81 protein-coding genes and 1 tRNA gene (1 of these 82 running past the window's edge) are annotated in these 115,343 nt (G+C 46.5%); 55 read left to right on the forward strand and 27 right to left on the reverse strand.

The features are described 5' to 3' along the window. Positions 1 to 152 precede the first annotated feature (152 nt). The 11 genes from JW881_00600 to JW881_00650 all read left to right on the forward strand — a co-directional run bounded on the left by JW881_00600 (position 153) and on the right by JW881_00650 (position 13,917). Complete coding sequence (locus JW881_00600) at positions 153 to 512, forward strand: hypothetical protein (GenBank protein MBN1695984.1); 360 nt, start codon at positions 153 to 155, stop codon at positions 510 to 512. 114 nt (positions 513 to 626) lie between these two features. Further along, the gene (locus tag JW881_00605) at positions 627 to 1,025 is read left to right on the forward strand and encodes a hypothetical protein (GenBank protein MBN1695985.1); all 399 of its coding nucleotides are present in this window, start codon (positions 627 to 629) and stop codon (positions 1,023 to 1,025) included. 220 nt (positions 1,026 to 1,245) lie between these two features. Beyond that, positions 1,246 to 1,869: a hypothetical protein gene (locus JW881_00610; protein ID MBN1695986.1), complete on the forward strand. Its 624-nt coding sequence runs from the start codon at positions 1,246 to 1,248 to the stop codon at positions 1,867 to 1,869. After that, entirely contained in the window at positions 1,866 to 2,429 is a 564-nt protein-coding gene (locus tag JW881_00615; GenBank protein ID MBN1695987.1) for a DUF2764 family protein, read from the forward strand. Before JW881_00610 ends, JW881_00615 begins: the two co-directional genes overlap by 4 nt. Continuing rightward, the gene (locus JW881_00620) at positions 2,422 to 4,215 is read left to right on the forward strand and encodes a V-type ATP synthase subunit A (GenBank protein MBN1695988.1); all 1,794 of its coding nucleotides are present in this window, start codon (positions 2,422 to 2,424) and stop codon (positions 4,213 to 4,215) included. The genes JW881_00615 and JW881_00620 overlap by 8 nt, the downstream gene beginning before the upstream one ends. After that, complete coding sequence (locus JW881_00625) at positions 4,212 to 5,537, forward strand: V-type ATP synthase subunit B (protein MBN1695989.1); 1,326 nt, start codon at positions 4,212 to 4,214, stop codon at positions 5,535 to 5,537. The genes JW881_00620 and JW881_00625 overlap by 4 nt, the downstream gene beginning before the upstream one ends. Continuing rightward, the gene (locus JW881_00630; protein MBN1695990.1) at positions 5,524 to 6,123 is read left to right on the forward strand and encodes a V-type ATP synthase subunit D; all 600 of its coding nucleotides are present in this window, start codon (positions 5,524 to 5,526) and stop codon (positions 6,121 to 6,123) included. Before JW881_00625 ends, JW881_00630 begins: the two co-directional genes overlap by 14 nt. Next, positions 6,124 to 7,977, forward strand: coding sequence for a V-type ATP synthase subunit I (locus tag JW881_00635; GenBank protein ID MBN1695991.1), 1,854 nt, complete (start codon positions 6,124 to 6,126; stop codon positions 7,975 to 7,977). Positions 7,978 to 7,983: 6 nt separating this feature from the next. Beyond that, the gene (locus JW881_00640) at positions 7,984 to 8,409 is read left to right on the forward strand and encodes a V-type ATP synthase subunit K (GenBank protein ID MBN1695992.1); all 426 of its coding nucleotides are present in this window, start codon (positions 7,984 to 7,986) and stop codon (positions 8,407 to 8,409) included. A 206-nt stretch (positions 8,410 to 8,615) separates the two neighbouring features. Then, positions 8,616 to 11,690, forward strand: a complete 3,075-nt coding sequence (locus JW881_00645; GenBank protein MBN1695993.1) for a hypothetical protein — start codon at positions 8,616 to 8,618, stop codon at positions 11,688 to 11,690. A 211-nt stretch (positions 11,691 to 11,901) separates the two neighbouring features. Continuing rightward, on the forward strand, positions 11,902 to 13,917 hold the full coding sequence (locus tag JW881_00650) for a SpoIIE family protein phosphatase (protein MBN1695994.1): 2,016 nt from the start codon (positions 11,902 to 11,904) through the stop codon (positions 13,915 to 13,917). A 109-nt stretch (positions 13,918 to 14,026) separates the two neighbouring features. Here JW881_00650 and JW881_00655 read toward each other — a convergent pair whose 3' ends face one another. Beyond that, positions 14,027 to 15,262 (reverse strand): UPF0164 family protein, encoded by a 1,236-nt coding sequence (locus JW881_00655; GenBank protein ID MBN1695995.1) that lies wholly within the window; start codon positions 15,260 to 15,262, stop codon positions 14,027 to 14,029. A gap of 460 nt (positions 15,263 to 15,722) precedes the next feature. Between JW881_00655 and JW881_00660 the strand changes: the two genes are divergently transcribed. From JW881_00660 to purN, 11 genes are all read left to right on the forward strand, one after another. Then, entirely contained in the window at positions 15,723 to 18,728 is a 3,006-nt protein-coding gene (locus JW881_00660) for a hypothetical protein (GenBank protein MBN1695996.1), read from the forward strand. Positions 18,729 to 18,796: 68 nt separating this feature from the next. Further along, positions 18,797 to 23,356 carry a SpoIIE family protein phosphatase gene (locus JW881_00665; GenBank protein ID MBN1695997.1) on the forward strand — a complete coding sequence of 1,520 codons (4,560 nt, stop codon included), beginning with the start codon at positions 18,797 to 18,799 and terminating at the stop codon, positions 23,354 to 23,356. Positions 23,357 to 23,450: 94 nt separating this feature from the next. Next, entirely contained in the window at positions 23,451 to 24,149 is a 699-nt protein-coding gene (locus tag JW881_00670) for a hypothetical protein (protein MBN1695998.1), read from the forward strand. Positions 24,150 to 24,314: 165 nt separating this feature from the next. After that, a complete protein-coding gene (locus tag JW881_00675) occupies positions 24,315 to 27,518 on the forward strand; it encodes a DEAD/DEAH box helicase family protein (protein MBN1695999.1) in 3,204 nt (1,067 codons plus the stop codon). 12 nt (positions 27,519 to 27,530) lie between these two features. Next, positions 27,531 to 27,881: a zinc ribbon domain-containing protein gene (locus JW881_00680; protein ID MBN1696000.1), complete on the forward strand. Its 351-nt coding sequence runs from the start codon at positions 27,531 to 27,533 to the stop codon at positions 27,879 to 27,881. 160 nt (positions 27,882 to 28,041) lie between these two features. Further along, entirely contained in the window at positions 28,042 to 29,364 is a 1,323-nt protein-coding gene (locus JW881_00685; protein MBN1696001.1) for a hypothetical protein, read from the forward strand. A 289-nt stretch (positions 29,365 to 29,653) separates the two neighbouring features. Then, a complete protein-coding gene (locus tag JW881_00690) occupies positions 29,654 to 32,563 on the forward strand; it encodes a CotH kinase family protein (protein ID MBN1696002.1) in 2,910 nt (969 codons plus the stop codon). A 323-nt stretch (positions 32,564 to 32,886) separates the two neighbouring features. Beyond that, positions 32,887 to 36,339, forward strand: a complete 3,453-nt coding sequence (locus JW881_00695; GenBank protein MBN1696003.1) for an efflux RND transporter permease subunit — start codon at positions 32,887 to 32,889, stop codon at positions 36,337 to 36,339. After that, the gene (locus JW881_00700) at positions 36,336 to 37,769 is read left to right on the forward strand and encodes a TolC family protein (GenBank protein MBN1696004.1); all 1,434 of its coding nucleotides are present in this window, start codon (positions 36,336 to 36,338) and stop codon (positions 37,767 to 37,769) included. Before JW881_00695 ends, JW881_00700 begins: the two co-directional genes overlap by 4 nt. A gap of 248 nt (positions 37,770 to 38,017) precedes the next feature. Continuing rightward, entirely contained in the window at positions 38,018 to 38,383 is a 366-nt protein-coding gene (locus JW881_00705) for a hypothetical protein (protein MBN1696005.1), read from the forward strand. Between the two features lie 1,316 nt (positions 38,384 to 39,699). Beyond that, a complete protein-coding gene (purN, locus tag JW881_00710; protein MBN1696006.1) occupies positions 39,700 to 40,302 on the forward strand; it encodes a phosphoribosylglycinamide formyltransferase in 603 nt (200 codons plus the stop codon). A 180-nt stretch (positions 40,303 to 40,482) separates the two neighbouring features. On the opposite strand, the gene JW881_00715 is transcribed toward purN, so the two are convergent. The 3 genes from JW881_00715 to JW881_00725 form a co-directional block, all read right to left on the reverse strand. Continuing rightward, positions 40,483 to 42,003: an extracellular solute-binding protein gene (locus JW881_00715; protein MBN1696007.1), complete on the reverse strand. Its 1,521-nt coding sequence runs from the start codon at positions 42,001 to 42,003 to the stop codon at positions 40,483 to 40,485. A 128-nt stretch (positions 42,004 to 42,131) separates the two neighbouring features. Beyond that, complete coding sequence (locus tag JW881_00720; protein ID MBN1696008.1) at positions 42,132 to 43,016, reverse strand: carbohydrate ABC transporter permease; 885 nt, start codon at positions 43,014 to 43,016, stop codon at positions 42,132 to 42,134. Positions 43,017 to 43,050: 34 nt separating this feature from the next. Further along, positions 43,051 to 43,980 (reverse strand): sugar ABC transporter permease, encoded by a 930-nt coding sequence (locus JW881_00725; protein ID MBN1696009.1) that lies wholly within the window; start codon positions 43,978 to 43,980, stop codon positions 43,051 to 43,053. A 305-nt stretch (positions 43,981 to 44,285) separates the two neighbouring features. Here JW881_00725 and pyrF point away from each other — a divergent pair, with 305 nt between their 5' ends. Then, positions 44,286 to 45,716: an orotidine-5'-phosphate decarboxylase gene (gene pyrF, locus JW881_00730; protein ID MBN1696010.1), complete on the forward strand. Its 1,431-nt coding sequence runs from the start codon at positions 44,286 to 44,288 to the stop codon at positions 45,714 to 45,716. A gap of 13 nt (positions 45,717 to 45,729) precedes the next feature. Beyond that, positions 45,730 to 47,025 carry a DUF401 family protein gene (locus JW881_00735; protein MBN1696011.1) on the forward strand — a complete coding sequence of 432 codons (1,296 nt, stop codon included), beginning with the start codon at positions 45,730 to 45,732 and terminating at the stop codon, positions 47,023 to 47,025. An 86-nt stretch (positions 47,026 to 47,111) separates the two neighbouring features. On the opposite strand, the gene JW881_00740 is transcribed toward JW881_00735, so the two are convergent. Next, on the reverse strand, positions 47,112 to 47,834 hold the full coding sequence (locus JW881_00740; protein MBN1696012.1) for a hypothetical protein: 723 nt from the start codon (positions 47,832 to 47,834) through the stop codon (positions 47,112 to 47,114). 177 nt (positions 47,835 to 48,011) lie between these two features. Between JW881_00740 and JW881_00745 the strand changes: the two genes are divergently transcribed. Continuing rightward, positions 48,012 to 50,135, forward strand: a complete 2,124-nt coding sequence (locus JW881_00745) for a trypsin-like peptidase domain-containing protein (GenBank protein MBN1696013.1) — start codon at positions 48,012 to 48,014, stop codon at positions 50,133 to 50,135. Between the two features lie 68 nt (positions 50,136 to 50,203). Here the strand turns inward: JW881_00745 and JW881_00750 are convergent, their stop codons facing one another. Then, positions 50,204 to 51,868, reverse strand: a complete 1,665-nt coding sequence (locus JW881_00750; GenBank protein MBN1696014.1) for a PEGA domain-containing protein — start codon at positions 51,866 to 51,868, stop codon at positions 50,204 to 50,206. Between the two features lie 100 nt (positions 51,869 to 51,968). Here JW881_00750 and JW881_00755 point away from each other — a divergent pair, with 100 nt between their 5' ends. From JW881_00755 to JW881_00785, 7 genes are all read left to right on the forward strand, one after another. Beyond that, on the forward strand, positions 51,969 to 53,207 hold the full coding sequence (locus JW881_00755; GenBank protein ID MBN1696015.1) for an NAD-binding protein: 1,239 nt from the start codon (positions 51,969 to 51,971) through the stop codon (positions 53,205 to 53,207). Between the two features lie 80 nt (positions 53,208 to 53,287). Then, a complete protein-coding gene (locus JW881_00760; protein MBN1696016.1) occupies positions 53,288 to 53,809 on the forward strand; it encodes a cyclic nucleotide-binding domain-containing protein in 522 nt (173 codons plus the stop codon). Between the two features lie 14 nt (positions 53,810 to 53,823). Further along, a complete protein-coding gene (locus JW881_00765) occupies positions 53,824 to 54,381 on the forward strand; it encodes a hypothetical protein (GenBank protein ID MBN1696017.1) in 558 nt (185 codons plus the stop codon). Positions 54,382 to 54,434: 53 nt separating this feature from the next. Further along, positions 54,435 to 55,595 carry a class I SAM-dependent rRNA methyltransferase gene (locus JW881_00770; GenBank protein ID MBN1696018.1) on the forward strand — a complete coding sequence of 387 codons (1,161 nt, stop codon included), beginning with the start codon at positions 54,435 to 54,437 and terminating at the stop codon, positions 55,593 to 55,595. Next, positions 55,585 to 56,016, forward strand: a complete 432-nt coding sequence (locus JW881_00775) for a DUF192 domain-containing protein (protein MBN1696019.1) — start codon at positions 55,585 to 55,587, stop codon at positions 56,014 to 56,016. Before JW881_00770 ends, JW881_00775 begins: the two co-directional genes overlap by 11 nt. Before the next feature lie 306 nt (positions 56,017 to 56,322). Then, positions 56,323 to 57,588: a glycosyl hydrolase 53 family protein gene (locus JW881_00780; protein MBN1696020.1), complete on the forward strand. Its 1,266-nt coding sequence runs from the start codon at positions 56,323 to 56,325 to the stop codon at positions 57,586 to 57,588. A gap of 173 nt (positions 57,589 to 57,761) precedes the next feature. Next, complete coding sequence (locus JW881_00785) at positions 57,762 to 59,057, forward strand: hypothetical protein (GenBank protein ID MBN1696021.1); 1,296 nt, start codon at positions 57,762 to 57,764, stop codon at positions 59,055 to 59,057. Positions 59,058 to 59,062: 5 nt separating this feature from the next. Here JW881_00785 and JW881_00790 read toward each other — a convergent pair whose 3' ends face one another. Next, the gene (locus JW881_00790) at positions 59,063 to 61,816 is read right to left on the reverse strand and encodes a phospholipid carrier-dependent glycosyltransferase (protein ID MBN1696022.1); all 2,754 of its coding nucleotides are present in this window, start codon (positions 61,814 to 61,816) and stop codon (positions 59,063 to 59,065) included. A gap of 201 nt (positions 61,817 to 62,017) precedes the next feature. Between JW881_00790 and JW881_00795 the strand changes: the two genes are divergently transcribed. Beyond that, positions 62,018 to 63,154, forward strand: a complete 1,137-nt coding sequence (locus JW881_00795) for a hypothetical protein (GenBank protein MBN1696023.1) — start codon at positions 62,018 to 62,020, stop codon at positions 63,152 to 63,154. Positions 63,155 to 63,215: 61 nt separating this feature from the next. Here the strand turns inward: JW881_00795 and JW881_00800 are convergent, their stop codons facing one another. Beyond that, the gene (locus tag JW881_00800; protein MBN1696024.1) at positions 63,216 to 63,878 is read right to left on the reverse strand and encodes a hypothetical protein; all 663 of its coding nucleotides are present in this window, start codon (positions 63,876 to 63,878) and stop codon (positions 63,216 to 63,218) included. A gap of 540 nt (positions 63,879 to 64,418) precedes the next feature. On the opposite strand from JW881_00800, the gene JW881_00805 reads away from it, so the two are divergent. Beyond that, positions 64,419 to 65,513, forward strand: a complete 1,095-nt coding sequence (locus JW881_00805) for a dockerin type I repeat-containing protein (GenBank protein MBN1696025.1) — start codon at positions 64,419 to 64,421, stop codon at positions 65,511 to 65,513. Positions 65,514 to 65,635: 122 nt separating this feature from the next. On the opposite strand, the gene xseB is transcribed toward JW881_00805, so the two are convergent. Genes xseB through JW881_00820 form a run of 3 tightly spaced genes read right to left on the reverse strand, consistent with a single transcriptional unit; the run spans position 65,636 to position 68,501 of the window. Beyond that, positions 65,636 to 65,881, reverse strand: a complete 246-nt coding sequence (xseB, locus tag JW881_00810) for an exodeoxyribonuclease VII small subunit (GenBank protein ID MBN1696026.1) — start codon at positions 65,879 to 65,881, stop codon at positions 65,636 to 65,638. Continuing rightward, positions 65,881 to 67,122, reverse strand: coding sequence for an exodeoxyribonuclease VII large subunit (gene xseA / locus JW881_00815; GenBank protein ID MBN1696027.1), 1,242 nt, complete (start codon positions 67,120 to 67,122; stop codon positions 65,881 to 65,883). Before xseA ends, xseB begins: the two co-directional genes overlap by 1 nt. 23 nt (positions 67,123 to 67,145) lie before the next feature. After that, on the reverse strand, positions 67,146 to 68,501 hold the full coding sequence (locus JW881_00820) for a DUF1015 domain-containing protein (protein ID MBN1696028.1): 1,356 nt from the start codon (positions 68,499 to 68,501) through the stop codon (positions 67,146 to 67,148). Positions 68,502 to 68,788: 287 nt separating this feature from the next. On the opposite strand from JW881_00820, the gene JW881_00825 reads away from it, so the two are divergent. From JW881_00825 to JW881_00855, 7 genes are all read left to right on the forward strand, one after another. After that, positions 68,789 to 70,279, forward strand: a complete 1,491-nt coding sequence (locus tag JW881_00825) for a spiro-SPASM protein (protein ID MBN1696029.1) — start codon at positions 68,789 to 68,791, stop codon at positions 70,277 to 70,279. After that, entirely contained in the window at positions 70,254 to 71,219 is a 966-nt protein-coding gene (locus JW881_00830) for a hypothetical protein (GenBank protein MBN1696030.1), read from the forward strand. Before JW881_00825 ends, JW881_00830 begins: the two co-directional genes overlap by 26 nt. After that, positions 71,144 to 73,678 (forward strand): methyltransferase domain-containing protein, encoded by a 2,535-nt coding sequence (locus JW881_00835; protein MBN1696031.1) that lies wholly within the window; start codon positions 71,144 to 71,146, stop codon positions 73,676 to 73,678. Before JW881_00830 ends, JW881_00835 begins: the two co-directional genes overlap by 76 nt. Continuing rightward, complete coding sequence (locus JW881_00840) at positions 73,675 to 75,300, forward strand: ATP-grasp domain-containing protein (GenBank protein ID MBN1696032.1); 1,626 nt, start codon at positions 73,675 to 73,677, stop codon at positions 75,298 to 75,300. The genes JW881_00835 and JW881_00840 overlap by 4 nt, the downstream gene beginning before the upstream one ends. Beyond that, positions 75,288 to 76,343: an N-acetylmuramoyl-L-alanine amidase gene (locus JW881_00845; GenBank protein MBN1696033.1), complete on the forward strand. Its 1,056-nt coding sequence runs from the start codon at positions 75,288 to 75,290 to the stop codon at positions 76,341 to 76,343. Before JW881_00840 ends, JW881_00845 begins: the two co-directional genes overlap by 13 nt. Beyond that, on the forward strand, positions 76,340 to 76,876 hold the full coding sequence (locus tag JW881_00850; protein MBN1696034.1) for a GerMN domain-containing protein: 537 nt from the start codon (positions 76,340 to 76,342) through the stop codon (positions 76,874 to 76,876). The genes JW881_00845 and JW881_00850 overlap by 4 nt, the downstream gene beginning before the upstream one ends. 108 nt (positions 76,877 to 76,984) lie before the next feature. Further along, positions 76,985 to 78,004: a flagellar protein gene (locus JW881_00855; protein ID MBN1696035.1), complete on the forward strand. Its 1,020-nt coding sequence runs from the start codon at positions 76,985 to 76,987 to the stop codon at positions 78,002 to 78,004. Between the two features lie 103 nt (positions 78,005 to 78,107). On the opposite strand, the gene JW881_00860 is transcribed toward JW881_00855, so the two are convergent. Next, a tRNA-Met gene (locus tag JW881_00860) sits at positions 78,108 to 78,180 on the reverse strand. 241 nt (positions 78,181 to 78,421) lie between these two features. Here JW881_00860 and JW881_00865 point away from each other — a divergent pair. The 8 genes from JW881_00865 (at position 78,422) to JW881_00900 (ending at position 88,187) form a co-directional block, all read left to right on the forward strand. Beyond that, positions 78,422 to 78,658, forward strand: a complete 237-nt coding sequence (locus tag JW881_00865) for a hypothetical protein (protein MBN1696036.1) — start codon at positions 78,422 to 78,424, stop codon at positions 78,656 to 78,658. A 97-nt stretch (positions 78,659 to 78,755) separates the two neighbouring features. Beyond that, entirely contained in the window at positions 78,756 to 80,813 is a 2,058-nt protein-coding gene (locus JW881_00870) for a HAMP domain-containing histidine kinase (GenBank protein ID MBN1696037.1), read from the forward strand. 176 nt (positions 80,814 to 80,989) lie between these two features. Beyond that, on the forward strand, positions 80,990 to 82,609 hold the full coding sequence (locus JW881_00875) for a SpoIIE family protein phosphatase (protein MBN1696038.1): 1,620 nt from the start codon (positions 80,990 to 80,992) through the stop codon (positions 82,607 to 82,609). Between the two features lie 192 nt (positions 82,610 to 82,801). Then, entirely contained in the window at positions 82,802 to 84,898 is a 2,097-nt protein-coding gene (locus tag JW881_00880) for an LCP family protein (GenBank protein ID MBN1696039.1), read from the forward strand. A 124-nt stretch (positions 84,899 to 85,022) separates the two neighbouring features. After that, entirely contained in the window at positions 85,023 to 85,367 is a 345-nt protein-coding gene (locus tag JW881_00885; protein ID MBN1696040.1) for a hypothetical protein, read from the forward strand. A 12-nt stretch (positions 85,368 to 85,379) separates the two neighbouring features. Beyond that, on the forward strand, positions 85,380 to 86,693 hold the full coding sequence (gene miaB, locus JW881_00890) for a tRNA (N6-isopentenyl adenosine(37)-C2)-methylthiotransferase MiaB (GenBank protein ID MBN1696041.1): 1,314 nt from the start codon (positions 85,380 to 85,382) through the stop codon (positions 86,691 to 86,693). A 1-nt stretch (position 86,694) separates the two neighbouring features. Continuing rightward, positions 86,695 to 87,081 carry a DUF1049 domain-containing protein gene (locus JW881_00895; protein ID MBN1696042.1) on the forward strand — a complete coding sequence of 129 codons (387 nt, stop codon included), beginning with the start codon at positions 86,695 to 86,697 and terminating at the stop codon, positions 87,079 to 87,081. Continuing rightward, entirely contained in the window at positions 87,078 to 88,187 is a 1,110-nt protein-coding gene (locus tag JW881_00900) for a tetratricopeptide repeat protein (protein MBN1696043.1), read from the forward strand. The genes JW881_00895 and JW881_00900 overlap by 4 nt, the downstream gene beginning before the upstream one ends. A 26-nt stretch (positions 88,188 to 88,213) precedes the next feature. Here the strand turns inward: JW881_00900 and JW881_00905 are convergent, their stop codons facing one another. From JW881_00905 to JW881_00920, 4 genes are all read right to left on the reverse strand, one after another. Then, complete coding sequence (locus JW881_00905) at positions 88,214 to 89,977, reverse strand: pallilysin-related adhesin (GenBank protein ID MBN1696044.1); 1,764 nt, start codon at positions 89,975 to 89,977, stop codon at positions 88,214 to 88,216. Next, entirely contained in the window at positions 89,974 to 90,963 is a 990-nt protein-coding gene (locus JW881_00910; GenBank protein MBN1696045.1) for a bifunctional oligoribonuclease/PAP phosphatase NrnA, read from the reverse strand. The genes JW881_00905 and JW881_00910 overlap by 4 nt, the downstream gene beginning before the upstream one ends. Continuing rightward, on the reverse strand, positions 90,960 to 92,117 hold the full coding sequence (locus JW881_00915) for a hypothetical protein (GenBank protein MBN1696046.1): 1,158 nt from the start codon (positions 92,115 to 92,117) through the stop codon (positions 90,960 to 90,962). Before JW881_00915 ends, JW881_00910 begins: the two co-directional genes overlap by 4 nt. Before the next feature lie 414 nt (positions 92,118 to 92,531). Beyond that, complete coding sequence (locus JW881_00920; protein ID MBN1696047.1) at positions 92,532 to 93,968, reverse strand: VWA domain-containing protein; 1,437 nt, start codon at positions 93,966 to 93,968, stop codon at positions 92,532 to 92,534. Between the two features lie 142 nt (positions 93,969 to 94,110). Between JW881_00920 and JW881_00925 the strand changes: the two genes are divergently transcribed. The 3 genes from JW881_00925 (at position 94,111) to JW881_00935 (ending at position 99,929) form a co-directional block, all read left to right on the forward strand. Further along, complete coding sequence (locus tag JW881_00925; GenBank protein MBN1696048.1) at positions 94,111 to 96,138, forward strand: cytochrome C oxidase subunit II; 2,028 nt, start codon at positions 94,111 to 94,113, stop codon at positions 96,136 to 96,138. A gap of 77 nt (positions 96,139 to 96,215) precedes the next feature. Next, a complete protein-coding gene (locus JW881_00930) occupies positions 96,216 to 97,250 on the forward strand; it encodes a hypothetical protein (protein ID MBN1696049.1) in 1,035 nt (344 codons plus the stop codon). A 36-nt stretch (positions 97,251 to 97,286) separates the two neighbouring features. Further along, a complete protein-coding gene (locus JW881_00935) occupies positions 97,287 to 99,929 on the forward strand; it encodes a pyruvate, phosphate dikinase (GenBank protein ID MBN1696050.1) in 2,643 nt (880 codons plus the stop codon). Between the two features lie 97 nt (positions 99,930 to 100,026). Here JW881_00935 and JW881_00940 read toward each other — a convergent pair whose 3' ends face one another. Next, entirely contained in the window at positions 100,027 to 100,578 is a 552-nt protein-coding gene (locus tag JW881_00940; protein MBN1696051.1) for a hypothetical protein, read from the reverse strand. A gap of 122 nt (positions 100,579 to 100,700) precedes the next feature. Continuing rightward, positions 100,701 to 102,605 (reverse strand): tetratricopeptide repeat protein, encoded by a 1,905-nt coding sequence (locus tag JW881_00945; GenBank protein ID MBN1696052.1) that lies wholly within the window; start codon positions 102,603 to 102,605, stop codon positions 100,701 to 100,703. Positions 102,606 to 102,767: 162 nt separating this feature from the next. Here JW881_00945 and JW881_00950 point away from each other — a divergent pair, with 162 nt between their 5' ends. The 3 genes from JW881_00950 to JW881_00960 all read left to right on the forward strand — a co-directional run bounded on the left by JW881_00950 (position 102,768) and on the right by JW881_00960 (position 107,061). Then, positions 102,768 to 104,201: an adenylosuccinate lyase gene (locus JW881_00950; GenBank protein MBN1696053.1), complete on the forward strand. Its 1,434-nt coding sequence runs from the start codon at positions 102,768 to 102,770 to the stop codon at positions 104,199 to 104,201. Positions 104,202 to 104,215: 14 nt separating this feature from the next. Continuing rightward, the gene (guaA, locus tag JW881_00955; GenBank protein MBN1696054.1) at positions 104,216 to 106,078 is read left to right on the forward strand and encodes a glutamine-hydrolyzing GMP synthase; all 1,863 of its coding nucleotides are present in this window, start codon (positions 104,216 to 104,218) and stop codon (positions 106,076 to 106,078) included. A gap of 131 nt (positions 106,079 to 106,209) precedes the next feature. Beyond that, positions 106,210 to 107,061, forward strand: coding sequence for a hypothetical protein (locus tag JW881_00960; GenBank protein MBN1696055.1), 852 nt, complete (start codon positions 106,210 to 106,212; stop codon positions 107,059 to 107,061). 241 nt (positions 107,062 to 107,302) lie between these two features. Here JW881_00960 and JW881_00965 read toward each other — a convergent pair whose 3' ends face one another. The 9 genes from JW881_00965 to JW881_01005 form a co-directional block, all read right to left on the reverse strand. Beyond that, a complete protein-coding gene (locus tag JW881_00965) occupies positions 107,303 to 107,668 on the reverse strand; it encodes a response regulator (protein MBN1696056.1) in 366 nt (121 codons plus the stop codon). Positions 107,669 to 107,898: 230 nt separating this feature from the next. Continuing rightward, positions 107,899 to 110,103 carry a fused MFS/spermidine synthase gene (locus JW881_00970; protein ID MBN1696057.1) on the reverse strand — a complete coding sequence of 735 codons (2,205 nt, stop codon included), beginning with the start codon at positions 110,101 to 110,103 and terminating at the stop codon, positions 107,899 to 107,901. An 88-nt stretch (positions 110,104 to 110,191) separates the two neighbouring features. Continuing rightward, positions 110,192 to 111,091 (reverse strand): hypothetical protein, encoded by a 900-nt coding sequence (locus JW881_00975; protein MBN1696058.1) that lies wholly within the window; start codon positions 111,089 to 111,091, stop codon positions 110,192 to 110,194. Between the two features lie 229 nt (positions 111,092 to 111,320). Then, entirely contained in the window at positions 111,321 to 112,274 is a 954-nt protein-coding gene (locus tag JW881_00980; protein ID MBN1696059.1) for a hypothetical protein, read from the reverse strand. 166 nt (positions 112,275 to 112,440) lie between these two features. Next, positions 112,441 to 112,719 carry a hypothetical protein gene (locus JW881_00985; GenBank protein MBN1696060.1) on the reverse strand — a complete coding sequence of 93 codons (279 nt, stop codon included), beginning with the start codon at positions 112,717 to 112,719 and terminating at the stop codon, positions 112,441 to 112,443. A 71-nt stretch (positions 112,720 to 112,790) separates the two neighbouring features. Continuing rightward, positions 112,791 to 113,108, reverse strand: a complete 318-nt coding sequence (locus JW881_00990; protein MBN1696061.1) for a helix-turn-helix transcriptional regulator — start codon at positions 113,106 to 113,108, stop codon at positions 112,791 to 112,793. An 85-nt stretch (positions 113,109 to 113,193) separates the two neighbouring features. Beyond that, positions 113,194 to 113,547, reverse strand: a complete 354-nt coding sequence (locus JW881_00995) for a zinc ribbon domain-containing protein (protein MBN1696062.1) — start codon at positions 113,545 to 113,547, stop codon at positions 113,194 to 113,196. Between the two features lie 128 nt (positions 113,548 to 113,675). Next, on the reverse strand, positions 113,676 to 114,059 hold the full coding sequence (locus JW881_01000) for a hypothetical protein (protein ID MBN1696063.1): 384 nt from the start codon (positions 114,057 to 114,059) through the stop codon (positions 113,676 to 113,678). 345 nt (positions 114,060 to 114,404) lie between these two features. Further along, positions 114,405 to 115,343 carry the 3' portion of a carbohydrate-binding domain-containing protein gene (locus JW881_01005; protein ID MBN1696064.1) on the reverse strand. Its footprint extends 1,014 nt past the window's final position, so the window shows 939 of its 1,953 coding nt (coding positions 1,015-1,953); the start codon falls outside the window, past its right edge; it ends in the stop codon at positions 114,405 to 114,407.

The raw sequence follows: 115,343 nt of genomic DNA on the forward strand, positions 1-115,343 counted from the left end.
CGTTCATAGAACGACACGTTCATAGAACGACACGTTCATAGAACGACACGTTCATAGAACGACACGTTCATAGAACGACACGTTCGCAGAACGACACGTTCGCAGAACGACCTTTGCGGGCGGATATTTTCCCGAAAAGAGTAACGAAGCGTATGCAGACATTTATCCAGAAGTATCTGAAAATACTCGCGATCGAACTCGATGATCTTGAATCCGATATCAAGTTTCTCATTGAAAAATACAAGCAGAAGAAAGACTCGGAGACGATATCCAATTATGTTTTTCTGGAAAACCTCGTGGTCCTCAACAGTGAATTATGCGGAATATCCAGTTTCAAAAAGTTGATGAATGAATTCGATCCCGCTTCATATGCGACAATTGAAGACTTTTTGGACGGCATCAAGGCACGATTTAAACGGAAAATCATCGAATGCGGACTTCCCGAAGGGATCTACATGATTATCGAAAGAAAACTTATCAAGGTATATACCTATGTCGGGCAGATAGATTGATATTATTGGCGGGAAGTCTTGATATTTTTAAGGCAATTGATTATTTTTTTAGAAAAAGAAAGCGCGGTTTTTATCAGTATCCCGTTTTAACAAAGCCGACAGCAAGGAACAGCGATGAGACATCCGGAAACGATTAAATGGGAGCAAAAATTAAAAAGCATATTCGACGAGATCGATGACTACCTGGAAACCTCATATGGCGCCGATTATCCGCTTCACCCCGCCCGTCCGTCCCGCGGTTCAACGGCAAACAAGGAACATGACGGACTTTTCAATATCGGGGCCTCATTTTCGAGCGGCCTGGGCTCCGAATACGGACCCGGCTATATTCTGGAAATACGAATGGTCACCCTTTCTCATGTTCCCTCCGAGGTGCGCGAACGCATCGAACAGGAGGTCGTCGAGTTATTGAGACGCAAGCTGCCGGAGAAGTTTGAAGGAAAATCGCTTCGTGTCGTCCGCGACAGGAATGTGTATAAAATATACGGGGACCTGAGTCTCGGAAACGTGTAACGGCATCGAGCGGGATATCCGTCTAACGGCTGCGGGTCTCATGTTCCCGTGTGTTTCGGCGGCAAGAGGGCGGTGTTCGGAGAACGTTTGCTCGAAGGCGGATTCTTTCATCCGTTTCCGGCTGCCGGGGACGGAATATATCCGTTGTACTTGATTATTTTATCATGCTTGGCTACAATATGGTAATCTTTATAAGGGAGAGGAGTGAGGAAGAGGGGATATGGAAGTTCAATTACAGGAACTTATTGACAGGATAAAAAAAGAAGGCATCGAAAAAGCGGAAAAAACGGCAGACGAAATAAGAAAAAAAGCGGAGGAAGAGGCGAAAACGTTGATCGCCGGCGCCCGGGAACAGGCAGAGAAGATAAAGATCGAGGCAAAAGAGGCGGCCCGCAGATTTGAACTCACCGGAAAACAAGCGGTAAGTCAGGCGGGACGCGATCTGCTTTTGAAACTGGCTTCCGATATCGAACGCGTACTCAACGCCGTTATTCTCGAGGAAACAAGGGAAGCGCTTGATATAAATATCCTTAAAGAGATCATAAAAGGACTCCTCGACGCATGGGCCGTAAAAGGCGGGACGGATATAACGATACTGCTTTCCGGGAAGGACCAAAAGGCGATGTCCGATTTCTTTACTGAAAAATTGTCCCGGAAGTTGAAAACGGGGATGGATTTTTCATCGGGGCAGGATATTGAAAAGGGATTCAGAATCATCGAAAAAGACGGATCTTCTTTCTATGATTTCACCGATAAGGGAATTGCCGCAGAACTTTCCAGGTACCTGAGTGCCCAATTGAAAGAATGTATCAATGACGCACTGAAAGACGGGAGCGGGACTTGAGCCGGTATTACTACACGATCGCCTCGCTTCCCATGCTTGCTTTTGAATCGGATCCCCCTTTCGGCATCGAGGACTTTCAAAAGCTGTGCGAGGCGGAATTAAAAGCGGACGATCTCGAACGAATCAGGGACATCTCTTTAATCCCGCCGGTCGATAAAACGGAGACCGGCATCGCAGCACTCGACGGGTATTACAGCTGGGACAGAAATCTCAGGAACGAACTCGCGGCCCTCCGCGCCCGGAAAAAGGGGCCCGGTTCGGAGAACCCGGACAGTATGCGGGAAACCGAACCGCGCATCAGGCATATCGCGCAGCAGGCGCATGAACACGAATCCCCGCTTGCGGGCGAAGCGATACTAAACGGCGCCCGGTGGGATATGCTTGACGACCTGGAATCGGGACATTATTTCGATCTCGATTGCCTTGCCGTCTACACACTCAGACTTCTTCTCCTTAAGAGAAAAAGCCTGTTTCGAAAAGAAGATGGTGAAAAACGGTTCACCATGATCATGGAACATTTTAAACAATCAATGGCAGATCTGGAGCATTTTGATGAATAGAGCAAAAGGAAAAATCGTCGGGGTAAGCGGCAACATGCTCGTTGTCGAATACGAAGGCCGGGTTCAGATGAACGAAGTCGGGTATGTCAATACTGAAGGTAAAAAACTCAAATCCGAAGTGATCAGAATTCGCGGCAACAGGGCTGAATTGCAGGTATTCGAACGAAGCCGCGGGATCATCGTCGGTGACGATGTCGAGTTCACCGCGGAGCTTCTGGCCGTCCAGCTCGGACCGGGGCTTATCGGTCAGATTTTCGACGGGCTTCAAAATCCCCTGCCGCAGGTTGCCGAGAAATGCGGATTTTTTCTCGAACGTGGGGTGTATCTGAGCGCGCTTCCCGATTCCCTTGCGTGGGAATTCACGCCGGTCGCCGAAACGGGAAGCACGGTCGAACGGGGCGATACCCTCGGTACGGTTCCGGAAGGAATTTTTACCCATAAAATTATGGTTCCCTTTAATCTCTACGGGACATTTACGGTCAAACGAATCGTTCCTTCCGGCAAATACGGGATCCGCCAGACAATCGCTGAACTTGCGGACGAAAACGGAAAGGTTTTCCCGGTGACCATGGTTTTCGAATGGCCGGTAAAACGGCCGATCGACGTATATGCCGAACGATTGAAACCGGCCGAACACCTTTCGACAAAGGTAAGAATCATCGATACCCTTTTCCCGGTTGCACGGGGGGGGACATACTGTATTCCGGGGCCCTTCGGCGCGGGAAAAACGGTCCTGCAGCAGATTACAAGCAGGTATGCGGAGGTCGATATCGTTATTATCGCCGCCTGCGGAGAACGTGCCGGCGAGGTCGTCGAGACCCTGCGCGAGTTTCCCGAGCTTATCGATCCGAGAACCGGAAAAACCCTCATGGAACGGACCGTCATCGTCTGTAACACGAGTTCGATGCCGGTCGCGGCACGGGACGCGTCGGTGTACACCGCCGTGACCATGGCTGAATATTACCGGCAGATGGAATTGAATGTCCTTCTCCTCGCTGACTCGACGTCCCGATGGGCACAGGCCATGCGTGAAATGTCGGGGCGGCTGGAAGAGATACCGGGAGAAGAGGCATTCCCCGCCTACCTCGAATCCGTTATCGCGGGTTTCTATGAACGGGCAGGCATCGTCCGCTTTAAAAACGGCGGGGTCGGTTCGGTAACGATCGGGGGAACGGTCAGTCCGGCAGGCGGCAACTTCGAAGAGCCGGTCACACAGGCGACCCTGAAGGTGGTCGGGGCTTTTCACGGGCTTTCACGGGAACGTTCGGATGCCCGGCGGTACCCGGCGATCCATCCGCTTGAAAGCTGGAGTAAATACCCGGGCGCCGTCGCGGCCTCGAAAACCGAATATGTCCGTTCCATTCTTTTCCATGGGAATGAAATCAACCAGATGATGAAGGTCGTGGGTGAAGAAGGAACGAGTCTGGATGACTATGTCACCTATATGAAAAGCGAGTTTTTCGATTATGTGTATCTCCAGCAAAACGCCTTCGATCCCGTGGACGCAGCGACAAGTACGGTGCGGCAGCGTTATGTCTTCGATCTGTTGTTCCGGATACTCGTTGCGCATTACACGGTAGGCGACAAAGCGGAAGCCAGACGGTTTTTCAACCAGCTCAGGCAGAAGTTCCTCGACTGGAACGGTTCGGAGTGGGATTCCGATCTCTTTGCCGAGCAAGAAAAGGAATTGCGCAGTATGACGGAAGCGAAACAGCGGGAATCGTCTGAAGAAATGGATGCGTTGTGCAAAGGGATCACGAAGGATGAAAAAGGTGAAGGGAAATGAGAAAGATATACAACAAGATCGAACAGATAGCGGGAAATGTCATTACCGTCAGGGCTCAGGGGGTGAGTTACGGAGAACTCGCCGAGGTATCGTCCGCGTACGGCAGATCACTCGCCGAAGTCATCAAACTGGACGATGAAATGGTTTCACTCCAGGTCTACTCCGGCTCGCGCGGGATCGCGACGAACGACGAGGTACGGTTTCTGGGCAGGCCGATGATGGTGTCGTTTTCAGACAATCTTTTGGGACGTATTTTCACCGGGGGCGGAGAACCCCGCGATAACGGTCCCGAACTGACGGAAAACCTCATCGAAATCGGGGGACCCTCCGTTAATCCGGCGAAACGGATCATTCCACGCAACATGATTCGAACCGGCATTCCCATGATCGATGTGTTCAATTCACTCGTCGAATCGCAGAAGCTGCCCGTCTTTTCGGTATCGGGGGAGCCGTATAACGAACTCCTCGCGCGAATCGCTCTCCAGGCTGAAGTCGACCTCATCATTCTTGGAGGAATCGGTCTGAAATATGACGATTATCTTTATTTCAAGGATGCGCTCGAAGAAGGAGGCGCGCTTTCACGGACCATCTTTTTTGTCCATACCGCCGCCGATCCCATCGTCGAAGCGCTTCTGGTTCCCGATATCTCGCTTGCCGTCGCCGAGGGGTTCGCCCTCAAGGGAAAGCGTGTGCTTGTTCTTCTGACCGATATGACCAATTTTGCCGACGCACTCAAGGAGATCGCGATTACCATGGAGCAGGTGCCATCGAACAGGGGTTATCCGGGCGACCTTTACAGCCAGCTCGCGTCCCGATACGAGAAGGCGGTCGATTTTGAAGGCGCGGGTTCGATCACGATCCTCGCGGTCACCACGATGCCGGGAGATGATGTCACCCACCCGGTCCCCGATAATACCGGCTACATCACCGAAGGCCAGTTCTACCTCAAAAACGGAAGGATCGAACCGTTCGGCTCGTTGTCGAGGCTGAAACAACTGGTGAACAAAGCCACGCGAGAGGATCACCGTCCCCTTATGGACGGAATGATCAAACTGTATGCCCTCTACAAGGAGACGCTGGAGAAAAAGGCGATGGGGTTCCGGATGTCCGAATGGGACACAAAGCTGCTTTCATACGGCCGGCTTTTCGAGGAAAAGCTTATGGATCTCAAGGTCAATATTTCACTCGAAAAAGCCCTCGACCGAGGATGGGAAATACTTGCCGAGTGTTTTACTCCGGAAGAAACGGGGCTGCGGACGGAACTGACCGCCGCTTTCTGGCCCGGCGACGGGGCATCGGAGAGGGGCGATGGCGAGGATTAAGTTTACCAAAAACGAACTCAAAAAACAGAAGGAAGCGCTTCAGCGGTTTTCGCGTTATCTGCCGACACTGCTGCTTAAAAAGCAGCAGTTGCAGACGGAAATACGAAAACTGCGGGCTAAACACGATGAACTGCTCGGGGAATATGAGAACATCGTCGCCGCCGTGATGAAGTGGGTTCCCGTGTTCGGTGAAGATATCGATGTGCAATCGCTTATTGACGTTACGGATATAACGATTGAAGACGGGAATATCGCCGGGATAGATATTCCCGTCTTCAAGGGATTGACGATCGGGGACGTTCCATACGATTTTTATACGACGCCGCTTTGGGTGGACAGGGCACTGGTTCAGATAAGAAAACTCGTCACCCTTCGGACGGAAATCGATGTTCTCGAAAAGGATCTCCTTCTCCTGGCCGATGAGCTTCGAATTACAAGCCAGCGCGTGAACCTTTTCGAAAAAGTGAAGATCCCGGAGGCAAAAGACAATATACGGGTGATAAAAATATACCTCGGCGACCAGCAGGTTGCCGCGGTCGTGCGGGGCAAGATCGCGAAAAACAAGATAAGGAGGAATACCGAATAGATGATCGTCCGGATGAAAAAAGCGACAATTATCGTTCCTGAAGAAAAACGCAGCGAGACATTACTCAAACTCAGGGCACTCGGTATTATCCACATCGGCCCGTTATCCGACGGAAACGGTTCCCGCACTGAAGATCGCCGTGAGAAACTCATCGAACAACGGGTATCGCTCGAGAAAGCCGTAAGAACGCTTCCTCTTATCAAGAAAAAGGAGAACTCATCCGTTTCACATGATTATCGGGATGCGTTACGTATTGCGGAAAAGATAGGTTCACTCGACGAACGGCTCATCCGTTTACGGGAAGAGCGGGAAAGGTTTAAAAGCGACTATGATCTTTTCGCCCCATGGGGGAATTTCAATCCGGGGGATATCATCGGTCTAAGGGAAAAAGGAGTCGATATCAGGCTGTATGAGATGACCCATGAGGGTTATGGAAGGCTGGCAGCCGGTATCAGACACTGTGTCGTTCGGAAAAGCAAAGAGAAGGTGTATTTCATTACCTCGGACAGCCGCGAAGGGGAAACAATCCCGCAGGACGATATACGTCTTCCCGAATACGGGCCGCAGGGAATTGAATCCCGGATAACGGAGGTCACGGGGGAAATAGAGAATATCGAACGTGAACTGCGTACGCTCGCACGGCAAAGGGCGTACATCGAATATGCGATCGAAAAAATCTCGCATGAAATAGAGTTCGAAACGATACGGCTTGGTATGGGAGAGGCCGGGGAACTCTGCTATCTCACCGGTTTTAGTCCGCTAAACACGATCGATTTACTCAAAAAGAAGGCGTCTGTGGAAGGGTGGGGGCTTTTAATCGATGAACCTGCCGCGGACGATGAAGTCCCGACACTGATCGAAACGCCGAAATGGGTAAAAATCATCGATCCCGTGTTCAAGCTGCTCGGTACGGTTCCGGGATATCGTGAATACGACATCAGTGTGTGGTTTCTGCTGTTTTTCAGTATTTTCTTTGCAATGATTATCGGTGACGCCGGCTACGGATGCATCATTCTTCTGACAATGCTGATCGCACGGCTGGCCGTAAAAAAGATGCCGAAGCATATCACGATACTCATTGTGCTGTTGAGTTGTACGACAATTGTCTGGGGGGCGATTACCGGTACCTGGTTCGGTTCCGAGGCGATCGCGGAAAGCGTGCCTTTTTCATGGTTCATCGTTCCGTTGATAGCCAGTTTTCCGGGCTCCGATAATCCGTACAATACGCAGGACATCCTCATGTTCATCTGTTTCACGCTCGCCGCGATACAGCTGACGATAGCGCACCTCATCTCCTTTCTGAAAAAAGTTCCTGCCTTACAATCGTACGCGGACCTCGGAAAGATATCGATGCTTTGGGGACTCTATTTTCTCATACTGTCGATTGTACTGAAACACGATCTCCCTTCCTTCGCCGTCATCAGTATCGCCTCCGGATTTATCGTCAATTTTATATGTGTCGAACAGAAAGGTAATTTTCTGAAAGGGCTGCTTTCAAGTCTCAAGAATATCATTCCGATCACCCTCAACTCGATCGGATCTTTTTCCGACATTATTTCGTACGTGAGGCTTTTTGCCGTCGGGCTTGCGGCGGTCAAAGTCGCCGAAGCGTTTAATAATATCGCCGGAGGTATCGGTTTGACATCCATCTGGGCGGTGATCGGCACCCTCCTGATCATTGTGGTCGGGCATGGGTTCAATATCGTCATGTCCGGTATGTCGGTTATCGTTCACGGAATACGGCTCAATATGCTCGAGTTTTCCGGTCACCTCGGCATGGAATGGTCCGGAAGGGAATACAAACCATTCAGGGAATTTGATGAGATAATAGAGGAAAATGAAAAAGGAGGATGAATGATTATGAATATAGGCGATCTTGCTTTCTCGGCGGCACTCTCATTTGCCGCGATCGGTTCGGCATTCGGTATCGGTGCTGCGGGAATGGCAGCAGTCGGTTCGTGGAAAAAATGTTATGCGCAAAACAAGAATGCACCGTTTTTACTGCTGGCGTTTATCGGGGCGCCGCTTACCCAGACACTCTACGGGTTTATCCTGATGAATCAATTGATCTCGTCGAACGCCGAACCGCTTGCCAAACTCGGTATCGGGGTATTCGGCGGTATCGCGATAGGTTTTTCCGCTTTTTTTCAGGGAAAGATCGGGGCGAGCGGTTCCGATGCGCTTGCCGAAACGGGGAAGGGATTTGGTAATTATATTATGGCGGTCGGATTGGCGGAAACGGTCGCCCTCTTTGTCATGATCTTTATGCTTATAACGTTGGGATAATCAAGGGATGACGGCACCCTGCGGGATGTATCGTTCAGCCGGAGAGAGACATTCGTTAATTGAATAATGTCATGCGTCCTGTAAGCGTTTTAAAAGCCGTAAAGGCACACGGACCTTCAAGGAATCGATAAAAATAAAAGGCGTATACCACTCAGCATGTTGACATTGGTGTGTATTTGGCTACACTGAACAAAGGAAAAGAGAGCATGCTCACGAAAAAAGAGGAAATCGTCTTCGGGAAAGAAAGTAAAATATCGATTCTTGGCCTTTTGAAAAATTATTATGACGATGAAATATTCTCCGCACTCATCAGGGAATATTATAATACCGATATCGATATCAGTATCGCCGCGATCGCCTCATCCGGAGTGATCGGTAATGAAGTCGTCATCCCGCACCTTTACGAGATCATCGAAAAAGGCAAACCGGCCCAGCGTATTGCCGCAATAAAGACCCTTGCCGGGATCAAAGCCCCCTCATCAATTCAACGTCTTATCGAGTACTACGGCTTTTTTCACGATGAAGCGATACGGAATGAGATTATGAAGTCGTTGAACACGATTGGTCCGACGCATAAGAATGTAGGGGAGTTGAACAGGACTATCTTTCTGAGTCCGGATTCGAACGAGTCGCTGAAGGTGACGGTAACAAAGGCCCTCGTCGAATCCGAAGAGTTCGAACTGTTAAAAAGACAACTTCCCGTTGTTCCGCAAAAAGTCATAAAGGCCGCTTTTTTTGCCCTTCTTTCCTCCGAGAGTGAAGAGGCTTCGATATGCATACGATTTTTCAAAGATAAAACGGAACTTTTTTCATCATCGACACTCGGTTATTTTCTCGCCGCCTACCTCATCAGGTCTAAATATCCGCAACAAAGCTATATAATCGATAAATTGCGTACCGCCGAGCATCGGACGCTTGTCGCCTTTCTCATCGCCATAAAAAAATGCGGTGGGAAAATCAGCCAGCCGATTAATGTATTCCGAACGCTTCTCATTATCCCTTATATCAATGCCTTTACCGAGACGGCGACCGGCACGATACTGGAACGGATTATCGCAGAAGGGGAGGCGCATTCCCAGTCGTCCTCACAGTATCAGCTGAATGAAATGGCGATGATGACAAAAACCCATATCGACAGCATCTTCTCGAAAATAAAACACGGCTATATTTCAATCAAGAATATCGGGGACAAGGAAAATCTTCTCATGGTTCTATTCACGAAACTGCTTGAAGGACTCGGGAATATCAAGATAGTGAATACGGTCAAATTTTATTTCAGGGACCTCGATTTTGAGAAACAGGATCCGGTGAGAATCATAAAAAAAATCAGAACACAGCTTGGCGACAAGGACAAGGATGTACTGAGCAACTTCAAAGCATGTCTTCCTGTTTTCCACATCCGCGATAAAAAAGAACGATTGAAACTCCTCAATTATCTCAAAGACATCAACCTGCATAGACCCTTTCTGCAAAGACGTCTCAACAGACTCATCCGCGTCACCGGACACCTTCTGCTTAAAACAATGGTAAAGAAGCTGTCCGAAATTCTCGAGTTTGCCCGGGATGAAAAGATTTCCTATCTCGAGGAAACGACGGTCGTCACCCTCTGCCAGCTTTTCCATAAAGCGACGGTGGAACAGGCAAGCGCTTTTTTATCGAGTCCGGACCAGGCCATTCCTTCCTTTAACGGATACCTTCGCGGTGCTGGTTTCATGAAACCCGAATATACGATTCATTCACTCTTACGGCTGGCGGCCCAGCCGCTTCTTTCCCGTAAGGCACAGCTTCTCCTTCTTCGCAGTCTCGAAAAACTAGACGTCAAACATATCAAAGGTATCGTCACGCAATTTTTAAAGCTTCTCCTTCTTCCTCATTTGAGTGATGAGTTCAAAATGAGGATCGGAAATCTTGTGGTCTCCTCAAGCGATGCTTCGATTTTTCAGATTCTCCTCAATCTCACCTATCAGAAGGGTGAAGTGATCAGATGTGTCGCCGTCCGGGCGCTCAAGGTCTGCGCCCTGAAGCATGACAATATCCCGATGGATCTTCTCATTAACCGGTTTTACCTGCTTCTCGAAGACGATATCGGGGAAAGCAGGGAGGAGGTGATTCTCGCCCTCCTTGCCATCGGTGACGATTATGCGATACAGATTTTTAAGGATTACATTTCATTCAACGCCGAGGAAGCGGTGGCGCGTATCCTCAATAAGCTTGAAAATCCGATTTCACATGATATATTGCTGCTTTTGTTGTCGCTGCTTCGTTCAAAGGGACATATTATCCACAGAGCGCTCAGGAATGTCCTCTCTCGACTCGTGGCAACCAGTCACGGCGAGGAAATACGAAATGCCCTTCTCGAGTATCTTAACCCGGTCGCGCGGCAGGATTCCTCCCTGGCGGACGATGAGAAAATGAAGGCGATAAAAAGCAAAAAACTGATCAATCATGCAAAAGATGAGTTTAAATTCAAACGGGAGAACGCCCAGGTCCTTACCGTTCTGTTTATCGATATGGTCGGATATACTGAAAAATCATCCGTCGCGGACAACATCTCACTCATGCAGCTTATCCAGTCGTTTGAAGAAATCGTGCTTCCCGTAATCAAGGCATACAAGGGGTGTCTTGTCAAGAAAATGGGAGACGGTATTCTCGCGGTGTTCAAACACCCATTGAACGCTTCTTTTGCCGCACTCACCATTCAGGAAAAAATCAGGACGGGAAACCAGTACAAGGTCGACAGGGAAAAGTTCGAAGTTCGTATCGGACTCAATACGGGTCTTGTTATCCGCAAAGACAACGATGTGTTCGGCGATGTCGTCAATATCGCTTCGAGAATGGAAACATCGGCTAATCCCGGTGACATTCTTCTGACACACGCGACCTATGAAGAGATCAAGGATTATGTCGAATGTACGAGACTGGGGAATCTCCATGTCAAAGGGAAAAAAGAGACGATTACCGCATATGCCGCCGATTCGGTGAGACCCGATCTGAAAAGTATCATTCAGTCGGGAAAAGAAAGAATTTCTTCAGGGAACGGCAAAGAGGGGAAGAACCCCCTCACCATCCTCAAGGAATCCATCTTTTCTCCGGATTTTTCGCTGCCTGAAAGTCTGACCTCTCACAAGGAACTGTTTTCGCTTCTAAGCCGCGTTTTTTTCGATATCGCACGTTTTTCCGAAGAATATACACGGGATTATCATGATGAATATGCCATAAAGCGCTATATTCAAAAGAAATGGGACGATCTCATTGAACGCTTTGATGTCCCGAAGACATAAAAAAAAATCACGAAGCGATATTTATTAAAAAAATTGAAGTATCTGAGGAAATTTTGCTTTACAGATGTAAATTCAGTGTCTTATACTTTTATTTATGGAAATAATATACGGTTTTAGTCTGCTATTATTGTTGCCTTTGTACTTTTCGACTATCGTCATGTGGTCGGATGTTAAAGACAGATCTGAGTACGGAACTCGATCGCTTCATCTCATGATATCTCTGATATTTATGATTCTGGCCGGTCTCTGCCAACTCGGCATTTATCTGTATCATGCGTTTTTAAATAAAGATCTCTTTATCATCGTTTTTTTTGCGCTTAATTTTCTCTATTATTCGGCTTTTTATATGCTTGAATATTCGATTCATTCACAGCGAATCCAGAAAAGTTTTCTGCTTTCGGATTATAAAGGTGCGGTTAAAAAAACCCTCACCCCGTTCAGTTTTTTCATTATCTATGTTGTCGGGGCGACGGCGAAATATCTCCTTATCGATGTGTTTCATATATTGAGACCGATCAATGACCCGACCAATCTTGTCGCGGTTATCCTCTATATTATTTATTTTACCGCTGTGACGATTACGATTATCATGACGAATATGAATATATTCAAACTCCAGGAAGGAATTATACGGCAGAAGGAATATACGTTTAATACACTTCTTGTTATAAATATTGCGTTCTTCATCGTCCTTATCTTCATACCCGCTCTCATTGTCCGTCTCTGGATCTTCTTGTTTATTTTGTTTACCTTTGCCAATATCGTCTATATTATCAGGCTTATCAAGGAATATTTCTACTACAGAACCGATCATCTGCGGCTTTGTCTGGCTTTTAACGAGGAAATACAGGAGAAACGGAATGTGCTGTTCGACAAAGCGATTAAAAGCCGTCCGGAAGAGGATGTGTCCATACTGCGGTCGACGATGGAACAGGATATTCTCAAATCCCAGCGAGCGATCCTTTCGAGTGAATACGGCGTTACGGGGATGATGTTGCTGACGGTCGCCAATAACATTCTCAAAGTCGAAAACAATGAATTGATTATCGGTCACTGCAATCCGATCCACGAAGTAAAGGAATTCAAACACCTCAACGAACAGCAGATCGTCAACAAGATATTACAGCGTTCGTTCGATCTGGACAGAATCGGTGCCGCGGATATAAATTCCCTGCAGGATGTGGGAGAAAAGGCGATTAATACGATCCTCAAGGAAAAAACCTTTGTCATTTATGATTATATACCGACATGTTACCGTGGAATTCAGCGGTTTATCGGACTATATCCTGTGTTTGACAATGAAGTGCTGAAGGGGATCCTCGCCATTTTCAAGGACAACAGCAATTATCTTTTTCCCGAAGAAGAGAAAGTCATATCGAGTCTCGTCGATGATATCAGGGTTATCCTCTCGATTATGGAAGGAAAGTTCATCCAGCAGGAACGGAACCGTCTCCAGGGAGAGATGAACATCGCGAAAGACATACAGTTGTCGATTCTGCCGCGATCGATCGAAATCGAAGGATATGACTGCGCATGTCTCATGGAGACCGCAACGGAAGTAGGGGGGGACGCCTATGATTACGTCAAGAGCAAGTTCGGTCATTATCTTGGCATCGGAGATGTGAGCGGACACGGCCTGCCCGCCGGTATTATGGCGTTGATACAGATGGCCGCCTTTGAATCGAGTGTCTTTTCCGCGGAAGAAATGAATCAGGATATTTCTCCCGACAAGATTTATAATGTCGTAAACAGGGTCCTCTGTAATATCAACAAGGATCGGATCGGGAGCGATAAGTTTATGACACAGAATTACCTGATCGAACGCGACGGAAGTATCATCCACGCAGGAACACATACGATTGCCCTGCGTTATTTTGAAAAAGAAGAAAAGGTTCTTGAACTGAGGGATTTCGCAAAGAAAACGGCTTTCCTGGGGATTACACCTTATATCAAATCGAGGGATTCCCTCGGTGTCCTCACCATGAATTCGGGCGATATTCTTCTTCTTTATACCGACGGGGTGATCGAAGCGAAAAATCATTATCTGAAGATGTTCGGGCTCGAAAAACTGAAAGAGATCTTTCGGGGCATATCCGGGCTGTCAGCAAAGGAAATTGCTGAGAAAATCAGAGAAGAAGTATATAATTTTGCCAAAGACGGCGATGTCAAGCGGCATAACGGCGCATATGCCGATGACGTTTCCATCGTGGTAATGAAGAAATTATAATCTGTTTTTACGCTGTGGAACCACTACAGCAACGTTCGGAAAACGTCCTTTGCAGATGCCGATTTTTACTGTTCGCTTAGCGGGAGAAATTGAAAAGCGCGAATGTGGGTTATTCGTATTCGCTTTGTTTTTCTTCCATTTCCTGCTGGAGATCGAGGTATTTTTTCGTGGTGTCAATGTATTCGAGTGCGAGCAGGAATTTCGGATCGAGTTCGAGTGCCATTTCCCAGTAGGATATGGCCTGGGTAAAATTACCGACGGCATACGCTTCGAGGCCTAAAGCGAAGTATTCATCGACCTGCCGTTCGCGCGCCAGTTTTTCCTTGTAGCCGAGCCGTATTTTTGCTTCGATACTGAACTTGTCCACCGGATTCAGGCTGCCGCTGAGATCGAGATTGTAATTGGTGACGAGACTGTATTCATTCACGTCGATGCTGCACCCAAGACTTGCCCTCGGGTTTTCCTTTAACCTGAAACCGGCCTGTATCGAGAGAAATTTGGCAAAAACGACATTGATTCCCGCAGCGATATCCCAGTGTTCCGCCGGGAAATCGACCGGATCGAAACTGAAGGGAAGGTTGAAATCCACGGCAATGGTCACCGGTCTGATAAAGGAGTATGCCAAACCGGAAGAAAAAACCATGGGAAGGGGTTCATCGACTGTCGGGATACCGAGATTTTTTACCGCCATGCCGATGGAAAAATTCTTTGTTCGTGAACTGTAAAATTTCAACAGATCGAATCTTGTGAGGATACCGAGATCGAGCATAATGGCGGCGATCGATTGATCTTCATAGATTTCCGCCGGGATATTCCTGTAGGCGACCTTGACATTGGCACCGAGTGCTATGCCGTCAAAATAGTAACTGGAGAAAAGGTTATACGAGATATTGAAGGTCCCGATCGATTCGGAAATGAAACCCGAATTTTCACTTTCTCCCCAGCTGTTGTAGGCGGTAAACGGAAGATAGAGGAATTTACCGCCGAAACCAAGACCGAGATCGTGAATTTTAAAGGTATAGATAATACCTTCTATATTCGAGTCCGCGATCCAGCTGTGATGAAGAAGCGACAGTTCTGAAAATGCCAACATCGAGCTTCCTGCGGGATTTGATTCAATGAAGCCCGAATCCGATGAAACCGCAGTGTAGGCCGTCCCCATTCCTTCGAGCTTCCCGCCGATGGGGATAAGGAGGGTGGGGAAGATGGTTAATCCGGTATTCGGATCGGAAAAAAAAGAAAACGTTTCACTCAATTCATTGTAAAAATCTTCATAATCCGCAAAAAGAGAGTATGAAAAGACACTGATTATGATAAAACAGAGTAATATTGTGCGTCTGTTCATAATCCCTCCCTCTATAATATACTTTTTTTTATTTCAATATTCCAGATATCAGGATTTTTTTATTTTAAAATCCTGTATTATAAACGACCATTATATGCTATTATATCCCCGGGCAGTATTTGAAGCAACACCATGTTTATAAAAGAAATCTCCATGGTAATATCCGTTTCTCGTATATAACGATATCATAGTCGGCGGCATTTATTGCCGGTCATCCCGGTTATACGGGTATCGACGGACGCGGATAAGGTAACCCTTCTATATTGATCGGCATGAAAGGATATAAAATCTTTTTTTTTGTCGATAATATGATAAATTATAAGAGGATCTTTTGGAGAGCGGATGATTTGCCCGATGGGACGTTTGTCTCTTAAAGAGAGGCAGATGAAATGAATGAGTCTCGTATCGACAATACCTTTTCCAGTTTCATGAAATACCTGGATATCAGGGGGAATTATCGTTGATAGAAGCGGCCGGATATAAGGCACAACAAGTATTTTTCGCTGCACTCATTCTCATGACACTCGCCTTGAATGCTTTTGCAGGCGGTCAAAAGGAAGACAAGCTTTCCCGTGCAAAAGAACTCTATACGCTGAAATATTACGATAAAGCGCTTTTACTGCTGGCGGAAGTGGTGAGAGAGGATCCCGACCGTCGTGATCAAGCGATTGCACTCTCGAACAAGATTATCAATATACGTGACGAGTACAATGAATTATACGAGGTGTTGATCGATACCCTCTACAACAAACTCGATGTCGATGCCGCACTTGCCATCATCGAAGAGATGAAAGAGAAGGATCCGTACCCCAATGAGAAAACAAAATCAACGGTGCAGATTGCCGAAGACGCGGCCAGTGTCGTTGCCAATAAAAACTATTTCGAAAATATCATGGAAGAAGCACTCACTTATATCAGGGAAAACGATTTTTTCATGGCCGTCGAGGTATACCTGAACGGTTATAACGCGATGCCCCCCGTTGATTTACATCGAAGCGAGTTTGACGCCGAGACGCTCGATGCAATCACAGAAAGCGATGTGACGGCATCGCTCTCGCGCATTCGGGAGACATCGGAAGTCGTTATTGAAGCCGGCAAAAAGGTGAAGGAGACGGTCGAAGGTTATATCGATGGGATCGATACACTGCTTGTTAACGGTGATATCCCTTCTTTTGATGGTCTTATCGATAATTTTATCACGATCGGCGGCCGGGCGGAGGCAATAAAGGAAGCAGCGGAGACGTTGAAATTTCAGGCGGACCGGTTACGCGAACGTGTCACGACGGCAAAAAGTGTTCTCTACCTGAAATATCTGTATCAGATTGCAACTGGGCGTGAAGAAAGCAAAGGCTATGAAGGAATCATCTATGCGGTCGAAGCCATGGTGAAATATAACGCTTCAAGACTTTCCGGGACATATAACATGAAATCCGAATCCTTCCTGACGGAAGGAAAGGCGTCCTTCGATCGGGGTGCTTTCGAAGAAGCGCGTACAAATTACAGGAATGCCGTGATCATGAGCAGACCGGTTCTTCCTGTTGCTTATTTTTCCGACACGGGGCAAAAGCTGCCCGAAGGTTTTTCTCTGACGACCTTCAGTACATGGATTATCGATGAAGCATTGATTTCTTTCATGGATGCCGAAGAAGACGCGAAAAAAACCCTTGCCTATCTCTATATCCTCGATTACCAGGAGCAGCTGAATACCTTTTTTGCGGAGGGCGGGACACCGGATGAAGAAGCGCTTCGCCGTTTCGCCGCTGATATCGAGAAAAATCTTTCCGGAATAGAACGCCTTTCTCGACATTGGGAAGGATATATGAGAGAGCGTCGGGAGAAAACGCCATTGACATTCAATATGACCTCCTCGAACGTCGTCATCTCTTTGTGCGCGAAAACGATCTCTGCATTCATCGGAAAACAGGTACAACAACTCGCTTCATACCTGTCGTCGCAGAAAAGGTATTTTCCGGGCGAAAAGGAACTGCTCAAGACCGGAGAGCCGCACGACGAATACGGAAGGGTTTATTATCCCGACCGCCGACTCATCGCGTTCAACCGGATACTTGAATCGTTATCGTTTCTCGATGAAAGTATTGAAACGCTTACGGCCCGCTGGTCACAGGAAGATGTCCTTGCCGATCAGGCAGACCTGCAGAAGGCGTTAAGCGATGCGGTTCTCCTGAAGAACGAAGCGGCGCTTTTCAGGGAAGAAGTGGAAGGAGAAGCCAAAACCGCGGAGGCGAATATCCTCGAAGCGAAAAAATTCAGGGATATCGGAAACAGGCGTTACGATGAAACACAGCGGGCTTACAGAAGGGATGAATTTGGAATAGTGGAGGAAAAAATAAGGGAAGCGACGGACGCCTATGACAACTCCCTCCAATATCAGGAAGACGCGACCGTCCGCAGCAGACGCCTTGAACTTGTCAGGTTACAGCAGGATATAATCAAGGATCTTGATAGAATCGTCAGAAGAGAAGTCGAACGGCTGATAGAAAAGGGAATCGATCTTTACGCGAAAGCGCTTTACGAAGACTCCCTCTCGACATTCCTCACCGCCGAGGACAGATGGAATGATACGCATACGGAAGAAAATCCTGAAATCAAGGTATGGCTCGGTTATGTACGGGAGGCATTGACAATCGAATCCGAACGGAGTATTTCAGTAAAACATCCCCTCTACAAGGAAATGATGCAGTTGTATAATCTTGCAAAGCAGGATTATAATGACGGCGTGAAATTGAAACGGGAAGGGAATATCGAGGAAGGAATCGCGTCGATACGGCGGGCGGAAGAAAAATTGCTGAAAATCAAACAGCAGTTTCCGTATAATAACGACGCAAATATTCTCAAACTCATGTGCACGAAAGAAAGGGACAACTCGGAATATCAGGAGACCGTCCGCCAGATCCAGACGGACGCACAGGCAAAATTAAACGAAATAAAGAGGGAAAAAGCGACGACACCGGGAAAGGTCGAGATTACCAAAGATCAGCGGGATGCGTACAATAACCTGAAGGACCTCATCGCTGTTGAAACGAAAAACACGGCACTGAAACGTCTTATCACCGATTTTGAAAACGAACTGTTTCCGGGCAAGGCACCGGTATCCGAGGAACGGAAAAGGCTTTCTCAAGAAAAAACGGAGCAGGCAAAACCCTATGTCGAACGAAAGGAAAAGGATTATTATCCCCTTGCAAAGGAACTTCTCGCGGAAGCGATCGAACTTGATCCGACAAACAACAGGGCCAAGCAGTTGTACAATCAGGTAACGATCGAAGAAGGCCCCGACAAGGTATGGGTTTTGCCGCCTGCCGATAAAAGGCGGTATGAAGAGGCATTGCAGCTTGTGATTGACGGTGATTATCTCAGGGCAAGCACGATCGTGGATCAATTGCTTCAGAAATACAGCGGCTATGAAGATCTGGTTAAACTTAAAAACAGAATAGCGGTAAATTTGTGATCGGCAATCGCATTTATGATCACTCACATGGATGTAAACATCGTCATAGAGAGAAAAAATGAATATATATGAAGTGTAAACACCTGGCCTTTTTCTGTACCATCTTTATGCTCCTCTTTTCCCTCACCGCCTTTGCGCAAAGTATAAATTGGGAGACCCCGCGCATACTGGTACAATCCGGCGCGCGGTTTGTCAATGCGGTGTCGGGGGGAGATATGATCGCCCTGATGTGGCAGGAGTTTGACGAGAACAACACGGGAAGCGGGGGGAAAATCTACCTTTCTCTCTGGACGACAACCGATACCGTGACATGGAAAAAGAATGAACGTTTTGCCGGACCTTTTACCTTTTCGGACAAGGAAACCCAGATATATTCGCTGGTGGTCGACCGCTTCGGTAACATTTATTGCGCCGTCGTCAGCGGAGAAAGGAAGACGACACTCTATTATTCGGACGACGGCGGAAGCAATTTTGTCGCGACGGAAATTACCGCCGGGCGGGCGACCGTCTCACCGCGGCTTTTCTTACGGGATAATGGCGAGTTTTTCCTTTTTCTTACCTATGAAACGAAAGATAATCTTTCACTCTATTATATTATCGCCGATCGATCGATCTTTTTCACCCCGTCGCATTCGAAAGAGTTCAGGCCGTTTCTTTCGAACGAAAACCTCGGATTCAATTTTCTTCCCCATCACTGTCATTATCGGGGTCTGGATTATATCGCCTTTCAGGCAAGCGACAGAGGGACCGCATACCAGATTTATATTAAAATCAGTGATGACGGCGGCATCACCTGGAGCGATGCGAAACAGATAACGACCTTTACCGAACGCTGGAGAGAAAAAGAACAGGCACCGATTGATTTTAAAAACCAGCGGCCGTATATAAAAGCAATGGGAGACTCGCTTTTTCTGACCTGGGAACGTCAATTCACCGGAGAAGTCGGTCAGGTATCCCAGATATATTATGCCGAACTGAGGGAAGACGGCGGAATAAAAACATGGGAGAGGGTGACGAATACTTCATATGCCTCCATATTTCCCCAGATCATTCACTACAATAACATGAATTATCTCATATGGTTCGATAATCCCGGAAAGGACCATATACGTATCGCCCACCGCGGAACATATGAATGGGAAACGAAAGATCTTACGCCGCGGATCGATGGGGATTCCCGGTTTCCCCAGCCCGTGCAGATCCGTGATAATCTCTATATCTTCTGGGAGACTGTCCAGGGAACGAAATCGCTTCTCTATATTCTCGAACCGGATCAAAGTGTACGGCCGCCGGATGTATATCCACTCAATTTTTCACCGGGAAAACCCTCACAGAGATCGACGGTGGCGATACGCTGGACCGTCCCCGAGGATCCTTCCGGAATCGCCAGTTTTCTTTATGCATGGACTCAGTCGCGGATTGTTCGTGATGAGCTGATGCAGGAAGTCTACAGGACGGAGACCTCCGGCAATTTTGAAGCGACAAAAGACGGGGTCTGGTATTTCCATATCAAGGCGGGGGATCTGGCGGGAAACTGGTCGGATATGGTGACCGTCAGCTTCATCCGTGACACGACACCCCCGGGAAAGGTTTCCTTTAAACCACTCAAGACCGATGAACGGGGATTTCTTACCTCGAATTCATTTTCCATTGACTGGAATCCCCCCCCGGACGGCGACGTTGCCGGGTACGCGTATGTATTTGAAAAGATAAGCGGAAACAGCGATCTTCCACTCGATCGTGTTCCTCCGGACGCTATCAGGGATCCTCCATCATCGATTATGTTGTTTGCGACGGAAAAATCCTATAATAACCGGGATAACGGTGTGTGGGGTTTTTCCGTGCGTGCGATCGACCGGGCGGGTAATGCCGGAGAACCGGCTGTTTTATTTTTCAGATTGAATAAATATATACCGGTCACTATCGTTTCAAACGTTTTTTCACGTCAGAACTCAAACAATGAAACGGTTCTTTCCATTGAAGGCCGCGGTTTTCTCACCGACGGGGTGATTGAGGAGATTCATCTCGATAAAGACGGAAATGCTCCCTACGATTATTCATACGAATATAATGAAGCGGATTACTCGATAAAAAATGACCGATTTATCGACGAGTTGAAACCGGACATCGAAGAGAAGGCCTTGTTCCGGCTTCTCCTTATTCACAAAAAAAGGGGACGGTATATCTACCCGTATCAACTGGAGATTGAACCGGGGGGAACGGTCAAGGCCCGCCCCCCGGATACGGTTCGAGAGGAATGGCAGGATGTTGCCACACCGCTTTTAAGCCTGAGTATGAACGAAGCGGTTATCTGGCTGATTGTCCTTTTTCTTTCCATCGTATCCATCACATCTCTCACAAAACTTGCCGGGGTTGTCCGGGAAGGCCAGATTATTCAGGCGGAGGTTTTAGCCATTATGAAAGGAAAAGAACCCGAGGATAAAAAAAAGACAGGCATCAGGAAGCTTCGAACCAAAGGTGTCGGTTTGAGGATCAAGTTTACTCTTCTTATCACCTCGCTTATCCTCATTATCATTCTCATGCTTTCAATCACATTAAGTTATTACATGATCGAAACACAGGGAAAGAATCTTGCGGAGGGGTTGGAGAAACAGGTGAAAGTACTTATAGGAAGTCTTGCCTCCGGAGCCGAAAAATATCTTCCTCTTCAGAATGCGCTTGAACTCGACGCCCTGGTCGATCAGACTGACGCCATGGAAGAGGCACGTCATGCGACGATTACCGGAATCAGCAGGCGCGGTTCCGAGGAGCCCTCCATGGAAGAATTTGTGTGGGCGACGAATAATGAAGAAGGAATTGATGCGATCATCGATACGCAGGAGTACAGGGTCGGCGAATCAGTTATTGAAGACGAGGTATCACCCCTTGTCCCCGATATCGCGAAAGAGATCAACAGGAAAGCTTCGGAGCAGGTCGGAGAACTCGTCGAAGAAATCAACGAACTGATCAAGGATTACGCGGTCTACGCTTTACGAAAAGACCAGCAGGCGATTCAGGAAGCGGCAAGAATCGACGAAGCGCGAAAGGAAAAAAGCAATCTTGTTACGCAAATACTTCACGGCGTCAGTAATTCCTATGAGGGGAGTGTCCCGCCGTTTGACGTCAAAAATTTAAAAGAATCATATGTATTCTACAAACCGGTTGTCTACCGGGGCAGGGATATATTCTTCCGCGGTATGGTGAGGGTGGAGGTTTCTACGGAAAATATTCTCGAAACCATTTCCCAATCGAGAACCGAACTAATACGCCGGATCATCATCATCTCCCTGATAGCTATCGCGCTTGGTATCGCGGGGGCGATCCTGCTTGCATCGATTACGATCCTGCCGATCAAGAAGCTGGCACGGGGCGTTGCAATCATCCGTGATACCGAGGATAAAACAGCACTCAAGGATCATATCATCGAAATACGTCAGAAAGACGAGATACAGATGCTTGCAGAAACAATCAATCAGATGACCCAGGGTCTCGTCAAGGCGGCGATCGCAAATAAGGACCTTACCGTCGGTAAGGAGGTTCAGAAGATGTTCATCCCGCTCGAACGCGATGAAAACGGTAAAAAAGGCTCGACCGGCGAAGATACGAATAAGTTCATCGAGATTTTCGGTTATTATGAAGGGGCGAAGGGGGTTTCCGGAGATTATTTTGATTTTGTCAGACTGGACGACGCTCATTATGCGATTATCAAGTGTGACGTGGCGGGGAAAGGGGTGCCCGCCGCCCTTATCATGGTTGAGGTCGCCACGATCTTTATCGATTATTTTCACGGCTGGAAGGCTTCCTCATCCGGCGTCAACACGGAAGAGCTTGTTTATAAAATCAACGACCTCGTCGAGGAACGGGGATTCAAGGGAAGGTTTGCCGCCCTCATCGTCGCCATCATCGATATCAAAAAAGGAATCGCCTATTGTTGTAATGCAGGTGATAATATCCTTCACTCCTACAGCGCTCAGAAAGACGATATGGTTCAGATCCAGCTGCCGCAGGCGCCTGCGGCCGGTGTTTTCCCTTCGGATCTCGTACAGATGCAGACGAGTTTCAAACAGGTCCCGGTCGGCATGAAGCAGGATGATATTCTCTTTCTTTTCAGTGACGGTTTTGACGAGGCAAAGAGACTTTTCAGGAATCGGAATTTCGAGCCCGTCAAATGCGACGAGCCATCGATTCGTGACAATGAACCGCATTTGGGAACGCATAATAAAGGGGATGACGGAGAAGAGTTCGGAATCGAAAGGCTATACGGAGTCATCGACGCGGTCATTCACGGCAAACAATACCGGCTAATCAAACATCATAATCCCGTTCAGGATGAAGAGCTTGTTTTCGATTTTTATGCCGCCGACAGGAATATCAGGAACATAATCATGGCCATGGTTTCCGTTGAAAAAATATATCGGACATATAAAAATCCGAAAGCCGGTCCCGAAGATAAAATTCTCGTGGACAGAAAAGTCGACGCCTTTCTCCAGGAACATTTTCTGCAGTACGGTGAATATTTCCGGCATCGAATCGAATTGTCCGACAATCCTGCATATGTGGCTTTTTCACATATCAATGAAGACGAGCAGTATGACGACCTCACGATCCTCGGCGTACGGAAAAAGTAACTGTTTCCATGCAGCATGTGCCGGTCAACTTCTTTTGGAAACAGGCCGATATGATTAATGGAGATCCGGTATCACCGTTATGAGGAGCAGATCGATGAAAAAATTAATTATCCTGGTAAGTCTTGTTGTTCCGCTGTTTCCCTTTCTTGCCGTGGATACGATCAACGATGATCTCGAAAGCGGTGATGCCGCGGCGGTATACGGCCGCTCGATGATTACGATCGACAACAGCTATAATGACTGGTCAATGATTCCCGAGGTAGCATCTTTTTCCGCGCAAGGCAGGCCGTACACATTCAACAGGGAAAAGGACGGTATTCTGGAAAGCCTTTCTATCGATAAATCGATCTACTGGGGGCATAACGGAACGAATCTGAAAAGCATAAAGGCATTTCTCGGAAGCGATACCATCGCATTCCATATCTCTTCATATTCTCCGTTTTCTGACGGCCTGATCCTTTTCCTTTACCTCTTCAAGGAAAGAAACAAGGGTGAGCCGAATTATTACACGATCGAAATCAATATCGACGTGAAACAGAGAAACGGTATCGTCTATCTCTGGGAACGCGGCGGGAACGATGCCCTTGAAATCGGGACGGCGGCGGTCAACACGGAGGAGTTCGAGTGCGAGTTTTCGATCGAGGCGCTTCCTCTGTCCTTAAGGGAAGATTTTATCGCATCGTATTCATTTGATCTGACCACATGCTATTATAATCGGGTCAAAAGAACCTATGAGGAGTTTTTCTTTACCACCTTGAAAGTGAAGAATATTCCTTCATCACAGGATATATAGCCCTGCCGTCCCGCGAACATTTTCTCCGTAAATACCGGCCCTGCATACAGTCATGCAATCGGAACTTCCGGTCTTCGAGGCAAGCCTTCAGAAAAAAAGAATGAAAAACAGATTAAAAGAGCTTTGATTATCAAACACGAGATGATATATTATACGACGGGAAATATGATGCGATACCCGCAGGTGATAAAATATGTCGGTAAACTCATCTATGAAAGGGGACTCGACTATTATAACGAAAAAAAAATATTGACATTTCACCGCGAGAAAAACCATATTGACGCTCGGGTTTTTGGATCGGCGAACAATGAATACTCGGTCACTGTCGATCTCGATGAGAACGGCGATGTAAAAGAGGCGCATTGCAGTTGTCCGTACTGGCAGCGGTGTAAACATGTCGCTGCGGTCTTGATTCACGCTTTCTCGGATAACGAAGGGCGGCCCGATGAAGAATCACCACCCCCGTTTCCGGTTGTCGGGGCGAAAACTGAAAAGATCATCCAGCTCGATTATTCTAAAGAACCTTCCCGGGACCTGGCGCATAACCTCCGTCAAATAGAAGAAAAAATGTCTCCCGGCCATTCCGATGACGGCAAAGAGTGGAGGCTTGTCTTCAAGATAAAAAAAAACCCGGACGCATCCGGTCAGCCGGTCGAATGGTTTATAACGCCCGGTATCCGGCTGCTTAAAAAAGACGGAACGCCGGGGAATGTTTACAATTACCGGAAAAAAAAATGCATCACGTATTCCTCCATTGAAGAAAAATTGCTTCAACGCCTTCTCAACAAACCGGGCTATAAAGACGATTTTGTCCATTATCTGGAAACCCTGATCGATAATGACGGAATACCGCTTGTCGTCCAGCACGGTTATGAAACGCATGAGATTCAACGGCACGTCATCAAAACGACACACCTCGAATTCGAAATACAGGAAATACAGCAATTGGATGCGTTTTTTTCTCCCGTATTGACATTTCATTACGGCGACGGGATGAACCGAACCGTCACTCCCGCGGACGGCGCGGTTCTGAACGACGGATCGGTTTGCGCGGTACTCTCATATGACGGATCATTGCTTTATAAAAAAAATAACGGAATATATGCCGCCATTATCACGCATATATTTACCTTTGACAAGCTCTATACGCCGTCGGATATCGCGTCATTAGGCGATTTTATAAAAACAAAAGCTCCGGATGACATCACCGTGAGTTTTCACTCTCAGCAGATTAATCTGGTAAGCCACACGCCGAAACCCGTCCTTGAAATAAATCCGTTTCTTCACAACAGGATGACAATCGCTCTCCTCTTCGATTATGCGGGAAATATTATCGAATACAGCAAGGACGACGGTTTTATCATACATAAAAGCAGGGGAAAGGAAATAACCGTATTAAGAAAAGACAGGATAACCGAACGTGATATTTTCGAACGTCTTAAAACTTTTTTCCGGGAATACGCAGCGGGCTGGCAATATCCGCAACATCAGGGAGAAATATACCTTGAAATCGATATTTCGACCTTTCTTTCACGGTTCAGTGAGGAACTTATCCGGGAAGGATATATGATACGGATCGGCAGGGGGAAAATTTTAAAACGCGGCGGAGGAACATTCCGCCTTGACGTTTCATCCGGAATCGACTGGTTTGATATCTCCCTTCTATATACCGACGAAGAAGGACATTCCCACACGGCCGTTCTGGATATCAACGACATCAAACAGGGGCTTGTGGAAGCGGGCGGATCATATATTCTTCTCGATGCGGACAATATGGAAAAAGTGAAACTGCTTTTTCGTTCGTGTCGTCTCGAAAAGGGAATACTCCGCTCCCAAAAGCTCAACTTTTCGGCGATCGATATTCTTTACGAAGAGATCGCTTCCAGTGGTGACGGTACCATCGAGAAGTTCAGGACAATTTACGAAAAACTGAAGAACATTACGGCAATCCCCGATTACCGGTTGCCTGAACAATTTCGATGCACCCTCAGGCAGTATCAGCGTGCGGGGTATAACTGGCTTTCCTTTCTTGAAGAAGTCGGCATCAACGGCTGCCTGGCGGATGATATGGGACTCGGAAAAACGGTACAGACCCTCGCACTCATCATGCGGCTCAAAGAAGCGGAAAACCTCGGGCAGTGCCTTATCGTCGTTCCCGTGTCCACCCTCGCAAACTGGGAAAGTGAAATCGAACGATTCACCCCGGCGCTTTCCTGCATAAGACATGCGGGCCAGGGGAGGGCAACCTCGATCGACGATATTTCCGGTTATGATTGCGTCCTGGTGAGCTACCATACCCTGCGGAACGATATCGAGATTTTCTCAGAGAAGACCTTTCACTACCTGATTCTCGATGAATCGCAGAATATCAAAAACGCGAATACAAAGACATTCAAAGCAGTACGGTCGATCAAGTCGGATCACCGGCTTTCACTGACAGGGACCCCCGTTGAGAACAACACACTCGAACTCTGGGCTCAAATGGAATTCCTCAATCCGGGTATTCTGGGATCACAGAAGACATTCAAAAATCATTATACGGTACCGATTGAAGAGTACCGGGACCGTTCCGCTTCCGCGGAACTCAAAAAACGGATATTCCCTTTTATATTACGCAGAAAGAAGGAAGATGTCGTCCGCGAACTCCCGGAAAAGGAGATTATTTACCGTTTCCTTGAAATGGGAACATTACAGCGGGAGGCATATTGTGAAGTGAATACCATATACAGGGAAAAGATAAATGCCGCGATTGATCGCAAAGGGGTAAAACGATCCGCGATTGAAATAATCGAAGCAATGCTCCGCCTGAGACAGATATCCCTTTTTCCTTTTTTGGTTTCTGAAAAGTACGGCAATATCGAATCATGCAAGTTCGAGTTTTTCAAGGAAATGATTCAGGAAATACTCACGGAAGATCATAAAATACTTGTATTCTCTCAATTCGTTCAGGTACTTAAACAACTCGAAGCATATGTATCGGGAAGCGATATCGATTACGCATACATCGACGGTTCGACGAAGAAAAGAAAAAAAGAAATCGAACGGTTTCAGAAGGACCCGGATGTCAGGGTTTTTCTCCTGAGTCTGAAAGCGGGCGGACTCGGGATCAATCTTACCGCGGCCGATTATGTCATTCTTTTCGATCCGTGGTGGAATCCGGCGATCGAGCAACAGGCGATCGACCGCACGCACAGAATCGGACAGACGCAGAAGGTGATCGCGTATAAACTGATCGTCAAAGGCTCGATCGAGGAAAAGGTGATCGAACTTCAGCGCAAAAAGGAAAAACTCATCCGTTCGGTAATAGCGGACGATAAATCGATCTTCAAATCATTCAACAAAGAAGATATCATGATGTTTTTCAAGTGACGGAGCGGTGATATGAAATCGAGGTTTTTATGTGAAGGATGCGGAATGCAGGTCCCTTTCGATGCGGCATCCTGCCCTTATTGTCATAAGGAGTTCAAGGCGGTCAGATGTCCCGTCTGCGGCCTGGTCGGCCGTCCGGAGCAGTTTCTTTCAGGTTGTCCTTCCTGCGGATATCTCATGTCAAATGAATTGTCTTTACCACCGTCCCGCAGGAAAAAAAAGAAAAAACGCATGAAATATACGTTCGAAAGAAAAAAAAAGCGGCGATCTGCCGTGCCTCTGATCGTTTATCGGTTCGCAGGCGTCGTCATTTTTATTCTGCTCGTTATCATCGTTTTTCTGTATATACGGTCTTTGGCATGAGGACACTCGATAATCACGGCGCGGTCATGATGCGGAAACGCGGGGTTGGCGTATTTTAATAAGGCATTGACATACGGCTTCAAGCGTGATATACTCAGGAAACACAGTAAGAGATGCAAAAAAATTGTAGTGTCTTGAAAATATATTGAAGGAGGAGTCAATGAAAAAAGGGTATGTGAGGTTTGGTGCGATTGCGATCATTATCGTGCTGTCGTTTGTTTTTGCATGCCAGAACCCGATCAACGTCAGCGAACCGGCCGTCCCGCAAGCGGACAGCCTTGCCGGTGAAGAAGTTGACGATTCGCTTTTGCTCAATCCGGATATTATCACCGATATCGGAAAGGTGACCTATATCGACCTCGAAGGAGGATTCTGGGGCATTATCGGTTCGAAAGGAAAATATGACCCGGTCAATCTTCCAGGGGAGTTTTGCGTCGAGGGATTATTGGTGATATTCAGGGCGGAACTGATAAAAGATGCGGCATCAATCCATATGTGGGGACAATTGATACGGATCATCAAAATAGAAAAACTCGAGCAGAAACTCATCACCGATGTCGGTGTCGTCAGACAGGTCGGCATTCAGGGCAATCCGTTTATCATCGAAGGTAAAAAAGGCACCTACCAGCCGCTCAACCTGCCGGACCGTTTCAAGGTCCCCGGACTAAAGGTAAAATTTCTGGCCAGGCTGCGGCCCGACATCATTATCATTCCAAATCTGTGGCCGATTATCGAGATCCTCAAGATCGAGGCGGTTTCCCAGCCAGTCTATTTCGAATTAGGTCAACGCTTCAAACTCCCCGTTACTGAAACGGCAATCGAGAAAACCGAAAATATACAGCTTGTCTTCGAGCGGGTGCTCACGGACTCCCGCTGCCCGCAGGACGTCGTCTGCATCTGGGCCGGAGAAGCGGTTGTCAGCGTAAATATAACCATCGGTCTCAGAAATTACGGAAGTTTCAAACTTTCCACACTTACCGACTCAAACAGCGTCGTCGTCAATAATTTCAGGTTCACCTTTCTCGATCTCTCACCGTATCCCGTGAGCACTTCCGATATCTCTCCCTTACGGTATGTCGGGATTTTCCTTGTCGAACGCGTTGCCGATGTACCGGTTGAGATCACGCTGGGCGAAAAGTTCAAACTTCCGGTAACAAAAACGGCGGTGGAAAAAAAGGCGAAAATCGAGTTTGTCTTTGACGAGGTCCTTTCCGATTCCCGCTGTCCAACCGGTGCCCAATGTTTTTGGGCTGGTGAGGCCATTGTGGCCGTCAATATCACGATACGGGGAGTCGATTATGGAAAATTCAAACTTTCGACACAGCCGGGATATGAACGGATCATTGTCGACAGGTATTCCTTCACATTCCTGGACCTTTATCCGTATCCGTCGCTTTTGGATACCGCATTAACGAAGGATTATACGGGGATTTTTCTTATTGACTATGTACCCGTCATTACAGTCGATGAGAGCGTGAAATAACGGCACAAAGCCGGGTGCGTCCCGGCAATATATTATCGTATGGCTGGGGTGGAAATGATTGTCGATCGTTTACACCCCTTTTTTGCATTTTGTTCGTCCGCGTACCTTGAGTGTAAGCGATTTTACGAAACGTATTGTACGTGACGATTTCGACTGTATTGTCCGAACGTCCCTTCCCCCTTGACACCGGCATATAAAATCAATAGCATCTATATCCTTGAGAACATTGACACGTTGTGGTGAAACCGGACATCCGGCATATCAAAATACAGCCAAGGATCGCAGGTAAATGAACAATGATGACATACCGTATCAGTATAGCGGTTTTGTATGTAAAAGACTGATGTTTATTTTGTTTATACCGATTGTCGTTGTATGCGGAAGCTGCCTCAATGCAAAGGAAGCCCTCGTCATTAATGAATACATGTATGACAATACAAAAACACTCTCCGATGAAGAACTCTCCTTTCCCGCTTGGATCGAATTGTACAATGCGTCAGGGAAACCGCATAACCTGAAAGGATTCAGACTCGAGTGCCCGGATACGATCGGTGCGTCCTGGACTTTTCCGGATGTCACCATCCGCGGCCGCGAGTACCTGATAGTTTTCCTTTCCGGCAAGGCACGCATCGTCCGTAATAAAAAGTCGAAGACGACATATGTTCATACCGGCTTTACCGTCAAAGGCCCTGAAACGATACTCCGTTTGTCGGCTCCGGAGGGACCTGCTTTCGATGAGATCATCGTCACGGATTCGGAAAAAGACGTTTCGTATGAAAGAGTGGGAGACGGCGACGGGACAAGGTGGTCCGCCTGCGAGGTACCCACTCCCGGATTCGAAAACAGCACGGCGGGATATGAGCAATTCATAAGGAAAAAAGAGAAATTCCGACCGTCCGTCACCATCAGTGAAGTCATGGCGTCAAACAGAACGACACTGATCGACGACCGTGGCGAGTTCTCCGACTGGATCGAACTCCACAACTCTTCCGATCATTACATTTACCTCAAGAATTACGGATTGTCGGATGACATTGATAGTCTCTCGAAATGGCGGTTCGGCGACGTCGCCCTTTTGCCGGGGCAGTACCTTGTCGTTTTCGCCTCCGGTGCGGCCGGAGAAACGGGAGACCGTACCTTCCTCCATACGAATTTCAAATTGAATGCCGGTAAGGAATCCCTTTTTCTCAGCGACCCCAACGGGTTTATCGTCGACAGAATTTCGATAAAAGACTTGAGTGATGACATGTCATGCGGGAGGGATGAGACCGGCTGGCCCGGGGTATCCGTCTACACGGCGCCGACCCCCGGCGGTAAAAACAGTCCCGGCCCGCTCGATGGCGGGGAAACCGGGAATGCGACCGGCTGTTACGGCCTCTACATCAGCGAGGTGATTCCCTCAGGATGCGACGATAAAAAGGACGAAGACGGGGAGGTTTCCGATATTATTGAAATTCATAATAAAAACTCATTTTCCGTTAATTTACGGGGATATTTTCTTTCCGACAATCCACAGCACCCGAATAAATGGGCCTTTCCGGAAGTGATGCTACAGCCTGACATGTATCTGTTCGTTTTTGCATCCGGCAAAAACAGGCACGACCGCTATCTTCATACGGGTTTCAAACTCGGTTCGGATGAGGATGAACTTCTGTTCGTTCATGAAACCGCCGGTATAATCGACTCGATTCCGATACTTCCCGGCAGTTTCAATATGTCCTACGGCAGATCGACGAACGACAGGAAGCTTGTTTTTTTTCTCAACCCGACTCCGGGCCGGCCCAATTCGGACGGCTACAGTGAGGTGACGGGGGAAGTGGAGTTCTCCCTGAAAGGGGGATTTTATTCAGGACCACAGCATGTGGCGATAAGCGGTCCACCGGACCACATCTACTACACACTCGACGGGTCCGTGCCGGGAAGATCGTCACATCGTTATACCTCACCGCTTTTAATCGATACGACCACAATCCTTCGCGCACGGGGCTTCAGTGAAGGGTGCGCACCCGGAAAGACGGCCACCGCTTCTTTTTTTTTCGGCACCGGTCATGATCTCCCCGTTCTGTCACTTGTCACCGATCCGTCCAACCTCTGGGACACGCGCACCGGGCTGCTCGTAAAGGAACACCTCGGGAAACGCTGGGAACGTCCCGTCCATATCGAGTTTTTCGAGACGGACGGGAAAACAGGATTCAACCTCGAGGCGGGAATGCGGCTTTTCGGCCATTCGAGCCGGTATTTGCCTCAGACCCCCTTTTACCTCCTGACCCGTAAACGATATGGAGAGCGGACGATTCGTTACAGATTATTTCCGGACAAGGATATCCGTATATTCAAATCGATATTGCTTCGTAATGGGGGCGAGGACGGCGTGAATTCGCGAATCAGGGACGCGGTGACCTCCACGCTTGTGCGCGAACTCGGGATCGACGCACAGGCAAGCCGCCCGGTGGTATTGTATATCAATGGCGGCTATTGGGGCCAGTACTTTATAAGGGATAAAATCGACGAATATTTTCTCGCCTATCACCATGATATCGGAAATCCCTCGGGGATCGATCTTGTCGAAGGGCGAAATCGGGTGATTGCGGGCAACGCCGATGCGTATCAAAGCCTCTTTTCCTATGTTGCCTCTCACAATGTGAGACAGCGGGATGTCTGCGATTATATCGGTTCACGCATCGATTTCGATAATCTTATCACTTATGAAATAGCCCAGATATATTTTGCCAATACCGATATGGGCAACATACGCTTCTGGCGCGAACGCGCGCCGTGGGGAAAATGGCGGTGGATCCTTTTCGATACCGACTGGACATTTTACGTGTATGAACGGGATTCGTTTTCCCGGAACTTCGATCCGGCCGGAAGGGGATATAAAAATTTTTTTCCGACTCTTTTTATTACGACCCTGTTAACAAACGACGGCTTCACACAGCGGTTCAAGAAGAGATTCAACCGTCTCATGAAAACCACGTTCTCCCGGGACCATGTTTGTTCGGTCATCGAGGCAAAGGCGGGTGCGATCGAGAGTGAAATGCCCGCGCATTGCAGGAGGTGGAACATGTCGATCGATGAATGGAGAAAACATGTCGAATACCTGAAAAAATTCGCCGCAGAGCGTCCGTCTTATGTGTATGAACATTTCAGGGATTATTTCAACATGACGCAAAAAGAGTTCGATGATCTGTCCGGCTGACGTGGAAAAATATTTTTCATAAAGCGGAATAGTATTTCCTATAATGCGGGAAAATATTTCCCGCATTTCCGGTACGGGAAATAATCTCACATCTATAAAGCACTGAGAGCCCGTCCGTTCTCGATGTATGCGATATAATCTGGCATGATTTTTGCTTAAATAACAAGAGGACGTTCTACATATAACGGGAGAGGTGTGCCCGGTCTTGCCCGACAGGGTGGAAAGTTAGTATTATCGTTATCATAGCGCCGGATACGGGATGGAATTTCAACGGCTGTTGTTATCATGAATGTCGTACTCATGAACATGAAAAGAGAGTGGCAATGAAAAAGGTAATCGAATATTTCGCGAATAAACCAATCTTCACGAATTTTTTAGTGATCGCCGTCTTTGTCGGGGCGGTTATATTCTGGTTTCAGACAGGGAAAGAGGAAATGCCGAATATCACGTTCGATTTTATGATGGTGTCGGCGAATTATACCGGGGCGTCGCCCGAGGATATCGAATATTATGTGACCGCTGAAATCGAGGACGCGCTTACGGGAATCAATGGGATCAGGACGATCCGGAGCACGACGACGACGGGAAACTGCAGGATTTTCGTCGAACTCGAACCGAATAATCCCGACAGACAGGAGACGATCGATGAAATCAAGGAAGCGGTCGACAAGCTTCAGTTTCCCGAAGAAGTGGAAGACACGGTACGGGTGAACGAGTTCAAGTCGAGCAACAGGTCAGTTCTGGATGTCATCCTCTACAACGATGAGGCGGAAATTCTTTCGGAGAAGCAACGGCGGGAACTCCAGGCAATGGCTGACCTTTTTTCAGAACGCCTCATCAGGCTTTCGATGGTGAGTGAGGTGAGTGTGTCGGCGGATCTCGAAGATAAAATCGATATTAATGTCATACCGGAAAAATTAAGTGAATATGAAATATCGCTTTCGGAAATACTTGCCCAGCTGAAAAGCTACAATATACGTCAGCCGGTCGGCACACTCGACAACATCGATGAAACGAGAGTCACCTATCTTGCCGAAATCAATGATCTCGATGATATCAGAAATATCATCATCCGTTCGGGATTCGAAGGCCAGCGGCTTTATCTGAAAGATGTCGCTGTCGTCAGCCGCATTTTCACCGAGCAATCTTCGATCTACAAGGTAAACGGTCATGAAGCGGTGAGGTTGAATGTCGTCAAAACGACGAACGCCGGTATTATCGAAGCGGTGGATCAGATCAAGGAAGTTGTGACCGAGTTCACATCGACGACGTTGAAGGACAGCCTCATCAAGGTTGTACTTATGGATGATGAATCATCCAGTGTGAGGGACCGGCTTACCCTCATTGTCAGCAATGGTCTTCTGGGGTTTCTCCTCCTCATCACACTTCTATTTATTTTTCTCAACTTTAAAAGCGGATTATGGGTCGCCATGGGTATTCCGTTTACCTTCAGCGTGACCATGATCTTTGCATCGCTTTTAGGTCACACGATCAACAACATGACCCTCGCAGCCGTCATTATCGTCATGGGGATGGTCGTCGATGATGCGATCGTTGTCGCGGAAAATGTTTCGCGTTTGAAAAGCCTCGGGGTTTCGACCGGGAAAGCGGTTGTGGAAGGGACGAGTCTTGTCCTGGTTCCGATTGTAGCGAGTATTACCACCACCTGTGCGGCGTTTATTCCCCTTTTCTTTTTCGAAGGCCGGTTCGGGATGATGACGAAATACCTGCCACCGATCATTTTCCTCATGCTGGGTGCGAGTCTCTTTGAAGCAGTCATTATCCTTCCGTCGCACCTCAAGCATAATTTCCCCCGGTGGGTGAGAATACTCTTTTCACTCGGAACGATATGTATTATCGAGCGAATTCGAAAAAAAAGGGGAACCGGCCCAGAGAAGAAGGTTACCCAGGCAGACAACAACAGTAATAAAGCGCACTGGTTTTTTGCCGTTGAAGATGTTTACGGCAGGTTTCTGGCCTGGATATTGAGAAAAAAAACGATCGTTCTGATTCTCTTTATCGGGCTGCTTGTCCTTTCCATTTTTCTCGTTAAGCAGATGAAATATGTCCTTTTCCCCGACGAAGAAACGACGGAGGTCATGCTGATTGGTTCAACGAAAGAAGGCATGAAAAAATACGAAACGGAAAAAAAGGTGAGGGAAATCGAGGCGATGCTTTTGCCCTATGTGGGGAAAGAGGTGGTGGGGATTACCACATCGATCGCGCGTGGAAGACGCGACGGTTCTGAAAACGAACACCGTTTTGTCGTTTTTCTCGATATCGTCTCAAAAGAAAAAAGAAAAAAAAGCGCGAACGAACTTATCGCCGATTGGGAGGCGCAGTTGGATGAGCTCGAGGGTTTCGATGAACTTTCCTTCGCAAAAAGCAGATTCGGCCAGTCGAGCGGAAGCCCGATCGATATCATCATTCAGGAGCGAAATCCGGAGAGGCAAAAGGATATCGCATCGGAAATTCTCGAGGTGATGGAAAGGGTTCCCGCGCTTATAAACGCAGAAATCGAGCGGAGTCCCTCCGAATCTGAAATAAAAATTTATACCGATCCGGAACTGCTGGGCAAACTCGATGTAAAACCCGAAACAATCGCCTCGACCTTGAAAATCATTCTCATCGGCGCGCGTGTGTATATCTTTCAGGAAGAGAACAAGGATATCGATGTCACTCTCACCATCGAGCAGGAAGTCAAACAAAACATCGAACGGGTATTGCAGATACCGGTGCAAAACGCAAGCCGTTACCTTATCCCCCTGAAAGACCTGACCTGGCTGCAGCGGATCGAAAGCCCGAATGCCATCAACAGACTCGACGGGTTGCGGGTTCTGCATGTGTATGCCGATTTGAAAGAGAAAACAGACGCAATGGAAAAGAATACCGCGACTTCGGGAACGCCTTCCCCCGAAGAATTGAAGACCCTGATGCAAAAGGCGCGGGAAGGAGATGAAGACGCCAGAAAGGAACTCGAGCGCCTTCGGCGGGAAGGGGTCATCGAGATGCCGATGAGGCCGGACGGTACGGCCCGGCAGGCGGGAGAGAGTGAAACAGGCGCGCCGGAACGGGAAATGCTCGATCTTCCTGAAATCATGACACCCCTCGAAGTTGCGGACTATTTCGAAAAGAATGTATTTCCCGAATTGCACCGCAAATATCCGGGCGCGCAGATCAGTTTCAGCGGCGAGGTAGAAGAAACTCGTGAATCCGGTAATCAGTTTTTAATCGCGATTATCCTTATCGTTGTCCTCATTTATGTCATTCTGGCGTTATCGCTCAATTCACTGGCAAAGCCTGTCATTATCATGCTTTCGATTCCCTTTGGATTTATCGGGATTATTCTGGCTTTTCAGGCGCACGGCATTGTCGTGTACGGATTCTTTTCGATTGTCGGGGCGCTGGGACTGGCCGGCGTCGTCGTCAATGATTCGATCGTGATGCTCGACAAACTCGTACGGGAATACGGCAAGGACACCACGAACGACAGACCCTCGCTCAAGGTCGCCAGGATCGCGAAGACGCGGCTCAGGGCTGTCCTGCTGACAACGGCCACAACCGTCGCGGGCGTCATGCCGACCGCCTATGGTATCTTCGGTTACGATTCAATGTTGAGTGAAATGATGCTCGCCCTCTCATGGGGGCTTATTTTCGGGACAATGATAACATTGCTTCTTGTTCCTTCGCTGTATTGTTTTACAAAAGAGGCTGCCCTGTTTTTTAATCAATTACGGATCCCGCTTACGGCGGTGAAAGGAGACGCGCACTCATGACGGGTCACTATCTTCGCATACTGTTTCTTTTTACAAGTTTATTCTGCACCGGGACATTGTCGGCACAGGAAGCCTCATCCGGAGAAACGGCGTCGACCGTCGTCACACTGGACGCATTTATCGAAGCGGTAAGGGGCAATTCCCATTTTGAAGAAATCCTTATCGACGAGTTGTCGCTTGTCTACAATGAGATACTCAACATACCGTACAGCGACTGGATCGTCGCGTTGAAGGGCGGTTACTCACTTCAATACGAGGAGGATATGACGCACGGGTTTATCATCGATTCCTCCCTTTCGAAACTTTTTCCAGAATCGGCCACCGGTCTGTCTCTCTCATATAAACTCTCGCCGTCGGTCTCACCCATGGCTCAATACTCGTCGAATGTAACGCTCGGCGTCGAACAGGCGATCGTCAAAAACGCGTTCGGAAAGACGAATACCATGAAAAAGGAAATCGCCGGTATCGAACGGGAAATCGCCCGGTATCAGATTGTCGAAGCCTATGAAGATTATTGCGCCGCGCTGCTCGCACTCTATTACCAGTGGTATTCGGGGTACGGGAATGTCCTGAACGCCCGGCAGTCGCTTGACGACAGCAGGACATTATTGAAGAATGTCGAGGAAAAGTTTTCTTTCAAGGTAGCGAGCACGAACGACGTCAACAAAAGCCGGCTGCAGGTTCTCTCAAAACGGGAAGCGCTTATGAAAGCGGAACAGGACTATGAAGAGAAGACCATTCGTGTCGCCGAAGCGATGGGAAAGATGCGGGGGCCTGCCGGATTTCGTCCCGAGTGGAGGACGCTCGACATCGACATATCGGAATACGATAAAAAAACGGAGACGTTCATCGAAGAAAGCAGAACGTCCGGTATCCTGGACCGGCTTGCCGCCGTCAACCGGATCAACAAAGCCATCGCCATGGACGATCTTCTTCCGTCCGCCACCCTTTACGCGACCTGTTCGGTAAGCGGCAATGACCGGCTTTTTTACCCGAATACACAGCATGACATAAGGGCGGGTATCGACATCAAACTGCCCTTTCCCCGAACTCAGGGGGCCGCGTCATATAAAATAAAGGAGTTGAATCTCGAAAAAAATATCGTAAGCAGCGGGAACAAACTGCTGCTGCTCGAACGGGATCTCAGGATTCTGCTGCGTGAGATGGCGTTTCAGAAGGAGATGATCGGGCTTGCCGGTGAGAAAATAAAGCTCGCAGAAGCGATCGTGAAAGAGGAAGAAAAGAATTACCGGAACGGAAAAACGGATCTCAACAATCTCATCTCCGCCGTTAACACGCTCGAATCGAACAGGTATGCTCAAAACAATTACGCGGTGCTCCTCCATCTTTCGTATATCGAATGGCTGCGGTTGACGGACAGCCTCGTGAATGAAAAGACCGATATCGAACTGGAAAAAACAAACGAATAACACCGCAAAGCGAAACCGGCGGGGAGACGAGTGTGCGACACGGGGGGATGCTTTGGTGAATGACGTTATTTTGATGACGACAGATTGAAGACCTGAGTGAAGGTCTGGATATGGCGAGTGCTGCAGAAGGGGACATGGAGGGGGATAAGAAATATGGACGGAATGAAAAAAAATTCAGGATAAATTTTAATGGATACAAAAATCAATAGAAATAGAAGTAAATTTATTTTCAGGTATGTTTTTGAATTATGTACATAAGATATGTCGTCGGATATGATGATGAAAAATTACACCATTTAAATGGCGTTTTTTCATCAGCAAGAATTTTAAAAGATAAAGGAAAACTCTACCCCTATGAAGAAGCGTTTGTCGAAGAACTATTTGAATGGTTCAACAGGAAATTGCCTTGTCCGCCTTTTTCATCGACAAATTGGCCTGATAATGCCGTAAGCTGGTTTAAAGATACAGCACTTGAGTATATTTCAAAATTAAGAGAAATAATTGCACTTATTGAAGAAAAAGGCGTATCGGTAAGAACAATTAAAACAAGTGACCCGGGGAAAATCGTTTATGAAGATGATTTTCAGATAGTGGCGGTTAATAGAAAATATTAAATAATTGATAAAATGACAGTTGATTAACAATGCCACCGCCGTTCGGAGAACGTCCTTTGCAGGTGGATTTTTACTTGTAAAAGTTTTTATTTCGCGGTCGTCTCCAGACTTTGTAACATTTTTGCCTTGTTATTTTGATATAAGTAAATTAATATAATCATGAAAAGTGCAACTGCTTACCAATTGTTTTCCTATATTAAAAAATTGCATCGGAAAATTGTCACAATGGACAATATTAGTGGTAAATTAATAATTTATGAGTGAAAATATAATTTACAGACCTTCCATCTTATATAAAATCTTTTCCTTAAGTCTTTCTATTTTTCTTTTGGCAATTAGTATCCTGTATTTAGCCATTTTACATGAAACATACGGTATAAGGGCTATTTTTAACGGAATAATCTTTTTTGTTATTTCTTCATTTATAATAATTTCTACATTAACATGTAAAGTTATTTTAACAAAAAAGCTTTTGTTATATAAAGTTATCGGCTTTATTCTTTATCGGATCCCAGTACATCAAATTACTTCAATTCACAAAGCGACAATTCTAGGTATTTATTTTATTCATTATAAAAAGAAAAATAAAGTAAAGTATATTGGTCTCTTGTTTTATAGAAAAGCAAGAGATCTAATATTAAATCTGAAAAGAAATAATCCAGATATTGAGGTTGTAGTTGAAATGAAGATGTAGTAGATTGGTCCGACAATTTCATCTCATTTAGAATAGCTGGTTCATACCCGATGGAGTCAAAATCTTCGATTCTCTCTTGCTAACTTCAGACTTTTAAACTATAATTTCGGCAGAGTTTAAATATAGTAATTTTTTCTCATACAGAATATACATTTACTTTAATTATTTGTGCCACTTAGAGGCACTTTGTAGATAAAATGAGAATAATCCTTCTTTTTTTTCAAAGAAATAAGTATATTAAAATCTTTTGAAAAAGCATATGCTGGGATGAGTGAAGAACTTGGTGTTTAGGTATTCAAATTTCCTGATTCTCCAAGACCCTCCGTATTACTTCCTATCCCATAGGCACGTTAAAGAAAAAACGGGGACATAGGCACTCAAGACTCCCGGCTGTAACATTTGGCAGGTAACTGCCCGATTCTACCTGACAGCAATAAAAGACAATTTCTCTGTGTTCTCCGAAAGCTTTGTGAGAAACCTTGGAGAAATGGATATTGTTTCACACAGGGTGCTCAAAGGACTGACAACTCTTATTGACAATTTATTTTCTCCATCATAGTCTGTTGAAGATGTGAACTCAAGACAATTGAAGTAATGTGAAGGAGAGGCGATTTACGGAATTATGGTATCTTTAAGATTGGGATTTTTATCATCGCACGGCGGAACCAATATGCAGGCAATAATCGATGCATGCAAAAACAACACATTGAACATGACTCCTGCCGTTGTCATAAGTAATAATTCAAGATCGATGGCTTCGCAAAAAGCCAAGAATGAAAAAATTCCTTTTTATCATATCAGTTCGAAAACGCATCCGGACGAAAATGAACTGGATGTTGCAATCATGAATGCATTAAACAGGCATGACGTCGATATTGTCATTTTGGCGGGATATATGAAGAAAATCGGTAAACGAACAATTGATACGTTCAGTAATAAAATATTGAACATCCATCCCGCCTTGCTTCCGAAATATGGCGGAAACGGCATGTATGATATTTACGTTCATGAAGCGGTTTTGAGGAATAAAGAAAAGGAAACCGGTATTACAATTCATATAATTGACGCCGAGTATGATCATGGAAGGATCATCAACCAGGTGAGAATCAAGATAAACGAAAATGAAACAGCATATGATTTACAGAAACGGATATTGGAAAAGGAACATATTTTTTATGTGGAAACACTCGGGAAAATAGCAAATGGAGAACTATTGCTTGATTGAAAATTCCTATTCTCTTCCTCCGTGGCCTTTGTGCGCTTTGTGTGAAACAATATTCAATTCTTTATAGCCTCCGTATGCACCCCCTCCGTGGCCCTCTGAGTCACTCTCTCTTCCACCGTCACGTCAAAAAAAACCGGGAACACGGACGCTCCGTGCTCCCGTAATAGAGGTTTTACCCGGCTAACGAATCGACGCGAGGTACGCGTCGACCTGTTTCTGCAGTGCTTCTTTCACCTTCATGACGCCCGCGGCTTTCAATTTTTCATCGAGCAGCCCGAACGCCTCTTCGATATCCTTTACCATTCCCGCCTGGATCGGTTGCTCGTACTGCACCATGACCTGGTTGAGGGTGGCGAGCTCGGTTTTGATCGTTTCCGTGTCGACCGGCATGGTCTGGAAGATCGTCGGCACGAGGTATCCCTTGTTTTTTATATCGTTTTTCATTTTGATATAGAGATCCGTCCAGCCCGCGAACGGAAGGAGCTGGTCCTTGTTCGTGAACCAGAACCCGGCAGCGTCGGGGGGATACGTGTTGGCATCCGCTGAAAGACCTTCGGGAAGATCGATTTTGCCGTCTTTGATAACGTAGTTCGTTCCTTCGATCCCGAGGTAGACGAGGTAGTTGTAGGTCTTTTCTTCCATGATCATATCGAGCGCCTTCATTGTCACTTCCGCGTTTTTCGTTCCCGCGGCAAGCGCGACGCCGTTGTTGATGTGCGGGTCGGCGTAATAATGGCCTTTGGCGTCCAGTTCCGGAACGATCTCGATTTCCCATCCCTTCGCGATCGCGTCTGAGATATTCGCCTGGACATCCTGTGAATTCCCGATGCCCACCGCGGACTTGCCGAGGCTGAACGAATCCTTGCTCCGTACCGTATTCGCGAACACGTCCCGGTTGATGTATCCTTTATCGTACCACCGCTTCATAATGGCGGCGGCCGTTTTGTGATTTTCCAGATTCTTTCCCTCGCAATGATAGACGAGCTTATGGCCGGGGTCATTGAGGTTGTAGTCGACACCTGAGCCGGAACCTGTCGCAAAAAGAATATCGAAATAATAATCACCCAGTTCCGCCGCAAGGGCGGCGTACGGCCTGCCGATATCGTAGGATTTGTCGAGGGCCATGGGAATCATCTCGGGTTCGTTTTTCCTGATCGCCTCGAGGTACGCTTCGAGATCGGAATATTTCCTTATTTCCGGCACATTGTACTTTTTTCTCAAATCGGCCCGGATCAGGGTGACAGGAATCTTTCTGTCCGGCGTCGAAGTGGGGATCATATACATTTTGCCGTTGACCTTCATTTCGTTGTATGCATTTTTCGGGAGCGCCGCGTAATGCCGCGGCATGTACTTTTCAAGCATATCCTCCGTAATTTCCATGAATGCCCCTTTTGCCGCCTGCTGGAAATAGAACGCCCAGTTCGCCGTATATATCCAGTCGAAATCCTGTCCTGAAGCGAGTATCAGCGGATACTTTGACTGAAAATCGCCCCATCCGATATAGTTGATCTCCATTTCCGCGTTGATGTCTTTTAATAACCGCCTGTTGAGTTCTTCCATTACGGCAGGCATACCGGGGGGTGCGGCGCCGAGCAGGTATCCCCTGATTTCTACCGGTTTGTTCTCACCGCACATCATGCAGAGTATCGCCATACCGATCATGGCGATCATGATAATTCCTTTTTTTGTCAATGCTCTCATGAAAAAATTCCTCCTTTATGGTTTTTGTGTTTCTCGCGAATGAAACGATTCGTTTACAATGACCTTTTTTCTCTATGACACCTCCTTATTATTGAATATGATTGGACCGTTCTTTTCTTCACGGCAAATTATCCTTTCACCGCGCCGAGGGTCACGCCTTTGACAAAGTATTTTTGCGCGAAAACATAGAGAAAGATGACCGGGCCCGTTGAAACGACCGTCATGGCAAGTTTCAATGTTTCTTTCGGCATATTGAACGACGGAATGTTGTTGACCATATACGCGGCGACATTCACACTCGAGAGAATCTGATAGAGTACATATTGAAGGGGGTATATCGCTTCCGTATCGACGAACATCATAGCGGTCCACCAGTCATTCCAGTAGAAGAGTGCGGTAAAAAGACCGATCGACGCGAGGGCCGGTTTTGTCAATGGAAGGATGATCCTTATAAAGATATAAAAATCTCCCGCCCCTTCGATTTGCGCCGATTCGACGAGCGATTCCGGAATAGCGCGGATAAAATTTCTCAGGATTAAGATATAAAAGACGTTGAACATCGGTACGAGTAGCAGAACGAGCAGGGAATTCCGCAGATGGTAGACATTCGAGACAACGATATAGTAGGGGGCGAGTCCGCCGTTGAAAAGGGTGGTGAAATAAAGAAAAAATGCCAGTACGTTTCTGTATTTTACCGTTTTTCGTGAAATCACATAGGCGGTCATCGCGGAAATAAAGAGGGCGGCTATCGTTCCGGCGCCTGTAATAAAGATCGTCACCCCGTACGCCCGTATAATTTTCTGGGGATTTCTCAAAATCATCCCGTACGCCTCACACGCCGGTCGCCGCGGTAATACGGTATATCCCTGTGTGATTATCTCTTTTTCCGAGGCGAATGAACTTCCGATCAGAACGAGAAAGGGGAAAATCGTGATAAACCCGATTACCCCCAGGATAATGTATCCGAAAAACTGAAAAACAAGTTCGTCTTTTGCCGCTTTTAACCGTCTCAATGTTACCGTATCCTCCCTGTGTGTTGCCGCGTTTTCAGAATAACGCGTAATCCGGATTTATTTTTTTCACGATCGAGTTCACCGTGACGATGATGAGAAAACAAAGTATCGATTGATACAATCCGGCCGCCGACGCCATCCCGAAATCCTGTGTACCCAGAATGGATCTGAAAACAAGGGTATCGATGATGTCGGTTTTGTCGATAAGGATGCCGTTGTTTCCGATCAGGTTGTAAAACATGTCGAACTCGCCGCGCATGATTTTGCCGATCCCGATAAGAATGAGGATGATCATGGTGGGTTTGAGCGACGGGAGTGTAACATAGCGGACGCGCTGGAGAATACCGGCACCGTCGATACGCGCCGCTTCATAGATTTCCTGGTCGATACCCATAATCGCGGCGAGATACAGAACACTTCCGAAACCGACCCATTTCCATGTATACATAAACGGAAGAATCCACATCCAGATATCCGGTGTCGTATAGATATTGACCGGTTTTCCACCAAGGCTTTTCAGTAGATTGTTGAAAATACCATGATCGAAATGAAAAAAATTGTTTAGCATCGAAGAAATTACCACCCATGAAATAAAATACGGCAGGAACATAAACGACTGGGTTATCTTTCTGTAGTATTTTCCCCTCATGTCGGCGACCAGCACCGCCACCAGGATCGAGAAAAAGGTGTAACAGACGAGAAAAAGTCCGTTGTATATGGCGGTATTGACCGTTACCTGGAGGGCCTTGCCCGATTTGAAGAAGAACTCGAAGTTTTTCAATCCGATCCACGGACTCATCCACAGCCCGTCACGGTAATTGAACTCCTTGAATGCCATCACAATGCCTGTCATGGGAATGTAGGCAAGAAGAAGGTAATAGAGAAATATCGGGATGAACATCAGATAGAGTATTTTGTTTTTTGTCATCTCATGGATGAAACCGTTTTTATCATGTTTCTTCATTTTATCCTTCGAGATCCTTTTTCCCTCAGGGGTATGCTTTTTCGTATCATGTTACTCTATGGATGCACGGACTCCACTGTCAAGGAAACATTCTAGTGAAAAGTAATCTTCTTGTATCTTCGCTTAACGAAACTCAAACATCGCTTCAGGACTTGAAATAAACGGCTACGACGGATCCGGCCGGGAAGCGGGAGACCGCCGTTCCGGCTGCTTCCACTTGACCTTGAGTCCCCGGATGGTATAGGGTGGGGAAGGTACGCGGTATTTCATGCCGGGAAACTACGTGTGAATGAAAAAGGAGCCCTATGAAAACCGATTTTTTTTCCGGACTCACAACACGAATAGCAAAGACAGAAAGCATACTCTGCATCGGGATCGATCCCCAGCACGAACTCGATCCTGCCGATATCTATACAGGTCTCCTCGAATGGTGTAAAAAACTCATCGATAGGACCCACCGTTATGCGGCATGTTATAAACCGAATATCGCCTTTTTTGAAGCGTGGGGACACGAAGGCCTGCGCGCGCTTAAGGATGTAATCGCTTCGATCCCTGATGATATTCCCGTGATTGTCGATGCGAAACGGTCGGATATCGGGAATACGGCAAAAGCGTACGCGGCTTCACTGTTCAAGCATTTCGGGGCGGATGCGGTCACCCTCAATCCCTATCTGGGAAGGGAATCGGTGCAGCCGTTTCTCGAATACTCAGGCAGGGGGCTTTTTCTCCTCTGCAGGACCTCGAATCCGGGCGCCGGCGCCATTCAGGAACTTTCCGTTTCGGCAGCAGGGGATGAGCCCCTTCCGCTTTATCTGCGGATTGCCGGCGAGGCAGCATCATGGAGTGAACATATCGGGCTTGTGGTTGCCGGAAACGACCCCGGTTCGCTTGAAGCGGTCCGCTCCATGTTTCCACATATCTGGATACTCTCACCGGGGATCGGGGCGCAGGGAGGTGACGCCGAAGCGGCGGTACGCGCGGGAATCAGAAATGACGGGGGCGGGCTCATCATCAATGTGTCGCGAAGTATCGCCTGTGCCGATGATCCGGCGAAAAAGGCGGAAGCATACCATGGGCAATTTCGCGCGATCCTGTCAAAGCACAAGACCGATAGCGGTAAAAAGGGATCGACGATGCGGGACGAAAAGCGGATGCGCCTCGTAAAACGGATTATCGATAACGGCTGCTTCAGGACCGGCTCCTTTACCCTGAAATCCGGACTCGTCTCACCGTTTTATATCGATCTCAGACTCCTTATAGCTGATGCGGCATTGCTTTCGGATACCGCTTCCGCCTACATCGAGATTATACGGACCCTGCGGTTCAGCCGGATCGCCGGTATCCCCTTCGCAGGAATACCGATCGCGACGGTGATCGCACAGAAACTCAACGCACCGATGATTTTCCCGCGTCTACAGAAAAAGGAACATGGAAGCGGTAATATGATCGAAGGGGCTTATGAAAAAGGAGAAGAGGTTGTCCTTGTCGATGATCTGATTACCACGGGGAAAAGCAAATTCGAAGCCCTCGATATCCTCGAAGAAGCGGGTCTTGTTGTCAGGGATCTGGTGGTCCTTATCGAACGGGGAAGTTCCGGAAGAAAGGAACTGGATGAACGGGGAGTGAGGCTTCACTCGTGTTTTCGGGCGGCTCAATTTGTCAGGCTTTGTCACGAGGGCGGATGTATCCGGGATGAAGTCTATAAGGCCGTCATCGAGTTTCTGGAAAAGACATGAACGTTGAGAGTGTATGGAAATTATCGTACAGGCGCCCGCCATCCTGAAAATAGCGGTTTCTCTTCTTTTTATTCTTGTCGTTAACAGGCTGACGAAAAACCTTCTCATTGCGGTATCCGCGGCCACGGTGATGCTGGCATTCTGGGCCGGGCATTCGGTTACCGGCGCGGCCGGGATCGTCCGGACGAGGATGTCTCAGCCGGATACCGTCGCCCTTTTGATCGTCATATTCGGTGTGATATGGTTTACGACCCAGATGGCTGAAACCGGAGTGATGAAAGAGATGGTCGGCATTATCAAGAACGGCGTATCGCAGCGGTGCGCGATGGCCGTGCTTCCCGCACTTATCGGTCTTCTACCAATGCCGGGTGGTGCGCTTTTTTCCGCACCGCTTCTCGACGACTGCGATACCCGCAAATCGGTCTCACCCGGGCTGAAAGCGAGAATCAATTACTGGTTCCGCCATATCTGGGAATACTGGTGGCCGCTTTATCCCGGGGTGATCCTCGCGATCACCCTTTCGGGCCTTCCACTCTGGCAGTTCGTCCTGCTTCAACTGCCGCTCAGTGTGCTTTCCGTTCTCGCGGGAAGCCTGTTTTTATTGCGAAATATAAAACGCCCGCCTGAGATGAATGAACATGGTGAAAAAATGGATTTCCGTCAATTGTTTATCATCATCCTCCCCGTGATCGTCGTGATCGGAGTATACGCGGCGATCAGGCTGGCGATTCCCGCGCTTGCCGAATTGAATCAGTATCTTCCGATGTATATCGGCATCATTACCGCTATGATCGTTTTGCAGGTGCAGCGGCCGCTTGCGGGAAAACGGTGGATAAGGATCTTTCTTTCAAAAAAAACATTTTCCCTCGCGCTGCTTGTCGCCGTGATTCGCATTTACGGGGCGTTTATCGAGGCCCCCCTTCCGGACGGAAGGCTTATAATGGATATTATGAAAGCGGAACTGGGTACCGCCGGAATACCGCTTATTGCCGTCATCGTCATCGTCCCGTTTATAAGCGGTCTCTCCACGGGAATCGCGTTCGGTTTTGTCGGTGCGAGTTTTCCCATTGTCGTCAATATCATCGGGACGAATCCCGGGACCGGAGTTTTTCTGTCATCGATACTTCTGGCATATGCATCGGGGTATATGGGGATGATCCTGTCACCGGTTCATGTATGCTTTATCGTCACAAACGAGTATTTCAAGACGGAGCTTCTCAGGAATCTGATCAAACTCATTATGCCCGTTCTCTTTGTCCTTGCCGGTGCCTTTCTTCTCTTTTTTATGATCCGGATTGTCATTCCGTAAGAATGCGATAGTTGCTTTTCAGCGGGATAACCGTGGTGCAGGAGGTACGGCGGTAATGGTGCACGGTTTTTCGAACCCGTCAATCCCTACCGCGTCAGGAACACCGCCGGAATCCTGAATCCCGCTTTCAGAACGAACTCCTCGTCATAATAGGCGAGATCGAAAACGAACAGGTACCAGCGGAGGCCGCACATGATCCCGAATCCGAGTCTGTCCTGATCGTAATATTCATCGCCCCTCTCGTAACGGTACCTGCCTACGAGCCCGAGGAGTCCGTACACATGAATATTGACTTCCTCCAGTGCGCCGAACTCTTCATAGAACGACGAAAACCGGTAACCCGCGTAGAAGATGGTGTCCCATATCTCTGTTTCATACCCGGCCCATTCGTCCGAAAGCAGATAGGCAAAGGCGCCCGCTTCGATCATATGAAGGTCGAGGGCGTAACATGTGCCCTTCCGTATCCAGTAGATATCGACCGGTTGTCCGAACTCGTTGTACCCCGACCCGATAAACGTCATGGTCGTGTACTGCTTTTTCCCGAATGTCTCGTCCAGGACGATCCCGATACCCGCCTCGGGAATAAAGCCCGTGTAGCCGACGTCATAGCAGTACTGGACGCCGAGGTGAAAGAGAACGCTGAATCCGAAGTAGAGATCGACGAAGGCCCCGGAAGAGATCGCTCCGAGGTCGCCGAAAAGCTGGGCACTGAATACCTCGAGATCAAGATTGACTAGAGAATAATCTTCAGCATAAAGAAACGATGCTAAAAAAAGGATAATGAGAAGTGTCATGATTATTTTTTTCATAATTATGTATATCATTGGTGCGGGAAAAATGCAACCGGAAATATATGGAAGGACCCTGAGGGTATAACGGAGAATGCCCTGAATGTGAGTAACGGAGGTACCTTATTCGATTGACAATGACAGGGTCATTTTGCATAATAATATAGGAAGCGTTATTATATCCGGAAGGAGTTATTCATGAGAAAACGGTTGTTTCTGTGTCCGATATTGATCCTCCTTGTAACTGGCGCGGGATTTGCACAGGAAGAGGAAACCAGGATTTTCGAGTTATACAAGGACGGAATCGTTTATATCGATCAGGCCCTGTATTTCAAGTCGGAAACGGTAGAAAGAAAGGATCTTTTCCGGAAACTTGAAGAGAAATATTCAACGCCGCTGCTCGACGCCCATTTTCCGATCAGCTGCGGTTCCGGTTTTATGATAACCGAAACGGGGGCGATAGTCACGAATTATCATGTCATGGACTCCGAAGATATCGAGAAAAGGCGGGAAGGCACATACTGGTATTTGATGGAGATGTTCGCAAAGGATCTTCCCGAGGGTTTTTTTTCATCAAACGAGTTCGATATTCTCATGAAAAGCTTTAAAAGACTTTTTGACACATCGGAATTTTCATACCGGGTCCGGGTGGCGAACGAGACATATTACAAGCCGGAAATTCTCGCATACGACGAAAAACTCGATCTGGCGCTTCTCAAGATCGAGGAGAAAGAGAAATTTACCTCCCTGCCGATCGGCGATTCCGATGAATTGAAGGTGGGAAACAGGGTGATCGCGATCGGATATCCTTTTCAAATCACCATGGACTGGTTTTTAAAGGATTTCAAATCCACACTCACTACCGGTACCGTTTCATCTCTCAGAAAAGACCTTCAGGGAATTCAGCATACCGCCACCGTCAATCCGGGCAACTCGGGCGGACCACTCATCACGACGAGCGGAAGGGTTGTCGGCGTCAATGTTTCGATTCTGAAGGATGCCCAGAACATCTGCTTCGCCATACCATCGAAAAAACTCACCCAATGGCTGGAAAAAAAAGGGTATAAAAATCTGCTTGCCATGAATCGGAAGATCGACACAACCATATTTTCTTCCGGGTTTATCGATGCCGGAGGTGTTCTTGAAATCGGGACGAGTCTATTTATCAAACTGGAAGAAAAATGCAATGTATACATCGATGGAGAATCGAAAGGAACGACCCCACTGCTTCTGAGCGATCTGAAAGAAGGAGAGTCATACCTCGAAATAGAATCCGATACCCTGTATCACGGCAGGAGAATCGGGGTCAATCCGGCGCGAAAGGACATCGTCACTTATTCCCCGAAAATGGGAAAATTCGTGGGAAATCTCTATATCGAATCCTCTCCATCGGGTGCCGATATATTCATCGACGGCCGGGCAAGGGGTACCACCCCCGCAGCACTCTCGGACTTGACTGCCGAAAAACACACGGTAGAAATCGTAAAAAACGGGTATGCGGTCTATCAAAAGGAGATCGAGGTTGTTCGGAAGAAGACAATCGATATAAAGACAACCCTCGAACCGGCATACAGGGTAACATTCAAAAATCCCCTCCCCAAAGGGACGACGATGAAGGTAAAAGGAAAAAATCTTGATAAAACATTTTCGAGTAATGAATCAATCGAACTTCCCTCCGGAAAATGGACGATTGTCATCTCGAACGACAAGTTTTTTCCTGATAACACAATGGAGTTTGAAATCAAAAACGACAGCATTACCCTGGCGTTCGACCCAGCCTATTTCCGTTCCTCGATCGTCTTTGCCAACCTGCTGCCCGGGAGCGCCGTGTTTTTAAACAATACCGATATTTCCGACCGGATCGAAAACGACAGCTTTGAAACGGTTGTGGGTGAATATACGGTGACGGTGATGAAAAAAGATTACTTCGATTACCGGGAGAAGGTGATCCTCGAAAAGGTAAAGAACGCGGTTGTGACAATCAATTATATCAAAGATCCGGCCATCGATAGTGTCAGGTACGCATGGATCGGCTACCCGACGCTCGGTGCGGGACTCCTGGCCGTCGGATTGGGTTTTATCCTGAATATGGACGATATCGCCATTGACATTACTCCGGGCTATGACGAATACGTTTTTATCAAGTGGACCTCCTTCTCTTTTGCCTGTGCGGGCGTTGTGGCGGTGATTGTGGGAGGGGCATATGTCTATTTGTCGATCCGGAATTCGGATGAATCGGCCAGACTCAGAAAATCCATGGCACTATCCGTCGATGTTACCGAAACAGGACCATGTGTCGTCGTGCGATACAGGTTGAGATAAACGCAGGGATACCGTTAAATGTGAAATATATTTTCGATAGCTGTAAAACGGCGTCTATTGCTGTCGATTCAAAAAATAACACCGAGCCCCAATCCGCCCATGACATAAAAGTTATCAATTGAAACGAACTCGGTTGCGGCTGCCAGACTCACGTATATACTCGTGTCCGGGATCATGAAGTGGCATTCCGCCGCGCCGAGCGCCGGGTAATCGAATCCGAATCCTTCGGAAAAGGGAAGGGTACGGACCGCGCATGAAAGACCGGCGATCACCGTTCCCATGTCGAGAAGAAGGCCGCCGCGCACATATCCCCAGGAATAGAATCCGGATTCTTCGTCATAATCCGATGTATAGGTGACACGGTAGACGGAGAGGACGATTTCCGGGCTCAACACAAAGCTGAACGGACCTGCGTGAAACTGTAAAGGAACCCCACCGGATATACCGAGAAAGTTCGAGAGGGTATCCGAACCCGTTCCGTCGTGGTAGCTTGCCTTTGCGTAAATGCCGCCCGAAAAACCAACACTGTCCTTTGTCGTAAAAAGCAGTTTTTTCACACCGATACTGGCGAAACCGATGCTGCGCTCGCCGCTTCCCAGAATCATCGCGGCAAGATAATCGACTTCAAGCGATTCGCCGCACCCGAATCTGCCGGAAAGGACGACGGGCGCTCGCATGAGTATTTCGTCGTCGCCTTCCTCGAGGTGGGCGAGAATCACGGTCGAAAGTTGAAATCCCCCGGATGGTAACGTTTCCGCGGTCGGGGTGTAGAGAAGCCCCGACATTCCATTGAATATACTCAGATAGGATATCGTGATCGATCTGTCGATGACGACCGCCATCGACAACACCACATCATTACCGTCATCTCCCCGTGCGGAAATCCTGACCGTATATTCGCCGTCAGGGAGGGATTTTCCGCCGCCTGTCTTCCCGTTCCATTCGAACTCCTGTTCCCATGTGGCAAAGGGAGGAAAAGGGTAGTCGAGGACCTCATTTCCGTTTCCGTCAATTATCAGGAGTCCGGCGGTACCACGGTTTGTGACATGAAATGAAATAATAGTCGTTCCGAGTGAGCCGGGATTCGACGGATTGAATCTGATTCTATTTGCGGAAAGTCCGGTTGCGGAAAAGGCCGCTTTCTCGAGTGCGATATCGCGGGATGTCGTCTTTCCCTCTTCGATTACAACGGTGCCTGTATACTCGGTATAGCCGAAATATCTTACCCGAAGAAGATATTCCCCGATAGGGATTTCCGCATGCGGACCGGTGATATACTCGCCGCCGACGACGATGAGGGCGTCAGGAGGTTCGACATGAATATCGAGATATCCGATGATCGGGACGAGTTCCGTTTCATATGTCATGTTGCTGCCGTTGTAGTACAGCCAGTCGGTTTGTATTCGATAGCCTTCGAGTCTGATTTCGAGTCTATAATCCCCTGCCGTGAGGTATTCGATGACAAGCGGGGTTTTCCCGTAATAGACGTCGTCGATATAGACTGAAGCGTGATGAGGCCGGCTTTTGATGGTCAGTCTGTTTTCCTCCTCTTCCTCCTCCGCATCTTCTTCCTGGAGATTGAATTTTTCATCGTCGTCTTCCGTGTATGTCGTCGAATCTTTGTCGGATGCGAGTGTCCTTTTAAAAAGGTTGCCGCGGGATGTCGTGCAGGAGAAAAGAAAAATAATCCCGGATAATAATAAAAAAAGAAATACGAAACGGCGCGTGCCCATATCGTATATAATAGCACACGCCCCCCCCTTAAATCCAGATGAATATTTTTATTGGAAAAATATTCCTTTTACGCCGATAAACAAAGAGAGAGCGTATACCATGGCTTCAGGAAGAAAAGAAGGAATTAAAACGCCAAAAAAACAGATAAAAAACTCGACGTCGCTTATTCGAAAAATTAAAAACAGCTATAATTCACTGAGAAAGGAAAATCTTCCCAAACTCATTTTTTTCGTGATAATCATCGTCTTTCTCGGAGGATTTTTTATATATTTTGTTGAAAAAGGAAAAACCGTCGGCGGAAGCGAACAGATGTTCGGTCGTTTCTTCGACGGATTATGGTGGACGGTGGTGACCATCACCAGTGTCGGATACGGGGATAAATATCCGCAGACGGAAATCGGAAAGATATTTGCCATTTTTCTCATGCTTGTCGGTGTCATCGTGACATCGATTCTCTCGGGTACGGTTGCCAGTATATTTGTCGATAAAAAGATCAAGGAGGACAGGGGCTTGCAAAATATCACGACGAAAAATCACATCGCCATCTGCGGCTGGAACAATAATGCGGAAAACATCCTCAATGGATTGTCTGCAATAGCAAAAAACGACCTCGAGGTGGTCCTTATATCGGAAATCGATTCGGAACAATTCCAGGCTTTGAAAATCAAGTTTCCCGATATGAATCTCAATTTTGTCAGGGGTGATTTTACGAACGAAAAGGTACTGAGGAGGGGATCGCTTCAGAATGCCCGGGCGGCAATCGTTCTTTCCGATAATTCGGGGAGTCACACAATCGCCAATGCGGACGAACGGACGATTCTCGCGACCCTCGCGATCAAATCGATTTCAGCGGATATCATAACGAGTGCGGAATTGATCAATCCGGAAAACCGGCAACACCTTATCAGGGCGAAGGTCGATGAAATACTCGTCAATGGCGAGTTCAATGGTTTCCTCCTTTCATCATCCGCTTTCAGTTCGGGCATTCCGCTTTTGGTAAAGTCGATACTCAGTTTTGAAAGCAAGAACATTATCAAACAGGTTCAAGTACCCTCATCGTTTGTCGGAAAGCCTTTCAAGGAACTGCTTGAACATTTTTTTTCGACCGGAAAGGGAATCATTATAGGATTTCTCTGCGCTGAAAAGAAGATTCAGCTGGATGACCTGCTTTCGGAAGAGTCGGATGCGATCGACGAGTTTATCAAACGTAAATTCATGGAAGCGGAAGTCGATCTGCTCGAAGAGGAAAAGGAAGAGGGCAGGATTTTGCTTAATCCGGATCCGGGTTACCTTATCAGGGAAACGGATACGGCATTCGTGATCGGAACATCGGAATAATATATGGATATATGAATGAAACTTATGTGGATGAGAATTACCACATCAGTCGTGCGGCTTGAAATGTCAGGAGCAAGGTGATGAAATTACAATCAAAAAAAAGAGGAAAAGAGTTTCTCAAGGAAGTCGGAATTCTTTCTCCCCTCACCGAAGAAGAACTCGATCTCGTATGGAATATAGCCAAACCGGTCGAGATACCCTCCGGCCGGATAATCGTAAAAGAGGGGGATATCGGCGACACGATGTATCTCTTTTCTGACGGTCATGTCGTGGTCTCCAATAATCTGACACTCAAACTTGGCAAGAAAGGATTCAGCAAGGCCGAAAAATCGATGGTAAAGCTTGATTCGTCACAGGTGTCGTTTTTTGGTGAAATGGCAATGTTCGAAGACGAACCGCGGAGTGCCACCATCACCGCCCTTTCCGATTGCTACTTGTATGAGATAAAACGAAAAGATTTCGAAACTCTCTGCCAGTTGCATCCGATACTCGGTTACAAAATATTGAGGGAAATCGCCGTTGTGCTGTGTAAACGGATCAGAAAGGGAAACAAGGACATTTTAAAATTATCAACCGCGCTGAGTATCGCGCTTTCAAAATAATCGGGGAAAATGGTATGAGCAAAACGAAGATGGTTGTTTTTCCCGCCGTGATTTTTTTTTGCGCTGCCTATATTTTTCCGCAATCGGGTATCGATACCGCAGCGGCAAAGACAGGCCCCTCAGGGTTCAGGGGCATCACCCTCGGCATGCATATTGATGAGGTAAAAACCCTTCTTTTTGAAGATCCGTATTTCGATTACCGGGGCGATCCCGATGTCACCTTCCTGCCCGTTACCGAAGAACGGCTTATCGAATGCGGAGGAAACTCGTTTGTCAAACGGGCGTACTTCCAGTTCAACAATGAAAAGCTTTATATCATCATCATAGTCCTTGATACGGAAAAACTCGACTACTACACCCTCTATACGACCCTGACCGGCAAATACGGTGAATCGACATTACTCGACCCTTCACATGTCGTGTGGCATTTCAGTGATGTCAGGCTGTCGCTCGAGAAACCCCTCAGCGTCAAATATATCGATATCAAGGTGTTCGAAGAACTGAAAAGCGAAGGAAAAATGGAAGACGACCTCAGGTCCGTATCGCGTGAGAGGTTTCTGGAAGAGTTTTGAGCCATTTTTATCCCTTTACCAGCCGGCCGTTTCCGTGATATGTTCCCTTCTGTATGATCACGGTTAAAAAGGAAAAACAATCGCTGCTTTCTCTTCGTCATCCATGGCTTTTCAGACAGACGATCGCCGTAAAGGACGATCCGCCCGAAAACGGTGAGATGGTGCCGGTATACAATCAGGAGGGAGAGATCTGCTGCTGGGGATTCTATTCGGCGGAAAGCTATATCGCCGTTCGTATTATATCGTTCGGCCGGGACATGCCTTCCGGCGGCTGGCTTGAACGACGAATACACAATGCGGCGGCATTGCGGCAACGGCTTTTCATCAACTCAAACTCATACCGGCTTGTCAATGCAGAAGGCGACGGAATACCGGGTCTTATTATCGATGTCTATCATACCACCATCGTTTTAAAACCGCTTGTCTACGGGATTGAAAAGGAAATTGAAACGATTACCGCCGTCCTCTCCTCCCTCTTCCCCGAAAAAGCGGTCTATCTGCGGCGGGACGAGTTTGCGGCGAGAAAAGAGAACCTTACCCTTCAAAACGGCTATATCAAAGGGGAGGGTGACGGGATCGAGCGGATCGAAGAAAACGGGATCGGATTTCTTGTCGATATCAAACAGGGACAAAAAACGGGTTTTTATCTCGATCAGCGTGATAACCGGTCCATACTTTCACGTTACTGCAAGGGGAAAACGGTACTCAATTGCTTTTCCTATACCGGAGCGTTCGCGCTCGCGGCGGCCAAAGGCGGTGCATTACGTATTGTTTCCGTTGAAAGTTCCGCGCACGCGGTCGAACTTTCGCATAAACAGTTGTCCCTCAATCCGGAAATGGATGAATCGGTTTTTACCTGGATATGCGGAGATGCCTTCGAGTTTCTCGAAGGCTGCGAATCATTCGATATCATCGTCCTGGACCCGCCGCCGTTCGCACGGAGAAAGGCGGAAGTGGAAGGCGCACTCAAGGGGTACCGCCGTCTTGCAGAAAAGGCGATAAGAAAATGTCATCCGGACGGCATTATCGCCGCCTTTTCGTGTTCTTCTTCAATAAATAAAACGCTTTTCAGGGAAACAGTCAGAGAGGCGGCGGTGAGAACGGGCAGAGAGCTGCGGATAATCGGTGAACTTGCCGCTTCACAAGATCATCCCGTTTCCCTCTTTCATCCTGAAGGCGAGTATCTGAAAGGACTTATGTTGTATGCGGAATAAAATCATTGCGATCGTTATTCTTCTTTTTCTATGCATAACATCGTGTGATGAAAAAAAAGAGACTATCGTGATCAGAATCAAGGAAATCCCCTTCACCGTGGAATGCGCCCGGACCCAGGCGGCACAGGAAGTAGGACTCATGTTCCGAAAGAAACTGGGAAAGCGGGAGGGGATGCTTTTCATTTATAAACAATATGTCACCGGCGCTTTCTGGATGAAAAACACATCAATACCCCTCTCGATCGCCTTTCTCTCGCATGAAGGCCAGATCAGGGATATCAAGCACATGATTCCATTTTCGACCACACCGGTCAAACCGCAGCTATCCTACATGTATGCCCTTGAAGTCAACCGGGGAACATTTGAAGAGATCGGTGTCGAAATAGGAGATTATGTCATTTTTCCCGAAGATTTTCCCTGAGTGGTTAATCGCCCGCGATATAAATGATTCTATCTGACTGATTGTGTATAATTGTTATGTTCGATGCCGCTTTGTGTATAATATAACGCTCGAAAAAATCGTGCTGCATTGAAAACCTGATTGATGACGACAAATAAAAACATTTTTCGACTCCTCGACCGCTTTTATCAAGTCAGGGATAAATAATTTTCTTTCCGGTATAGATAGTTTACCTTTTTAAAAAAGTTTTAATTTACGGCAGCCGATTTGTCATGCTATAATGGCGTAAAAGAAAAAAGTCTGGATTGAAAGGAGAACAAAAATAAAATGAACATGAATCATGCAATAAAAACTATTATGTGTGTGTGTTTATTATGTCTGGTGCCCTGTTTCTACCTCGGCGCCCAGGGACCCGGCGATGTCAATAACGACAACAGCATTACGATTGTCGACGCACTTCTCGTCGCCCAATACACCGTCGGACTCAATCCGTCCAACTTCGACCAGAGCAGGGCTGATATAAATGCAGACGGACAGATCAATATCGTCGATGCACTCGTCATTGCACAGATTTCTGTGGGATTGCAGACGCCGCCGCCTTCCCAGACGAATCCGCCGGCAACCGAGCCGCCCCAGGTAACACCGACACCGGATGCAGGCACCGGAGGTTTTGCCCGAGGAGTCGATATTTCAGAAGGAAATTTTGCGACCGAAAGGGGAGTCGTTTATAAAGATAGAAACGGAACTTCCGGTCATTATCTTGATATATTGAAAAATCATGGTTTTGATTGGATAAGGATCAGGGTACTGGTCAGTCCTCCGGGCGACCACGGGCTTTACCAGACCACCAGTTATGTCAGGGACGTTGTCCGGACGGCAAAAAGCAAGGGATTCAAGGTCCTTCTTGTCTTTTTCTATTCGGACTGGTGGTGCGATCCCGGACAGAATGCGCGTCCCGCGGGCTGGCCGGGTGACATCAGCCAGTTGGAACAGAAACTCTACGATTATACCCGGGAGACCCTCAACGCGATCGGGGTCGGCAATCTCGATATGGTCGCAGTGGGAAACGAGATCGATAATATGATGTGCGGAGCGACAGGATCGAATAAAAGGAGACTGGTCGACAAGGGATATGATGCGGTGAAATCGGTCTCATCGTTGCCGGTAATGGTTCAAAGTGCCGAGGGAAGTTATTCATGGTTCAGCAGTCTCGGCGCGAAGGTCGATGTCTATGGAATATCCCACTACATCATGTGGCATGGCGGTCTCGGTACCATGGCCGGCAGAATAAGCAGTTTCGGCGACAGGGACATGTGGGTCTGTGAAACGGCAATGTACTGGAAACATAGTGAAGCGAATCATTCGACAAGCGGATATTCACAGGATCAGGACGGACAATACCAGTATATGCGGGATTTTCTATCAACGGCACGGAATTATTCAAACTGCAAGGGTGTGGCCTATTGGGGGGCCTGCTGGGCTCAAACCGGAACATGGCTTTACGCCCCGCAATGGAGTAATGACGATGCGGGCTGCAGGGGATTATTCGATGATAATGCCCGGGCCACTCGCGGAATAGAAGGCTGGCAATAGATGCGGATTTGTCATCTTCTTCTTTTCCCGGCCTGAGGCGATCATCGAAAGAAAGAAAGTGTTTTTTAGAGAAACGTGGTGTTTTTATCATGACAATGCACCACGTTTTTTTATATGGTTGTGTTATATGAGTTATTAAATCGGCCTTGAGCCCGATGGAGATGAAAATCATCATGAAAAGAATACTGCCGATAATCCTGTTTATATTGTTGACGGCATGGCAATGCGATAAATCGAGGGTAATCGCCCGAGAGGCTTCCGCTTGCGGCGGCGGGGAGTCCTCGATGAAAACGGATACGGAAAAGTTCGGATTGAAAGAGGAGGTCGCAGAATGGATGAGGGAATGTTACGGGATTAACGACGGCAAAAGGACACAGGAAAAGGTCCTTTTGAACAGGGAAATATACCGCTTCAATCGGGCGGGAATGATTCTCGAGATGAAAGGTTATGAGGAGGAAAACACATTCGTCTCTTGCGGTTACAAGGAATACGATGAAGAGGGTAATATAACTGAAGAACGATATTATGATGCTTCAGGAACACTCCTCGCCAGGCACCGTTATTACTATAATGAAGCCGGTCGATTGACCAGGGAAACAAAGGATGACAGAACCGGAAAGCTTTTCTATTCTTCCTGCCGGCATTACGACTGTAACGGGAATGTTACCGGATTTATAAAAACGATGACTGAAAACGACAGGGAGATTATTTTGACGGAAGGCAAGACGACCTATTTTTCGACCGGCTGCAAAAAAAAAGAAGAGCGAACCGAGTATGCAATGAACGGTGCCGTTCATTTTCGTAATATCACTCATTATGATACCGCCGGCCGTCAGGTAAAAGTCGAAGAGTATAACGGTGAGGGGAACCTCAACTTCAGGGAAGAGTATACCTATAACGGGAACGGAAACCTTACCCGTTCCCGTGAATATGCCTGGAATTTTGTGACCAAACAATATACGACAAAAGAAGATATTTATACCTATGATGCCGGCGGGAAACTTCTTCAAAGCAAAGAAAACGGAATCAGCAGGGTTTTTCACTATGATGAAGCGGGATCGGAGACCGATATCGTCGAATATTCGGAATCGGGAACACTGTTAACAAAAAAAACATACCGCTATCATACCGGTACCGCCGCAAAGGAAGAGTCGGTCGTCATATACGGTGATGAAAATACTGCCGTTTCCACATTGGTGAACTCATATAACGCCGAAGGGAATCTGATCGAATGGGCGCGTTTCAAACCGGATGGGAGTCTCCTTTACCGGCACAGGACATACTATGACGATGAGGGAAACACGATCGAAGAGGTGCATGATGCGACAAAGGAACTTCCCAGAATAAAATACAGATATTCCTATGACGAACAGGGCAATCATATTGAAACACGGTGTTACCGGCTCGATGATTCTAAAAAAGAAGAACTCGCCCTCATCTATCATTACGAAATCACCTATCGTGAGTGATACAATCACTGAAAATACCACTGAGGGAACAAATCCCAATCCAGCCAATCTCTTATATATGCCCTGTCCGTGATCGTTCCGGCGATAATCGGATAAAACATGATAAAGAGAAAGAGGACGATTACAAGATAGCCGTAAATGACCGCGTAGTTCGCGATGATAAAGGCCTTTGCCCGTTCCCCGAGTGTTTCCCGCATATAGGGGATCAGGCGTTTTTTTGCAAGGCTGATCAGATATACGGTACTGAATATGATAAAGGGGACACTCGCGAAAAAATGGTAGATGAAGGTAAGCCTCCGGGGAACGATGATCCACGGGAGATAGTTCGAGGCAAGCGCGATGAGGATAATGAAGCGTTCATCATCACCGTATTCCCTGTTATTCGCAAACTCATAAAGAAGGGTTCCTGTTTTTATATTTTTAGGTGCTTTCTTGCCGGTCGTTCTTGTTCTCCGTACGATTCCGGATATCATCATTCCCAGCAACACGAGGGCTGATATGCTTCCGATCCACCAGACGGCCGGATTACCAAAAGAGAAAAGCCGCTGGTCCTTCTCGGGCGGAAGGTTTGTTCCGAAGTAAAACGCCATCGGTTTGGTAATGAACGGCCATTGCCACCATTTGGAAGAATAGGAATGAGAATCTTTGATGGCATTATGATAATTATACATATCGATGCTGTTGTCGATGATCCATTGCGGTCCGGGAATGTCCTTTGAAAAAAGAATGGGCGTATAGGCGAGTGCATAAATCAATGGTGAGAGTATGAGAAATACCAGGATACAGAAGCATAAAGTGGCGATGACATGTCCGCCGAATCGTGAGGTGATCAGCCTGATTCTGTTCCATTCGTCCCTGTCTTTTTTCAGGGATTTCGATTTCAACCTGGTTTTCATTCGCCTGTTTTCCGTTATTCGTTTAAAAAGCGATGCTGCTAAAATGATAAATATTCCCGGCCCGATGTAAAGTGCGATCCATTTGCTCGCGATCCCCAGTCCCCAGGCGATACCGGCCAGAAGAAGGGGAACAAGTGTCTTTTTAAAGGGGAAGGAGAAGAAACTCATTTTGTAATATCGATAAATAAAGTAAAAGGTGAGGAGGATGAAAAAGACACCGTATGAGTCGATGGTCGCTATACGTGTTTGTGAAAAATGCATGAAGTCGAATGCCATAAGAAAGGATGCGATAAAGGCGAACTCGGTTTTCTTAAAAAGCTGTTTGCCGAATGCATACATAAGCGGTACCATGAGCACCCCGAAAAAGGTTCCCATGAAACGCCACCCGAACGGCGTCATCCCGAAGATGAGAATTCCGAGTGCCATGAGGAGTTTTCCGAGGGGCGGATGCGTGTCTTCGTACGGAACGCGGAAAACAATGTGTTCCATCGCCGTCCGGGCGTGATATTGTTCGTCAAACCCCGGCGACATTCCGGACATAATGGAAGGACGGTAGGTATAGGTGTTCTGCTCGTCAAAGAGATTTTTAACATCCCCTTTGCTGAAAAGACTCTGATATCCGGGGATAATTTTATCGATATGAATGGGATCCCTGCTTTCGGGACCCACAAAGACGACTTCCATAAGCCATGAACCGGGCACATCGACTGTGATTTTAACATACCGGGCGTTGAAACTCGTTTCCTTGTAATACCACCAGTAAATGGTCTTTGGATCGATCGTTGCCGCGTGTGTCCATGTCCGGTTGTCGTGGGAATATTCGACTTCGTATCTGTTTTTATCCGGTTCGTGCTGTCCGGGAAGCCCGGACATATAATAGATGCGATTCACGGTTCTGGTTCTCCCAAAGTCGACAACGACAAACTCCCCCCGTGTCGACGGCTGCCAGTATGTCTGCGGCGCCTTGCAATACCCGAGATTGGTAAATGCGATGATCGCATAAATGACGGTAAGGCTTCCGGCAAGAATAATATCCTTGTAGGTCATCCGCGCTTTTTCTTCACTTCTGAGTGCCGTTTCAATCGATATCTCGGAATCGTCTGTTTTATCTGAAAAATCGGATGCGATGTCCTTTTCTTTTTTTTGTTTCGGTTTGAAGATACAAAGATAGATGAGAAATACGCCGATCAGGCACAGGATAATAGCGGCAGCAATGATAAGGACCACGAGCACCGGTGACGATACGGCTTTCGATGCCTGCTTTGGCTGCTGTATTGCACCGATGTCATGGATATACAGGCCCGAAATATTCCTTTCTTCCACCAGCCGAAAATCGTCGAAAAAGGCTTTTCCGACCGTATCACCCGCGTATCCGCCGAGTCGTATCGCAACGTTGAGAATCGTCTGATTGGGAGCGGTTTTAACCGTATACGAAAGGTATTCCCAATCTCCCATCGTATCGTGGATCGTCGTTCCATTGTCCCAGAATCCCCGTTCGTATTCGATAACGGAGATACCCGCACCTACCCTGTCTGCGGGAAGGTTTACCGCTTTCGCGAAACAGGAGAGGGTATAGACGGTTTCAGGTTTTACAATGACCTTCTGGATCAACCGGGCGTCGTTTGATTTTAAATTCTCGATGACGGCCGCATACTTTCCCGATTTTGGATTTTCGGGCGTCACGTAGAAATTCGTGTACTCATCTTCCATCTTCCATGCATTTTTGTCCCAGTAAGAGGGAAGATTGAATGCCACTTCTTCAAAATCCCCGTTGACAACAAGATTTCCATCCGCGCCAAGACCTGTCTGTAAACCGATCAATATACAGAGCATCAACAAACCTGTTTTGAATCCGTTCATCATCACCTGTCTCCCATTCGTTTTTTGTAACGACATCGTTATTTATAACGACATGTGCTTTGCCTCTCCGGTTATTCATTTTAATAGAAATCAGGCAGTTCTTCAAGTGCCTTGAAATAATGGTAAAATGACCGCACGGCAATATCGTACTTTTTTTCTGGTAATCATCGTATCCCTCGATTATACTGATATCAAGAAAACAGTATGGACGATATTTTTTTCAGGCAATTTTACCGGTCTCCGTCCTCAACGGCGATTCTTCATCTGCCCGAGTTTGAAACAACACAATGGCGTGTGGTAAAAACAAACAACGGCGGGGAAAGCAGAATAAGCATCATATACAGTGAATCGGATATCGATCAGGGCAATGTCAATCTGATTTTTCTTCCGCGGTTTGAACGCGCGATGACGGCCAAAGAGACGGCGGATATCTTTGTCGAACGGATACAAAAAGAGGATCCTTCCCTGAGAAAAGTCGGGGCCGGAGAAAACATCGATATAGCCGGCGGCAAGGCATTCAGTTACCAGCTTGCGGGCAAAGCCTCGAAAGGAACCCTCAGAATTACCTATATTATCGGTATTGCCGACGGGCGATGCGCAATGGGAATTTATGCCGACAGCACTATCGATAGAATCGACGAGATGAGTGGGGTTGCCTTTATGATATTGGAAACCATTGCCCTAGGGGAAAAAATACCGGTACTCAAAAACAGCGGTTCGGGAATGAAACTGAAGGGGGTGTACGAAGGACCGCATGAAATACTGTGGGATGGTACATACGAGCAACAATGGTTCATCTTCGATCCGAGGGGATATTGTCATCGAAGCGAACCAATGAGCATACTCGAACTGGATGTCGAGGCCCGGTATCAGTGGAATAAGGAAAAGGTGATGAAATACAGGGTGAGAGGAAAAAAAATGATAATTACCTATCCTGACGGTGAGCGCTTTATCTATAATTTTCATAAAATCGATGACCGGAAGGTGAGTATCGACGGAGATCTTTTTATCCGCATTGATGGTGTGCTGGATAACGACAGTTCACTCTCCGGTCATTACCGATATGCCGCAACGAAAGCGAACATCGAAGGTAATACGAATGATATTGATTCCCGTTATCCGGATTTCTGTTTTTCACCGGAAAAAGAATTCAGATTACTTGGGGATGAACAAACGGCAGCCTCAGGCACATACCGGATACTGGATAACCTGCTGTACCTTTCGTTCATTGACGGAAGAAAGGAAATGCACACCATTTTCCCCCATCTGGAAAATGAACATACTGTTTCTTGTACCGGATTCTATATCGACGGGCGCTATTATGAAAAGGAAAATCCTTGAATCACACTGACGGCAGGTGCATTTTACTCCCCTCTATTACCGAATTAGAGAGAAATCCGTATTAAAATAATGTATCCAGTAAATCCCTGAAGCTAGAAAAGATATGTTTTTCGCCGGGATAATAGATTCTCCAGTTCGTTGTGGATGCCCCGACTATACTGCTGAGTGTGGGGATCTGCTTTGAAAGTGATTTAAAATACGGATAATCCTGTGAGAACGCGACAAACGTGAATATTTTTTTTATATCGGTAGAATTCATCACTTTCGCGAGTCTGAGCCGTTGAGACGTCCGCTCTTTCGGAGAAAGGTTTTTATTTATAAGACTGATCATGATAAACGCGCGGAGATTTCTCTGGTCTTTCAGTAATTCGAGCTCTTTTTTATCGGGTTCGACGATTATATATATCCAGACGTTCTTGTCGGGATACAGCAGGACAAAATCAAACTCGATATTTTTATAGATATTTTCGACAATAGAGGGAACGGGTTCGTGCTGCTCCATATACCACCACCACGGAATAATCGGCTTTTTGGGCGTTGCTTCGACAACCTTGCAGCGTTTGAGATTCGGCTTGAATTTGGCTGCGGAAGGCAGTTTACCGTTCCATTCCGAAAGGGGCATGGTATAGATTTGTTCCAGCTTGGTTAAATATCCCCCACGGTCCTCTCCTATCTGATGAGCCAATAAAAAGGCTTTAATCTGATTTAAATACTTGCTTTTCATAACCACCCGCTTTTTTCAAGGGATTGTATACTATACACTTAATTAAATCCATGATAAAAAAAGCTTTTAATAAAGTCAAGGAAAAAAAGAGGCGTAGAGAAAAAAAATGCATTTTTCTCCACGCCCTTTACCCGGAAAAAGCGAGTCGTATGTCGTCCTCTTTTCCCCCCGAAGCTTGCGCCCTTATTCGGCTTTCAGTTTTACTTGGGAGCCGTCGGTGCTTCCGTGACCGGGGCAGCCGTAAATATCGGTTGATTCCGAATAACCGGTTAAAACGGGCGCTCCATCCGAAGCTATGACCAGGGAAGGGGCGTGATCCATACCGCCGCCGGGTTGAAATTGGAGGGAAAGGTACCGACGTAATATTGTGCGACAAGGAGCGCGTCGACGATATCGTAAAAACAATATATTGTGAAACGAAAAAAATTGACAACGATAATACGTCGGTGTATACTGGATACCGGAAGTCGGTAAGAATTCAGAGGTATCCGGCAATACCATGACTTATGGTAAAAATGTTATATACGAAAAGGAAAAAAAATGAAAAAAACATCACCATGGATAAAAAAAACGACGTTATTGTTTCTGTTTTTATTCTGTACGGCCGTCCTCGCACCCTCACAGACCGTTATCGGCGATACAAACTCGGACGGTAATATCGATATTACAGACAGTCTTCGTGTCGCCCAATACTATGTCGGGTTGATTCCCGCCAATTTCGATACGCAAGCGGCGGACGCCAATTGTGATGGCGCGATCGATATCGTCGATGCCCTTCTCATCGCTCGATATTACGTGGGACTGATCGGTGAATTTGCCGACTGTCTTACCCCGACACCGGTTCCACAGGGGGCGGAGGATGAGGAGTTGATTCAGAACTGGGCAAAAGAAAATCGTATCGACCTGACCGGTTACCGCCGGGAGCGTATTTCAGATGAATCGGTTGACTATATTCTTCCCGGTTTTGTATTTTACAGCGTTTATCTCAATCAGTGGCCCGTGGCGTACGGTCCTCCGGACGAACAGCTTGGAGAAAACAGCATCGTGGCCATCGATGCCGGTCGAACCGTGATACTCATTCGGGATGAATCTTACCTCCAAAGCTTTTTTATCGACAACCAGATCACACTATCGACACCCGAAGACCGAATCGAAATGATAAAAGCCTGGCTGGGACTGAGTCAGGAAATGAAAAACGACGGTTACTATTCGTTTTTAATTTCGGAAGACGATATCGTCGTTACGCATCTGATAGGAGACGCGGTCGAATGGGAGGTGACGGGAACGAGCACGGTATCCGGCGGCGGAGAAGGGTATATCACGGCACGGGCGGTCATTGACGTCCTCGGTTCCCTTATGTATGTCGATGAAGAATATGAATTGATTGCGGGGATAAGACCGATTTGCCAGTCGACACTTCTTCTCAATCCCAATACCGTGATCAGGACCATGGCCGAACAGGACCTCCTGGTCATGGGAACGTGCGCACAGCATTACCTGTTTTCCTGGCGGCAACGACTCGAACCCGAATTGCAGTTGGCTGTCGAACGTATCTGGCAACGGATATTGCTTCGTGAGGAAAGCAGAAAACGTCTGCAAAGCAGAATGCGTCTGCGGCAGAAGATGGACAGATGACCGTCAGATACCGGTCATCCGACGGGGCAGAGTAAATAACCACACAGATCACTTGGAATACTACCTGAAAAAAAAGAAAACAGTGGGTTAATCTCATGTAATATGTTGCCATGTATGTTATTTTATACGTTTTCTTTATCATCAAGCTCGGGAAACAGTTCGAGTTCCGGTTTGATATCGGGCTTGTCGGGTTTGTTAATGAGGATTTCAACTTTTCTTTCTATTTTTGCAAGTTCTTTTTCAAGACCTTTTGACAGTGCGATTCCTTCTTCAAAAAGGGCAACCGCCTTTTCAAGGGGAATGTCTCCACTCTGGATTTCTTCATTGATTTTTTCAAGGCGTACCAATCGTTCTTCGAATGTTTTCATTATGTTGTTTTTTCTCCTTTCACGGCTGTGGCGTCCAGAATCCCTTCCGATAATCGGATGTGAAGCCTTTCTCCGTTTGCTACAGGTTCGGGCGAGGTAAGCGCCTTTCCCGTTTTGACTTGGGTGACGACCGCGTATCCACGTTTCAGGATTGAAAGGGGAGATCCGGCGATCAATGCGTTATGCACGAGGTCCAGTCTGTGTTTTTTTTCTCTGATATGGAAATCAAAAGAAAGGATCAATGATTCTTTTGCATCGTCGAAACGAAGAAGCAGCGGTTGAATATACATCCTGAAGGTTCGTTCGAGATTGTCGGGTAAAAAGTGTTGAAGCAAAAGGTGGATTTTTTCAAGACGCTGATTGATATTTGAAAGGATTGCCCCCGCCGCTTTTTCAACCCGCACTGAAAGATCCTCCCTCGAAGCCGAAACCATTTCAGCGGCAGCGGATGGTGTCGGGGCGCGGACATCCGCTGCAAGGTCGGAGAGGGTAATGTCTGTTTCATGACCCACGGCTGAAATCACGGGGATATCGGAAGCTGCGATCGCCCGTACGACATTCTCCTCATAAAACGGCAGAAGATCCTCGAGAGAACCGCCGCCGCGTCCCACAATCAACACTTCCGCAAGATTGTGAAGGTTCGCGATCCTGATTTGTTCAGAAATACACGCAGCCGCTTCATCGCCCTGAACCGGCGAAGGAAGGATCACCAGGTTGATACCCGAATGGCGCCGTCGTAAAACCCTGAGAATATCGCGCAACGCTGCGCCTGTCGGAGAAGAGACTACCGCGACCTTTGACGGGAAAAGGGGGAGGGGTTTTTTCCTCGACGAATCGAACAATCCTTGGGCGGCAAGGGCCTGTTTTCTCTTTTCAAGCATAGCGAGAATCGCGCCCGCACCCGCCTGAATCATGCTTTCACAAATCAACTGGTAATTGCCGCGTTTCGGATAAACGGAAATGCTTCCCATCGCCCGTACGAGCATTCCGTCTGCCGGAGTAAACGAGAGGAAGGCAAGCCGCGATTTGAACATGACCACTGAAATAACGGCTTCATTGTCTTTCAGGCTGAAGTAATAATGGCCCGTACTCGAGGGTCTGAAGTTTGATATTTCACCTTCGATGGTAATATCCTGAAACTCGCCCTCGAGCATCGTGCGTATAAGATGTGTAATTTCGGAAATCCGGTAACATTTTTTTAATGTTTCTCCGGTTCCTTTGGCAAAAGCGTCATCCGCCATAATTGTCTACATTATCTTACTACTTAATGTTGATCTATAGAATACATTACAAGTCCGGATACGGGCTTCGGGTAAAAAAAAGTCGATTTTCTGGGCATAACTTCCTTGTTATCGGAAATAGCGATGACGTCACTCAGTTTTGTGGCATTGAGTATAACGGCCGCCTGATTGCGGCCCTCAGCAACCGATTCGACCGCTTCGTTCGGATCGACGATATACCGGACATTTGTATTTGCGGCAAGCTGTTCCTCGGAAATGCCGAGTAGCTGCTTGAACAGGAGGTAATTGACGATGTTTACGTCAAGGCGTTTCCACGCGGACGACTGATCGAGGTCGACCAGTTCCTCGTATGCTTCCGAATCCTTGAGTGTGAGGAGATAGTAGCACTCCCGGCCCCCGAGATACAATCCGAACTGGTGTTCCTCCTCATTTTCCGTTTTAATCCTGTCAAGCCAAGTTTTTCTCACTTCTTTTTCATTCCGGTTTTCCCATCGATATTCCCGTACGTGAAAATGATGCGACACATCACTCATGACCGTATCCCAGTTACCGATCGAAAGATGATGAACCGCCCTGTGAGTGGGGAGAATAGTGAGTCCTTCATGGGAGGTATTGACCAGAAACATCATGATGAACTCCCATGGGGCATCCGGTCCTGCATCGGGATATTTTCTCCGGAATTCATTCCGGATATGAAGCATCGTCTGATAACGGTGATGTCCGTCTGCGATATATATCCTGCACCCGGATAGTGTTGCTTGTATTCGTTCGCACATACCGGGATCGACCAGGCGCCATAATCGGTGCCGGACCGATGTATCGGGTTCAATGTAATCGATAATCCCGGATTCCTTTGAACATTCATCCAGAATATTATCAACCACAAATCCTTTATCCTGATACATACCCCAGATATATTCGAATTGCGTATTTGTCGTTTCAGTGAGTCTGATTCTGTCCAGGAGGGCGTCACGAAGTACTTTTTCGTGCGGAAGAATCCTCATCTCCTCATAATCGTAAAGGCGTACTTTTCCGATAAATCCCTTTACTTTCCTGGGTCCGCCGTCATTGATTCTAAACTCCTGTTCGTACACCCAGAAGGAATCCCTTGCCGTTTTATGCAGGATATTCTGATCGCACCACGTTTTCAAATAATCGCGGGCCCGCGTATATTGATTGCTCAGGGCATTGTCTGCTGTTTCCGATTTTCCAAGAATAAGGCGAATGATATTGTTTTCATGCCGCCGGTAGTATTTCTCCTGTTGTGCAGGGGAAATAACATCATATGGTTGCGAGAGACACGCACCGATGTCTCCGATCTTCATGGGATTATAGTGATAGGCGCAGAACGGGCGCACGTCATTGATATTATTATCCATAAATGTTCCTTCTCTCCATATGTGGGTATATTTGCGGTGGTTGACGACGCCGACCGGTCCGCCTTTCGTTTTAAACCGTTGCCTCTCTTTAAAAATACTGGTATACAATGAATGATATTACTATGATGTATCGTTCATCCAGTTATGGAATACTTCTACAAGGAGCGTCTATTGTAGACTTCATATGATAAAGGGTCAAGAGATTCTCTGTAAAAGGTCGCTGATTGTGTCGATACTATAAGCAAACAAGATCATTGTATGTTTGCATGTCGGGAGTTCTTTTGCTTATGAAAAATGTCGCCGTCATTAATGGGATATCCTGCACGCGTTTTACTTATGAAACGCTGATAGACGGGAAAAATGCTTTTGATGCCGTACTCGCATACGCCGGGGCGCTGCCCCATGTCGAAAAAGTGGTTCTGCTTGGTAACATGGATACCATTGCACAACCTTCCTGTGAAGCTATAACGAAAGCGTCCTGGAATGTCGGAGAACTTCTCCATTCACTCAAAGAGGTTTCAAAGGGATGTGACGTTATTTTTTATTGTTATGCCGATTGTCCGTATCTCGATGCCGGCCTTGCCGGAAAAATGTATCGTCACCATAAACAGTCACTCGCAGATTATACCTGTTCAGACGGCTATCCATACGGACTCACACCCGAACTTATCTCTCATGATATTATTTCCAGACTGATAACCCTTTCCGGTGAGGGAAAAGATACCATCACAAGAGAAAGCATCTTTAACCTGATAAAAACCGACATTAATGCCTTTGATATTGAAACTGAACTCGCCCCGAAAGATTTACGTCTTCTCAGAGTCTCTCTTACCGCCGATACAAAACGAAACTTCATGCTGCTCGAGCGACTTGCATCCGAAAAGGCAACATCCGAACCTTCTATCATACGCCTCCTCGATGAAAATCCCATGATATTGCGGACATTACCCGCATATTATTCAATCCAGATTTCAGAACCATGTCCACAGACGTGTACCTATTGTCCCTATCCCCTGATCGCGGGGGAGGTCAGGAAAAAAACCGGATATATGTCGTATAAGCATTTCAAGTCTATACTCGACGATATCGAAACTTTTTCTGATGATGCGGTGATCGGACTTTCACTCTGGGGCGAACCCGCGCTGCATCCCGAAATTGCTTCGCTCGCCGGAGAAGTGCTGAAAAGGAAGTCCCTCTCGCTTGTGATCGAAACCTCGGGTATCGGATGGAACGAATCCGTATTAAAAGAGATCGCGCGGTACGGTAAAAAACAATGTTCCTGGATCGTGAGTCTCGATGCATGGTCAAAGGAAATATACAGGATGCTGCGGGGAGAAGGTTATGAGGAGGCATACAGGACGGTATCGATATTGCGTGAAATAAATCCAAAACAGGTCTATGTCCAGGCTGTTAGGATGAAAGATAACGAGGATGATCTCGAACAATTCTATAAAAACTGGCATAAAGAGACGGAGAATGTGATAGTCCAAAAATATGACGCGTTTTCCGAATTCCTGCCCGATAAAAAGGTTACCGATCTTTCTCCGCTTAATCGTTTCCCATGTTGGCATGTAAAACGGGAGATGGCTGTATTGATTGACGGTACCGTTCCTCTGTGCCGAGAGGATATCAGGCGGGAACATATCCTGGGAAACGTGTTTGAGGATTCCATTGATTCGATATGGAATACCGGCGAAAGTTTTTACCGGCTTCATACCGGAAAGGATTATCCCGATATATGCAAACGATGCGATGAGTACTATACCTATAACTTCTGAATATAATTCGATTCAATACACGATCGTGGGCGACAGTGCCTATGATCCGGGATCCGGGGAGTCCCCCCGCCTGACGATCCTCTTATTAAACAGGGGGGGGAAGTTTCATCGGGAGGATCTCATTGCGGGGCTGCGGTCCGTTCCTTTTACCGAGGTTCTCTTTTTTGAAGGTCCCGAACTCACCTACGATATCGAGCCGCTTTCAAAAAAATATCCTGAAGTTCGTTTTCTCCTTCTCAGGGAAAAAATTAGCGCAGGAGAAAAGATAAATCTCGGCATTTCCGAATCACGATCCAATCTTGTCTATGTACTGTGGAGCAATATGGCGATAAACCGCGCGTCCCTTTCCGATGAGTGCATAAAACGAATGAATGAAAAAAGCGTTCTATGCAGCGTCCCGATTTTAAAAAACGTCAAGCATGAGATAATTCCCTCAATCCAGGTGCCGGGCATATCGAAAAAGGATATCAAGGTTGTCCCATGGGTGCCGTCCACGAAAAAAATCAGGAGTATTTTCCCGTTTGATTTCTGCGGTATTTACGATAAAAAGAAATTCAAGGCTATCGGCGGGTATGATTCGCGGATTGAAAGTCCATACTGGCAGAAAATGGATTTCGGATTCAGGGCTTTTTTATGGGGTGAAACAATCAGGCTGAATCCCGATTTGACACTCTCCTATACTCATGATATCTCAGCCGATGACACAACACCCAAGAACGGATATACATTGTTTTATCTGAAAAATATCTTCATTACCTGTAAAAAGGGGAGCGGGGTACTCCCTGTCCGGAAACTTCTATCCTATATCCTTCACTCGGACACCGGACCATTCGATTCTTTCAGGGAGTTTCAAACCATAAGGAGGTGGGTAAAAAAGAACAGGGAGCGATTCAGGCTCGATGCGTTTACCCTTCTCAAAACATGGGAGGTGCCAGAATAGTCACCGGTATTTTTTTACAGGTCCGGCTTAATTCGACACGTCTTCCACGAAAAGCCCTGCTTCCGCTCAAGTCGGGAAATGTGATTGCCTTTGCGATGAGGGCTCTCCGGAAGGTTTCCGCGGATCATTATGTTCTCCTCACCGACGCGGAAAGCGCACCCGAGCTTTCACACTATGCGGAAACCGAAGGTTTCGGACTTTTTATAGGTCCGCAAGACGATGTCCTGCTTCGATTTTGTATGGCCGCACGCCGCTATGGAGTAACGAGGGTGGTGAGGGCAACAGGCGATAACCCCCTTGTTTCACCGCTGCTTGCCAGACGGATCTTGGATATTCATACCGAAGCCGGTGCCGACCTGAGTCATTATATCGGTATTCCAATAGGAACCGGGGTCGAAGTCGTCGAAGCGGCGGCCCTTTTTCGTTCGGAAAAAGATACAAGGGATCCGTTCGAACGCGAACATATGACCACGCATATTTATCGAAACAGAAACAGGTATCGTGTTCTCGAAAAGCAGGCACCTCCGGAATATGTGATGCCGTCCGCGAGGGTCACTCTTGATACCGAAGAAGACTACAGATGGATCGTGAGGCTCGTCGATGAATTATACCGTTCGAGACCGATGGAGCCTGATGAGGTGATTCGCTGGCTGCGGGAACACGATAAGAAGGCCGGAAATAAAAAAGCGGCCTTTTCCGGAAAGCGGGTGCTGCTTGTTCCCTCGATGATTTCCGGAGGGGGTATCGGACATTTCAAGCGGTGCGCGGCGCTTCTTCACAACGGAGATATCAATGCCTTTCTCTATATTCCAGAAAAAAATACCGATGCGGCCGCTGTCACCGGAATGGGCCGGGAGAGGCTCGTTTTTTCACTGAAAGAAACGCCGTCATGGGATCTCATTGTTATCGACGGGCGCGCTACGACAAAAGAACAATATGAAACGATGTCGGCGTACGGTATAACAGCCGCCGTCGATGAGGGAGGTTCCGCACGCCCGTTCATTCCATATCTTGTCGACACGTTGTTGACGGTACGGTCAGGCGGAAAAAGAAATGGCCCGAATATCACGGCTCAAACGGTTCCCGCGGCCGAGAGAAGAAAAAAAAGCTTTGTTTTTCCGTTTCAAACGATACTTATATCATTCGGCGGAGACGATCCGGGTTCTCTCAGCAAAAAAATAGCCGATACCCTGATCGGAGACGGATTCTACAAACCGGAAGCAGTCACGATTGTCAGGGGTCCCCGCTTTTCAAGCCAAAAGTGGCCGGCAGGGGTACGAATTATCGATAATCCTGAATCGATGGAACACCTTTACCCGGAACATGATTGCCTCATCACCCACTTCGGACTTACCTGTTTCGAAGCACTTGCAGCCGGAGTCCCCGTTATCCTTTTTAATCCGTCGAACTACCATAAACGGCTTACCGGTCATTACCGGCTTCCCCATATCGGTGTACATAAACCGGATATCGGGAAATTACGGCGGCTTCTTGCTTCAGGGAATACCTTCCAACGCGTGCTGGATGATTATCGCATCAACTCAGAAAACGATTTCCCGTCACTGCTTTCGATTATAAATGACATGTATCCGACGGGAAACGCCTCGTGTCCGCTATGCGGCAGGGTGGGCAATAAGGTCATCGCCCGGTTTCCGGAAAAATCGTATTTTCTCTGTTCGGGCTGCCGTATTATCCATGCCGTTTTTTTCCGTAAAGAGGAACAGCGGTACGACAGGGACTATTTTTTTTCCGGGTACAGAAAACAGTACGGAAAGACATACCTCGAGGATTTCAGGGCGATAAAGGAATCGGGAGCAAGACGAATACGGATTATCAAAAAGCTTCTTCGGGCCGTCACGAACCCTTTTCTTCTGGATATCGGCTGTGCGTACGGGCCGTTTCTGGATGCTGCGGCTGGTGAAGGTTTCCGATGCAGGGGAATCGACATATGTGAGGATGCGGTAGTTCATGTAAGAGAGACCCTCGGGATCGACTGCGATGTCTGTGATTTTACCGAAAAGGACGACCGCCTGTTTCCCAACGGCGAAACATACGATACCGTGTCAATGTGGTTTGTGATCGAGCATTTTCAAAACACCTCGGAGATACTCATCAAGGTGAACCGTCTGTTAAAACCTGGAGGATTTTTTGCGTTTTCGACCCCCAGTGCTTCGGGAATTTCGGCAAGAAAAGACTTACGATCGTTTTTATGCCGGAATCCGTCCGATCACTTTACCCTCTGGAAACCGCGCATGGTAAAAAGCGTACTGAAACGTTTCGGCTTTACGGTCAGAAAAATCGTCATTACCGGCCACCACCCCGAACGGTTCCCAGGGATGAAGGATATTGATAAAAACCCGAAAAAGATGCTTAATAGATGTTTGATACTTGGAAGCAGGGCGGCAGGACTGGGTGATACGTTCGAAGTATATGCGGAAAAGGTAAGGGGCGTGTTATGAGAAAAACGGTTTTTATTCTCGGCGGTTCGACCATGCAGCTTCCGTCGATCAGAATCGCAAAAGAAAAGGGGTGGCGGGTCATCGTCGCCGACGGAAATCCCCGGGCGGAGGGGAGAGCCCTTGCCGATCATTTTGCCCATATCGATCTGAAAGACTTGGCGGCAATGGAAAAAACAGCCCGGTATTACAATGAACTCTTCGGGCTTAACGGAATCTTTACGGCCGGGACCGATTTCTCGACGACCGTTGCTTATGTCGCTCAGAAACTCAACCTTCCCGGTATTCCCTACGAAGCCGCCTGTAATGCGACGGACAAAGCACAGATGCGGTCCGTGCTGAAAGCCGGCGGCGTCCCGTGCCCCGACTTTTTCATCGCGGATAAAACCGCCGATCCGCATTCGATACTGAGGTCACTCCGGCTTCCGCTTGTAGTAAAACCGGTCGATAACATGGGCGCCAGGGGTGTCAGGCGCGTTGATTCGGCGGAAGAGCTCGGGTCTGCAATCGGCAACGCGGTTTTTCATTCCCGTTCGGGCAGAGCGATAGTCGAGGAGTTCATCGACGGCCGGGAATTGAGTCTGGATGCGATCATTTACGACAATACCATCACCGTCTGCGGGATTGCGGACCGGCATATCTGTTTTCCTCCGTATTTTGTTGAGATGGGTCATACCATGCCCACGTCACTTCCCGAAACAGAAATCGCCAGGGTGGAAGACGTGTTTAAACGGGGAATACGGGCACTCGGGATCGTCAATGGCGCAGCCAAAGGGGATATCAAGGTGACGGCCGGCGGACCGGTCATTGTGGAAATTGCGGCGCGGCTTTCGGGCGGTTATATGTCCGGCTGGACGTTTCCCTATTCTTCCGGTATTGAAGTGACGGAAGCGGCACTCCACATCGCCATGGGCCTTCCGCCCGGACGACTGGCCACTATGGAAAGGAATGTGTCTGCGGAAAGGGCCTTTATCTCGATCCCCGGAATGATCAATTCGATATCGGGTTATGATGAAGCGGGGAAATCTCCTCATATCATGACGACGTTCTGCAGGGTAGGCCCGGGCGATACGGTCGTGTTTCCCAGAAACAATGTCGAAAAATGCGGTAACGTCATCTCAAAAGCCCCCTTGCGCGAAGAGGCTATCGTATGCGCCGAGGAAGCGGTACGGAAGATCATTATCAGGCTCGAGCCGGACAACAGGATAACGGAAGACTTCCTTTTCTCCCGCTCGGGTGAACCGTGGGTGAATACGATTTCCGCATTCACCCTTGATGATCCGGAAAACAGAAACGCATTCGAAATGATGATCCCGTTTATATGTGACGATAAAATCGGAAAACAGGAATCGATCACAGTACTTCCACTCCCTTCGATCGGGGACGAAACCGTGAGGAACTGGCACGGTGAACTCATGAAAGATGCGATAACGACATTGGTTCGGATTGCGGGCATTGAATTCGAAGGGGAAGGCCGTCACGGTTCATGCATCCTGGGAAAAAGTTTCTGGCGGGCATTTTTAAAAGGAGGAATTCAGGGCGGCCTTTATATCATCGATTCACTGAAACGCGCTTTTGAGCGAAATCTTTCCTGTAAACAAAGGTTGATATCGTGGGAAGATTAAAACCTCACATACTTTTTTCACTCGGCGTCATTGTGACGATAACCACATCCTTCCTTTATGCCGGGGAAGAGGATCTGATTGAAATGGAAACGTTTCTGAAGGAACAGAATGCGCGGCTATTATGGAATCCAGTCACCGATTCGGGGATGATCACGAAAAAAGGGAGTACCGTTTCATTCAAACCCGGCGCTTCCTGGATTCTCTTCGATTACCGGGAGTTGAAGTCGATTAAAAAAATATCAAGAGAAAACGGCAGGATTGTAATACCCGCTTCAACCGCCGCGGCAATCACCTCGTATTTCACCCGCGTGGAAAAAGAACGCTTATCATCGCCGCATGTCGAGGTGATCCTCATCGACCCCGGTCACGGCGGCAAGGATCCCGGCGCCCTTTATACTCACAAGACAAAGAATGGTACCTTTACCCTGTACGAAAAAGATTTGACACTCAAAGTCGCTTTGACGCTTGATTCCCTTTTCAGAAACAGGTACCCTGAAAAGAAAATTATCCTCACCCGCCGGACGGATATGTATCTGAAACTCGAAGAACGTGTTGAAATAGCCAATGACCTTGAAGTGGAGGATTATGAGGCGGTCGTCTATATATCAATTCATTTCAATGCGTCGTTTAATAAAAATGCAAAAGGTTATGAAGTCTGGTATCTCCCTTCGGATTACAGGCGGAATCTTATCGATGAAAAAGATGCAGAAACCGAAGAAAAGGATATTATTCCCATCCTCAACACGATGCTGGAAGAAGAATATACACTTGAAAGTATCACCCTTGCCACAGACATTCTCGGCGGTCTCGATGCCGTGTTGGGCAATGTCACGATCAACAGGGGGATGAAAGAGGAATCGTGGTTCGTCGTTCGAAACGCACGAATGCCCTCCGTTCTTCTTGAACTTGGATTTATCACCAACAGTGACGAAGCCGTGCTGTTAAGTGATCCCGGCTACTTGAATAAATGCTCCACCGGCATATATAATGGCATCTGTACATTTATAAATCGGTTTGAACAGACAAAAGGATTTACCCAATGAAAATGAAATTAACCATCGAACACTATCTATACATAACGGCGGGCTTCCTCCTTCTGATTCTTGTCATTTCACTTATCGCGTTCGGTGTACAGAAGGGGGACAGGACGCGAAGGGTACTTTTTTTCCCGGAGATATTTTCGGGAAAATTGAACGGCGAAGTGCGTTATATAAAACAGCAGAAGGATCTCGAACATAATATCAGCGCCTTTATCGATGAACTCTGTCTCGGGCCTTCTCTGCCGAATCTTTCGCGGCTGTTTCCCAAAGAAACCCGTCTTCTCTCCCTGCTTATCGATGACACCCACATATACCTCAATTTTTCACGTGAAATGATATTCCCTGACTCGACAATAAAACTCGATACGAACAGCATACTGAAAGCACTTATCGGAAATATCGATTATAATTTCTCACGCGTGAAGACTGTTTCAATCTATATGAACGGCGAACCGGTTGTGCCTGATTCCGGAATAGCGTATGAGGGGGATGAATTCGAAACAAAAGTCGAATTCTATTCGGGGCTGCTGAAATAAGGCACCAATGTTGATTGAATGAAAAAAAAAATAAAATCGTTGACAAAGGATTTTACTTTCATATAATTTTAACCAATAAAAGTAATTTGACTTTGAAAGGAGAGCAAAATGAGACGGTTACTTATTCTAGTTACCATCATGGGGCTATTAATCTGTAACATGGTTTTTTCTCAAAGTGATGTGGGCGAGACGTTCATCGATTTTAACGAATTGGTCGCCAATAAATCGATGGATGACGGAAGGGAAGAGAATCTCGAAACACTCGTTTATTTTGGCGAACAGGCAATCGGATCGACGGAACATTTGAAAGATAAAATGTGGACGTCGCTTGCCGTGGACAACTGGCGAGTTACCCTCGCTTCGTCTTCCAGGATTGTCGATCGACAGCGGTATTGTATCGCAAAAGCCGTACAGACACGGGACGGGACTAATGTCATGGGTATCCGGATAAAGTTTCCCGAATCGGCTTTCAACTCGTACGCGGTTATCAAACCGCCGTTTGAAATCCAGGCCTACCAGAGAAAATACAAAATGTCGGGCGGGAACGTCGAGATGGGCGAAGAGGGTGTCGTCGAGGATGAAACCGATGTCGAAGGCAGCAAATTCGACAACAAAGGCGTATTAAAGAATGTCGGCGTCATAAAGACGATATCCGTCGATATTTACGGCGCCAATTATCCCCACGGGCTTGGTCTCATTCTGATGGACCAGAATTACGAAGAGAAAACCATTCATATCGGATATCTCAATTTCGAAGACTGGCGGACCCTTCAATGGGAAAATCCCAACTATATCGAGGATGTGAGAAACAGGCCGCTGCAAAAATATCCGCTCTATCCGCGGTCCGTTCCCTATATCAAACTGATCGGTTTTGTCATTTACCGTGACGCGAATGCGTGGGGCGGGGACTTCATCACCTACATCAAAAACATCAAAGTCACCTATGACGATGCGGTTATCGAGGGTGCCGAAACCGATATTGACCACGAAGCCACATGGGGTATTATCCGCGACAAGAACGAAAGAAGAAGAAAAGCGGAATACAGACGTCTCGGCGAACGGTTGCTGCTCGAGGTGATCGAACGACAGAAAACGGCCGAAATCAAGGAAGAGACGGGCGAGAAATAAGTATGTACTGTTTACATTAGAAACAGCGAATCATTTCAAATGATAAAAAAAGGCTGTCCCGGATACACTCCGGACAGCCTTTTTTATATATAAAACGTATTAATAGCGGCGAAGGGATTTGAACCCCTGACCCAGCGGATATGAGCCGCTTGCTCTACCACCTGAGCTACACCGCCACAGTATAAATAACGGCCTACTATACCAACATGAACCGGAATTGTCAAGAGAATCGGGTTATTTTAACGGTATACCCCGGATATCTTTTTTAATGTATATCCCGCAGGAAAACATCATAGAGATGACAGCGACAGGAGAACATGTTTGGCTTTTTATATGAATACTTGACTATCGGATATAATCGACTATGATTAATGATGATAAACTCAATCGATTCCATAAACGAATCAAGGAGGCCATATGGAAAAGTATTTTTTTTCTCTCCTTTTGGTAATCCTGCTCGTGACAATATTCCCCGCTTACGCGGACGATGAAGATGAAGGTGAGGCGCGTTACACGGATGTTGAAATGGCGACGAAAAGGATCGATTCGCTTAAGAAAGATAATGAGGATTATCGCAAAAAAATCGACGAAATCGAAGGCCAGATTGACAACACATCGAATCTTGAAGCGGAAGCGGATCGCCTTCTAGAATAAGGCAAAAACATCGCACGTGTTTCATCCGTTCCGTTTTCGTAAATGCAAACCATATGTTCACACCGCCGACAAGCAGCCTGTACGCCCGATATTGCGCATGTTTCTTTTCGGTTTATTTTCCGTCTGTACACTCACTTCGGTCTATTATTGTTTCAGATTTCTCCAGACACCATACACGGGGTTTCATCTGAAACACCCCCCATTCACGGTGAAAGACGATGCTGTGTATTTCCGGACGGAATTTCCCTTTTCTCCGGCAGTCACTTCAGGCCTAATCAGCGGGAGAGACCGTATAAAGTCGATCGACATGATGGAAATCCACACGGTTGGAGACGCATTAAAGATTCTTTATAGCAAAACCGATTTTTCTCCCATCACCATCCTGGCTTTGCGCGACGATTCCATGCCGTACCGGATAACGATTTCACCGTACTTCAACCTCTTCCGCGTGGAATGGATGCTGATCGTTCTGTCGTCGTGTGTAGCGGGATACATCGGTTTTTACCTTTGCTTCGCATTTTATGATCGTCTCGAACACAGCGTCATGGCCTCCGCCGCGATCCTCGCAATGATGGGCGGTTGTGTCGTTCCTTTTTCTTACACGTCGGTTTTTTCGTTCATACTGTCCCACACGGAATTGTTCGTTTTCTGGGCGGTTTACTTCTGCCTCAGGTTGACGACGCAAAAAGACAGGGTTAAAAAAACAACCTCGGATGCGATTATCCTCCTTTTTCTTTTTATCATCTATCTTTTTTTTCGGGTATATGTTTTTCATGTATGGTCAGTCACCGGTGAGGATCGGTGGTTTGTGATCCTGGCCGAAGCGGAAAAAATCAACTATATCGTTTTGGGCTTGTTATCCGCGTTAGTCATACTACTGCTGATGCGTGCACGCGCCGCAGCGCGTATAAAAAAACAAACCGACTGGATCCTTTCAGGATTTATTCTCTGGATGGGTCCTCTGTTCTTTTTTGAACAGCTGCCCCGGATTTTGGAATATACGGGCATACGGAATATGAGTCTTGATTATTATTCATCCGTTTTCTTTATCATATTTGCCGTATTTTACCTGATCGGGATCATTCGACAATCTTCGGAGGACGGACGCGCCGTAATGCCTAAATCACTTGCGTATATTCTGGTGGTCGCGGGATCCCTGTTCATGTATTCGACGTGCCTGGTACCCCTGACTACACTGATGGCTTCAGCATCCGTTATGCCCCCGCGATATACATTGATGGTAAGTGCCTTTCTTCTTTTTTTGTTTCTTCTTCCCCTCGCATTATCGATTAGCGTTATTGTGAAAAAAAAATACGACAGGAAAACAACGAATTCGATTCAGGCAACGTTTCCGGAATTATCGCTTTCCGAATTACAAAAAAGTTATTCGGATATCACTGCGGCATTCGGGGAATTAAAAGAAAATTTCACCGCGGCCCTCCAGACGGAAAAATTACACGATATTGCAGGCGTGGTCAGGGGAATGACGCGGGTGATAAAAAACACCATCCTTCGGGTGGAAAAGGGATGTATGCTTATGAAAGGCAGACTCGGTTCTCTGGTCCAACTCAAATCAAAAGACAGCGGATACGATGCGTTGAAGTATAAAAAAAGAATCAGGGATATGGAACATACGATTATCGTCATACACAAAGGGTGTTTGGATTGTCTTTTATTGTGCGACCGGTTTTCCGGTACGGTCCGCGAAACCCCGTCGATCGTAACATCGATCGATTGCCGCACCCTGGTAAAACAGGCGGTTTGTGAAATAAAAAAATTATTTCCCGATACAAAAATCCCGATTACCGTTGAAAAAGGTGTCAGGATTCAATGCCGGCCGGCTGAAATAATCAATGCACTCACCGCCATTCTTCAAAACGCGCAGGAAGCATGTACGTCGACATCCGCGTGCATAACGGTCGATGTATGCAGGCAAGCGGGTAGTGTAACGATTAAAATAGCCGACAGGGGTTCCGGTCTCGCCGGCTCAAACCGAAAACGTCTTTTTGAACCGTTTTATTCGACAAAAGAACATCATTTTGGCCTCGGACTCTTTATGAGTAAAATTTTCATTGAAAAAAACTCGGGAAGCATTGAAATCAGCGGAAACGAAAGGAAAACATACGTCATCCTCACATTCAAATCCGCGCGGTAGCCTCGGTATCGGGGTTAAAAAAAGAAAATAATTGAAATTGGAAGCGGAATCAATATAATAATAGGTATCATGCTGTCATTTTCTCGTATATTACAATTAACGGAAAGGGATTGGCAATTGATTCAACATGAAAGACAATTGCCGCAAACGATAAAAGTATGTGGTTTGGGGGTATCATGGAAAAAGAAATAACGACTTTACTTTCTGCAGTCACGATGGGTAAAGTGGAAATCGGATTTGTCCTTTTTGATGAAAACAAAAAGGTCATCTATGTGAATGATTTTGTCGAGACCGTTACCGGATATACAAAAAGCGAATTGATCGGTACGCAATTGTTCGACAGTATTGTCAAGGATGAAAAATATCGCGAGCTTTCGCTTGCGAAACTGAGTAATTGTTACGATCGTCCGTTTAATGATTTTGATGTCACGATCGTTCAAAAGGACGGCAAGGCCGCCGTTTTTCATCTCCAGGGATCTTCCTTCACGGAAGAAGGAACACATTACGCGGTTATCGTGATACAGGACATTACAAAGAAAAAGGAGTTCGAGAAGGTCATTGAATCGACGTATGACAATATCATGCAGTCGACGATCGATCTCGATGCGGCGCTGAAAAAAATAAAGGAACAGCGAAGGGTACTCGAAGAATACAAGACAAAAATGGAACGGGAACTCAATGTCGCAAAGACGGTCCAGAAAGCGATTATTCCCAAAGAATTTCTTCGCAACGAGTATGTGGAAATATGGGGTGTCTCGATACCGAATGATGAATTGGGCGGGGACTATTTCGATCTTTTCAGACCCGATGCTTCCAAACTCGGAATACTGATCGCCGATGTTTCCGGTCACGGTGTTCCGTCCGCACTTATCACGACAATGATCAAGGTATATTTCGAACGTTACGCAAAGGAGTTTGCGGTACCGGAGAACGTTTTTATTCAAGTGAATAATGAAGTGACGAAAACATTACAGGAAACGGGTTTGTACCTGACCGCCTTCTACAGTATCGTCGACCTCGATACGATGATTATTACCAGTACCTGTGCGGGCCATGATTTCGCAATCTGCTACGATCCAAAAAAGGACGAAATATCACAACTGGGGAAAACGGAAAAGGGTACGATTATCGGAACATTTGAAGAAGCGGAATATGATTCATCTTTGTTCCAGCTTGAAAATGGAAACAAGGTGTTGTTTTTTACCGATGGAATAACCGAAGCCCGTAATAAAAACGGAGATTTTTTCGGCATTGAACGACTGATCAAGCTGCTGAAAAAACACAAGAACAAAAGGCCGAAAGAGTTTATCGATTTACTGATCGATGAGCTCAATGCATTTTCCGTCGACGCCCCCGCCCAGGATGACCGGACAATAATCATGCTCGATGTGTTGAAAATACCGGATCCGGAGGATGTTTCCGAAGAAAAATTGAAAACAATTATCGATACCGCATTTAGAAACGGAAGGAAATATGTCAAGGAAAAACAATACAGTGCCGCCGTCAACGAATTTCTGAAGATCATCAAGTTCGACAGCAATTCTTCCGGTGCGTACTCATATCTGGGACAGGTATTCGGAATATTCGGAGATTTCGAGAAAGCGGAAGAATGCCTGAATAAGGCGATCGAGTTGAATCGATCTTATGTTCAGGGATACTATTTTCTCGGCATCATTCTCTATAAAGAAAAAAAATATGAGGAAGCAAAAGCCTGCTGGTTGAAATTAAAAGAGATCGCCGGAGATTTCAAAAACGTCGACGATTATATCAAAAAACTCGAAAAAATGGGGATTTGATTGATAAACAGCTCATTGACGGTTTCTTTTTTATTTTTCACGTTGTTTTGGTCACGATGGCTTTTTACGTAACGATGAAAAGGTGTCTATTTTTGGAATCTTCCTCTTGAAATTCCCTGTAATTGCCTTTATTATGAATCGCCTGTCATTGAAAATTATTCATGCAAGAGGTTAAAAAAGGAAACGAGGGAGATGGCTGTAAAAAAGAAAAAGATGAGTATCGTATCGACACTCACCCCATACAAAAAATATCTCATACCCGGACTGGTTGTTCTTTTCGCTGTCATATTCTTTTCCGTTGTGATGGCAATGGTAGGCGGTGTTAACGCACGGCTTTCGGATATCATCAGGAATTTGGCTAAAACAAGGGATGATATCGATGTGATCAATCAGAGTCTACTCCTTTCCATCGCCCATACCAACGAAATGAGAACCCATTTGGGATTATCGGTAAAAACATATCCCATTAATGAAAAAACCGATCCGGAAGAAGCGGATGAAGCCGAAGGCAGGGAGAATCTCGCTTTTTTCAAGGCGATCGAAACGATGTTTTCATCCTATGCCGATGAAACGTATACCAGGAAATTCGATTCGATTGCAGAAGACGAGAGGTTGATCGATATCGTCAACCGATACGGATTTCAGACGGAAAAAGTTGAACCGTATACGTTACGGCTCATGAAAAACAAAACGGAATGGTTCTCCCTGCAATACATGCCGGAAGGGGATACCCTTACGATTAGCACTCTCTCGGGCGATTATCTCGAGGGGGTGAGTCCCGGAAAGGATGCGGCCGTAAAAATCGAAGGCCTCATCCCGCGGGTCGACTTATATAATTCGAAACTCAACGTCGCTTTAGGGCAATTGAAGAACATCGAGAGCGTCACCGCAGTCGGACAGGCACTCAGGAACAAGGAACTGACAGTCGCATTATCTTCCGAAGATACTGATAAATATTCATATAATGTCAATAAAGGCAGCAAGAACTTCGGGAATATCGGTTTATATAAAAAAGGCTGCCTGTTTTTTATTAATGATCACATCTATGATTCGTTCGAGCTTTTTTATGAAGATTTTCTTTCCTATGTCGTCGATCTCGACACAAGGGATGAGCGGGCGAGACGGTTTTCGGATGCTTTGGAAACCCTTCAGAATATATTTACCGATAAAGCATTTTTAACACTTCTTGAATCGAAAGGCCTTCATATCGTCCAGACATCGAGGAAGGATGAATATTTTACCTATTATGACGTGGTTGACAAAAGCGGGGCGCATATCGGGAGTTTTGCCGTCGATATGATGCATTTTGAAATTTATATCATGGACTCAGACGATATTCAGATCGGTTCGATCAAATCCCTCATGGAACGCGGTGGTGAAGAGACAAAAAAAAAAATAAGCCTGCCGGAGACAATACCGCAAATTGAGGGTTTATATCATTCGGAAGATACACTCAATCTTCTTCTTTGCGGCTCCAATGTAAACAATACCGATACGATCATGATCCTTCACATCGACCGGAAGGAGAAAAAGATAACGATCGTCAGCGTTCCACGCGATCTCTACTATAAAGGCCGGAGAATCAATACGGTCTACTGGGCGTGGGGGCCGAATCAGCTGCTTCGGGAACTCGAAGAGATAACGGGATTGAAAATTGAAAAATTCATGCATATCGATATGTTCGCCTTTATCGACGTGGTGGATATTCTCGGGGGTATCGACATTTACCTCTATCATGATCTTATCGATCCGACCTATAAAATAAAGGAAAACGGGAAATGGGAGACCCTGTGTTATAAAAAGGGGACCTATCACCTCAATGGCGTGCAAACCCTGCGCGTCGCGCGATCACGGCATTACTCGACCGATTTCGACAGATCACGTCGACAGCAGACGATTATTATGGCGATCCGCGACCGGCTGAAGGAAATGAGTATCTTCAATCTCGATAAAATATATCAAATCATTTCGACACTTCTGAAATACGTCAGAACAAACATTACCCCCCTCGAAATGGCGTATTATTTCAATACCTTCAAGGATTATCGCATCAACGCGCAAAACACCCTCGATACCACCAATGTTCTTTATGCGACCTATTCCAATATCTATCTGCTCGGAAGCGATTTCGATGAAAGCCGGCTTGACGAGAATTTCAACAAGGGTGCCTGGATACTCCTCCCCATAAACAATGACTTCAATCTCGTCAAATGGTATGTCCGAGAACTCATTACCAATGGTAAAATCAAACCGGAAACGATGGAAGAAAAAAGAGTCGCCATGGAATAGCCGTTGGAAACATGCGGAGATACCGGGCTGTAGACATAATGAGGAGATTGGTTTACATTAATGCTATAGCCGGATTATCAATCCTTTGCTATAAAATTTTTACCTTTTTATAAGGAGGTCTTGTATGGGAGAACTGGTTCCAAGACAGCAACTCGTTAAACAGGCAATGGTCGGAGTCGGAGGTATAGGGGGCGGCATCATACTGCTCGCGCTCGGCGGAGTGGGATTCTGGCCGGGAATCATTATCGGCGGGCTTATCGGCATCGTCGGACTGGCTATGGCCGCTTCAAAAAAAGACAAAGGCGCCGGTCTTATCGTCGCGGGCGGTGGTATCGTGTATGCGTTATCCCGGCTTCCTTTTTTGAAACCCATCGCCGGCTTTCTGCTCGGTGCGGGCGGTATCGCCTTGATTGCCGTCGGCGCTTATTCGGCCTATAAATTCATAAAAAACCTGAATGCCAGACGATAACAGCCATTCGGTATGAACGTGAATACCTACTGGATCGAGACCTACGGCTGTCAGATGAACAAAGCCGAAAGCGGGTCCATGGAAGACCAGCTCGATACGCGGGGATGGGTCCGCGCCGAACGCGATACCGATGCCGATGTCGTTATTCTCAACACCTGTTCCGTGAGAAAAACGGCCGAGACACGGATATGGGGGCGGATCGGTCATTTTAAACATATCAAGGAGACGCGTCCCCAGACACTCATTGTCACCGGATGTATGGCGGAAAGGCTGAAGGACAAATTCTTCAAAAAGACTCCTGAAGTGGATATTGTGATAGGAAATTTCAACAAGCATACGCTCGGTGATATTTGCGACTCACTCTCCGCAAACGGGAGCAAACATCTCCATGCGGATCATGATTCATACCGTTTTCTCAAGACACACGGGATGACCGGGGCAAAGGCATTTGTCCCGGTCATGCACGGATGCAATAATTACTGTTCATACTGTATCGTCCCTTATGTACGCGGTCCCGAGGTGTCCCGCGATCCGGATGAAATACTCGGGGAGATCCGGCGGCTCGATGGCGAAGGGGTAAAGGAAATAACCCTCCTCGGACAGAATGTCAATTCATATCGCTATAGCGATAACGGCTCCTTCATCGATTTTCCGGCGCTCCTCGAGTGGGTTCTATCCGCCGTGAAGCATATCGAATGGATCAGGTTCCTCACATCGCATCCAAAGGATATATCGAAAGGATTGATCCGCCTGATCGCAGAACAGCCATCTCTCTGCCGCCATATTCATCTGCCGGTACAGCACGGTTCGGACAGGATCCTTTCGCTGATGAACAGGGGGTATACCGCATCCGATTACAGGGAACTCGTTCGGGAGATCAAAAAAAACGTCAGCGGCATCACGCTTTCAACCGATATTCTGATTGGGTTCCCCGGCGAAACGGAGGACGATTTCAGGGCGACAATCGGGTTCATGAAAGAAATCGAATTCGAGGACGCCTTTATGTACCGATACAACAGAAGGGAAGGAACAGCTGCCGCGACAATGGATGACAATGTCGACGAAAGCATAAAGTTGAAGCGTCTCGATGAGATTATACGATTACAAAGGGACATCTCCCTGAAAAAAAAGAAGCTGAAATGCGGAACAACCGCGAAGGTCCTTGTTGAAACCGTATCGAAAAAAAACAGAGGCGAACTGCTGGGAAGAACCGAACAGGATGAAATGGTCGTTTTTGCCGGAAGCCCTCACCGTATCGGTACGTTCCTGAATGTCGAATTATTATCACTGAAAGGGAACACCTTTTGGGGAAAGGAGAATATTTGAAATGCCCTGGAAACTCATTGGTATACTCTCCATCCTGACACTGTTTCTTGTCTTTGCCTGGTTCAATACCCATCTCGTCACCATTTATTTCGGCCCCGTAAAAGTCGAGAATATTCCGATGTTCGTATCGCTTTTTTTCTCGTTTCTTTCAGGGGCGATTATCGCCCTTCCGTTTTCACTCATCAGCTCGATCAAGAAGAAAAAGAAAATCAAGCAGCAGCTAAAAGAGAAAAACGAACTTCTCAAGGAGGAAATAAAAGAAGGCAGGGATCGTAATGCATACATCGAAAGCAATCACGGGAAAGAAAACGGCGGGACTTACGATGGTCCCCTCGACGACAAGGAAGAAGAGAAAACCGTAAAAAAATCAAAAAAGAAACGAAAATGAAAAGGTTTTCCGTAATATGCATATTCATCATGTTTTTTTCCCTGTTTGCGTCAGGCGAAGAATCGCTTCTCGAAAAGGCACGACGATTAGCGGGCGAAAACAAAATAGAGGAGGCCGTTCCGCTCTACAGGCAATGGTTTGAAAAATGGCTTGAGGAACACCGGGATGATGAGCCCGTCGTCGATGTCGTTGCCGAATATATACGCATTGAAAACGAACCTGCTTTCTTCGTTTCGACACTGGTTCCGGTTATCCCGCATATACAAAAGGCTTCATTACGTTCCGGGTTGACCGCCGTCTGTGCGCTGGTCATGGAACTGGGCGGAAATACCGAAGAAGCGGTTCGCTACTATATCAAAGCCGCAAACTCAGCAAACGACGATAAAAAATCGGACTACCTCCTGAATGCGGCAGAACTTATTTTTGAACAGGGGGACTTCGAGAGAACGAAGGAACTCCTTACTCCCGTGATGGCTCAAAAGGGAAAGTCCGATGTTCGGGGCCGCGCGGCATGTCTTTATGCGAGAAGCCTTTTTGCGGCCGGAAACACAGAGGAAGCCGAACGCTATTACAGAATCATCATGGTCGAAAATAAGGATTCGGAAGCGTATCCGCAGATACTGCTGGGGTATTGCGAACTCTGTTTCGTAACGGGGAAAAAAGAAAAAGCACTGGAAATATATGAACTGTTACGTCGATCATACTCCGGATCTCCCGAATATTACTGCGCCGGACAATTAATCGAAAGGACGGAATCCTTGATTGAAAGCTTTCCGGGACCCTCGAGTTATTTTCTCCCATATACCTCGATAGAGCAGGAAGTTAAAAAGACGGGCAGTGAAGACGATCATTCGGAAAATCCGCCTTCATTCGATGAAAACGCTCCGCTTTTTATCCAGACCGGTTCGTATGTCATGAAGGATAACGCGTTGGAAATGGTTAAGGAACTCGAATCACATTCATTCAAAGCCGTCATTATAGAAAAATTAATCGGAGAGACACGATATTACCGTGTTGTCATCGAAGTAAAAAAAGGCGAGATCTCAAACGATATTGTTCTCCGTTTGAAAGAGGCGGGGTACGAAGGATTCCTTGTTTCACAATAACAGTCGTTATTGTAAAAAAACGGCTGTTATTCCTTTTCAATATGCTGTACGAGCCTGAATGAATCCTGGGAAACCGCTTCAATGCCATTCACCAATAATCGAGCCGGGGTAAAAACGATTACTTTCTTGATACTATTTCCGTCTATCCCCTCCTGTACTACGTATTCGAGAAGATAATTTTCGACCCTGTCGATCAGTCCGTTTTCTTTCAATATCTTGAAGGAAATGACGCTTATCGCGTATTCCCGAAAACCTTTATAGCCGGTTGAAACAAACAACTTCCATAATTCGGTTTTATCGGTACTGTCAATATTCGGCTTTACGAGATAATTTTTCGAGGCTTTATCAAAGAGATATGATTGTTTAAAAAGTAATCTTCCCGTCTGTGACGATATCTTTTTTATCAAATCATCATAAGCCTGCTCGTCAAGTTCATCCGGTATATTCTGAAAATGTTTCTGGTAATAAAAATCATTGATGACGGGGACATTGTTCAAAACGGCGAATCCGCCGGAATAATCCGTCATTGAATCATTCGATTCGTCAGTCCAGGTAAAATAAGGGGGCTCGAATATAATCTGAATACTTTTATCCTCGCCGGGAAACTCCTCTTCAAAAATACCGGAAAGCTGAACTTCGGACGGCTTCACAACGACTGATTCCTTGCTGTAAAGGCTTTCCTGTAATTCTTCCTTGACCTTGACATAATCTCCGGCCCAGAAATCATCGGACATTGAAATGTTTATGGAACTGAGCGATTTACAGGTGATATTCAGCGTCAATTTAATCGAGCGGACCAGGATGTTTCTGATCATGAGAAGCATGAGGTAACTGCTTCGCCGTGAAGAATAATCCCAGCTGTAAACTTCCTGTGCGTTATCCGAATAAAAAACGATTTGTTGTTCATCGGGGAAAAAGAGAATCATTTGCGAAATATCTTTCTTATTATACCACGCCCCTTCGAGATATTCTTCAAATACAGCCGTCCCGCTGCTTGATAAAAGCTCCCTGAATTTCTTGTCTTCGATAATATCTCCGGGAATTCTTTCCGAGGGGGGGATGAACTCGTACTTGTTACTCGCATATACCCATTGATATGTTTCCCTGATAAGGTCGTTCGCGTTTCCGGAATCCTTGTCCGTCCGTTCGATGACGATCGGAAAACTTTCACCTGTTTTTTGCCCGAGTTCATACGATGCCGACCGCTTTTTTCGTTGAATGGTGATTGTCCCGTTTGAAACAAGCCGGCAGATCGGTACAAAATAGAGCCCCGGATGTGAGGGCGATGGGGTTCGCCGGAAAACATCCAGTGTGACATCCTTGTTGTTCATGCCGCTGAAAACGATTTCCTTGCTGTAATCCCCTACAATATCGATACATTCGAGGTCAAAAACACGATGGTTGGTGGCATTGGTAAAGGATTCCCATGAACGGACGTATGTGTTTCGAACTTCGTCAAACTCCACAACGACCAGTTTTATGAACAGTTCCGGATCATCGACTATCTTGATGATAAGTATCTGTTCATCGATGATATCGAGGTCAAGATTCACATTGATTGTCTGAAGAAGGAATTCGTTTTTTGCAAGCGGTACTTTTGACTGAAGGTCAGCGGAAAGGGAATCGTCCCCTTCGGAAAAAAGAGAATCCGCATAGAGCGTGTCTCCGGTTTCCCGTGTCGAAACACCGGGAATATCCGCCTCCGTCGAATCGATATCGGGAATCCTCGGTGCACATGCCGGTCCCAGGAGTACACACAAGAGAATGACAAAAGGAATTTTATTTTTCATGATTCGTCTTTCTTAAAATATACGGTTAGCATGGAAAGAACTTCCCGGCGAATATCGGCAATCGGACGGGTGAATTTGAATCCGGCCGCGTTTTTGTGCCCGCCGCCCCCGAAGTGCTGCGCTATTTTACACACGTCGATATCGCCTTTTGAGCGGAGTGAACATCGTGTCACCCCTTTCAGGTCCTGTTTGATAAACATGGATACCTTGACGTCCTTTGCCTTGAGGGGGATATTGATAATCGCCCGGGATTCCTCAAAGGAAGCTCCGGTATTGATTATCGTATCCTTGAGCATGGTCTGAATGGCGACATGGTTATTTATTTTCAGTTCAAGCGAACTGAGTACCTTCGACTGGAGAATGATCGAGGGGATTGAATCGGTTTCATAGACCTGGGTATAGATTTCATTCGGATTGACGCCGATTTTCACGAGTTCATGGGCGATTTTAAAAGTGAGTGATGACGTTTTCGGATAGATAAAGGAGCCCGTATCATAGACGATTGCCATGTAAAGTGCGTTTGCCATCGGCAGGTCGATCGGTATTTTACTTTTTTTGATGAACTGATAAATGATTTCCGCCGTCGAAGAGGCATTTTTTGCGATGACAAAATTACATTGGCTATCATCGTCGCTGTCATGATGGTCGATGATAAAAAACTCTTTCACATGCGGGAGAATGTATGTCGAAATATCGCCGATATTGTTCGTGTCGTTTGTGTCGAGGATAAAAAGGGTGAAATCCTCGAGACCCCGTGGAAGATTTTTTTCTCCGCTGAAGTAGCCGATTTCATTTGTCACATCGACGAATTTGAAATTGAACGGGGTAGGGTCATTATTAATAATATATGCCTGTTTACCCAATTTTTTTAATACAAGAAGAAAGGCGTATTCACTGCCGATTGCATCTCCGTCAGGACTTTCATGCGCGCAAATAATAAACTTGTCATTTTTTTCGATACATTCGATCAACGTTTTGAAATTCATGATTGGCTGTTCTCCATATCTCTCCCAATATATATACTTGAACCTTTTTTTAGAATTTGCAAATTTTTTAATTCCTTTAACGGGTATTCCGGCCCAAGAAACACTCCCGGCTCGATGGTAAATCCACGGGGAAGCCTTCCGTTAGTTCCGATTAACGTCAGCCCCCTGCGGATATGTTCTGGAAATGAGGAGTTTTTTATCGATGAGGGACATCCGCCGATAGTACAACATTCGGGTATATTGAAGGCGGCGGTTTTGAAATCGTCCTGGAACGGAAATATAATGGCATTGCGAATCTGTGTATTTTTACCGATTCTGTTGTTATTCATAATTACGGAGTTGATGACTTTAGCATTCTTTTGAACGACGACATTGGAAAAAACAATTGAGTTTTCAATATATCCGTCTATCTCGACCCCCTGGGAAATATAGGAGTTTTTGATACAGCCGGACTCTCCGACATACATCCCTTTCCCGTCATGGTTCAGATTCGACTGCCTTAGTAAAAACTCCGTCACATCTGTCTGTCTCATGTTGTTTAAAAGCCAGAGATTCCCCTCATACATCTCCATTATGCGATTATGAAACAAAACCTGGCCGGAAACATTTTCCATCCGTTCGAATTGCTGTTCCAGTATCGCGTCAAAAAGACGGGAAAGTGGGGTGAGGGATCTTTTTTTTGTTCCTCCGAATGACCGGACAAGACGCAGCAGGTCTTTACGCTTTACGAGAAACAGGTTGAGGGGCACATTGTCGATCGTCACTTTGGTGATATTGTCATCCGATTCATCGAGTAAACGGAGGATCTCCCTGCCGTTGAACAGTGCTATATAAGTAGGGGATGTGACGATGATATGAGAGGATGTATCGGTTGAGAGAAGCCTTATAAAATCTTCTGTTTCGTCGGCGAGTACCTCGATATAATCGATCTGGTGTTTCCATTTTGCCGAAACGGCCGTTACAATCGTTTTGAAGTTCCCGGGGATTAACAGATAAACGGTTATTGTCGATTTCAGGGCGAGATAAGAGCAGATGAAATCAAGAAAAAAGTAATTCCCCCAGAAAGGAAATATTGAGGAGGCGGTATCTTTTCTGAATCCCGGTAAATCTTGTGAAAATCCTGTCTCTATTATATAAAGTGAATAAGAACCCATCGAATATTCCCCTTTTTATCAGGAATAATATACCATTGCAAAGGAATTGTCTCAATATTATCTTCGTTTTATTGCGTATACGACCACAATACCGATATCCACCGGCAAAAGACCAGTTCATACGATTGTGATGACATAGGCTTAACCCTGATTTCTTATCGTATATGTTTTCGCTTTTACGGCCTTATTCACAATAGATACGTGTCCTTCAGGAAGCGACATCCCGAAAGCCGAACGTTTACCAAAGCATTCGTCCAGGCTTTTAAAGAAAGCTTATACATTACACGACAGATATCTGTTTCTTCGTTCGACGTGTCTGTTGCCTGTGTGAGTATCCTTTTACGTATCTCACATTACCTCTGAAACGTTACCTGTTTGAGAGAAAACAGCATCATCAGTTAAAACAAGGATACCTCATGTAATTTCAATAAACTTTACATGGTACTTTTTACCGCTTTCGGTAATGATTCTGATTGTATTTTCAAGGACATTTTCCGGAATATCCTTTGGCTCCACGAAATAAGTCTCTTTGATGACAAACAGTTTTAGATCCTCAGCGGCCACCGATAATTTAGCAAAACTTTTCGGGGTTTTCACATCCGTAACCCGTATAAAATCAAGGCTTTCAGACATATAAAGCTGTTTATTTTTCGTTATCTTGAAGACATCTTTTCCCTTTGGAATCGGCATTTCTTCAACAAGTACCCTGAACTTAATCGGATGGCCCTGCGCAATTTTGTAGATACCGAAAATCGCAAGGATGATAATAATAAGTGCCGCTAAAATAATAAGGGGAATAAGCCATGGATTGTCTTCAAAAGCATTATTGACATGGAGTGTAACCCCGAGCGGTGTTTTAAAAGTATCTTTACCGGAAAATGTAAACTCGAGCGTACCCGAATAGGTGCCGGGTTCAATTTTCTTTTTTCCGTTAATATCATTTTTTGCGTCCACCTTGATCGAGAGAAGGTCTTCACCTTCCTTTACAAGGTTTTGTGCAAAAGTACCCGGCAGTATATTGTCAAAGGTTTCGGCCGATGTCAAAAGCGAAATCTTTTCAATAACGATGTTCGGCGGTTCAGGATATTTGACGGCCAATGGTAGGGTAAGTGTTCCCTTTCCTTTGGAACTCAATACCAGCGGTTTCATTTTTTCCTGAATCACTTCGATAAAACCGAATAATTCTGCGGACTGATCGATTTCATCCGGTGTCGCCCCTTCCTTTATCGATTTTATCTGGATGTTTTCGTCATCTTCGAAAATATCGAAGCCGGTATCACCGCCGATTACAAGAACCAGGACCTTCCAGTTCGGGAATACCTCGAGTTCGGTGATATCATCCGTAAACTCGTGAACGAGTTTGCCGTCCGGCCGGAAGTATTGACTCGACGGGGGGGGTTCGTTTATGCCGTCCGTGATAACGAGAAAGCTTTTCCTTCTGTTATTATAGTAGCGTTCGTTCAATTCATCACTCAACCGGTCGAAGGCATTTCCGATGTCAGTCCACGACCCATTCGCATTGATACCGTCGATAACCCGCTTGACCGCCGCCTTGTCTTCTTCCGAATGAATTGTCCGCGCTATCGCAACTTCAGATTTTTGATAAAACGGTATCAACAAAAAATAATCATCCACTTTCAGGTAAGTATCGACGATTTTGTCCTTCAGGTATGTTTTTACTGCCTCAATTTCCTCTTCCATTGAGAGGGACTTATCAAGGGCTATAATAAGGTCGATAGGATAATCCCTTTCGTCGGAACGGTCATCCTGGGCATACAACTGCATTAAAGAACCCGCGGTTATGAGGAAAAATCCTAGTGTTATAATGAAAAAACACGCTTTTCGTATCATTATTCTATACCTCCCTCTATATACTACTAACAATGCACTATATTTAATGAAATTGGAAGTAAAAAAAATAAAAAAAATTGCTTTACATTATAAGCATTTTTCTAATAGAATAAAGGAGAATCCAAAATAAAGGAGAGATATTATGGGAGCAGTCGATTTACCCAAAAGTCCTAATGTTTTTCATCCGGAAAAGCCAAGTGCCGTCGGTTCACGTAATTCTTTGGCCCAGGAGTTTCGTGATCAGCAGGCGGAGGTTGATCTTCTTTTAAGTGAAGAAGTCGATAAGGTAATGAACCATCTTGCATCAAAACTTCCAAAAGAGGTTTTGGAGCGTGTTGATATCATGGGTGGTATAAAGGAGAAACTTTTCAATTACTTCAATCAAAATTACCAGAACATGTTCAACAGGTACCTGACGACGTCGGAAGATGAAATGGTCAAAAAGGTGCGTAATTTCGTGGATAAGGAAGAGATGAAAGCCCTTGCCCGTTATACGCCGAAAGAGATCGCCGCCTTGCTTGATCAGATCGGCGGTATTGACAAATTCAATACCGGTGAGATCGAGAAATCAATAGTCAACATGTACGGGCACCTTCAGGGCCACCTCCAGCGGGGTGTCAATGATCTCGAAAACCTTACCAATTCAATCCTCAGGCAAAAAACGGATGTCGGTGCGTTTATCAGAGGTGAAAACGCGTACTCGATCGTCAAGTGCGGTTTCAAGGATAATATTTTCAAGCCGAAAACCGTCACTGACGTCAAACTTTCGGTCAATATTTTAGACTCGGAACTGATAAGTCCTATCTTTCACTATCAGGTAACCGTCGAGTTTCTCATCAAAGACCTCATTTCCAAACACATCATGGATGCCATCGATAAAGAAATCGAGAAACTCAAGGATCAGCTTGTCGATGAAGGCAAGGAAGAATTGACGGATAGTGAAATCATTTTCCAGAAAATGAAAAAAGTGGACAATTATACGGACGACGATATTGAAAATCCAAAATCTAAGCGATACAGTCTCATCGGAAAACATTTAATCGATAGAATTGAAGGATTACGGGCAGAAATAGACCCTGATGAGTTCGATCCGCTCAATATCAGGGAAAACCTGAAAAAAATTATCGATCTGGAAAACATAAGGAACAGGGGATTCAATACAGCAATCAATTCAATTACATCAATTCTCGACACATCAAAGATGGGGTATCAGTATATCGAGAATATGAAGAACTCGAGAGAGCTTATATTGCGCGAATACGAAGATACGGATACGAAAAATCTGCCGGACGAACGATTCAAGATAAAAATGAAGTATTATGACAATGCGCAGCTTATCGAAGAAAGAAAAGCCTACGATGTCCAGATCAAATCGTTTGAGATCGAGGTACAGCATTTATGGGACGTTTTGGAAGTGGTGTACGAAGATTCCAAATTCCTCAAGGGAGTCGTCGATTTCAAGGATCTTGCGAAAAAATACAAGAACAAGATCAGACGAAGGATAAAAACCAAAACAGGCGATCCACTTTATGAAGACATCGACAAGGTCTGGGATGAAATCAGTTTCATAAAGGCGGCGGACACGGATGTCGAACGCATGAACAGAACGTACATATTCGAAAAGGACAAAATAAAGGACAGAATGATCATGATGCGCGATAAACTCAAAAATATGTATGAATATCGATATCCGAAATACAGGCGTGTTATGGAAGAACGGCTTGCTTTTCTCGAAAGCGAATTCCAGACATTCGACTACCTCATCAATCCCTATCATATCCAGCCCGGACTTCTTCTTGACGTCGACATCACCTCGATCAAGAAAAAGAAAGCCACGCTCGATGGTATGGCAAACGTTTTGAACGAGTTTCTCCATGGTGTTTCCAAAGGATTTCAGGATGCCGCATTCGCATCATTCTCGAGAAGAAGATCGACGGTAAGAGACGATATTTCACAATCATTTATGTCGGGTGAAGGGTATGAAGCTGAAACGAGTTCCACGGAAGATACAAGTTATTTCGGAATGATTCAGACCGAAACCTCGGAACACGAGCAGGTCAAAAAATCAACTCCCAGAAGAAGCACATCAAAAAAAGGACTCGTGGATTCCTCACGACAAAAAAGCAGGAAGCGACGCGGGAGGAATAAATCGGGATTAACAGAGATATAATTCAGTGAAACGTGATAATGGCGGCTCTCGAAAGAGAGCCGTCATTATAATATTAGGCTTCAGGAAAAGGATTGTCTATGGGAGAACTTAAATATCAATTTGATACGTTAAGCACGCGGGAAGGGTTTAATCAGTCCCTACGACATTTTAAACTCGTTCTCGAAATTATTAATGATTTTGAAAAAAACTATAATCTTGCCGATATAATGAATGAATTGATTACAGCAAAAAGAATTATTCCCACACAGATAAAACCGATTATCTTTTCCCTCCTCGTCGATAAATACGGGTATGCGTATTCATCGTACAATGTCGAAGATTCTATTGAAAAATTCGACGCTTTTGTCGATGAAGTTTCAAAATGGAAAGCAGTGGATATCGTGCTTGCCTATTTTCATCCGGAACTTGATGTCGTACCGATAAATCCCAAAAACCCGGCCCATTTTGAAGCAGTTCGGACATTAAAGAAAAACGAACTCGTCACTATTTTTGTCGGAGAGTTCAAGAAAACGGAAAAAAAGAAATTTTATGATGAAGTAATCGAATCGATAAAAAAGCTGCTTAAAGGAAAAACGTTGAAAGCGCCGCCTTCATTCAAGAAAGGTTCATATACATTCAAAAAATACAGAAAAATTGAGGAGATTGAAGAGGCAGAAGCTCCACCCCAACGAGCACCGAAAATCAAAAAAACAACCCGGTCAACCTATAAACCGGAACAAAAACAGGCCGTACAAAAAACCGCAGCGGAACAGGTGCAGCAAAAAGAGGGACCTCCCAAGCGGATGCGAATGACACCGATGTACGGCATTATTGTCACCAACGAACTCTTTCATAATGGAAACGTGGAAGCGTGGAAAAAAATAATCACCAGCTATGAACATACATATACCCAAAACAGGGTACTGGTTTTCTACGATGGTGAAAGGATCAATGACATCAACACACTTTTTAAATGGGGTAAAGTAAAGCGCGGTACGGCAATCATGATTTCCGTTGTCGGTGAAGCGATCGCCGATGTTGCTAAACTAAAGCGCTATCTCATGCAGGGTGCAAGCCACAGGTTCGAAGATTTTCTGCATGGACCGCCCAATCAGATACTCAAACTTTTCTGATGGTTTTTATTCAAATTGAAAGAAGAGAGGGTCATTATGAAAGAACATATCCATTTTTTTAAGAAAGGTGAATATATCAAGGACGATGCCATTCTGGATAAAATTGGCATCAGGGGAAGAAGGGCGATGGAACTTGCTTCATTATCGCTTCCTATTCTTCCCGGTTTTATTATTGATTCGGAAATTGCCTCACATCTAAAAAACGATTCTCTGGAAAAACATCTGATACCGTATCTGGACAGATTGAAAAAGGAACGGGGGCGGGCATTCGGCGATCCTGAAAATCCAATGCTGCTGAAAATTGTTATCAGCCCGAATCTTGCCGTCGCCCACTATCCGACGCTTCATAATTACGGTTTGACGGCGAAAACAATCGAAGGGTTCAATAAGTTTGTCGGAGCGCATTTCGGATTTCATGAAGTGCAGTTTTTGATAAAGGGAAATCTCGAACTTGAATTACGGATTGCAGAACTTGAAAAGCGGACGAACGATTACAAAGATATTCAGAAACTTATATCACAACTCAAAAAAGAGTTGTCGTCATCGGAGAGTACCTCAAAAGAAAAGAAAAATCTGGAGAATTATCTGGCATATCTTCCGAAAGGTTTTTTTGACGATCCGATTCATCAGCTGGCGATTGCCATCAAGCGGATCAGTCATATGTTCGATATCGATGAAATGGACGATGACGATACTGCAATCCTGATTCAACCGATGGTGTACGGGAATTACGGCGAAGACTCATCGAGCGGTAATTTTTTCACCCGCAATGTCGTCACCGGGGACAAAGTCCTTCAGGGTGATTTTTACCAGAACGAGTTCGATACGATCGGATCAAAGGGGAAGGACATCAATAATATCGGGGTCAAATATCTCAAAGAACTCCAGAAAATAGCTGAAGCGATCGAAGACCATTTCAAGGAAATCAGACATATCAGATTCACCATCGAGGATAAAGTCCTCTGGCTTATCGAACAGCGAGCCGTCGTCGATAAATCGACTCAAGCGGATCTCCAGCTTCTTCTTCAGCTGCTCAATAAAAAGGTCATCGACGATAAATATGTCATATCGAATATAAAAACTCACCAGCTTTACGAAATACTTCATCCGGTCGTCGATATAAACTCGACAAAGAAACTCAAGAAATTAAAGGGAGGCATTTCAGGCGCTCCGGGAGCGGCGATCGGGAAGGTTTATTTTTCGACGGACGAACTCCTTGATGCGTATAAAATGGCCCAGCAATGCGGTGAAGATACACGCTTTATTTTATGTCTCGAAGCTTCGTTTGCCGAGGACGTCAAGGCGATTGAAGTGGGAACGGGAGTCCTCTCCTCGGAAGGAGGATATGCCGCGCATGCATCGGTTGTCGCACGGCAATACGGAAAGATATCCCTTGTCAAGCCGGAGATGAAAATAAGCGGCAAAAAAGCGACGATCGGAAATACGGTCATTAAACAGGGAGATTACGTTACCCTGAGTGTGCCGAATTACGGGGAACCGACACTCTATCTCGGTAAGGCCGAACTAATCGAACCCGACCCCAAAAAATCGGGATTGCTCGATTTGATCGGGATTGTGAAGGGAGGCATCAAGGATTTTCATGTGAGGGCGAATGCCGATTCGCCGAGGGATGCGGAACTCGCGCGCACGTTCGGTGCAACCGGTATCGGTCTCTGCAGAACGGAGCATATGTTCTTTCATGAAAAAAGGATAAACGAGTTCAGGTCAATGATCATCTCCGATTCGAAAAAAGAGCGTATAAAAGCATTATTACGACTCAAATCGATGCAGCAGACTGATTTCTATAAACTGTTCAAAATCATGGAAGGATACCCGGTGACGATACGTCTTCTCGATGCACCGTTGCATGAGTTCCTTCCACATAACCCCGCGGAAATGAGTGATTTTATCGCTTTCCTTAATGTGGGAAAGACGCCCGCTCAGCGTATTTCCGAAAAAGAGGTCCGTTCGCGATGTGACGGTTTGAGTGAGTTCAATCCGATGCTCGGTCACAGGGGATGCCGAATCGCGATTTCATATCCCGAAATATATGAAATGCAGGTCACGGCCATTTTCGAGGCGGTATACAAACTCCAGAAAGAAAAAATCAAGGTCGAACCTGAAATTATGGTTCCGCTAATCATGAACGAGAGGGAATTGAAGATTATTATGTACGGCAAGAATATCGAGGGACAGTCCATCAAGGGCCTTATCGATATCGAAAAAGAGGTGAGAAAAAACATGGACGCCCGCCCGATCGATTATAAAATCGGGACGATGATCGAGCTTCCGTGCGCCGCCCTGAGTGCAGATGAAATCGCCCGCTATGCCGAGTTCTTTTCTTTCGGGACGAACGACCTTACGCAGACGACGATCGGTCTTTCACGAGACGATTTCAATACGTTTATGCCCGACTATACCCTGTTCGACATCCTGGACGGAAATCCATTCCAGATGCTGAACAGAAGCGTAAAGGAACTCGTCAGTACGGCGGCAAAACGAGGCAAGATGACGCGGCCGAATCTCAAACTGGGACTTTGCGGCGAGCACGGCGCGATTCCGGAAAATATCAGGTTCTGTATGGAGACAGGTCTGAGTTATGTATCGTGTTCCGCCTATTCCGTCCCGGTAGCCAGTCTTGCCGTCGCTCAGCTTAATATTGAAAAGGAACGTGGATAGCAACACGAAATCACTGTCATCATAAGGCCGTTTAATTAAAGACGGCCTTTTTTTTCGGAAGCGAACGTTTTGGTCGGGTATGCTCATCAACCTGCCGCTAATAGTTCCATTCCCTGCAGTCTTCGAGTAACGGTTGGATAGCCTGGACCGCTCTTTGAGCATCATCAGACGGGATAAGTGATTCATGGATGAGTGTTTTTTCGATAAACTGCCGCAATACAAACGAGATATTATCGGTATCGAAAAAGATAAAGGCACAATCTTCCCCGTTCGATCTATTGATAGAAAAAGATGAATATTCGAGGACGGGTTTGGAGCTGATCATTATGCGCGCGTTCGTTTTTGCCTTTATTGCGGTCAATTCGTCAAAACGATGCGGTATTCGTTCATGATCATCCCGTGAAACGGGTTCACGTGTTTTGTGTTCGTATGTTTCCGGTTCGACAAGGATGAATATCTTTTTAGCGTGTGCCATGAACGTAAGTCCTTTTTCAGAGTGGTATATGTTTGTCGCATTATAATAAGAGATGATCTGAATGCGGGAATAATGCGTAAATGAGTTCACCTGAACGATGATAATTGTTCCTTTTTCGGCCGGAATATTGTTTTCACTATATGCCTGAAAAAGATCACTCGCCTTGATACTCACCGGTTATCTCTCCTTTTCGTCCACTAAAGAATTATAATTTTTTACTTATTTTCTTTCAAGTTCCTAAAACATTCGTCACTTTCGGTAAAAAAAGGCAACACAACCAAGAATACAAAGCGACCTCAATTATTGTTCCTGTATTCTTCAGCGCGTCTGAAGAATTTTTCCGCAAACGCCCTGTTACCCATCTTCCGATATATCGTCCCTAGATTTTTATACGCCTGCCAGTGTTTGGGGTATTTCGCGATGACCTCGCGGAATGAGGCAATTGCAGGTTCATAATCCTTGTTTCTGCCGTAAAGGACCCCGAGTATGAGATGTATATTCGTGTTATCCTTAAAAAAACGCAGCGCCTTTTTAAGAAGCTCGATTGCGTATTTACGCCTGTTTGTGTTTTCAAGACAAAAAATAAGGGCTCTGAGATATTCGAGTGAGTCGGGTTTCCCGCGAAGTAGCTCACGAAAGAGAAGGGTCGCTTCCTCGAATTTCTCCATTTTTATATAACAATTGCCGAGAGTTTTTTTCAAGCCTTCATTGTTTTTTACAAGCGGGATGAGGCATAGAAGTTCCTTGATCGCCATTCCATTGTTGTTCAATTTTAACAGCAGTTTTACATATTCTTTTCTCGTTTCGATGTCATCGGGAAAGACCTTACAATAAGCGGCGAATGCCTTTTTTGCTTTTTTGTTCTCATTGAGACGTTGATAGACATCGATGAGTAATTCCAAGGCCAATTTATCTTCCGGTTCCAATTTCAGAATGCGAAGAAGCCAGCTTTCGGCAAGATCGGGAAGATCAACTTCGAGGTAGGCCATACTCAAAGCCTTCATGAGATTGATATCGGGACCATGAATCCGTATTTGATCCTGAAGAAGCTTCAGAATATCCTGGGAATTCTCGCCGATTTCCGAAAGGCATAGTGCATAGAAATAGGAAGCGATCCTGTCTTCGGGATTGATCCGCTGTATTCTTTTAATGATATGCAGCAGTTCTTCATGTTCTTCGAGTTCCCATAGAATCGAGGCGAGTCCGTAGTATAATTCACTTTTGTTTTTTTCGCGTTCGATGGCGCGAAGGTAATGGTTTTTCGCTTTGCCAAGGTCTCCTAGTTTTTTATAGCTTTCTGCAATCACCGCGTGAATTTCGATGTCACCGTAATTTTCCTTGAGGATTTCCTTCCCGTAATCAATCGCTTTCCGGAACTCTCCTTTTTTAAAATGACTCATAGTGATAAACCGGAGAAGCCGATGGGGATCATTCGTCAGAACGTTACCTTGATCGAAATGAAGCTGAAAGTTCGCCATTTCTTTCTGCGCATCCGATCTGTTGCCGATTTTCAGCAGCGTGACGGCTTTTTGGAGTTTGAGAAACTCATCATCCGGAGACATCCTGGACGCGATATCGTAGTGATACAGCGCCTGTTTGTTATCGCCCAGAAAACGGTAAATTCGTGCGAGATAGATGTGAGGAAGAATATTGCCCTGTTTATGCTTGATGAGATATTCGAATATTTCGGCGGCATCGTGTAATGCATTACGCTGAAAAAGTTTGATCGCCTTTATAAGGAGGGCATTGAGGTAACCGTTCATAATATTACGGTTTTGAGGATCGTATTTAAGGGCATCCTCAAAATAAGTGACCGCGATTTCAGGTTTACGCGCTTTGAGAAACGCCAGTCCGATAAAACTGAGTGCGGGGAAATAGTACGGCGAATTCTTGATATCCAAAACGGGTTTGAGGTACTGGACGGCTCGTTTGAAAAGACCGAGTGCGAGGTAGGTTCTCCCCAAGAAGAAATGCCCGCTCAGTGAATCGGGATTCACTTTCAGGAAAAACTCGTATACCGCTATCGCCCTGTTGAAATCGCCCAGGGCATGATAACTTCTGCCGAGATAAAGGAGGACTTTCGGGGGGTAGTCATAGTTGGTGATAATCTCAGTGAGTACGGCAACGGCGGTATTGTAATCCCGCTTTCGTCCGGCTTCGAGGGCGTCCTTGAATAACTGGTCGATCGGCTTTATTGCCATATGCTTTCCACTATATCGTTGGTATCGAACAAAACGAAATCATACATCAGTATAAATGATTGTCGTATGGATATACAATCACTTTTTTGGAAGAAGCGGGATAAAGTGAATGATGATAAAAAAGGCTTTGACAAAACCCGTTCTTTTTTGTTTTATATTCACATGGAAACACGTAACATTTTTCTGAATATCTCACCGCTCGATCACCGGTATTCTCTTTCAGAGAAAACGGCATTTGACGAACTGTCACGCTACCTGAGTGAGGAAGCGGGGATCCGGTATTGCATCTTTGTCGAATGCGCCCTTCTCAAGGCCCTGATCAACCTCGATAACGGATTGAATGATAAACCGCGGCTTGCCGAAGAAATAGGGGATATCGTCAAAAAAATCGATCCGCAGGAGGTCTATGACGAAGAGGCACGGACCCATCATAATATCAGGGCGCTTGTCAATGTGATAAAGAATAAAGTACCTGAAAAAGTAAGGCACCTGGTACATTTGGGAGCGACCTCACAGGATATTCTCGATACAGCTCACTCGATGAGGATCAGGGATACCCTCAGAAAAGTGGTCCTTCCGCTTCTGGTCAGAGTCGAGGAAACGCTTATCGGACTTACGGAAAAAAATGCCGAAACACCGCAGATAGGTCGTACCCACGGTCAGTATGCGGTCCCGATTACCTTTGGATTCGCACTTTCCTCGTTTGTGTCACGGCTGGGAAAATCAATAGAGAAGATGTTTTCCCTTTCAAATGATCTTCGGGGAAAGCTGTCGGGGGCGGTCGGCGCCTATAATGCGACAAGTTTGATCACGGGAGAACCGGAAACCCTGGAATCACGGGTTTTAGAAGAATGCGGTCTCAAACCATCGGAACACGCCACACAAATTATCGAAAGTGAATATCTTCTTCGCCTGCTTCTTGAAATGAATATCGCTTTCGGGATTGTCGCGAATCTGGCGGATGATCTCAGAAACCTTCAGCGTTCGGAAATAGGGGAGATCAGGGAAGCTTTTACAAAAGACCAGGTCGGTTCGTCGACCATGCCGCAGAAAAGGAACCCTTGGAACTCCGAGCATATAAAAAGCTTGTGGAAGGCGTTCGCGCCCCGGGTCATGACCTTTTTTATGGATCAGATTTCGGAGCATCAACGGGATCTGACCAATTCGGCATCGGCCCGTTTTATTGCGGATTTTATTGCGGGCTTTACCGCTGCCGCGCAAAGGCTGTTGAAAGTGTTATCTTCTCTGTCCGTTAACCCGGAAATAATGAAAGACAACCTCGAGAAAGCGGGAGAAATGGCGCTCGCCGAACCGGTATACATTCTCCTTTCACTTGGCGGTGAACCGGATGCGCATGAGATTGTCAGAAAGCTGACATTGGCATGTGAAAAAGAGGGGAAACGGCTTGTCGAACTTCTCGAATCGGATGAACATGTATGGGAAATCATAAAATCTCAACTGGCATATGTGGGCATTAGCGATCCGCATACATTTTTCTCAGAAACACAGAGGTACAGGGGCAAAGCCGTTGAAAAAGCAATAACCCTGGCGCACTTCTATCGAAGCAAGATGGAATCAATAAATAAGGCGCTGTAAAGCAAGGAAACGTTATGGACAACATAGACAGTGTGGCAATACTCGATTGCGGCGGCCAGTACACTAAAGTGATCGATAGAAAAGTCCGAGAGCATTCGGTCAAATCGGATATTTTCCCCCTTGATGTGGAATCGGAAAAACTTGGATCATACCGTGGTATTATCATTTCAGGCGGACCGGAAAGCGTCTGGTCCGATACGAGCCTTTCGTATGATGCAGGTATATTCGGACTCGGCATTCCCGTCCTCGGTATCTGTTATGGTATGCACCTAATCAACAATCATTTTCATGGTGTCGTCAAACCGGGTATAAAAAACGAATACGGCCAGACGACGATCAAAGTAGATACGGCATGCCCCCTGTTTTCCGGACTAAAAAAAGAACAAACCGTCCTGATGAGTCACGGCGATTCGGTGTTGACCCTTGCGCCTGATTTTATTTCGTGCGCCACCTCGGAGCATGTCATTGCCGCCATGTATAACAGCCGGTTATCGATTTACGGCGTACAGTTTCATCCCGAAGTCGATCTGACGGCATCGGGAAAAGAAATGATGAGTAATTTCCTTCATACCATATGCGGATTAAGCGGCAATTACATTCTTGAAGACCGTATCAGGCAGGCGATCGGAAAAATCAGGGAACAGGTGGGAAAGAACAAGGTGCTCGTTCTGGTAAGCGGCGGTGTCGATTCGGCAGTCAGCGCGGCACTTCTCGTCAAGGCATTGAAGCCGGAGAAGGTTTACGGGATTCATATCGACCACGGTTTTATGAGGAAGAACGAAAGTGATCTTATTTGCAGAAGCCTGAGCAGTCTCGGATTGAGGCATCTCGACCGTGTCGATGCGCATGAACTATTTCTCGACACCCCTGTACAGATCGAAGGGAAAACGTACGGACCGCTTAAAACGGTTACCGATCCTGAAATAAAGCGGAACATAATCGGACATCTTTTTATCGAAGTATTGAAAAAGGAAATAGAAAAACTCGGTCTCGATCCCTCGGATACCTTTATCGCGCAGGGGACCCTCCGTCCCGATCTTATCGAAAGCGGAAACCCGATGGTCTCGAGTTATGCCCATAAAATCAAAACCCATCACAATGATGTTCAGATTATCAGGCGAGCCCGTGAAAAGGGACTCGTCGTGGAGACTAACTGGGACTGGCACAAGGATGAGGTGAGGGAAGTGGCGAGGAGACTCGGTATAAGCGAAACAATCGCCGGGCGGCAGCCGTTTCCCGGTCCGGGTCTTGCCATCCGCTATCTCTGTTACGAACATGAAGGACAAGGCGTTAGTGATAAAGAAAACGACCGGTTCTTTCGATTACTCGGGGAGGAGGGGTGGTCTTCCGGGGGATGTATCGTCCCGTTACGTACCGTGGGCGTTCAGGGCGATTGCAGAAGCTACCGCTATCTCGCCGTTTTATCGGGAAACACCGAAAAACCGGATTGGGGAACGCTGTATCGACTCGGTACGATTATTCCCAATAAACTCGAGTTTATCAACAGGGTCGCGTTTTCACTCAACAAGAAGGTTTCGGCATCCGATATAAGGTGCCGGCCGGTCTATCTATCGAAGGAGAATCTCGATCTCTTGCGTGAAATCGATATTATCGTCCGGAAGTATCTTGAAAGGGAACCAATAAGCCAGGTATTCGCCGTCCTTCTTCCGGCAGGTGTTAAGAAACCGTTTTCGGCTGCCATAAGAGCATTCGTGACCAACGATTATATGACGGGCCGTTCAGCCGTCATCGATCGTGATATCCCGTCCGATGTCATAAACGCAGCGGTAAAGGAAATCGAAAGCGCTTTCCCGGAAATCGATCTGGTTCTTTATGACGTGACGGGCAAACCCCCGGCGACGGTCGAATGGGAATAGGGGAATAATCATTTGACAAATCTACTTCGGGTTTTTAAAATACATGTATGATACACAGACAAAATTTCATAGTGATGATTATAGTCCTTTGTTTCATAAGTGCGTTTGCTTTATGTGAAGAGACCATGTCCGTGAAATACATCATTACCGTTTTGGAACTCGAGAGTGAGAACCTATCCAAGACGGAAAGAACCATTATCGAGGATTTCATTACGACGAAAATTATAAATTCCGCTATGTTCACCGTCATTGACAGAAAACAACGGAACGTACTCCTCGATGAAATAGAGTTCTCTTTGAGTGAATGTTCGGATGAATCATGTCAGATCCAGCTCGGCAAACTACTTTCGGCGGACAAGATTATCGTGGGAAACCTCAATAAAATAGAGGAAATATATATTCTCAACCTCAAACAGATCGACGTTGAAACCGGTATAACCATCAGTTCATTTTCCGAACAATACGCCTCGATAAGTGAAATTATCGAGAAAACGGATAATATCATTTATACCTTTCTGCTGAAAACGGGCCAGTTCGAGAATCCGGCGGATAAACAGGATGAGGCTGTCGTGAAAATAATCAATGAATTATCGCATCTCACGCTCTCTCAAATGGTTAAAAAGGATATATCGGAAATGGATTTATATTCCATCGGGATAACGAGCAGAATGTATATTTATAAAGAAGTCAAGAAAAACAACGCGTGGCTTTTTTGTCTGGGGAATATTATCCCGGGTCTGGGAAGCGCCCTCCAGGGAGATCATCTCTGGGCCCTGTACCAGGGCGGTTCTTTTCTTATCATGATCGTGGCTGCCATGATCGATATAAATAACGATACTCCGACCGAAACTACCGGCCCAGAGCCGTGGAGACTGGCACTCATGCTAAACGGGGGCTTTGCCGCCCTTTCGGGATTCATCACCCCATGGCTTTATGAAAATAATTACAACAACCGGCTAAAGAAAAAGCTGGGTATCCCCTGAGCGACGGCAGATGGCTGAACAATAGTATCATCTTCAAGCGCCTTTGATGGATCGGCAATGGCTATTTGGTGATGTGAAGCGAATAATCGATTGTTCCATCGATCAGCAGAGCATTTATGATCAGATCATTTATACCCGCAATGACATACTTTGAAGGGATCAGATGAATAAATCTTACGGAACATTACTCTTTTTCCATACGGAATATATGGTAAGCAGGAAAATAAAGCATTCGATGATATCAGCGGTTGAGAATCGCGTTAATTTTATTAACGATTTTGTCCGCATCAAGCGGTTTTGCGGCATACGCCTCGATCGCCATACCGGAAGTATCGTTCGAAAATGTCGCCGCGACAGCGACATTTTCGAGGAGAATGATCGGCGTCGTGTTTCCCTTTGAAAACAATTCTTTGCCAAGGAGAATACCGTCTTCCGGTGCTTTGAGTGTGACATCCAAAAGGATTATATCAGGCTTTTCCGACGAAGCCGCAGCAAGTCCGTCCTCTTTCGTCTGCGCCCCTATAACCTCGAAGCCGGCTTTTTTTAAAAATGCACCTGTTGTATCGATAAAGCCCTGATCGTCGTCAACTATTAGCACTTTTGCCATAAGATTCTCCTCATGAACTTGTTTGTCACCTCAACCCCTCCTTAATGTCTTCTGTCTGTGAGGTATATGGAGTTATATCACGCATACACCTTCTGTGTCAAGTTACTTTCCCTAATTTAAATCATTATAACAGAAAGGATTAGGAGAGAAGAGGGGGGGATTTTATTTGATTTTTTTTGAATATCAATATACTTTGAACAGACAGGTAATTTCAATAGAACATCGCATGATTACCGAGTAAGTCCGGAGAGATTCGTGCGGTATTCCTTTATACGCCGGACCCCCTCTTCCATTTTTGCTTTCTCGAAAAACCCGATTGCGTTTTCGAGTTCATTTTCCGCTTCCCGAAGCTTTCCCTGTTCGATATACACCGAAACAAGTAAAAGCCGGATATCCGGATCATACGCATCGATTGTCTTCGCCCTCGAAAACATTACAGCTGCGGCCCCATAATCTCCCGTATACGCAAGGGCATTCCCGAGTTTTGAAAGAAGATCGATCGAACCGGGATTTTTTTCCATCAGGATATTATATCCCGCGATCGCCTTTTTCAAATGGTCGAAACTTTCCCGGTAGTTTCCCTCATTGAAAAGTATCACTCCGATATTGTAATGGATATCGGAGACATCGATGTGCACATCGGCTTGTTCATTATAGGCGATCGCCGATTTTCCAGCCCGGACGACTCCGTCCCATTCTTCGATTTCCGCATAGATTTCGCCGATCCGGTCGTATATCGGTATCGATAATTCGGGGCACCTGCTGATTGCCGCATTTAATGCCGCAATGGAGGAGGTGATATTGCCGGTTTCCTTTAATCGATCGGCCTTACGGATCATTTCACCCGCTGCCGCGGTCCGCGAACGAACCATAAAAAAGGGGCCCTCAAGCATATCGACCGGTGCATAATCATCCGTCAGGATAAGATTACCGTATCTGGTACGCGCGATCTCGTCGTTAGCCAGTATCCAGAGATCGACATCATCGAGTTCCTGATCGGTTTTCAGACGAATAATGTCGAGTTTTTGTCCGCTTCCGATAACGACAAAATTTCGGCCGGTAAAATAAGTTTTGTATTCCGATACGACATATACATACGGGAACGTCTGCCGCATTGTGTGAACGTAACTTCCCAAAAGCCTTCCTTTCGGATAAACATCGGGAATATTTACGACATAAAGGCCTTGTGGCGAAAGAATATCCGCTAAAGCATCGTTACATTCTTTGGTGACGAGTTGAAAAGGAATAAAAGAAGCGCCGAAAGCATCGCCGAATACGACATCATAGCTTACATGGGTATTGGCTAATACTGCTCCTTCTAACAGGGCATTTATATAATGACGGGCGTCCATGGTGACGGTCGCGATACCGGATCCTTCCGAAAAGCCGAACGCGGTTTTCGCTGCCTTCGTTACCGCCGGATCGATTTCAACGACATCGATTCGCGAGCCGGGATAACGGGCAGCCAGATAGCGGGGAAAGACATACCCGCCGCCGCCGATCGAGAGAAAGGAAAGGGGAGTGCGGCTGTTTGAAACCATGCTCGCTGCGGCGGCGAAAATTTTCGTGTAAACAAATTGAAGATCATCCGGAGCATCCATATTGATTTTACTGTGTGTTTTTAAATCATCCTGTGTAAACGTACGGATATCCGGATTTTCCGAAATCCGTTCGACCGCGATATAACAATAATCGCTTTCATCCTCGTAAAGAATGTTGTCGTTTTTTACCTCACGCAGGGAAAGAAAAATCCCGGCAGCGGCCCATGAACTCCCCGTATTACCGAAAAATAAAAAAATGAAAAAAACACCGGCCCAGACGTATAAACCCCAGAACTTGTACCAGTATAAAATGCCGGCTGCAAGAAGCACGCCGCCGGTCATCCAGACAATGGTATGCGTCCCCAGCCAGGAAATAAGGAAAAATCCGGCGAGGAAGGTCCCGATAATACTCCCACCGGCACTCCAGGCATAGACAATCCCGAGGGTTCTCCCTTTCGGATGTCCCCGATCCAGGGCCGTTTTAGCGACAACCGGGCTGATTGTTCCAAGCAGAGCGGACGGAATGAAAAAAACGCCTGCGACATGGAGAAAAACACGTAACGGCCATGGAAATTGCCAGAGCCACCGCCATGCCCCGATTCCCGCGTTGGCCGCGATAATGAGAACACAGGCCGCGGATGAAAAAGCGAAAAGAACGGCAAGCGTCTTTTGGGGCGGGTATTTATCCGCAAGCCGTCCGCCTATATAATTGCCCAAGGTAATACCCCCCAAAACAACGCCGATTACCGAGGTCCAAACATATAATGTCGCACCGAGGTATCGGGCGAGGAGCCTGCCGGCGACAATTTCCATGATCATGATACAGGCACTCGAAAGACATACGGTGATGCAGGGAATGACAAGCGAGCGTGACTGTTCTTTCTTTTTTTTCATAGGGATATAAGTATAGCGCAATTATGGTTTCGGGGCAAGAATCTCGGTAACGGCGAACATCCCGGCGTTCAGGGATCGAGATATCCGGTTATGGGAGTGACGCCACGTAGTCACGCACGAATTTCTTATATGTATCATAGGCGGGAATTTCTTCGAGCGCCTTCATTAACCCGATATCGAAGTTTTTCCGTTCGGATTCATACCATTTATATTCGTCGATAAAATGCCCAAAAGCCCGGTTGGTAAAATCGAGAAACCTACTGTCACGTTCCCCATTGTCGGGAATCGCTTCAAACACACCGGTAAACAATTCAAGCCACAAAAGCTTCGCCCGAGCCAGAAAAATATGCTTTTCAAGTCCGCCGATTAAAAACCACTCGATGATGATCCATTTGTTGAAAAGATCGTTTTTATTCCGGAGGAGGTCCTTGTTCGAGTGTTCGGAATCCACCATCGATTTATTGATGCCGATAAAACCACCACGCAGCGCCTCATTCATTTTTTTGACGATCGCAAGCTGATCGACGGGACTTACCGATCCATCGATGACGCCGATATCCATGACGGGCGATGTTTTTCTGACGGGACCCCTCGCAAACGACACCGCCTTGTTCACGAGAATCTCTTCGGCGCACAGCACATTTTCCGCGGTAACGGCGGGCGGCACATCGGTCCTCAGACTGATACTCGAATAGGAGAAGTACCGGCCGTCTTCCGAAAGCGGTCCGAGGGCGATAATCGAACCTGAGAGGGTGATACCGATACATGCCGATGGATTATCGCATGAAACGGAATGAACCTTTTTAAGGTTGTATCGGTCGAGAAGTTTATCGAACAGCCCGCGTTTGGTAAGCCATGCCTCGACGATTTTCAAAAGCGAGGCTTCCGTGTCGGGCAGCGACGATTCATGAATCAGGTACCGCAACTGTAAAAACACTTTTTCGGGAATTGTCTCCTTGAACTCATCGATCCTGAAAAAACTTTTCATATACCCGCTCCTCCTTTACCGACGCCCGTTCATTTTACTTTATTTTTATTCGATGTTCAAGAAGAAAAGAGTAACCGGTCACAATGCTTTTTAGAAAAAGTAAATTATAAAAAAAGGGTGCCCGTTATGCAACGGCACCCCTCTATTTTTATACGTATATCAGTGTCATTTCAAGCCGGTAGTAAAAAATATCGATAACCGGCTTAATGATTATCCTGCCGACAACCGGTCAGAAATCGCATGAAACAATACCCACATAACACTGGGCAATCCGCAGGGCGTCGACGATATTGACGTTACCGTCGCGGGTGACATCCGCGGCAGCCGGATTAAAATTGGAGGGATTGAGACCGACGGAGTACTGTGCGACCATGAGTGCATCCACGATATCGATACTCCCGCTCGAGTTCACGTCCCCGAGGGTGACGGATGGGGGATTCGTTACCGACGGCGGGTTTGTCTGTGCCGGGGGATTGGTCGGGCTGCTTCCCGAAAGAATCTGACTCAGCGCCGCGTACCATTTATCGGCTATTTTCCGGTCACCGGAATCGTTCGGATGAACGCCGTCATAGGTGTCGGCGGTCACCGAAAATCCCGTCCACTGGTCGACGATCGTGATCGGTGATTGCGAGGTCGACTTCCCGCTTGCCCAGCCGGGAAGCGAATTGTTCAGGGTAATCACCCGCTGGTCGCAATCGGAACAGGATCTCGACGGATCCATGGGGATAATTTTTGCAACGAGGATTTTCATATTCGGATTATTCGATCTCATCTGGTCCACCATTTTGCCGAATGCTGCCAGTATGACCGAATTGTCACGCGCACTCCAGCAGTCGTTTGTCCCGAAATGCATGAGAACGATATCGGGGTTTGTCGACGAAAGCCAGCCCACAAGCTGGTTCTGGTCCGCCACATTGGTGGCAAGCGCCCCGCCGTGTCCTTCATTATCGCCGTCGTGTTCGATTCCGCACCCCTGCGGGGGGAGTGTCCCGACAAAGTCGATGTCGGTGTAGCCGTTATTCTGAAGCTCCTGCCACAATCTGGCGCGCCAGCACCCGGGTGAACCGGTAATCGAATCCCCGAGGGGCATAATCCGCGTCGGCGCAGCGGAAATCATCGTTATCGAGAAAAGAAAGAAGCAGACGATAAGCAACATTGTCCTGATACGTTTTTTTTGATTCATATATTTCTCCTTGTTTCATTTTTTTATTGAATATACCCTGATGATACACGGATATCATATCACAGAAGGCCTCTCATGTAAAGTAAATAAACCGGTTTATTAGAGAAGCCATTGCAGGGGGCCTGGTTATTCAAACCGGTATTCGCAGGTCCGGTTTCCGCTTCGCTCATTCTTCCGATTCACTCATACGTGAAATTCTATAGGTCACCTTGCCGTGGGGGCATGTAATATCGAAATAATCATTCTCTTCCCATGACATTTTCTTGGTCAGCATAAAGGCGAGTTTCATCGGGGCGAGCGACGTAAATGCCTGGCAGCACATCCCCGTCGATGCGGGCGTGCGCGCGCCGATAATAAAGGTCTCTCCCTGTTTTGTCTGCGCGATGCCGGGGCATATCCCCGAATCCGTATTCACCTTCACGGCGACACATTTTATACGGTTCATTCCGATACCTCCATTATAAAAATTTAATATAACTAAATTAGCATATACTAATATATATACCAAAAAAATATTCATGGACATTCATCACATTTACAGGCGTCCGTATCGTTTCCGCAAACCTTTTTTATCATATCGAGCATTTTTTCAATCGCATTTCTATCGATCCGGTAATGAACATAAACACCTTCCTTATCCGCCTCAAGTATTCCCGCATGTTTCAAAATCTTCAGGTGCTGCGACACGGCCGGCTGGGTTATCTTCATGCGTATCGCGATGCCGTTGACACAAAGCATGCCCGAAGCAGCGAGAATCGAAATGATCTTCAAGCGCGTCGGATCTCCGAGCGCCTTGAAAAAATCGGATAGTGCCGACACCTCTCTGGCTGACATATCGTTTAAAGTATTCATATATAATAATATAAATATATTGTTATATAATGTCAAGGGATATTTCAATTTTCGTAACGATTTTCGGCTATTGCAGTTCATAAGAACAATGTTGGCAGAAAAATGTCGTATTGGGATTCACATTGCCGCATTTCGGGCACTTCCATGTTTTTTCAGGTTCTTCCGCCCCGTAGTGCTTTTTATTCAAAGCATAGATAAGGGAATAATCATTCAATCGCCATTGCCTGAATCCTCGAATAATCTGAATAAATCCGAATCCGATCGCACCATAGAGGAGATAGAGCGTTCCTCCGGTTTTATAAGCCGTGATAAAAGTCGCAGCAGTTATTGCGGTCCCCAGCAAAAATAGAACAAAACCCATAATCAAATTCTTTTTACCGATCTTTTTTGACAATGCCCTGATATCCTCTTTTATTTCCATAAACGGCACACTTCCTTTCCATATCGATAGTATTAGGGTATTAGCGTTTCGATGTCAATAACATGATCCGTCTGCCCGGCAGACGATTGAAGGAAACAACACATATGGATATAGCTGTTGCCCCGGCGTCAGAATACAGGCCCGGGTATTACGGGAGGATTCGTGTTCGTTGTCGCGATATCCGTATCGTCGTCCGTATCCCGGAACGAGTCGTCTTCAAACGGCGCGTCCTTCCCTTTTACCATCCGGTGGATTTTAGGATCGACAATGATTCCCGTCCGGTACACGGTTTGGAGAATTCCATTCGCGTACTGCAGCACCACGAGTTCATTGTTGGCAAGATCGATCACGGTCTGATACAGCGAATCGGCATCGCAGGATTGCGACAAAAACTGAACGTTTTTCGGCAGGTTGACATGTTCCGGCACATCGACCGTGACCTGGTATGTCTCGCAATCGAATAAAAGACCTCCTATCGCAACGATAAGAGCGGATAAAATAATCTTTCTCATGTATCCTCCTGTATATTAAGTATAGGAAACGCAACATTGCGGATCAAGTAAAAATGTGACAGGACGCACACTTCCGTGGCTGCGGGAGACGCAAACGATTCCTTTCCGATTCACGATCAAACTGTAGGTCAGTTACAGGGGACGGAGACGGCGGGGAGGGGCAGGTGAGTGCCGGCTGGAAGAAGGGAGTGCGGAGACTTGGCTCTATGACTGTTTGTTTTCGCAAATAAGAAAAGAGATTAACACGAAGGAGGTCTACCGAAAAAAAACCGGCCCTTATTGCAAGACAATAAAGGCCGGTTGAGGTCGAAACCAATGACCGGTTTTTAAAACGTATCGAAATGATTAGAAGCCGCCCGGAGGAAAACCGCCGCCGCCTCCGATCGTCGTTACCCTGCCGTTTACCGTAAAACTCGTCGATTGACTGCCCGGGGAATAGCTTCCGTTCTGATACAGGCCGTCCTTCGCTGTTCCGGAACAACTCCCGCCGAAGTAGATGTTGTAGGTGGTGCCGTTAGTAAGATTCGGGGATGAAAAGGCGATCGACGCGTATTGCTTGTTGGGCGCGAAGGTGAGGATGCTGCTGCCGCTTGAGGTTTGAATATTCACGAGGCTGTTCGACTGCTGCGTGGTGAAATTATAAAGCAGCGCATTCTGAGCAGAGGAATTCCCCCCCGGGGCCATGGCCATGCTGGAAGTACCCGATCCGACAATCAAACCGCCGTTCATTGTAAACGTGCCGTTATAATCGAGGGCGCTGTCGACATTATTGCTGTTTCCATGGACGACAACAGTCCCGTTCGTCATCGTGATATATCCGTTACTATCGAGGCCGTCACCGCCGGTGCTGCCCTGAGGCGTCACATCGGTAATATTCACGTAAATGTAGCCGCCGTTGATATTTATGTAGTAGTCACCGGGCTCGAACATACCCATCCCGCCTTCTCCGCCTTCCGTGTCCGCCGCATTAATGCCGTCATCATCGGCAACGACACGGATATCGCCGCCGTTCAAGTTTACCACCTTGCTTTCAAGCCCCTCATACGATTTTGTGATATTAATTGCACCGCCGTTCACGTCCAGGACCAGATCGGCATGAACGCCGTCGTCTCCCGTGGCAATGTCGAGTGTCCCCCCGCTGATCGTTATCGTGTCGTTCGAGTGGATCGCATCGTCGGATGAATTGACATTGACATAGCCCGCTTCGACAAGAACGTTGAGGACCCCCTTGATTCCCTTGGTTGAAACCGAATCGTTCGGCCTTGTGTTGCTTCCGCCCCCCGC

Source organism: Spirochaetales bacterium, assembly GCA_016930085.1.
GTDB lineage: Bacteria > Spirochaetota > Spirochaetia > SZUA-6 > JAFGRV01 > JAFGHO01.

What these genes read in the sequence shown, in the direction of transcription:
- JW881_00665 (MBN1695997.1), top strand. Translation starts at nt 18,797, where the DNA reads ATGAAGTGTAAACACCTGGCCTTTTTCTGTACCATCTTTATGCTCCTC.
- JW881_00690 (MBN1696002.1), top strand. Translation starts at nt 29,654, where the DNA reads ATGAACAATGATGACATACCGTATCAGTATAGCGGTTTTGTATGTAAA.
- JW881_00685 (MBN1696001.1), top strand. Translation starts at nt 28,042, where the DNA reads ATGAAAAAAGGGTATGTGAGGTTTGGTGCGATTGCGATCATTATCGTG.
- JW881_00795 (MBN1696023.1), top strand. Translation starts at nt 62,018, where the DNA reads ATGGACGATATTTTTTTCAGGCAATTTTACCGGTCTCCGTCCTCAACG.
- JW881_00820 (MBN1696028.1), bottom strand. Translation starts at nt 68,501, where the DNA reads ATGGATAATAATATCAATGACGTGCGCCCGTTCTGCGCCTATCACTAT.
- JW881_00925 (MBN1696048.1), top strand. Translation starts at nt 94,111, where the DNA reads ATGGGAGCAGTCGATTTACCCAAAAGTCCTAATGTTTTTCATCCGGAA.
- JW881_00875 (MBN1696038.1), top strand. Translation starts at nt 80,990, where the DNA reads ATGGAAAAAGAAATAACGACTTTACTTTCTGCAGTCACGATGGGTAAA.
- guaA (MBN1696054.1), top strand. Translation starts at nt 104,216, where the DNA reads ATGGACAACATAGACAGTGTGGCAATACTCGATTGCGGCGGCCAGTAC.
- JW881_00910 (MBN1696045.1), bottom strand. Translation starts at nt 90,963, where the DNA reads ATGAATTTCAAAACGTTGATCGAATGTATCGAAAAAAATGACAAGTTT.
- JW881_00825 (MBN1696029.1), top strand. Translation starts at nt 68,789, where the DNA reads ATGAAAAATGTCGCCGTCATTAATGGGATATCCTGCACGCGTTTTACT.
- JW881_00805 (MBN1696025.1), top strand. Translation starts at nt 64,419, where the DNA reads ATGAAAAAAACATCACCATGGATAAAAAAAACGACGTTATTGTTTCTG.
- pyrF (MBN1696010.1), top strand. Translation starts at nt 44,286, where the DNA reads ATGAAAACCGATTTTTTTTCCGGACTCACAACACGAATAGCAAAGACA.
- JW881_00645 (MBN1695993.1), top strand. Translation starts at nt 8,616, where the DNA reads ATGCTCACGAAAAAAGAGGAAATCGTCTTCGGGAAAGAAAGTAAAATA.
- JW881_00750 (MBN1696014.1), bottom strand. Translation starts at nt 51,868, where the DNA reads ATGGGCACGCGCCGTTTCGTATTTCTTTTTTTATTATTATCCGGGATT.
- JW881_00985 (MBN1696060.1), bottom strand. Translation starts at nt 112,719, where the DNA reads ATGAACCGTATAAAATGTGTCGCCGTGAAGGTGAATACGGATTCGGGG.
- JW881_00935 (MBN1696050.1), top strand. Translation starts at nt 97,287, where the DNA reads ATGAAAGAACATATCCATTTTTTTAAGAAAGGTGAATATATCAAGGAC.
- xseB (MBN1696026.1), bottom strand. Translation starts at nt 65,881, where the DNA reads ATGAAAACATTCGAAGAACGATTGGTACGCCTTGAAAAAATCAATGAA.
- JW881_00865 (MBN1696036.1), top strand. Translation starts at nt 78,422, where the DNA reads ATGGAAAAGTATTTTTTTTCTCTCCTTTTGGTAATCCTGCTCGTGACA.
- JW881_00800 (MBN1696024.1), bottom strand. Translation starts at nt 63,878, where the DNA reads ATGAAAAGCAAGTATTTAAATCAGATTAAAGCCTTTTTATTGGCTCAT.
- JW881_00695 (MBN1696003.1), top strand. Translation starts at nt 32,887, where the DNA reads ATGAAAAAGGTAATCGAATATTTCGCGAATAAACCAATCTTCACGAAT.
- JW881_00635 (MBN1695991.1), top strand. Translation starts at nt 6,124, where the DNA reads ATGATCGTCCGGATGAAAAAAGCGACAATTATCGTTCCTGAAGAAAAA.
- JW881_00855 (MBN1696035.1), top strand. Translation starts at nt 76,985, where the DNA reads ATGAGACGGTTACTTATTCTAGTTACCATCATGGGGCTATTAATCTGT.
- JW881_00945 (MBN1696052.1), bottom strand. Translation starts at nt 102,605, where the DNA reads ATGGCAATAAAGCCGATCGACCAGTTATTCAAGGACGCCCTCGAAGCC.
- JW881_00765 (MBN1696017.1), top strand. Translation starts at nt 53,824, where the DNA reads ATGAGCAAAACGAAGATGGTTGTTTTTCCCGCCGTGATTTTTTTTTGC.
- JW881_00700 (MBN1696004.1), top strand. Translation starts at nt 36,336, where the DNA reads ATGACGGGTCACTATCTTCGCATACTGTTTCTTTTTACAAGTTTATTC.
- JW881_00600 (MBN1695984.1), top strand. Translation starts at nt 153, where the DNA reads ATGCAGACATTTATCCAGAAGTATCTGAAAATACTCGCGATCGAACTC.
- JW881_00610 (MBN1695986.1), top strand. Translation starts at nt 1,246, where the DNA reads ATGGAAGTTCAATTACAGGAACTTATTGACAGGATAAAAAAAGAAGGC.
- JW881_00895 (MBN1696042.1), top strand. Translation starts at nt 86,695, where the DNA reads ATGCCCTGGAAACTCATTGGTATACTCTCCATCCTGACACTGTTTCTT.
- JW881_00760 (MBN1696016.1), top strand. Translation starts at nt 53,288, where the DNA reads ATGAAATTACAATCAAAAAAAAGAGGAAAAGAGTTTCTCAAGGAAGTC.
- JW881_00605 (MBN1695985.1), top strand. Translation starts at nt 627, where the DNA reads ATGAGACATCCGGAAACGATTAAATGGGAGCAAAAATTAAAAAGCATA.
- JW881_00990 (MBN1696061.1), bottom strand. Translation starts at nt 113,108, where the DNA reads ATGTCAGCCAGAGAGGTGTCGGCACTATCCGATTTTTTCAAGGCGCTC.
- JW881_00970 (MBN1696057.1), bottom strand. Translation starts at nt 110,103, where the DNA reads ATGAAAAAAAAGAAAGAACAGTCACGCTCGCTTGTCATTCCCTGCATC.
- JW881_00740 (MBN1696012.1), bottom strand. Translation starts at nt 47,834, where the DNA reads ATGAAAAAAATAATCATGACACTTCTCATTATCCTTTTTTTAGCATCG.
- JW881_00775 (MBN1696019.1), top strand. Translation starts at nt 55,585, where the DNA reads ATGCGGAATAAAATCATTGCGATCGTTATTCTTCTTTTTCTATGCATA.
- JW881_00785 (MBN1696021.1), top strand. Translation starts at nt 57,762, where the DNA reads ATGAAAAGAATACTGCCGATAATCCTGTTTATATTGTTGACGGCATGG.
- JW881_00625 (MBN1695989.1), top strand. Translation starts at nt 4,212, where the DNA reads ATGAGAAAGATATACAACAAGATCGAACAGATAGCGGGAAATGTCATT.
- JW881_00620 (MBN1695988.1), top strand. Translation starts at nt 2,422, where the DNA reads ATGAATAGAGCAAAAGGAAAAATCGTCGGGGTAAGCGGCAACATGCTC.
- JW881_00980 (MBN1696059.1), bottom strand. Translation starts at nt 112,274, where the DNA reads ATGAATCAAAAAAAACGTATCAGGACAATGTTGCTTATCGTCTGCTTC.
- JW881_00790 (MBN1696022.1), bottom strand. Translation starts at nt 61,816, where the DNA reads ATGATGAACGGATTCAAAACAGGTTTGTTGATGCTCTGTATATTGATC.
- purN (MBN1696006.1), top strand. Translation starts at nt 39,700, where the DNA reads ATGGTATCTTTAAGATTGGGATTTTTATCATCGCACGGCGGAACCAAT.
- JW881_00920 (MBN1696047.1), bottom strand. Translation starts at nt 93,968, where the DNA reads ATGATACGAAAAGCGTGTTTTTTCATTATAACACTAGGATTTTTCCTC.
- JW881_00770 (MBN1696018.1), top strand. Translation starts at nt 54,435, where the DNA reads ATGATCACGGTTAAAAAGGAAAAACAATCGCTGCTTTCTCTTCGTCAT.
- JW881_00840 (MBN1696032.1), top strand. Translation starts at nt 73,675, where the DNA reads ATGAGAAAAACGGTTTTTATTCTCGGCGGTTCGACCATGCAGCTTCCG.
- JW881_00870 (MBN1696037.1), top strand. Translation starts at nt 78,756, where the DNA reads ATGTTTCTTTTCGGTTTATTTTCCGTCTGTACACTCACTTCGGTCTAT.
- JW881_00755 (MBN1696015.1), top strand. Translation starts at nt 51,969, where the DNA reads ATGGCTTCAGGAAGAAAAGAAGGAATTAAAACGCCAAAAAAACAGATA.
- JW881_00885 (MBN1696040.1), top strand. Translation starts at nt 85,023, where the DNA reads ATGGGAGAACTGGTTCCAAGACAGCAACTCGTTAAACAGGCAATGGTC.
- JW881_00930 (MBN1696049.1), top strand. Translation starts at nt 96,216, where the DNA reads ATGGGAGAACTTAAATATCAATTTGATACGTTAAGCACGCGGGAAGGG.
- JW881_00680 (MBN1696000.1), top strand. Translation starts at nt 27,531, where the DNA reads ATGAAATCGAGGTTTTTATGTGAAGGATGCGGAATGCAGGTCCCTTTC.
- JW881_00675 (MBN1695999.1), top strand. Translation starts at nt 24,315, where the DNA reads ATGATGCGATACCCGCAGGTGATAAAATATGTCGGTAAACTCATCTAT.
- JW881_00670 (MBN1695998.1), top strand. Translation starts at nt 23,451, where the DNA reads ATGAAAAAATTAATTATCCTGGTAAGTCTTGTTGTTCCGCTGTTTCCC.
- JW881_00880 (MBN1696039.1), top strand. Translation starts at nt 82,802, where the DNA reads ATGGCTGTAAAAAAGAAAAAGATGAGTATCGTATCGACACTCACCCCA.
- JW881_00995 (MBN1696062.1), bottom strand. Translation starts at nt 113,547, where the DNA reads ATGGAAATAAAAGAGGATATCAGGGCATTGTCAAAAAAGATCGGTAAA.
- xseA (MBN1696027.1), bottom strand. Translation starts at nt 67,122, where the DNA reads ATGGCGGATGACGCTTTTGCCAAAGGAACCGGAGAAACATTAAAAAAA.
- JW881_00745 (MBN1696013.1), top strand. Translation starts at nt 48,012, where the DNA reads ATGAGAAAACGGTTGTTTCTGTGTCCGATATTGATCCTCCTTGTAACT.
- JW881_00900 (MBN1696043.1), top strand. Translation starts at nt 87,078, where the DNA reads ATGAAAAGGTTTTCCGTAATATGCATATTCATCATGTTTTTTTCCCTG.
- JW881_00640 (MBN1695992.1), top strand. Translation starts at nt 7,984, where the DNA reads ATGAATATAGGCGATCTTGCTTTCTCGGCGGCACTCTCATTTGCCGCG.
- JW881_00780 (MBN1696020.1), top strand. Translation starts at nt 56,323, where the DNA reads ATGAACATGAATCATGCAATAAAAACTATTATGTGTGTGTGTTTATTA.
- JW881_00975 (MBN1696058.1), bottom strand. Translation starts at nt 111,091, where the DNA reads ATGAAAAGTTTTTTCAGGATCGATGAGTTCAAGGAGACAATTCCCGAA.
- JW881_00650 (MBN1695994.1), top strand. Translation starts at nt 11,902, where the DNA reads ATGATATCTCTGATATTTATGATTCTGGCCGGTCTCTGCCAACTCGGC.
- JW881_00655 (MBN1695995.1), bottom strand. Translation starts at nt 15,262, where the DNA reads ATGAACAGACGCACAATATTACTCTGTTTTATCATAATCAGTGTCTTT.
- JW881_00705 (MBN1696005.1), top strand. Translation starts at nt 38,018, where the DNA reads ATGTACATAAGATATGTCGTCGGATATGATGATGAAAAATTACACCAT.
- JW881_00725 (MBN1696009.1), bottom strand. Translation starts at nt 43,980, where the DNA reads ATGAAGAAACATGATAAAAACGGTTTCATCCATGAGATGACAAAAAAC.
- miaB (MBN1696041.1), top strand. Translation starts at nt 85,380, where the DNA reads ATGAACGTGAATACCTACTGGATCGAGACCTACGGCTGTCAGATGAAC.
- JW881_00715 (MBN1696007.1), bottom strand. Translation starts at nt 42,003, where the DNA reads ATGAGAGCATTGACAAAAAAAGGAATTATCATGATCGCCATGATCGGT.
- JW881_00950 (MBN1696053.1), top strand. Translation starts at nt 102,768, where the DNA reads ATGGAAACACGTAACATTTTTCTGAATATCTCACCGCTCGATCACCGG.
- JW881_00850 (MBN1696034.1), top strand. Translation starts at nt 76,340, where the DNA reads ATGAAAATGAAATTAACCATCGAACACTATCTATACATAACGGCGGGC.
- JW881_00630 (MBN1695990.1), top strand. Translation starts at nt 5,524, where the DNA reads ATGGCGAGGATTAAGTTTACCAAAAACGAACTCAAAAAACAGAAGGAA.
- JW881_00830 (MBN1696030.1), top strand. Translation starts at nt 70,254, where the DNA reads ATGAGTACTATACCTATAACTTCTGAATATAATTCGATTCAATACACG.
- JW881_00915 (MBN1696046.1), bottom strand. Translation starts at nt 92,117, where the DNA reads ATGGGTTCTTATTCACTTTATATAATAGAGACAGGATTTTCACAAGAT.
- JW881_00905 (MBN1696044.1), bottom strand. Translation starts at nt 89,977, where the DNA reads ATGAAAAATAAAATTCCTTTTGTCATTCTCTTGTGTGTACTCCTGGGA.
- JW881_00735 (MBN1696011.1), top strand. Translation starts at nt 45,730, where the DNA reads ATGGAAATTATCGTACAGGCGCCCGCCATCCTGAAAATAGCGGTTTCT.
- JW881_01000 (MBN1696063.1), bottom strand. Translation starts at nt 114,059, where the DNA reads ATGAGAAAGATTATTTTATCCGCTCTTATCGTTGCGATAGGAGGTCTT.
- JW881_00965 (MBN1696056.1), bottom strand. Translation starts at nt 107,668, where the DNA reads ATGGCAAAAGTGCTAATAGTTGACGACGATCAGGGCTTTATCGATACA.